This is a genomic window from Verrucosispora sp. CNZ293 (assembly GCF_002754655.1).
Genome location: NZ_PEFR01000001.1, coordinates 4,632,250 through 4,744,956, shown reverse-complemented (window position 1 = coordinate 4,744,956; position 112,707 = coordinate 4,632,250). Strand labels below are relative to the sequence as shown.

General features: G+C 70.9%; 107 protein-coding genes, 2 tRNA genes, 2 pseudogenes and 1 riboswitch (2 of these 112 cut by a window edge). Of the genes and pseudogenes, 55 read left to right on the top strand and 56 right to left on the bottom strand.

Features of this window, described 5'->3' with window-relative positions; all coding sequences use genetic code 11:
* From CLT74_RS21720 to CLT74_RS21710, 3 genes are all read left to right on the top strand, one after another.
* Positions 1-133 carry the 3' end of an NAD(P)H-binding protein gene (locus CLT74_RS21720; RefSeq protein WP_099848377.1) on the top strand. It extends 647 nt beyond the left edge of the window, so only the last 133 of its 780 coding nucleotides appear in the window; its start codon lies beyond the left edge, outside the window; it ends in the stop codon at positions 131-133.
* Between the two features lie 37 nt (positions 134-170).
* Complete coding sequence (locus CLT74_RS21715) at positions 171-368, top strand: hypothetical protein (RefSeq protein WP_099848375.1); 198 nt, start codon at positions 171-173, stop codon at positions 366-368.
* Between the two features lie 74 nt (positions 369-442).
* Positions 443-991 (top strand): YbaK/EbsC family protein, encoded by a 549-nt coding sequence (locus tag CLT74_RS21710; RefSeq protein WP_099848373.1) that lies wholly within the window; start codon positions 443-445, stop codon positions 989-991.
* Between the two features lie 59 nt (positions 992-1,050).
* On the opposite strand, the gene CLT74_RS21705 is transcribed toward CLT74_RS21710, so the two are convergent.
* From CLT74_RS21705 to CLT74_RS21680, 6 genes are all read right to left on the bottom strand, one after another.
* Entirely contained in the window at positions 1,051-1,686 is a 636-nt protein-coding gene (locus tag CLT74_RS21705) for a DsbA family oxidoreductase (protein ID WP_099848371.1), read from the bottom strand.
* A gap of 63 nt (positions 1,687-1,749) precedes the next feature.
* The gene (locus CLT74_RS21700) at positions 1,750-2,178 is read right to left on the bottom strand and encodes a SufE family protein (protein WP_099848369.1); all 429 of its coding nucleotides are present in this window, start codon (positions 2,176-2,178) and stop codon (positions 1,750-1,752) included.
* 85 nt (positions 2,179-2,263) lie between these two features.
* Positions 2,264-2,689 carry a CBS domain-containing protein gene (locus tag CLT74_RS21695; protein ID WP_099848367.1) on the bottom strand — a complete coding sequence of 142 codons (426 nt, stop codon included), beginning with the start codon at positions 2,687-2,689 and terminating at the stop codon, positions 2,264-2,266.
* A 75-nt stretch (positions 2,690-2,764) separates the two neighbouring features.
* Complete coding sequence (locus CLT74_RS21690) at positions 2,765-4,507, bottom strand: proline--tRNA ligase (protein WP_099848365.1); 1,743 nt, start codon at positions 4,505-4,507, stop codon at positions 2,765-2,767.
* A gap of 168 nt (positions 4,508-4,675) precedes the next feature.
* Entirely contained in the window at positions 4,676-5,335 is a 660-nt protein-coding gene (locus CLT74_RS21685) for a response regulator transcription factor (protein ID WP_099848363.1), read from the bottom strand.
* Positions 5,332-6,621 carry a histidine kinase gene (locus CLT74_RS21680; RefSeq protein WP_099848361.1) on the bottom strand — a complete coding sequence of 430 codons (1,290 nt, stop codon included), beginning with the start codon at positions 6,619-6,621 and terminating at the stop codon, positions 5,332-5,334. The genes CLT74_RS21685 and CLT74_RS21680 overlap by 4 nt, the downstream gene beginning before the upstream one ends.
* 132 nt (positions 6,622-6,753) lie before the next feature.
* Between CLT74_RS21680 and CLT74_RS21675 the strand changes: the two genes are divergently transcribed.
* Positions 6,754-7,191: a hypothetical protein gene (locus CLT74_RS21675; RefSeq protein ID WP_099848359.1), complete on the top strand. Its 438-nt coding sequence runs from the start codon at positions 6,754-6,756 to the stop codon at positions 7,189-7,191.
* A 145-nt stretch (positions 7,192-7,336) separates the two neighbouring features.
* Entirely contained in the window at positions 7,337-8,233 is an 897-nt protein-coding gene (locus CLT74_RS21670) for an alpha/beta fold hydrolase (protein ID WP_486582471.1), read from the top strand.
* 80 nt (positions 8,234-8,313) lie between these two features.
* Here the strand turns inward: CLT74_RS21670 and CLT74_RS21665 are convergent, their stop codons facing one another.
* The gene (locus CLT74_RS21665; protein WP_099848355.1) at positions 8,314-8,502 is read right to left on the bottom strand and encodes a DUF397 domain-containing protein; all 189 of its coding nucleotides are present in this window, start codon (positions 8,500-8,502) and stop codon (positions 8,314-8,316) included.
* Entirely contained in the window at positions 8,487-9,296 is an 810-nt protein-coding gene (locus tag CLT74_RS21660; RefSeq protein ID WP_099848353.1) for a Scr1 family TA system antitoxin-like transcriptional regulator, read from the bottom strand. Before CLT74_RS21660 ends, CLT74_RS21665 begins: the two co-directional genes overlap by 16 nt.
* Positions 9,297-9,517: 221 nt before the next feature.
* On the opposite strand from CLT74_RS21660, the gene CLT74_RS21655 reads away from it, so the two are divergent.
* Entirely contained in the window at positions 9,518-9,886 is a 369-nt protein-coding gene (locus CLT74_RS21655) for a hypothetical protein (RefSeq protein WP_099852550.1), read from the top strand.
* 164 nt (positions 9,887-10,050) lie between these two features.
* Here the strand turns inward: CLT74_RS21655 and CLT74_RS21650 are convergent, their stop codons facing one another.
* Together CLT74_RS21650 and CLT74_RS21645 are read right to left on the bottom strand one after the other, a co-directional pair.
* On the bottom strand, positions 10,051-11,271 hold the full coding sequence (locus CLT74_RS21650) for an LPXTG cell wall anchor domain-containing protein (RefSeq protein ID WP_099848351.1): 1,221 nt from the start codon (positions 11,269-11,271) through the stop codon (positions 10,051-10,053).
* 87 nt (positions 11,272-11,358) lie between these two features.
* The gene (locus CLT74_RS21645; protein ID WP_099852548.1) at positions 11,359-11,997 is read right to left on the bottom strand and encodes an SUMF1/EgtB/PvdO family nonheme iron enzyme; all 639 of its coding nucleotides are present in this window, start codon (positions 11,995-11,997) and stop codon (positions 11,359-11,361) included.
* A 127-nt stretch (positions 11,998-12,124) separates the two neighbouring features.
* Between CLT74_RS21645 and CLT74_RS21640 the strand changes: the two genes are divergently transcribed.
* A complete protein-coding gene (locus CLT74_RS21640) occupies positions 12,125-12,883 on the top strand; it encodes an SGNH/GDSL hydrolase family protein (protein ID WP_099852546.1) in 759 nt (252 codons plus the stop codon).
* Between the two features lie 107 nt (positions 12,884-12,990).
* Here CLT74_RS21640 and CLT74_RS21635 read toward each other — a convergent pair whose 3' ends face one another.
* Positions 12,991-14,241, bottom strand: a complete 1,251-nt coding sequence (locus CLT74_RS21635; protein ID WP_099848349.1) for a hypothetical protein — start codon at positions 14,239-14,241, stop codon at positions 12,991-12,993.
* A complete protein-coding gene (locus tag CLT74_RS21630; protein ID WP_099848347.1) occupies positions 14,234-14,749 on the bottom strand; it encodes a SigE family RNA polymerase sigma factor in 516 nt (171 codons plus the stop codon). Before CLT74_RS21630 ends, CLT74_RS21635 begins: the two co-directional genes overlap by 8 nt.
* 107 nt (positions 14,750-14,856) lie before the next feature.
* On the opposite strand from CLT74_RS21630, the gene CLT74_RS21625 reads away from it, so the two are divergent.
* Positions 14,857-15,747, top strand: coding sequence for a sulfurtransferase (locus tag CLT74_RS21625; protein WP_099848345.1), 891 nt, complete (start codon positions 14,857-14,859; stop codon positions 15,745-15,747).
* A gap of 82 nt (positions 15,748-15,829) precedes the next feature.
* On the opposite strand, the gene CLT74_RS21620 is transcribed toward CLT74_RS21625, so the two are convergent.
* Complete coding sequence (locus tag CLT74_RS21620; RefSeq protein ID WP_099848343.1) at positions 15,830-16,582, bottom strand: TetR/AcrR family transcriptional regulator; 753 nt, start codon at positions 16,580-16,582, stop codon at positions 15,830-15,832.
* A gap of 107 nt (positions 16,583-16,689) precedes the next feature.
* Between CLT74_RS21620 and CLT74_RS21615 the strand changes: the two genes are divergently transcribed.
* From CLT74_RS21615 to CLT74_RS21600, 4 genes are all read left to right on the top strand, one after another.
* On the top strand, positions 16,690-17,841 hold the full coding sequence (locus CLT74_RS21615) for an FAD-dependent oxidoreductase (RefSeq protein ID WP_099848341.1): 1,152 nt from the start codon (positions 16,690-16,692) through the stop codon (positions 17,839-17,841).
* 75 nt (positions 17,842-17,916) lie between these two features.
* Entirely contained in the window at positions 17,917-18,543 is a 627-nt protein-coding gene (locus CLT74_RS21610) for a TetR/AcrR family transcriptional regulator (RefSeq protein WP_099848339.1), read from the top strand.
* Positions 18,544-18,669: 126 nt separating this feature from the next.
* Positions 18,670-20,037 carry an ATP-binding protein gene (locus CLT74_RS21605; protein WP_099848337.1) on the top strand — a complete coding sequence of 456 codons (1,368 nt, stop codon included), beginning with the start codon at positions 18,670-18,672 and terminating at the stop codon, positions 20,035-20,037.
* Positions 20,038-20,206: 169 nt separating this feature from the next.
* A complete protein-coding gene (locus CLT74_RS21600; RefSeq protein WP_099852544.1) occupies positions 20,207-21,118 on the top strand; it encodes a hydroxymethylglutaryl-CoA lyase in 912 nt (303 codons plus the stop codon).
* A 66-nt stretch (positions 21,119-21,184) separates the two neighbouring features.
* On the opposite strand, the gene lysA is transcribed toward CLT74_RS21600, so the two are convergent.
* Positions 21,185-22,495 (bottom strand): diaminopimelate decarboxylase, encoded by a 1,311-nt coding sequence (gene lysA, locus CLT74_RS21595; protein WP_099848335.1) that lies wholly within the window; start codon positions 22,493-22,495, stop codon positions 21,185-21,187.
* Positions 22,496-22,703: 208 nt separating this feature from the next.
* Here lysA and CLT74_RS21590 point away from each other — a divergent pair, with 208 nt between their 5' ends.
* The 3 genes from CLT74_RS21590 (at position 22,704) to CLT74_RS21580 (ending at position 28,094) form a co-directional block, all read left to right on the top strand.
* Entirely contained in the window at positions 22,704-24,236 is a 1,533-nt protein-coding gene (locus CLT74_RS21590; protein WP_099848334.1) for an acyl-CoA carboxylase subunit beta, read from the top strand.
* Between the two features lie 77 nt (positions 24,237-24,313).
* Positions 24,314-25,468: an acyl-CoA dehydrogenase family protein gene (locus CLT74_RS21585; RefSeq protein ID WP_099848332.1), complete on the top strand. Its 1,155-nt coding sequence runs from the start codon at positions 24,314-24,316 to the stop codon at positions 25,466-25,468.
* Positions 25,469-25,625: 157 nt separating this feature from the next.
* Entirely contained in the window at positions 25,626-28,094 is a 2,469-nt protein-coding gene (locus CLT74_RS21580) for a helix-turn-helix domain-containing protein (protein WP_099848329.1), read from the top strand.
* Positions 28,095-28,357: 263 nt separating this feature from the next.
* Here the strand turns inward: CLT74_RS21580 and CLT74_RS21575 are convergent, their stop codons facing one another.
* On the bottom strand, positions 28,358-28,894 hold the full coding sequence (locus CLT74_RS21575; protein ID WP_486582467.1) for a MarR family transcriptional regulator: 537 nt from the start codon (positions 28,892-28,894) through the stop codon (positions 28,358-28,360).
* Positions 28,895-28,997: 103 nt separating this feature from the next.
* Here CLT74_RS21575 and CLT74_RS21570 point away from each other — a divergent pair, with 103 nt between their 5' ends.
* Positions 28,998-29,579 (top strand): YceI family protein, encoded by a 582-nt coding sequence (locus CLT74_RS21570; RefSeq protein WP_099848327.1) that lies wholly within the window; start codon positions 28,998-29,000, stop codon positions 29,577-29,579.
* Positions 29,580-29,899: 320 nt separating this feature from the next.
* Positions 29,900-31,378 (top strand): glutamate-cysteine ligase family protein, encoded by a 1,479-nt coding sequence (locus tag CLT74_RS21565; RefSeq protein WP_099848325.1) that lies wholly within the window; start codon positions 29,900-29,902, stop codon positions 31,376-31,378.
* Between the two features lie 76 nt (positions 31,379-31,454).
* Here the strand turns inward: CLT74_RS21565 and CLT74_RS21560 are convergent, their stop codons facing one another.
* A complete protein-coding gene (locus tag CLT74_RS21560; protein ID WP_099848323.1) occupies positions 31,455-32,873 on the bottom strand; it encodes a hypothetical protein in 1,419 nt (472 codons plus the stop codon).
* 122 nt (positions 32,874-32,995) lie between these two features.
* On the opposite strand from CLT74_RS21560, the gene CLT74_RS21555 reads away from it, so the two are divergent.
* On the top strand, positions 32,996-33,685 hold the full coding sequence (locus CLT74_RS21555) for a PASTA domain-containing protein (RefSeq protein ID WP_099848321.1): 690 nt from the start codon (positions 32,996-32,998) through the stop codon (positions 33,683-33,685).
* Between the two features lie 467 nt (positions 33,686-34,152).
* Positions 34,153-34,623, top strand: a complete 471-nt coding sequence (locus tag CLT74_RS31485; RefSeq protein WP_486582465.1) for a PASTA domain-containing protein — start codon at positions 34,153-34,155, stop codon at positions 34,621-34,623.
* A 9-nt stretch (positions 34,624-34,632) separates the two neighbouring features.
* On the opposite strand, the gene CLT74_RS21545 is transcribed toward CLT74_RS31485, so the two are convergent.
* Complete coding sequence (locus tag CLT74_RS21545) at positions 34,633-35,082, bottom strand: hypothetical protein (protein WP_099848319.1); 450 nt, start codon at positions 35,080-35,082, stop codon at positions 34,633-34,635.
* 122 nt (positions 35,083-35,204) lie between these two features.
* Positions 35,205-35,492 (bottom strand): hypothetical protein, encoded by a 288-nt coding sequence (locus CLT74_RS21540; RefSeq protein WP_099848317.1) that lies wholly within the window; start codon positions 35,490-35,492, stop codon positions 35,205-35,207.
* A 560-nt stretch (positions 35,493-36,052) separates the two neighbouring features.
* On the opposite strand from CLT74_RS21540, the gene CLT74_RS21535 reads away from it, so the two are divergent.
* From CLT74_RS21535 to CLT74_RS21525, 3 genes are all read left to right on the top strand, one after another.
* Positions 36,053-36,928 carry a helix-turn-helix domain-containing protein gene (locus CLT74_RS21535; protein WP_099848315.1) on the top strand — a complete coding sequence of 292 codons (876 nt, stop codon included), beginning with the start codon at positions 36,053-36,055 and terminating at the stop codon, positions 36,926-36,928.
* Positions 36,904-37,125 (top strand): DUF397 domain-containing protein, encoded by a 222-nt coding sequence (locus CLT74_RS21530; protein WP_099848313.1) that lies wholly within the window; start codon positions 36,904-36,906, stop codon positions 37,123-37,125. Before CLT74_RS21535 ends, CLT74_RS21530 begins: the two co-directional genes overlap by 25 nt.
* Before the next feature lie 185 nt (positions 37,126-37,310).
* Positions 37,311-37,712, top strand: coding sequence for a hypothetical protein (locus CLT74_RS21525; protein WP_099848311.1), 402 nt, complete (start codon positions 37,311-37,313; stop codon positions 37,710-37,712).
* Here the strand turns inward: CLT74_RS21525 and CLT74_RS21520 are convergent.
* Positions 37,680-38,279, bottom strand: coding sequence for a hypothetical protein (locus CLT74_RS21520; RefSeq protein WP_099852542.1), 600 nt, complete (start codon positions 38,277-38,279; stop codon positions 37,680-37,682). The genes CLT74_RS21525 and CLT74_RS21520 overlap by 33 nt on opposite strands.
* 221 nt (positions 38,280-38,500) lie before the next feature.
* Here CLT74_RS21520 and CLT74_RS21515 point away from each other — a divergent pair, with 221 nt between their 5' ends.
* A complete protein-coding gene (locus tag CLT74_RS21515) occupies positions 38,501-40,375 on the top strand; it encodes a S8 family serine peptidase (protein WP_099848309.1) in 1,875 nt (624 codons plus the stop codon).
* 56 nt (positions 40,376-40,431) lie between these two features.
* On the opposite strand, the gene CLT74_RS21510 is transcribed toward CLT74_RS21515, so the two are convergent.
* The 3 genes from CLT74_RS21510 to CLT74_RS21500 form a co-directional block, all read right to left on the bottom strand.
* Positions 40,432-41,229, bottom strand: coding sequence for a WecB/TagA/CpsF family glycosyltransferase (locus CLT74_RS21510; protein WP_099852540.1), 798 nt, complete (start codon positions 41,227-41,229; stop codon positions 40,432-40,434).
* Positions 41,226-42,341, bottom strand: coding sequence for an NAD-dependent epimerase/dehydratase family protein (locus tag CLT74_RS21505; RefSeq protein WP_199172235.1), 1,116 nt, complete (start codon positions 42,339-42,341; stop codon positions 41,226-41,228). Before CLT74_RS21505 ends, CLT74_RS21510 begins: the two co-directional genes overlap by 4 nt.
* 64 nt (positions 42,342-42,405) lie before the next feature.
* Positions 42,406-42,491, bottom strand: a tRNA-Leu gene (locus tag CLT74_RS21500).
* A gap of 229 nt (positions 42,492-42,720) precedes the next feature.
* Here CLT74_RS21500 and CLT74_RS21495 point away from each other — a divergent pair.
* The 8 genes from CLT74_RS21495 to CLT74_RS21460 are packed head-to-tail and all read left to right on the top strand — an operon-like array spanning position 42,721 to position 52,427.
* On the top strand, positions 42,721-43,551 hold the full coding sequence (locus CLT74_RS21495) for a DUF3662 and FHA domain-containing protein (protein WP_099848305.1): 831 nt from the start codon (positions 42,721-42,723) through the stop codon (positions 43,549-43,551).
* 6 nt (positions 43,552-43,557) lie between these two features.
* Positions 43,558-44,046, top strand: coding sequence for an FHA domain-containing protein FhaB/FipA (locus CLT74_RS21490; RefSeq protein ID WP_099848303.1), 489 nt, complete (start codon positions 43,558-43,560; stop codon positions 44,044-44,046).
* Positions 44,043-45,506 (top strand): protein phosphatase 2C domain-containing protein, encoded by a 1,464-nt coding sequence (locus tag CLT74_RS21485; protein ID WP_099848301.1) that lies wholly within the window; start codon positions 44,043-44,045, stop codon positions 45,504-45,506. The genes CLT74_RS21490 and CLT74_RS21485 overlap by 4 nt, the downstream gene beginning before the upstream one ends.
* 26 nt (positions 45,507-45,532) lie before the next feature.
* Positions 45,533-47,020, top strand: a complete 1,488-nt coding sequence (locus CLT74_RS21480; RefSeq protein ID WP_099848299.1) for an FtsW/RodA/SpoVE family cell cycle protein — start codon at positions 45,533-45,535, stop codon at positions 47,018-47,020.
* Complete coding sequence (locus CLT74_RS21475) at positions 47,017-48,522, top strand: peptidoglycan D,D-transpeptidase FtsI family protein (protein ID WP_099848297.1); 1,506 nt, start codon at positions 47,017-47,019, stop codon at positions 48,520-48,522. The genes CLT74_RS21480 and CLT74_RS21475 overlap by 4 nt, the downstream gene beginning before the upstream one ends.
* 1 nt (position 48,523) lies before the next feature.
* Positions 48,524-49,906 carry a protein kinase domain-containing protein gene (locus CLT74_RS21470; protein ID WP_099848295.1) on the top strand — a complete coding sequence of 461 codons (1,383 nt, stop codon included), beginning with the start codon at positions 48,524-48,526 and terminating at the stop codon, positions 49,904-49,906.
* Complete coding sequence (gene pknB, locus CLT74_RS21465) at positions 49,903-51,735, top strand: Stk1 family PASTA domain-containing Ser/Thr kinase (protein WP_099848293.1); 1,833 nt, start codon at positions 49,903-49,905, stop codon at positions 51,733-51,735. Before CLT74_RS21470 ends, pknB begins: the two co-directional genes overlap by 4 nt.
* Positions 51,732-52,427: an ElyC/SanA/YdcF family protein gene (locus CLT74_RS21460; protein ID WP_099848291.1), complete on the top strand. Its 696-nt coding sequence runs from the start codon at positions 51,732-51,734 to the stop codon at positions 52,425-52,427. Before pknB ends, CLT74_RS21460 begins: the two co-directional genes overlap by 4 nt.
* 140 nt (positions 52,428-52,567) lie before the next feature.
* Here the strand turns inward: CLT74_RS21460 and CLT74_RS21455 are convergent, their stop codons facing one another.
* The 4 genes from CLT74_RS21455 to CLT74_RS21440 are packed head-to-tail and all read right to left on the bottom strand — an operon-like array spanning position 52,568 to position 57,000.
* Positions 52,568-53,218, bottom strand: a complete 651-nt coding sequence (locus tag CLT74_RS21455; protein WP_099852538.1) for an aminodeoxychorismate/anthranilate synthase component II — start codon at positions 53,216-53,218, stop codon at positions 52,568-52,570.
* A gap of 5 nt (positions 53,219-53,223) precedes the next feature.
* Positions 53,224-53,526 (bottom strand): hypothetical protein, encoded by a 303-nt coding sequence (locus CLT74_RS21450; protein WP_099848289.1) that lies wholly within the window; start codon positions 53,524-53,526, stop codon positions 53,224-53,226.
* 2 nt (positions 53,527-53,528) lie between these two features.
* Entirely contained in the window at positions 53,529-56,183 is a 2,655-nt protein-coding gene (locus CLT74_RS31480; RefSeq protein WP_486582460.1) for a class E sortase, read from the bottom strand.
* A 7-nt stretch (positions 56,184-56,190) separates the two neighbouring features.
* On the bottom strand, positions 56,191-57,000 hold the full coding sequence (locus CLT74_RS21440) for a DUF881 domain-containing protein (RefSeq protein ID WP_099848287.1): 810 nt from the start codon (positions 56,998-57,000) through the stop codon (positions 56,191-56,193).
* Positions 57,001-57,224: 224 nt separating this feature from the next.
* On the opposite strand from CLT74_RS21440, the gene CLT74_RS21435 reads away from it, so the two are divergent.
* The 4 genes from CLT74_RS21435 to CLT74_RS21420 all read left to right on the top strand — a co-directional run bounded on the left by CLT74_RS21435 (position 57,225) and on the right by CLT74_RS21420 (position 62,673).
* A complete protein-coding gene (locus CLT74_RS21435) occupies positions 57,225-57,491 on the top strand; it encodes a cell division protein CrgA (protein ID WP_099848285.1) in 267 nt (88 codons plus the stop codon).
* A gap of 279 nt (positions 57,492-57,770) precedes the next feature.
* Positions 57,771-59,966, top strand: a complete 2,196-nt coding sequence (locus CLT74_RS21430; protein ID WP_099848283.1) for a (Fe-S)-binding protein — start codon at positions 57,771-57,773, stop codon at positions 59,964-59,966.
* A gap of 269 nt (positions 59,967-60,235) precedes the next feature.
* Positions 60,236-61,231 carry an NlpC/P60 family protein gene (locus CLT74_RS21425; protein ID WP_099848281.1) on the top strand — a complete coding sequence of 332 codons (996 nt, stop codon included), beginning with the start codon at positions 60,236-60,238 and terminating at the stop codon, positions 61,229-61,231.
* Between the two features lie 233 nt (positions 61,232-61,464).
* Positions 61,465-61,530: riboswitch (cyclic di-AMP (ydaO/yuaA leader) on the top strand.
* A 150-nt stretch (positions 61,531-61,680) separates the two neighbouring features.
* Positions 61,681-62,673, top strand: a complete 993-nt coding sequence (locus CLT74_RS21420) for a C40 family peptidase (RefSeq protein ID WP_486582458.1) — start codon at positions 61,681-61,683, stop codon at positions 62,671-62,673.
* 66 nt (positions 62,674-62,739) lie between these two features.
* Here the strand turns inward: CLT74_RS21420 and dcd are convergent, their stop codons facing one another.
* A complete protein-coding gene (gene dcd, locus CLT74_RS21415; RefSeq protein WP_099852533.1) occupies positions 62,740-63,318 on the bottom strand; it encodes a dCTP deaminase in 579 nt (192 codons plus the stop codon).
* Positions 63,319-63,395: 77 nt separating this feature from the next.
* Between dcd and CLT74_RS21410 the strand changes: the two genes are divergently transcribed.
* Positions 63,396-63,932, top strand: a complete 537-nt coding sequence (locus CLT74_RS21410; RefSeq protein WP_099848277.1) for a pyridoxamine 5'-phosphate oxidase family protein — start codon at positions 63,396-63,398, stop codon at positions 63,930-63,932.
* 71 nt (positions 63,933-64,003) lie between these two features.
* Here the strand turns inward: CLT74_RS21410 and CLT74_RS21405 are convergent, their stop codons facing one another.
* Positions 64,004-65,008: a zinc metalloprotease gene (locus tag CLT74_RS21405; RefSeq protein WP_099848274.1), complete on the bottom strand. Its 1,005-nt coding sequence runs from the start codon at positions 65,006-65,008 to the stop codon at positions 64,004-64,006.
* Between the two features lie 318 nt (positions 65,009-65,326).
* Here CLT74_RS21405 and CLT74_RS21400 point away from each other — a divergent pair.
* A tRNA-Gly gene (locus CLT74_RS21400) sits at positions 65,327-65,400 on the top strand.
* Positions 65,401-65,490: 90 nt separating this feature from the next.
* Here CLT74_RS21400 and CLT74_RS21395 read toward each other — a convergent pair.
* The 12 genes from CLT74_RS21395 to CLT74_RS21340 all read right to left on the bottom strand — a co-directional run bounded on the left by CLT74_RS21395 (position 65,491) and on the right by CLT74_RS21340 (position 74,976).
* Entirely contained in the window at positions 65,491-66,678 is a 1,188-nt protein-coding gene (locus CLT74_RS21395; RefSeq protein WP_099848272.1) for a tyrosine-type recombinase/integrase, read from the bottom strand.
* Between the two features lie 2 nt (positions 66,679-66,680).
* Entirely contained in the window at positions 66,681-66,938 is a 258-nt protein-coding gene (locus CLT74_RS21390; RefSeq protein ID WP_020609109.1) for an excisionase family DNA-binding protein, read from the bottom strand.
* A 242-nt stretch (positions 66,939-67,180) separates the two neighbouring features.
* Entirely contained in the window at positions 67,181-68,272 is a 1,092-nt protein-coding gene (locus CLT74_RS21385) for an ATP-binding protein (RefSeq protein ID WP_099848270.1), read from the bottom strand.
* A gap of 4 nt (positions 68,273-68,276) precedes the next feature.
* Positions 68,277-68,987, bottom strand: a complete 711-nt coding sequence (locus CLT74_RS21380; RefSeq protein WP_099848268.1) for a DNA cytosine methyltransferase — start codon at positions 68,985-68,987, stop codon at positions 68,277-68,279.
* Positions 68,984-70,159: a bifunctional DNA primase/polymerase gene (locus tag CLT74_RS21375; RefSeq protein ID WP_099848266.1), complete on the bottom strand. Its 1,176-nt coding sequence runs from the start codon at positions 70,157-70,159 to the stop codon at positions 68,984-68,986. Before CLT74_RS21375 ends, CLT74_RS21380 begins: the two co-directional genes overlap by 4 nt.
* Positions 70,156-70,527: an RRQRL motif-containing zinc-binding protein gene (locus tag CLT74_RS21370; RefSeq protein WP_099848264.1), complete on the bottom strand. Its 372-nt coding sequence runs from the start codon at positions 70,525-70,527 to the stop codon at positions 70,156-70,158. The genes CLT74_RS21375 and CLT74_RS21370 overlap by 4 nt, the downstream gene beginning before the upstream one ends.
* On the bottom strand, positions 70,527-70,874 hold the full coding sequence (locus CLT74_RS21365; RefSeq protein ID WP_099848262.1) for a hypothetical protein: 348 nt from the start codon (positions 70,872-70,874) through the stop codon (positions 70,527-70,529). The genes CLT74_RS21370 and CLT74_RS21365 overlap by 1 nt, the downstream gene beginning before the upstream one ends.
* The gene (locus CLT74_RS21360; protein WP_099848260.1) at positions 70,874-71,146 is read right to left on the bottom strand and encodes a hypothetical protein; all 273 of its coding nucleotides are present in this window, start codon (positions 71,144-71,146) and stop codon (positions 70,874-70,876) included. The genes CLT74_RS21365 and CLT74_RS21360 overlap by 1 nt, the downstream gene beginning before the upstream one ends.
* 135 nt (positions 71,147-71,281) lie before the next feature.
* Complete coding sequence (locus CLT74_RS21355; RefSeq protein WP_099848259.1) at positions 71,282-73,414, bottom strand: cell division protein FtsK; 2,133 nt, start codon at positions 73,412-73,414, stop codon at positions 71,282-71,284.
* 17 nt (positions 73,415-73,431) lie between these two features.
* Positions 73,432-73,875 carry a DUF3307 domain-containing protein gene (locus CLT74_RS21350; protein ID WP_099848257.1) on the bottom strand — a complete coding sequence of 148 codons (444 nt, stop codon included), beginning with the start codon at positions 73,873-73,875 and terminating at the stop codon, positions 73,432-73,434.
* A 91-nt stretch (positions 73,876-73,966) separates the two neighbouring features.
* Positions 73,967-74,731 (bottom strand): DUF2637 domain-containing protein, encoded by a 765-nt coding sequence (locus tag CLT74_RS21345; RefSeq protein WP_099848255.1) that lies wholly within the window; start codon positions 74,729-74,731, stop codon positions 73,967-73,969.
* On the bottom strand, positions 74,731-74,976 hold the full coding sequence (locus CLT74_RS21340; protein WP_099848253.1) for a DUF6284 family protein: 246 nt from the start codon (positions 74,974-74,976) through the stop codon (positions 74,731-74,733). Before CLT74_RS21340 ends, CLT74_RS21345 begins: the two co-directional genes overlap by 1 nt.
* 220 nt (positions 74,977-75,196) lie before the next feature.
* Here CLT74_RS21340 and CLT74_RS21335 point away from each other — a divergent pair, with 220 nt between their 5' ends.
* From CLT74_RS21335 to CLT74_RS21310, 4 genes are all read left to right on the top strand, one after another.
* Positions 75,197-76,051, top strand: coding sequence for a GntR family transcriptional regulator (locus tag CLT74_RS21335; RefSeq protein ID WP_099848251.1), 855 nt, complete (start codon positions 75,197-75,199; stop codon positions 76,049-76,051).
* Positions 76,048-76,626 carry a kinase gene (locus CLT74_RS21330; RefSeq protein WP_099848249.1) on the top strand — a complete coding sequence of 193 codons (579 nt, stop codon included), beginning with the start codon at positions 76,048-76,050 and terminating at the stop codon, positions 76,624-76,626. The genes CLT74_RS21335 and CLT74_RS21330 overlap by 4 nt, the downstream gene beginning before the upstream one ends.
* Before the next feature lie 2,403 nt (positions 76,627-79,029).
* Positions 79,030-79,950, top strand: coding sequence for a hypothetical protein (locus tag CLT74_RS21315; RefSeq protein ID WP_199172234.1), 921 nt, complete (start codon positions 79,030-79,032; stop codon positions 79,948-79,950).
* A 121-nt stretch (positions 79,951-80,071) separates the two neighbouring features.
* Positions 80,072-80,950 (top strand): LLM class flavin-dependent oxidoreductase, encoded by an 879-nt coding sequence (locus CLT74_RS21310; protein WP_099852531.1) that lies wholly within the window; start codon positions 80,072-80,074, stop codon positions 80,948-80,950.
* 35 nt (positions 80,951-80,985) lie between these two features.
* Here CLT74_RS21310 and CLT74_RS21305 read toward each other — a convergent pair whose 3' ends face one another.
* Positions 80,986-81,417: an ASCH domain-containing protein gene (locus CLT74_RS21305; protein WP_099848245.1), complete on the bottom strand. Its 432-nt coding sequence runs from the start codon at positions 81,415-81,417 to the stop codon at positions 80,986-80,988.
* Positions 81,418-81,520: 103 nt separating this feature from the next.
* On the opposite strand from CLT74_RS21305, the gene CLT74_RS21300 reads away from it, so the two are divergent.
* The gene (locus CLT74_RS21300) at positions 81,521-82,036 is read left to right on the top strand and encodes an alpha/beta hydrolase (protein ID WP_099852529.1); all 516 of its coding nucleotides are present in this window, start codon (positions 81,521-81,523) and stop codon (positions 82,034-82,036) included.
* A 76-nt stretch (positions 82,037-82,112) separates the two neighbouring features.
* Here the strand turns inward: CLT74_RS21300 and CLT74_RS21295 are convergent, their stop codons facing one another.
* A complete protein-coding gene (locus tag CLT74_RS21295) occupies positions 82,113-82,673 on the bottom strand; it encodes a phosphoribosyltransferase family protein (RefSeq protein WP_099852527.1) in 561 nt (186 codons plus the stop codon).
* Between the two features lie 179 nt (positions 82,674-82,852).
* Between CLT74_RS21295 and CLT74_RS21290 the strand changes: the two genes are divergently transcribed.
* The 4 genes from CLT74_RS21290 to CLT74_RS21275 all read left to right on the top strand — a co-directional run bounded on the left by CLT74_RS21290 (position 82,853) and on the right by CLT74_RS21275 (position 87,211).
* Positions 82,853-83,488, top strand: a complete 636-nt coding sequence (locus CLT74_RS21290) for a septal ring lytic transglycosylase RlpA family protein (protein ID WP_099848243.1) — start codon at positions 82,853-82,855, stop codon at positions 83,486-83,488.
* A 100-nt stretch (positions 83,489-83,588) separates the two neighbouring features.
* A complete protein-coding gene (locus tag CLT74_RS21285; RefSeq protein ID WP_099848241.1) occupies positions 83,589-84,716 on the top strand; it encodes a PP2C family protein-serine/threonine phosphatase in 1,128 nt (375 codons plus the stop codon).
* 165 nt (positions 84,717-84,881) lie between these two features.
* A complete protein-coding gene (locus CLT74_RS21280) occupies positions 84,882-86,738 on the top strand; it encodes an acyl-CoA dehydrogenase (RefSeq protein ID WP_099848239.1) in 1,857 nt (618 codons plus the stop codon).
* Positions 86,739-86,941: 203 nt separating this feature from the next.
* Complete coding sequence (locus CLT74_RS21275) at positions 86,942-87,211, top strand: DUF6458 family protein (RefSeq protein WP_088996804.1); 270 nt, start codon at positions 86,942-86,944, stop codon at positions 87,209-87,211.
* 25 nt (positions 87,212-87,236) lie between these two features.
* On the opposite strand, the gene CLT74_RS21270 is transcribed toward CLT74_RS21275, so the two are convergent.
* On the bottom strand, positions 87,237-87,776 hold the full coding sequence (locus CLT74_RS21270; protein WP_099848237.1) for a histidine phosphatase family protein: 540 nt from the start codon (positions 87,774-87,776) through the stop codon (positions 87,237-87,239).
* Positions 87,777-87,893: 117 nt separating this feature from the next.
* Here CLT74_RS21270 and CLT74_RS21265 point away from each other — a divergent pair, with 117 nt between their 5' ends.
* Positions 87,894-88,178 (top strand): DUF6458 family protein, encoded by a 285-nt coding sequence (locus CLT74_RS21265; protein WP_099848235.1) that lies wholly within the window; start codon positions 87,894-87,896, stop codon positions 88,176-88,178.
* A gap of 62 nt (positions 88,179-88,240) precedes the next feature.
* Here CLT74_RS21265 and trhA read toward each other — a convergent pair whose 3' ends face one another.
* The gene (gene trhA / locus CLT74_RS21260) at positions 88,241-88,918 is read right to left on the bottom strand and encodes a PAQR family membrane homeostasis protein TrhA (RefSeq protein WP_099848233.1); all 678 of its coding nucleotides are present in this window, start codon (positions 88,916-88,918) and stop codon (positions 88,241-88,243) included.
* A 107-nt stretch (positions 88,919-89,025) separates the two neighbouring features.
* Here trhA and CLT74_RS21255 point away from each other — a divergent pair, with 107 nt between their 5' ends.
* From CLT74_RS21255 to CLT74_RS21245, 3 genes are read left to right on the top strand one after another with little or no spacing between them, the layout of a single operon-like run.
* Positions 89,026-89,709 carry a 5-oxoprolinase subunit B family protein gene (locus tag CLT74_RS21255; RefSeq protein WP_099852525.1) on the top strand — a complete coding sequence of 228 codons (684 nt, stop codon included), beginning with the start codon at positions 89,026-89,028 and terminating at the stop codon, positions 89,707-89,709.
* Positions 89,706-90,563, top strand: coding sequence for a 5-oxoprolinase subunit C family protein (locus CLT74_RS21250; protein ID WP_099848231.1), 858 nt, complete (start codon positions 89,706-89,708; stop codon positions 90,561-90,563). The genes CLT74_RS21255 and CLT74_RS21250 overlap by 4 nt, the downstream gene beginning before the upstream one ends.
* A complete protein-coding gene (locus CLT74_RS21245) occupies positions 90,547-91,296 on the top strand; it encodes a 5-oxoprolinase subunit PxpA (RefSeq protein ID WP_099848229.1) in 750 nt (249 codons plus the stop codon). The genes CLT74_RS21250 and CLT74_RS21245 overlap by 17 nt, the downstream gene beginning before the upstream one ends.
* A gap of 10 nt (positions 91,297-91,306) precedes the next feature.
* Here the strand turns inward: CLT74_RS21245 and CLT74_RS21240 are convergent.
* From CLT74_RS21240 to CLT74_RS21195, 10 genes and pseudogenes are all read right to left on the bottom strand, one after another.
* Positions 91,307-93,141, bottom strand: a pseudogene (locus tag CLT74_RS21240) (NHL domain-containing thioredoxin family protein).
* A 106-nt stretch (positions 93,142-93,247) separates the two neighbouring features.
* Positions 93,248-95,734 (bottom strand): LppU/SCO3897 family protein, encoded by a 2,487-nt coding sequence (locus tag CLT74_RS21235; RefSeq protein ID WP_099848227.1) that lies wholly within the window; start codon positions 95,732-95,734, stop codon positions 93,248-93,250.
* A 343-nt stretch (positions 95,735-96,077) separates the two neighbouring features.
* A complete protein-coding gene (locus tag CLT74_RS30880) occupies positions 96,078-96,215 on the bottom strand; it encodes a hypothetical protein (protein ID WP_165437957.1) in 138 nt (45 codons plus the stop codon).
* 218 nt (positions 96,216-96,433) lie between these two features.
* Positions 96,434-97,909 carry a dihydrolipoamide acetyltransferase family protein gene (locus tag CLT74_RS21230; protein ID WP_099852524.1) on the bottom strand — a complete coding sequence of 492 codons (1,476 nt, stop codon included), beginning with the start codon at positions 97,907-97,909 and terminating at the stop codon, positions 96,434-96,436.
* 5 nt (positions 97,910-97,914) lie between these two features.
* Complete coding sequence (locus tag CLT74_RS21225; RefSeq protein ID WP_099848225.1) at positions 97,915-98,904, bottom strand: alpha-ketoacid dehydrogenase subunit beta; 990 nt, start codon at positions 98,902-98,904, stop codon at positions 97,915-97,917.
* Positions 98,904-100,078, bottom strand: a pseudogene (gene pdhA / locus CLT74_RS21220) (pyruvate dehydrogenase (acetyl-transferring) E1 component subunit alpha). The gene CLT74_RS21225 and the pseudogene pdhA overlap by 1 nt, the downstream one beginning before the upstream one ends.
* 637 nt (positions 100,079-100,715) lie before the next feature.
* Positions 100,716-101,408, bottom strand: coding sequence for a hypothetical protein (locus CLT74_RS21210; RefSeq protein WP_486582450.1), 693 nt, complete (start codon positions 101,406-101,408; stop codon positions 100,716-100,718).
* 117 nt (positions 101,409-101,525) lie between these two features.
* Positions 101,526-102,746 carry a hypothetical protein gene (locus tag CLT74_RS21205; RefSeq protein ID WP_099848220.1) on the bottom strand — a complete coding sequence of 407 codons (1,221 nt, stop codon included), beginning with the start codon at positions 102,744-102,746 and terminating at the stop codon, positions 101,526-101,528.
* 51 nt (positions 102,747-102,797) lie between these two features.
* The gene (locus tag CLT74_RS21200) at positions 102,798-104,474 is read right to left on the bottom strand and encodes a GTPase (RefSeq protein ID WP_099852518.1); all 1,677 of its coding nucleotides are present in this window, start codon (positions 104,472-104,474) and stop codon (positions 102,798-102,800) included.
* Between the two features lie 5 nt (positions 104,475-104,479).
* The gene (locus tag CLT74_RS21195; protein ID WP_143697194.1) at positions 104,480-106,345 is read right to left on the bottom strand and encodes a GTPase domain-containing protein; all 1,866 of its coding nucleotides are present in this window, start codon (positions 106,343-106,345) and stop codon (positions 104,480-104,482) included.
* A 220-nt stretch (positions 106,346-106,565) separates the two neighbouring features.
* Between CLT74_RS21195 and dnaK the strand changes: the two genes are divergently transcribed.
* The 5 genes from dnaK to CLT74_RS21170 all read left to right on the top strand — a co-directional run bounded on the left by dnaK (position 106,566) and on the right by CLT74_RS21170 (position 111,394).
* On the top strand, positions 106,566-108,443 hold the full coding sequence (dnaK, locus tag CLT74_RS21190; RefSeq protein WP_099848218.1) for a molecular chaperone DnaK: 1,878 nt from the start codon (positions 106,566-106,568) through the stop codon (positions 108,441-108,443).
* Positions 108,444-108,489: 46 nt separating this feature from the next.
* Complete coding sequence (grpE, locus tag CLT74_RS21185; RefSeq protein WP_099848216.1) at positions 108,490-109,251, top strand: nucleotide exchange factor GrpE; 762 nt, start codon at positions 108,490-108,492, stop codon at positions 109,249-109,251.
* An 85-nt stretch (positions 109,252-109,336) separates the two neighbouring features.
* Positions 109,337-110,512: a molecular chaperone DnaJ gene (gene dnaJ / locus CLT74_RS21180; RefSeq protein ID WP_099848214.1), complete on the top strand. Its 1,176-nt coding sequence runs from the start codon at positions 109,337-109,339 to the stop codon at positions 110,510-110,512.
* A 28-nt stretch (positions 110,513-110,540) separates the two neighbouring features.
* Positions 110,541-110,978, top strand: a complete 438-nt coding sequence (locus tag CLT74_RS21175) for a heat shock protein transcriptional repressor HspR (protein ID WP_099848212.1) — start codon at positions 110,541-110,543, stop codon at positions 110,976-110,978.
* A 179-nt stretch (positions 110,979-111,157) separates the two neighbouring features.
* Complete coding sequence (locus tag CLT74_RS21170; protein ID WP_099848210.1) at positions 111,158-111,394, top strand: hypothetical protein; 237 nt, start codon at positions 111,158-111,160, stop codon at positions 111,392-111,394.
* Between the two features lie 55 nt (positions 111,395-111,449).
* Here CLT74_RS21170 and CLT74_RS21165 read toward each other — a convergent pair whose 3' ends face one another.
* Positions 111,450-111,878 (bottom strand): hypothetical protein, encoded by a 429-nt coding sequence (locus CLT74_RS21165; RefSeq protein WP_099848208.1) that lies wholly within the window; start codon positions 111,876-111,878, stop codon positions 111,450-111,452.
* 172 nt (positions 111,879-112,050) lie between these two features.
* Positions 112,051-112,707, bottom strand: the 3' portion of a protein-coding gene (locus CLT74_RS21160) for a cation:proton antiporter (protein ID WP_099848206.1). It continues 555 nt past the right edge of the window; 657 of the gene's 1,212 nt are visible here — the last part of the coding sequence; the start codon falls outside the window, past its right edge — the gene reads right to left on this strand; its stop codon occupies positions 112,051-112,053.

Sequence of the window (112,707 nt, the reverse complement as noted above, 5' to 3'; positions counted from 1 at the left end):
GCCGATCCGGTTCCCCGGTCGACTCGGCCGGGAGCTGCGGTCCGGTGGCCTGGTCACCGAAGCCCGACCGGCGGGCCGGCGGACCTGGGCCGACTACCTGTCCGACACGTACGGGCGAACGCCGGTTCGATGACACCTGTTCGGGTTCACGTTCGCCCTACCGTCGAGCCATGCTCACGTTCGTCATCACAAGTCTGCTGTACGTCTGCGGGTTCGTCTTCCTGTACGGGGTGATCCGGCTCGCGGTGCGGCACGCCCTGGAAGACATCGAGGTGCGCCGCGTCCAGGCGGCCCGGGCGGAGGAGATGGCCGCCTCCCGGGACCGGGCGATGCTGGAACGGCACGGCTTCCTGACCAACGGCGGCTGACCGACACCCGCATCGGGCGGTCCCGACGGTCCCTGCCCGCGTCGCCGACTCAGGATGCGACGATCACAGGCGTGATGGGAACGCTGAAGACCGAGCCCGCTCGCACCCGTACCGACCTGCTGGCTCCGCCGGTCGCCGCCGCGCTCGCCCAGTGGCCGGCCGACTCTCCGGTGGACGTCGACGCGGTGCTCGTCGCGCCGATCGACGCCGACCTCGCCGACACCGCGGCGTTCTGTGCGGCGTACGACGTCGGCCTGGACGAGTCGGCAAACTGCGTGGTCGTGGCCGGAAAGCGCGAGGGGGTGACCCGCTACGCGGCCTGCCTGGTGCTGGCCACCACCCGGGCCGACGTGAACGGGGTGGCCCGGCGGGCGCTCGACGTACGCAAGGCGAGCTTCGCGCCGATGGCCGACGCGGTCGAGTTGACGGGTATGGAGTACGGCGGGATCACGCCGATCGGGCTGCCGTTGCAGTGGCCGATCCTTGTCGACGCGCGGGTGGTGGCCATGCCCTACGTGGTGATCGGATCGGGCGTACGGCACAGCAAGATTGCCCTGCCGGGCGCGGCGCTGGCCGCGCTGCCCGGCGCGCGGGTGGTGGAAGACCTGGCCAGGCCGGTCTGAACGTCGGCAGGTGTCGATGTCGTTGCACGTGAAACATCAACGGCGTCGATGGCCGGACGTCAGTGTGCGGCGGCCTCCCGCTGCTCGACCTCGGCGAGGGCGGCCAGCAGGGTGGCCGGTTCCTGCGCCCCGGTGACCGCGTACCTGCCGGCGAGTACGAAGGTGGGCACGCTTGTCACCCCGAGCTGTCGGGCGGCGGCCAGTTCGGCCCTCAACTCGGTCACCCCTTCGTCGGAGTCGAGGAAGCGGCGGGCCTCGTCGCCGTCCAGCCCGACGGTGGCGGCGACCCCGGCCAGCGCCTCCCGGGAGCCGATGTCGACGCCGTCGGTGAAGTGGGCCCGGTGCAGCGCCTCGACCATCTCCCCGTCGCGGTCCTGGCGGCCGGCCCAGTTGGTCAGCCGGTGCGCGTCGAAGGTGTTGGCGGCGATCGCCCGGTCGTAGCGCAGGTCCAGACCGACGCTCGCGCCGACCTCGACGACCCGGGCGACCATCTGCCGGGCCTGCTCCTGGCCGCCGAACTTCTCGGCGAGCACGTCGAGCGTCGGGCGCGGCGACGGAACCGGTGACGGGTCCAACTGGAAGGGCCGGTGCCGGACGGTCACCTTGCCGTCGTACGACGCGAGCGCCTCGGTGAATCGGCGGCGGCCGATCCAGCACCAGGGGCAGACCACGTCGGCGTAGATGTCGATCTCCATGACCGGGGACAACCCGCTGGCCGGCAGGTCTGTTCCCGACTGCCGCCCAGGTCACTGCCCGGGTCAGGCGGTCTGCTCGCGGACCTGCCGCTTGAGCCGGGCGAGGATGGCGGTGCCGCCACGCACCCGCAGCGGACTGATCGCCTGGGCCAGGCCCATCCGCTGGTACAGGTCGTCCGGGACGGCGAGCACCTGCTCCGGGGTGGCGCCGGCCAACCCCTCGGCGAGGATGCCGGCGAACGCCCGGGTGGTGGGTGCCTCGGGCGGGCAGTCGAACAGCGTGGCGACGGTGCCCTCGGGCGTCACCTCGGCACGCAGGAAGAACGGGGTCTGGCACTCCACGACCTGTTCCATGCCCTCGTGTCCGGGGTGCCCGGCGGGCAGCGGCGGCACCGCGTCGGAGTACTCCAGCAGCATCTCCAGCACCAGATCACGGGGAGCCCCGGCGAACTCGTCGACGATCTCGGCCAGCTTGCTCGGCATCTCGGGCATTCGGCCAGGCTACCGCCGTCGCCGCGCGGCCGGATGACGTGTCGGCCGGTGCCCGGACCGGAGGCGTCCGGCCGGTGACGCTGCCTCACACCGTGGGTGACTGCTCGCTGATCTCGCTGAGCGCCGACGTGGGGTCGAGCTGCATGGCGAGGTCGCCGAGGGAGACGATCCCGACCAGCTTCCGCTCGTTGTCGCAGACGAGTACGCGCCGGATGCCACGCTCACGCATCAGCGACGCGGCCTCACCAGCCGTGCAGAACTGCTCGATCATCACGACCTCGCGGGTGACAATCGAACCGATGGTGGTGGTGTTGGCGTTGGCGCTCTCCGCCACCGCGCGTACCACGATGTCGCGGTCGGTCAGGATGCCGGCCAGGTTCGCGCCGTCGGTGACGACGACGTCGCCGATGTCGGCCTCCTTCATCACCTTGGCCGCCTCGTCGAGGGTGGTCTCCGCAGGCAGGTAGATCACCTGCCTGGTCATCACGTCAGCGACCCGGTAACCGGTCATGAGAGCCCCTCCAGAGAACATCGAGCCGATCAGACTGCGGTACCCCGTCACCTGACGGCTACACCACGTTCCGCCCTACCCGCTCGACAGTTTCTCCACCAGGTCCGCCACCGGCAGCTCGGTGCGCTCCCCGGTCGCCCGGTCACGCAGCTCGACGTACCCGTCGGTCAGGCGGCGTCCGACCACGACGGTGCGCGGGATGCCGATCAGCTCGGCGTCGGTGAACTTCACCCCGGCGGAGACGGTGGTCCGGTCGTCGACGAGCACCCGCAGGCCCGCGTCGGCGAGCCGGGCGCCGAGGTCGAGTGCCGCGTCGAGCTGCGGGCCCTTACCGGCGGCCACCAGGTGTACGTCACACGGTGCGACAGACGCCGGCCACACCAGTCCCCGCTCGTCGTGGTGCTGCTCGGCGATCGCCGCCACCGCCCGGGACACCCCGATCCCGTAACAGCCCATGGTTGGCCGGACCGGCTTGCCCTGCGGACCGAGAACGTCCACGGCGAAGGCGTCGGTGTAACGGCGACCGAGCTGGAAGATGTGCCCGATCTCGATGCCCCGGCGCATCGTCAACCGGCCGGCGGCACAGGCCGGACAGGGATCACCGGGACGCACCTCGGCGGCCTCGACAGTGCCGTCCGGGGTGAAGTCCCGGCCACACACCACGTTCGTGGCGTGCCGGCCAGCCTCGTTCGCGCCGGTCAGCCAGGCGGTACCCGGCACGACGCGGGGGTCGACCAGGTAGCGGACGCCGAGCTTGTCGAAGACCTGCGGCCCCAGGTAGCCCCGGACCAGCTCGGGATGCTCGTCCCAGGCGTCGAAGACGTCCACGGTGGCCGGTGCCAGCGCGGCGGCCAGCCGCTTCAGGTCGACCTCCCGGTCGCCGGGCACCCCGACCACAAGCAGTTCGGGCCCTTCGCCGCCCGGCCGGCGTACCGTCAGCACGACGTTCTTGAGCGTGTCGGCCGCCGACCAGTCGTCCCGGCCGGCCAGCCGGCGGTCGTTGGCCAGCGTGACCAGGCTGGCGATCGTCGGCGTCTCGGGGGTGTCGTGCACCTCGGCGACCGGCTGCGCCTGCGGGTCGCCGGCCGCCGGGGCGGGCGTGGTCACCGCCTCGGTGTTGGCCGCGTAGTCGCAGTCGGTGCAGCCGACGTAGGTGTCCTCGCCGACCGGCGTGGTGGCCAGGAACTCCTCCGACGCGGAGCCGCCCATCGCGCCCGACATCGCGTGCACCACCGTGTAGTCCAGGCCGAGACGATCGAAGATCTCCTGGTACGCCGCGCGGTGCCGGGCGTACGCGGCCCGCAGACCCTCGTCGTCCAGGTCGAAGGAGTACGCGTCCTTCATCAGGAACTCGCGCCCCCGGAGCAGACCGGCGCGCGGGCGGGCCTCGTCGCGGAACTTGGTCTGGATCTGGAACAGCGTCACCGGGAAGTCCCGGTACGAGGTGAACAGATCCTTGACCAGCAGCGCGGCCAACTCCTCGTGGGTCGGTGCCAGCAGGTGCTCGGCACCGCGCCGGTCGGCCAGGGTGAAGATGTCGTCGCCGTACTCCGTCCACCGCCCGCTGGTGCGGTACGGCTCGGCGGGCAGCAGCGCCGGAAAGTGCACCTCCTGGTCCCCGATCGCGGTCATCCCGGCCCGCACGATCTCGGTGACCCGGTCCAGCACCAGCCTGCCCAGCGGCAGCCAGGTGTAGCCGCCCGGCGCAGCCCGCCGGATGTACCCGGCCCGCAGCAACAGCCGATGACTCGGCACCTCCGCGTCCGCCGGATCCTCCCGCAGGGTCCGGATCAACGACGTCGACATCCGCAGCATCACCCCCGCACCCTAAAACCCCACCCCCCACCCCAACGACCCCTTTCCAACCCCACCCATGGCGGGTTGATCAAGAAGTTTCGGTCGGGGAACGGCCGATCCACGACCAAAACTTCTTGATCAACGCGGGAAGGTGGGGCCTGGCGTGGGGGCGGGACGGGGTGGTGGGGGTTACGGGTGGGGGGTGGTGAGGCCGGCGCGGTGGGCTATGACGGCGAGGGCGGTGCGGTCGCGGGCGTCCAGTTTGGTGAGGAGGCGGCTGACGTACGTGCGGGCGGTGGCCGGGCTGATGAAGAGCGCTCGGCCGATCTCGTCGTTCGTCTCGCCCAGTCCGACCCGGGTCAGCACGGCACGTTCCCGGTCGGTGAGCACCGAGAGCCGGGGATCGGGCGGCGGCTGCTTCGGCGCGGCGGCGAGCCGTTCCATGACCCGGCGGGCGACGGTGGGCGAGAGCAGGTTTCCGCCGGCTGCGGCCGTGTGCACAGCCCGCCGCAGGTCCTCGGAGGGGGTGTCCTTGAGCAGGTAGCCGGCGGCGCCGAGGCTGACCGCCTCGATGATGTCCGCGTCGTCGTCGAAGGTGGTGAGGATCAGCACCCGGGTGGCCACCAGGGCGTCGTCGGCGCGGATCGCCGCGGTGGCGGCCAGGCCGTCCATCACCGGCATCCGGATGTCCATGAGTACGACGTCCGGCCGCAACTGGCGGGCCAGGCGTAGACCGGAGCGGCCGTCGGCGGCCTCACCGACCACTGTGAGCTGCGGGTCGGCCGCCAGCAGGGTGCGTATCCCGGCTCGGACGAGATCCTGGTCGTCGACCACCAGCACGCTTGTCATGCCGGCTCCTCCAGGGGTAGTACCGCGCGTACCACGAAACCTGTCCGCCGGTGCCCGGCGGTGAGGGTGCCACCGAGGCTCTCGGCCCGTTCCCGCATGCCGGCGATGCCGTGCCCGGACCGGGCCACCGGTGACGGCTCGACCACGTCGTTCGCGGCATCGCGGTAGGCCGGCGGCGCGGCCAGCTCTGCGCTGCGTGTCGGCTCTGGCCTGCGTGTGGGTTGTGCGCTGTGTGTCGGCTCTGGGTCGGGGGTCGGCTCTGGGCCGGGGGTCGGGTCGGAGCCGGTGTCGGTGACGGTGACGGTGAGCTGACCGGCGTGCTGCTCGGCGCGGATCTCGACGCGGCTGCCGGCGGAGTGGCGGACCACGTTCGTGACCGCCTCCTGCACGATCCGGAACGCCGCCGCCTCCACAGGTGCCGGCAGGGGCGCGTCGACGGCCACCCGCACGTCGACGTCGAATCCGGCGGCGGAGGCGGCCCGGGTGACCGCGTCGAGGTTGGCCAGCGAGACGACGGTGCGTGGCGGGTCGCCCGGTGACCGCAGCAGGGCCACGGTCCGCCGTAGGTCGTCCATGCTGCGGTGGGCGGTGGACCGGATCAGCTCCAGCGCCGATCGGGCGGCGATCTCGTCACGGCCCAGCGCCTCCCGGGCGACGTCGGCGTGCAGTGCGATCACCGAGGTGGTGTGGCCGAGGGAGTCGTGCAGGTCGCGGGCGATGGCCATCCGCTCGTCCCGCAGGCGGGCCTGCGCCTCCTGCCGGTACCGGGCCTCGGTCAGCTCGGCGATCCGTCGGGCGTCCGCCTGCGCGGCCCGCCGGGACCGCAGGCTGTCGCCGAGGGCGATCGCCGCACCCATCAGCAGGACGTGCCCGGCCAGCTCGTAGCCGACGACGAAGGAGAAATCCTGCCCCTCGGCGAGCCGGAAGACCACCGAGACCACGATCACCAGCACGGCGGCGACGATCGAGGCGGTGATCCGGCCGTGTTCGGCCGCGGAGAACAGGGCGGCGGCCACCGGCACGGCCAGGCCGATGGCCGGATAGCCGGCGGCGTAGTAGGCGAACAGGCCGAGCACGCTGACGGCCAGTACCAGCACCGGGTAGCGCCGTCGGACCAGCATCAACGCGCCCAGACCGACCGCCCACAGGTACGCGACCCGGTCCGGCCCGTGCCGGCCACCCTCGTTCGCCGTGATGACGATCGACACGGTGACCGCGACGCCCACGCCGAGGAGCACGTCGGTGACCCAGGGACGTACCCTCCGCTGCGTCGACTGGCCGGCCACGGTTTTCAGCGTACGGCGAGGTCGGGCCGGCCGGAGTCGTCGGAAGGCGACACCGGCTGTCGCCTGCCGACGTACTTCGAGCGGGCCCGTGAGCGGATGGCGTGGCCGCCGATCGTTCCTAGCGTTGCCGGCATGAACACGTCACCTCGCCCGGCTCTCGGGCTTCCGTTGCTCACCCTGCTCGGGTTGGCACTGCTCGGCCTGCCCCGGGTGGTGCTGCACGACTTGGGTCTGGTGCACGAGCGCACCTTCGTGAACCTGCTGCTGGTGGTCGTACCGCCGATCGTGTGGATCGCCGTGGCGCTGGCGAAGCGGGTGCCCAACCCGTTCTTGACCCTCCTCGTCGTCGGTCTGCTGTACGGCGTCCTGCTGGCCCTGACCCATCAGCTGCTCTGGCACGTGGCCTTCGACGAGCAGCCCACCCTCGGCGGCAACCTGACCGACCTCGCGCCGGGAACGCAGGCCGTCATCGTGCGGATCTTCGCCGCGATCAGCAGCCTCTTCACCGGCGTCATCGTCGGCGTCGTCTCAGGCGTGATCGCCTGGGCCCTCGCCCGCCAGCGTCCCTGAGGAGGATCTTGGTCCGGCAGCGCCCTTCCAGGGGCGTCCCCGCACCAAGATCTGCGGAAGCGGTCTCGGTGACCGTCGCGACGTCCTAGGTTCGGTGACGGACGGGTGGGGGTCGTTGGGTGGGGCTGGGGCTGGGGTGGGGGCGTTGTTCACTGATGTGCGGAAGGTTGAGGTTGGCGTACTCGATGTCGGCTATGTCGACGCCGGTCCGCCGGACGGTCCGGTGGTGGTGCTGCTGCACGGCTGGCCGTACGACATCCACAGCTTCGCCGAGGTCGTGCCGCTGCTGACCAGCGCCGGCCACCGGGTGCTCCTGCCGTACGCGCGCGGCCACGGCAGCACCAGGTTCCGGTCCGCTGACGCGGTGCGCAACGCCGAGCCGGCCGCACTCGCTGTCGACACCGTCGCGTTCCTCGACTCGCTGGAGATCGAGCGGGCGACGTTTGCCGGTTTCGACTGGGGTGCCCGCAGCGCCGGCATCGTCGCCGCGCTCTGGCCCGAGCGGTGCCGGGGTCTGGTCGCGGTGAGCGGCTACCTGATCGACGGCCAGGCGTCGGGCCGGGTGCCGCTGCCCCCGGTGGCCGAGCACGCCTGGTGGTACCAGTACTACTTCGCCACCGAACGCGGTCGCGAGGGCTACGCGCGGAACACCCGCGACTTCGCCAGACTGATCTGGCAGACGGCCTCGCCGAAGTGGGACTTCGACGACGCGACGTTCGACCGCAGCGCGGCGGCGTTAGACAACCCTGATCACGTCGACGTCGTCATCCACAACTACCGGTGGCGGCTGGGCCTCGCCGACGGGGAGCCGCAGTACGCGGACCTGGAGGAGCGGCTGGCCGGCAAGCCGCCGATCAGCGTGCCGACGATCAGCCTGGAAGGGGACGCCAACGGCGCACCCCACCTGCCACCCGAGGTGTACGCCAAGCAGTTCATCGGCCCGTACGAACACCGCACGGTGAGCGGCGGGGTGGGGCACAACCTGCCGCAGGAGGCACCGCAGGCTTTCGCCGACGCGGTGCTCGCCGTCGCCTCCCGCTGACCAGTGGGTCAGCGGTTCAGCGAACCAGCGGGTGGGCGAGTCAGTGGGTCAGTGGGTCAGTGGGTCAGTGGGTCAGTGGGTCAGTGGAGCTTGGTGTGGGCGACGAAGCGACGCCAGGCGGTGGGGGCGAAGGTGAGCACCGGGCCGGTGGCGTCCTTGCTGTCGCGTACGCCGACCACGCCGGGCAGGTTGTCGGCCACCTCGACGCACTCGCCACTGGCGCTGCGGGTGGACTTCCGCCAGGTCGCGCTGGTCAGATCGTGGACCACGACTCCATCACTTCCTTCATCAGCAGCTCCGACTGTCCCTTGGGGAGAGCGACGCTGCGGATTCCCTCCCACCTCGCCAGCAGCGTAGCGATTTCGTCAGCCTTGTCGATGGTCGCGCCACCGACCTGGTTCTCCAGGTGCCCCAGCCACTCGCCCTCGGCGCCACGGGCCAGAGTGAGTGGGCCGGCATGGCCGACGTGCACGCTGACCTCGGCTGAGATGATGTGGATCAGCACGCCACCGCGCTTCACGCAGTCGAGCAGGTGACCGATCTGCTGGGCCATGATGCCCCGGAAGCTTTCGTCGACCGGGCGCAGCGCCGCCTCCTCGATCACCGCGATCAGAATCGGCGGGTCCGGCCGGGTCAGGATCGACTGCCGGTCCATCCGCACCGCCAGCCGTCGCTCCACCTCGTCGTCGCTGAGCAAGTCGTCGGCGCGGATCACCGCACGGGCGTAGTGCTCGGTCTGGAGCAGACCGGGGACCAGTGTCGGGTGGTAGCAGCGCAACTGCTGGGCGACGCGCTCGGCGTCCAGCCAGGGCCGCAGGAAGTGTGGTTGGCCGTGCAGTTCGGCGATGCGCAGCAGGCCCAGCAGCAGGCCGTCGCTGTTGAGCACCTCGTCGGCCCGCTTGAGGAAGAGCCTGTCGAACGGGCGCTGCCCCAGCTCGATCGCGGAGATCTGTGAGCCGGAGAAGTGCACCTGCTTGCCGAAATCCTCCTGGGTCAGGTCGGCGGCCAGCCGCAGCCGACGCAACTGCGCCCGGATCAGTTCGGCGGTCGGCTCGGATTCCACAGTGCCTCCACGATCGGTCGGCTGCTCGGGCGGACTTCCCGGCCGGGGTCAGCCCTGCCACGGCCGGTGTCGATGCCTTCCGACAGTAGTCACCTGGTCACCACACTGTCACCTGGCGGTCCTGCTCCCATCCATCGGGGACGGGGTGGGGCTGCACCGGGGCCGCCCCCGCTCTCCCCCGTGCCGGGGCGGCCCCTTCCCGTTTGCCCCAGGAGGTGGAGATGCCCGACCCGAACCGAATGCCCGTGCCGCGTCGCGGCCCAGCGGCCGAGCGACCCCGGCGGCACCCGCTGGACGGCCCGCAGCATCTGCCGTTACGCCCGCTCTGGTTGTGCCGCGCCTGCGGGCTGTCCTGGCCGTGCGCCGAGGCCCGGCTGCTGCTTCGCGTCGAGTACGACAACCGCTGGCTGGACCTGGCGGTCTACCTGTCCGGGCTCTACTACGAGGCGACCCACGACCTGTTCCGGCTCGACCCGGAGGGCGGCCCCACCCCACGCGAGCTGTTCCAGCGGTTCGTGGCCTGGGGCCCGTACCGTCGCCCGGCTGTCGCCCTGCCGCCCGCCTGCACCGGCCGCTGCCGTACCACCTGACCCGGCCCGGAGTCGGCCCCCGCGCTGCTGGACCAGGGCCGGCGGGTCCGGTGCTTGCCGGATCGAGGTCGGCGGGCACGGTGCCGACCGGTCCTGCGCCGACCGGTCCTGCGCCGACCGGTCCTGCGCCGACCGGTCCTGCGCGGGGCCGGCCGGCGGAAGGATCAGGGAGCGGTGGTGTCGTCGCCGGAGACGAACGCGACCGAGCGGCGACGTCGGGCGAGCAGCAGCATGACGCCCGCCGCGACCATGGCGAGACCGGCTCCGGCGATCAGCCCGGCCTGCGACCCGGTGACCGGCAGGCCACCCCCGCCACCGTTGTCGTCGTCCTTCTTGGCGGCGACCACGACGGCGTACCCGTCCTGGTTGTCGCTGGCGTCGACGTCGGCTGCCGGCACGGCTGCGGCGTTTGCCGGCAGCACGGTGGGCTCCGGGGCGGAGCGGGCGCTGATGCCGTCGGTCAGACCCTCAACCTGGACAGTTCCGCCGGTCAGGGTGACAGGTGCCTTGCTGTCGGCCGGCACCGTCACCAGGTTGTACAACTCGACAGCGGAGTGGACGTCGTCGTTCGGCTCGGTGTCGTCGCCGATCGGCACGAGCGGGAGCGAATCGTAGGTGCAGACCGCCGACCGTCCGTCGTCGCCGACCGCGCACTCCTGCGGCGGTCGGGTGAACGTCACTCCCTGGGGCAGGCCCAGGGTGACGGTGACGCCGCTCACCGCCTTCCGGCCGTGGTTGACGATCCGGTACCGCACCGCGCCCGTCTCACCCGGATTCAACGTCCCGGTGGTTTCCAGCCGGCCGCCGGCACCGACGCGCACCGACTGCTTCACGTCCGGCGCCACCACCGACAGGTCGGCTTCGGCATCGTCGACCAGGGCGAGCGGGAACGTCTTTTTGTCGGTGATCCGCTTTCCGTTCTCGCCCCAGGCCACGCCGACCTCGACCTCGAACGTGCCTTCGAAAGGCTCAGGCGTCCCCCGAACATTGATGTCGATGGGAATGTCCGAGGTCCCGCCGGGTGCCGGCAGCAACTCAGGACGAATGTCCTTCGCGATGCGGCAGTACCAACTTCCGCTGTCACCGTCGCACTCGCCGGAGCCGGCGCGTTCCGTCCAGTCGACCGTAGCCTTTTCGAACCAGTCCAGTTCGAGGGGTCGGACGCGGAACTGGATTTCGCTCGGCGTCTCGTCGGTCAGGTTGGTCACCTTCAGGTAGACCCTCTTCTTGCTGACTCCCACCGGAACCGTCGTACCTGGTACATCGAAGGTGAACTTCGGGTCCGGGTCGAGCGCCGAGGCGGGACCGGCGGGGGCAGCGATCCCGCCGACGAGAACCAGCGCGGCAGCGGCTGTCAGCGACAGCCAGCGACGACCAACGGCCACAGCAGAATCCTTCAGGTGAACGGGGCGTGAACAGAGCGTGTGGTTCAGGACACTACTCGCGACGGGCTCGTCGCGGTGTCCCCCCGCTCAGCCGGAGCGCGCCACCCGGAAACCCACGTCGTCGACGGTGAAGGTCGGGTGGCTGCGGCGGCGTACCGACGCGCGACAACTCCAATGCTCGTCGAACCACCCGCCGCCACGGAGCACCCGGTAGCTGCCGTAGACCTGCGCGTCGTAGACGTCCCAGCACCAGTCCCACACGTTGCCCAACATGTCGTACAGGCCCCAGGCGTTGGGCTGTCGGCCGCCGACCTCGTGGACGCGTCCGCCGGAGTTGTCGCGGTACCAGGCGATCTCGTCAAGCGGCCCGTACCGGGGGCCGGTCGTGCCGGCCCGGCAGGCGTACTCCCACTCTGCCTCGGTCGGCAGCCGGTAGCCGTCGGCGGCGACGTCCCAGTCGACGTGCTCGCCGTCGACCCGGTACGCCGCCCGCAACCCTTCCCGCGCCGAGTGCGCGTTGCAGAACCGGATCGCGTCCCACCAGGAGACGCTCTCGACCGGCCGCCGGTCACCTGGGGAGGCGCTGGGACGCTCGCCGGTGACCTGCGCGTACTCGGCCTGGGTGACCGGGAAGGCGGCGAGTTGGTACGCCTCGACCTCGACCGACCACCGGCGCTCGGTCCGCCGGTCGGAGAGCTGCACCAGCCCGGCGGGGATGGACACCATCACCCGTGCAGTGTCGATGACGTCCGCCACGTTCCCCCGCACGGGGCACCGCCACGCGGGTGGCCGATGCAAAACTTCCGGTGGTAGGCAGGGGTTCCTTCCCTACTCGCAGGTCGGAGGAGTGAGCGTGCGCTGGCGCAGTTACGTCGCGGTCGGGGACAGCTTCACCGAGGGTCTTGACGACGCGTACCCGGACGGCAGCTTCCGGGGTTGGGCGGATCTGGTGGCCACCCGGCTCGCCGCCGAGGCCGGGCCGGACTTCACGTACGCCAACCTGGCCATCCGGGGGCGGACCTTCCCGAGCGTGGTGGCCGAGCAGGCACCAGCGGCGCTGGCGATGAAGCCCGACCTGATCAGCTTCGCGGCGGGCGGCAACGACGTGCTGCGTCGCAGCTTCGACCCGGACAGCCTGGTCGGCCGCTTCGACGAGGTGGTCGGCCGGCTGCGCAGCGGCGGCGCCGACGTGCTGCTGTTCCGGTTCGCCGACGTGATGGCGCGGCTGCCGGGCCAACGGCTGATCGCTCCCCGGGTCGCCCTGCTCAATCGTGCCGTCGGCGAGACCGCCGAGCGGCACGGCGCCATCCTTGTCGACCTGTACGCCGACGACACGTACCTGAACCCGTTGCTCTGGAGCACCGACCGGCTGCACCTGTCCCCGGCCGGACACCGCCGCGTCGCCGGCCAGGTGCTCACCGCGCTCGGCGTCGGCTGCGACGAGGAGTGGCTGCTGGTCCCGCCGAACCCGGAGCCCACCCCGTGGCTGTCCGCCCGCACCGCCGACCTCCGCTGGGCCGGTCGACACCTGGCCCCCTGGATCAAGCGCCGCCTCACCGGCCGCTCCTCCGGCGACACCCGCACCGCCAAACGCCCCACCCTCACCCCCTAACCGACTAACCCCACCCCACCCTCTTCTGTCGATCATGAAGTTATAGCCCATTTGATCTCCAAATCGGGCAATAACTTCATGATCAACGGGGGGAACGGGGTGGGGGGTCAGTGGAGGTGGCGGGTCCAGGTGCGGGTGTGGGTGGGGCCGGTGCCGAGGGTGGTGTCGGTCGGGGTGGTGACGACGATGGTGTCGTCGGGGAGCACCTGCACCGACGGGGGTTGCTCGCCGTTGCCGAGGCGACGGCGGATCTCCGGCGCATCGAGGTAGCGATCACCCGTCCAGTAGCCCACGTTGCCCCACATGTTGGTCACCGCCAGCAGGCCACCGTTGATCGCGGCCACCGAGTTCGTGTCGGGCGGCAGCTGTGTCCGCTCCTGCCACCGGTCACTGACCATTCGCCACACCCGCTTCGCGGCCGATGTGTCGAAATCCGCATGGGTCAGGCTCACCAGCCATGCGTCGCGGCCGTCGGGTGAGATCAGCAACTGGGTGGCATCCGAGACGGCGGGCAACTTCTCCCATGTCGCGGCGTCGTCGTGACTGACCGCAACGGTCAGCGGACCACCGTTTCGGAAGGTCACCCAGATTCGACCGTCACCGCCGTCGATCAGTCCCTTCTCGGCCTCGCCGCTCAGAGTCACCGGAGGCTGGGTGAGCACGCCCGCCGCACCGATCCGAGCCAGCTCCCACTCGGCACAGTTGATCTTGATCAATGGTCCGCTGCCCGGGCACTGGAGCAGGTACCCGCGGCGGGTGGCCACGGCGAGCCGGGTGACCTCGGGCGGGGACTCCCGAGGATGCTCGGTGAAGGAGGCACCGCCGTCGGTGGTGACCAGGTAGCCGTCGGGTGCGCCAACGGTCAGGTTTCGGCCGTCCAGCGGTAGCAGGTAGTACGGTCCGGCCCATCGGGGGTTGTTCGCCGTGTCCGGCAGCGGCGTCCGCTGCCAGGTGGCACCCCCGTCGGCGGTACGCGCGAGGTCGATCCGGCAGCCGGTCCGGTCGGTGTCCTCGGGACTGCAGGTGTCGAAGAGAGCCCAGCCGTGCCGGGCGTCGACGAAACGTAAACCGGCCAACCTGCCCGCGACCCCCAGCGGGTTCACCTTCCGCTCGATCACCTGGCCGTCCGGGGTCGGTGACGGGGCCGGGTCGGGTGGGTCACGGTCGGCGTCCAGACCGGCGGTGGCGTACACGCCCGGCCCGGTCAGTAGCAGCACAACCAGCCCAGCCAGCAGGCTCCGCCAACTCCGGCGGCGGCGCATCCGGCGTTGGAGGTCCGCGATGCCGGGCGGGCGGAAGGTCGGTGCGGCGGTCGCCTCGAATTCGGCGAACAACTGGTCCAGGTTGATCTCACGCACGGCCGGCCTCCTGCCGCTCGGTGAGGTGACGGGCCAGGGCCGTGCGGGCCCGCGACAGCCAGGACTTGACGGTTCCCTCGGGTACGCCGAGTTGGTCGGCGATCTCCGCGACGGTGAGCTGGGCCAGGTGGTGCAGGACGATCGCCCGGCGTTGGGCGGCGGGCAGGATGGTGAGCGCCTCCAGCAGCATCACCCGGTCCAGGTTCGGGCCGGGCACGTGCTCCTCCCGCTGCCGGGCCAGGTGACGCACGGCGGTACGGACCCGCCGCAGCCGGCTGGTGGCCAGGTTCCAGGCCACCCGGCGGACGAACGCCGACGGATCGTCGTACGCGCTGATCCGGTCCCAGCGCTCAAGTGTCCGGCAGAACGCCTCCTGGGTGAGGTCCTGCGCCTCGGCGTGATCACCGAGGTACGCGTAGAGCTGCACCGCCACCCGCTGGAAGTGCGCCTGGTAGAACGTGCTGAAGTCCACAGGCGGTGGGTCGGCCCCTGGTGGCGCTGCGGTCATGGCGGTCCTCGTGTTTCGGCGGCAGTCAGGAGTGTCACGCCTGGCGGACCAGATCCGCTGCACCCGAAATCCGATGGCCGAGCGAAGCCCGGCGTACTTTGGGGACCATGTCTGTGCCGAACGATCCCGATCCCCGACTTCAGTCGTACGCGGACCCGCAGCGACTGGTCACCACCGACTGGCTGGCCGAGCATCTGGGCGACGACGGTCTCGTGGTCGTCGAGTCCGACGAGGACGTCCTGCTCTACGACAGTGGCCACATTCCCGGTGCCGTCAAGGTCGACTGGCATCTGGAGCTGAACGACCAGGTGACCCGGGACTACCTGGACGCCGAACGCTTCGCCGAACTCTGTGCCGCCAAGGGCATCGGCCGTGACGACACTGTCGTCTTCTACGGCGACAACTTCAACTGGTGGGCCGCGTACGCCCTCTGGGTCTTCACGCTCTTCGGTCACCAGGACGTCCGGCTGCTCGACGGCGGCCGGCAGAAGTGGATCGCCGAGGGGCGGGAGCTGACCCGCGACAAGCCGACCCGACCCCGGGCCGACTATCCGGTACCGCAGCGCGACGACGCGCCGGTGCGGGCGTTCCGCGAGGAGGTGTCGGCGCACGTCGACGCCGGTCGCCCGCTTGTCGACGTGCGGTCGCCGGGTGAGTACACCGGCGAGATGCTGCACATGCCGGACTACCCGCAGGAGGGCGCGCTGCGCGGTGGTCACATCCCGGGCGCGGTGAGCAAGCCGTGGAAGTCCGCCGCCAACGATGACGGCACCTTCAAGTCCGCCGACGAACTGCGGGCCATCTACGCCGACCAGCTCGGGCTGACGCCGGACGACGACGTGATCGCCTACTGCCGGATCGGCGAACGGTCCAGTCACACCTGGTTCGTGCTGCGGCACCTGCTCGGCTACCCGAAGGTGCGCAACTACGACGGCTCCTGGACCGAATGGGGCAACCTCGTCCGCGCCCCCGTCGTCAAGGGCCCCGACCCCAGATAACCCTTGTTGATCATGAGGTTAGCGGCAGTTTGGTGATCAACATCGCCGCTAACCTCGTGATCAACGCAGTGGGGGCAGGGGGTCAGTGGGGGGTTGGGGCGCGTAGGTAGCGCTGGATGGTGGGGGCTAGCCAGTCGATCAGCTCGGCGGGGGAGATGTCGACAACCGGGGGTAGGCGCAGGACGTAGCGGGTCAGGGCTACGCCGAGAAGTTGGCTGGCGACAAGTCCGGCGCGCCGTGGGGCCTCATCGGGGTCGGCGACCACCCGGCCGACCGCCACGCCGAGCTGGGTGGCGAAGATGGCGCGGACCCGCTCCGCCCCGCTCGGGTTCGTGCTGGCCGTGCGCAGCAGCGCGGGCAGGGTGGAGTCCCCTTCCCAGCGGGTGAAGAAGTAGCTGACCAGTGCCGTGCCGAGGCGATCGGCCGGTACGCCGCTCAGGTCGGGCAATCGCAGGTCGAACTCGGCAGCCGTGGCGAACAGATTCTCCTTGCTGCCGTAGTACCGCATCACCATCGACGGGTCGATCCGGGCGTCCGCGGCGATGGCCCGGATCGTCGCCCGGTCGTACCCGTCGGCGGCGAAGCGGTCGCGGGCGGCCCGCAGGATGGCCGCGCGGGTCGCCTCGGAGCTGCGGCGTCCACCGCCTGCCGCTGGCAGCGCCGCCTCGCGGCGTCCGCCGCCTGCCGCTAGCAGCGCCGCCTCGCGGCCTCTGCCGCCCCCCGGATTCGTGCTGCGGCCCCCGCCGCCCGACGGCGGATCCGCGTCGCGGCGTCCGCCGCTGGCCGCCGGCTCCGTGAGCGGTTGCTGAGCCTGTCCGGGTACGCCCTCCGTCATGTGGCCGACGGTATGCCAACGGCTGTTGACTTACCAGTCGGGAGCGGCCTAGCGTTGCCAACAAGCGTTGGCCAACACTTGTTGGCATACCCTCCGAGGAGGTCGTCATGCTGCCCGAACGAACTGACGTCCTGGTCGTCGGCGCGGGCCCGACCGGGCTCACCGCCGCACTCACCCTGGCCCGGCGCGGGGTCGAGGTGACAGTTGTCGACAAGCGGGAGACACCGGCGGTGACCTCGCGGGCGGCTGTCGTGCACGCGTACACCCTTGAGGTGCTCGATCGGATCGACGCCGGTGAGGCGCTTGTGGCCCGAGGGCTGCGGTCGGCCCGGTTCAGCGTCCGCGACCGGGACCGGGTGCTTGTCACAGTGCCGTTCGGCGGGCTGCCCAGCCGCCACCGGTACGCGCTGATGGTCTCCCAGTCCGTGACCGAGGAGGTGCTCACCGACCGGCTGGCCGAGGCTGGGGTCCGGGTGCTGCGCCCGTACCGACTCACCGGCCTGCACCTCGACGGCGAGGGCGCGGTGGCGGACTTCGACGGCACGGCCGTGCGGGCCCGGTGGGTGACAGGCGCCGACGGCATCAACAGCACCGTCCGTGAGCTGGCCGGCATCACGTTCACCGGGCCGGCGGGCTCCGAGGAGTCGTTCGTGCTTGCCGACGTACGCGTCGACAGCAGCCTGCCCCGCGACGGCGCGTCGATCTTCCTCGCCCGGGGTGGGCCGCTGGTCTGGGCGCCGCTGCCCGACGGGCGGGTACGCCTCGTCGCCACCGTCACCGATCCGCCCGCCGAGCCCGACGCGGCCTACCTGCAACGCCTGCTCGACGAGCGTGGCCCACGGCACCGGCCGGACCAGGTACGCGAGGTGCTCTGGTCCTCGCGGTTCCGGTTGCACCGCCGGGTCGCCGGGACGTTCCGCTCCGGGCCGGTGCTGCTGGCCGGCGACGCCGGACACGTGCACAGCCCGGCCGGCGGGCAGGGCATGAACCTCGGCATCAGCGACGCCGTCGACCTCGGTGACACCCTCGCCGACGTGCTCGCCGGGGCCGCCGAGACCCGACTGGACGAGTACGCGGCGCGACGTCGCCCGCTCGCACACGAGGTGGCCGGCTTCGCCGACCGGTTGACCCGCCTGGCCACCGTGCCGCCGGCCGCCCGACCGGCCCGGGACGTGCTGTTGCGCCTGGTCTCGGTGCTGCCGCCGGTACGGCACCGGATCGCGCTGCGGCTCTCCGGCCTCAACCAGCGCCCGACGTGAGTCACAGTTCCCGGCAATCGGACTGACGGGTAACCACGGACCCGCGCTGTCGACACCCGGGTCTACGCTGGCCCGGTGACGGTGGAGCAGCAGGCCCGCGGCGCGGACGGCAGGGCCACGGGGGCGGGACGACGCCGATCCCGCAAGGACGAGATTCTTGAGATCGCGGTGGGTCTGTTCGCCTCCCGGGGCTACCACGGCGTATCGATGGACGACATCGGCGCGGCCGCCGGTGTCACCGGCCCGGCGCTCTACCACCACTTCGCCGGCAAGGAGGCGATGCTCGTCGCCGCGCTGACGCCGGTCAGCGAGGGGCTGCTCGCCGGCGGCCAGCAGCGCTCCGGCGCCCATCCCGGCGACCCGCGCGCCGCCCTGGAGTCGCTCATCGACTTCCACGTCGACTTCGCGCTCGCCAACCCGGCGGTCATCGCACTGCATCTGCACGAGCTGGACCGGATGCCGGAGGAGCCCCGGCGGCGCATCCGCCGACTCCAGCGGCTCTACGTCGAGGAGTGGGTCACCGTGCTGACCGCCCTGCACCCGGGGCTGCCCGACGGTGAGGCACGGGTGCTGGCACACGCCGCGTTCGGCCTGATGAACTCCACCCCGTTCCTCGGCGGCGAGGTCGACCACAGGCGTCGCGCCGAGCTGCTGCGGGCCGCCACGCTTGCCGCGCTGCTCGCCCCCACCCAGCCCGCCTGACCGTCGCCACAAGCGTCCGGCTGGTGCGGCTGCTCAGACCGAGCCGACGGCAGGGGGTCTTTCTCGGGTCCGGTACGACGTGATTGGCTAGCCCGCGTCCCACAAGATGGAACGCTCGGAGGAACCATGATCGAGTCGCTGCTGGTCGCCAACCGGGGCGAGATCGCCCGCCGGATCATCCGTACCGCCCGGCGGCTCGGGGTGCGTGCGATCGCGGTGCACTCGGAGGCCGACGCCGACCTGCCGTTCGTCGCCGAGGCCGACGAGGCCGTCTGCGTCGGCCCGGCCAACCCGGCACAGAGCTACCGCAACACCGAGGCGATCCTCGCCGCCGCCCGGTCGACAGGCGCGCAGGCGATCCACCCCGGTTACGGCTTCCTGTCGGAGAACGCCGACTTCGCCCGTACCGTCGAGGCCAGCGGCCTGATCTGGGTCGGACCCGGCGCGGACGCGATAAGCGCGATGGGCGACAAGATCAATGCGCGGAACCTGATGGCGGCGGCCGGCGTGCCGGTGGCGGCCGGGACCACCGAGCCGGCGGCCGACCTGGCGGCGGCGGTCGCGGCGGCGGCCGAGATCGGCTATCCGGTGATGGTGAAGGCCGCCGCCGGTGGCGGGGGCATGGGCATGGGCGTGGCTGTCGACGAGGCCGCGCTGCGCACCGAGTACGACAAGGTGCGGGCCTTCGCGGAGCGGATGTTCGGCGACGGCTCGGTGCTGCTGGAGCGCTACTTCCCCCGGGTGCGGCACGTCGAGGTGCAGATCCTCGGCCTGGCCGACGGTCGGGTGCTGGCGCTCGGTGAGCGGGAGTGCTCGGTGCAGCGGCGTAACCAGAAGCTGGTGGAGGAGTCGCCCTCCCCGGCGGTCTCGCCGGAACTGCGCTCCCGTCTGCTGGCCGCGGCGGTGCGAGCGGGCGAGGCGGTCGACTACCGCAACGCGGGCACTGTCGAGTGCCTGCTGGTTCCGGGTCAGCGGGACTTCAAGGGGGATGGCTCCGCCGCTGACGAATTCTTCTTCCTGGAGATGAACACCCGGCTCCAGGTGGAGCACCCGGTGACCGAGCTGGTGCACGGCATCGACCTGGTGGAGGAGCAGCTGCGGGTGGCCGCCGGCCTGCCGCCGACCTTCGACCCGGACGCGCTGACCTCGCGCGGCCACGCCATCGAGCTGCGGGTCAACGCCGAGGACCCGAAGCGGTTCCTGCCCGGCCCCGGGACGATCAAGACCTGGGTGGAGCCGACAGGCGAGGGGGTACGCGTCGACTCCGGCTACGTCGAGGGGAACACCGTCACCCCGTTCTACGACAGCCTGATGGCAAAGCTGATCGTGCACGGCCAGGACCGGAACGAGGCCATCGCCCGCGCCCGCGCCGCAGTAGCCGCCTTCGACCTGTCCGGCCCCAAGCACAACCTCCCCTTCTTCGCCGAGCTGCTGGAGAACCAGGAATTCCTCTCCGGCAACTACGACACCGGCATCGTCTCCCGCCTCCGCTGACCGTCCCCTCCCTCCCCCTTGTCCTGGTTGATCATGAAGTTGTTGTCGTCCGCTCCGGCGTGTCGCGGCAACAACTTCATGATCGCCGGGGGAGGTGGGGTGGGGGTGGGGTGTGACATGCTGGGGGTGTCAGCGACAGGTGGGTGTCACAGCTGGGTGGGTGGTGGAGATGGCGGGGTTCGTGTCCATTCGTGAGGTCGGGCCGCGCGACGGGTTGCAGAACGAGGCACCGATCCCCACCGAAGCCAAGGTGCGGCTGCTCGACGCGCTCTCGCGCACGGGGGTACGACGGATCGAGGCGGTGTCGTTCGTGCACCCCAGGGCGATTCCGCAGATGGCCGACGCCGACGAGGTGTGGCAACGGGCGCAGCGGGTCGACGGGGTGCGTTACTCGGCGCTGGTGCCGAACACGCGCGGTGCGCAGCGCGCCCTGGCCGCCGGCTTCACCGAGATCGAGGTGGTCGTCTCGGCAAGCGACACGCACAACCGGCGCAACGTCAACAGGTCCACCGACGAGTCGCTCGACGACATCGCCGAGTTGATCGACCTGCTGCACGGTGCCGATGCCCGCGCCGAGGTGATCGTCGCGACCAGCTTCGGCTGCCCGTACGAGGGCGACATCGATCCGGCGCGGGTGGCCGCCATCGTGGACCGGGTGGTCCGCGACGGCGCGGACCGCGTCGCGTTCGGCGACACCACGGGCATGGGTACGCCCCGACGGGTCCGTGACCTGCTCACCGCGGTACGCGACCGCAACGCGGACGTGCCGGTGCTGCTGCACTTCCACAACACCCGGGGTACCGCGTTGGCCAACCTGCTGACCGCGCTGGAACTCGGGGTGACCGAGTTCGACGCGAGTGTCGGCGGTCTCGGCGGCTGCCCGTACGCGCCCGGGGCCAGCGGGAACCTGGCCACCGAGGAGGCGGTGCACATGCTGCACGACATGGGCATCGACACCGGGATCGACCTGGACGCCCTGATCGAGGTGGCTGAGCTGGCCGAGGAGCTGACCGGCCGCAGCCTCCCCTCCGGGGTGCTGCGCGCCGGGCCGCGATCCCGCCTCACCGCGCTGTCCGCCTGACCCGGACACCGGGCCGGTAGGCGCTGTTCACCCGACCCGGACACCGGCCGGGTGGGCGCGGCCCGGCTACCGGCCGTCGACGTCGTCGAGCATCTCCAGGGCCACCAGGTCGTCGTAGGTCTCCCGCCGCCGGATCAGCCTGACCTGGTCGCCGTGGACCAGCACCTCGGCGGGCCGCTGCTGACTGTTGTAGTTGCTTGTCATCGTCATGCCGTAGGCCCCGGCGGTGAAGATCGCCAGGTGCGCGCCGGCCGCCAGCTCGGGCAACGACCGGGCTCGGGCCAGGTAGTCGCTGGACTCGCAGATCGGGCCCACCACGTCGTACGCGGTCAGCCCGGCCAGGCCCGACACGTCCCGGGAGACAGGCGTCGCCTCCGCCGGGGGCTGGAGTGGCCAGATGAAGTGGTAGCTGTCGTACATCGCCGCCCGGGCCAGGTGCGTCATGCCCGCGTCGAGCACCGCGAGCTGCCGCTCGCCGGCCTGCTTGAGGTACCGGACGGTGCTGATCAGGACACCGGCGTTCGCGGCGATCGTCCGGCCCGGCTCGAAGATCACCTGCCCGCCACGGCTGGTGAAGCCGGCCATCCGGGCGATGATGACCTCGGCGAAGTCGTCCCAGCTCGGCGCGGTGTGGTCGAGGTACTCGGCGGGGAAGCCGCCGCCGAGGTTCAGCGTGGTGATCCGGTGCCCGGCCTGCTCCAGCGACGCCACCAGGGCGAGCAGGCGGTCGATGGCTGTGGCGTACACCTGCGGGTCGAAGATCGGGCTGCCGAGGTGCACGTGGAAGCCCTCGACCCGCAGCGCCTCGTCGGCGGCGGCGCGGGTGAAGAGCATCGCGGCGCGGTCGATGTCCACGCCGAACTTGCCACCCCGGGTGCCGGTGGTGGTACGCGCCGGGGTGCGCTCGTCCGGTGCGACGTCCGGGTTGACCCGGATCGCCAGCCGGGGCCGCCTGCCCTCCTGCCGGGCGATCCGGGCGAGCAGTTCCACCTCTGCCTCGGACTCGACGTTCACGCACCGGATGTCGCGGCGGACCGCCTCCCGAAGCTCGGTCTCCGACTTGCCCACCCCGGCCAGCACCGTGCGCTCCGGGTCGATGCCGGCCAGCATCGCCCGGTGCAGCTCACCGCCGCTGACCGCGTCGACGCCGGCACCCTCCCGGCCGAGCAGCCGGAGCAGGTGCACGTTGCTCAACGCCTTCGCCGAGAAACAGATCAACGGATTGATCGCGTCGAACGCCTTCGCGAAGCGGCGGTAGTGGTCGATCAGGGTGCTCGCGGAGTACACGTACGTGGGTGTGCCGAACTGCTCGGCCACCGAGGTCAGCGGCACCCCTTCGCAGTGCAGTGAACCGTCGCGATAGGCGAACTCATCCATCTGGTCCTCATTCGGGGAGATCGGCGGTCAGGATATCGGTCCATCTGACGCGGATCGATCAATATCCGCCCCTCGGGATGGTGCCCAGTCGAGCGCCCGGGGGCGGGGAGTCGCCGGTGCGGGCCGTGATGCGTTAACCTAACGATCGTTCAGGATGGTTGGTCCCCGTGCCGGAGTGACGGCGGCGGGAAGGCGGCGAGGGGGCGGCGTGACGCTCGACGGTGAGGCGCTGGAGCAGCTGCGCAAGCGGGTCCGGGCCGGCGGCGCGGAGAAGTACCACGCGGCGAATGCGGCAAAGGGCAAACTGTTCGCCCGGGAGCGGGTCGCGCTGCTCGTCGACGAGGGCAGCTTCGTCGAGGACGGCCTCTACGCCAACGCTCTCGCCGAGGGGCTGCCGGCCGACGGTGTGGTCACCGGTACCGCCACCATCGACGGTCGCCAGGTCTGCCTGATGGCAAACGACTCCACGGTCAAGGCCGGTAGCTGGGGTGCCCGCACCGTCGAGAAGATCATCCGGATCATCGAGCGGGCGTACGACACAGGTGTCCCGATGGTCTACCTGGTCGACTCGGCCGGGGCCCGGATCACCGACCAGGTCGAGCTGTTCCCCGGCCGGCGCGGCGCCGGCAAGATCTTCTGGAATCAGGTACGCGCCTCCGGCTCGATCCCGCAGGTCTGCGCGCTGTTCGGGCCGAGCGCGGCCGGCGGGGCGTACATTCCGGCGTTCTGCGACGTGGTCGCCATGGTCGACGGCAACGCCAGCATGTATCTGGGATCGGACCGGATGGTCGAGATGGTCACCGGCGAGAAGACCACCCTCGAAGCGATGGGTGGGGCACGGGTGCACTGCGCCGAGTCGGGTGTCGGGCACTTCCTCTGCAAGTCCGAGGCCGAGGCGCTCGACGTGGTCAAGCGCTACCTGTCGTACCTGCCGGCGAACTGGACCCAGCAACCACCTACCGCCGAGGCCACCGGGGCGCCGGCCAAGGCCGACCTCGCCGCGCTGGTGCCGGCGAGCGAGCGCCAGGCGTTCGACATGCGGCGGTACGTCAAGGGCCTGCTCGACGAGGAGAGCTTCTTCGAGATCCAGGCACTCTGGGCCAAGGAGTTGACAATCGGCTTCGGTCGGCTGAACGGCGAGGTCGTCGGCGTGATCGGCAACAACTCGATGTTCAAGGGTGGGGTGCTCTTCGTCGACTCGGCCGACAAGGCGACCCGTTTCGTGCAGCTCTGCGACGCGTTCAACGTGCCGCTGCTGTTCCTGAGCGACGTGCCCGGGTTCATGGTCGGCAGCGCGGTGGAGAAGCAGGGCATCATCCGGCACGGCGCGAAGATGATCACCGCGATCTCCGAGGCGACCGTACCGAAGATCTGCGTGGTGGTGCGCAAGGCGTACGGTGCCGGGCTCTACGCCATGGCCGGGCCGGGCTTCGAGCCGGACGCCACGATCGCCCTGCCCACCGCGAAGATCGCGGTGATGGGCGCGGAGGCCGCGGTGAACGCCGTCTACGCCAACAAGATCGCCGCGATCGAGGACGAGGCCGAGCGGGCCGCGTTCGTCGCCGCCCGGCGCGAGGAGTACGAGCGGGACATCGACATCGTGCGGCTGGCCAGCGAACTCGTGGTCGACGCGATCGTCGAGCCGCACGAGCTGCGTACCGAACTGGTGCGGCGGTTCGCCGCCGCCCGCGGCAAGCAGCGGCACTTCTCCCGACGACGGCACGGCGTCACCCCGGTCTGAGTCGTCCGTCCGGCACCAGCACGATCCCGCTCCGGCGTCACGAGCGCCCGGCGGGCCGTCCACACAGGAGGAACCCGATGGACTTCCGGCTCACCGAGGAGCACGAGGCGCTACGCGACAGCGTGCGGGACTTCGCCCGCGAGGTGGTCGCGCCGGTCATCGCCGAGCACTACGAGCAGCACACCTTCCCGTACGAGATCATCCGCCAGATGGGCAAGATGGGCCTGTTCGGCCTGCCCTTCGCCGAGGAGCACGGCGGCATGGGCGGCGACTACTTCGCCCTCTGCCTGGCCCTTGAGGAACTGGCCCGGGTCGACTCCAGCGTGGCGATCACCCTGGAGGCGGCGGTCTCGCTGGGCGCGATGCCGATCTACCGGTTCGGCACCGACGAGCAGAAGGCCCGGTGGCTGCCGCGACTGCTCAGTGGTGAGGCGCTGGCCGGCTTCGGGCTGACCGAGCCGGGCTTCGGCTCGGACGCCGGTGGCACCGAGACCCGGGCGGTGCTGGACGAGGCGACAGGCGAATGGGTCATCAACGGCTCGAAGGCGTTCATCACCAACTCCGGCACCGACATCACCGCGCTGGTCACCGTCACCGCCGTCACCGGCACCCGGCCGGACGGTACGAAGGAGTTGTCCTCAATCATCGTGCCGAGCGGGACGCCCGGCTTCACCGTCGCGCCCGGCTACTCCAAGGTCGGCTGGACCGCCTCGGACACCCACGAGCTGACCTTCGACAACTGCCGGGTGCCGGCGGAGAACCTGCTCGGCGAGCGCGGTCGCGGCTTCGCCCAGTTCCTGCGCATCCTCGACGAGGGTCGGATCGCCATCGCCGCGCTGGCCGTGGGCCTCGCGCAGGGCTGCGTCGACGAGTCGGTCAAGTACGCGAAGGAGCGGCACGCATTCGGCCAGCCGATCGGCAACTACCAGGCGATCCAGTTCAAGATCGCGGACATGGAGGCGAAGGCGTACACCGCGCGGCTCGCCTACTACGACGCGGCGGCCCGGATGCTGGCTGGCGAGCCGTTCAAGCGGCAGGCGGCGATCGCCAAACTGCACGCGAGCACGATCGCTGTGGACAACGCCCGGGAGGCGACCCAGATCCACGGCGGGTACGGCTTCATGAACGAGTACCCGGTGGCCCGGTTCTGGCGGGACTCCAAGATCCTGGAGATCGGTGAGGGCACCTCCGAGGTGCAGCGCATGATCATCGCCCGCGACCTGGGGATGTGACCCGCCCGGGTCGGTAGCCGGTGTCGACCAGGAACTGCCCACCGGCACCATCGACGGCTGTCCGTCCGGCCGGCAGTTGTCGGCTTTCGGCGCGGCACCGTCGGGTGGCCGACGATCCCGTGTCCGATGTCGGGCCTGGCCCGTATTGTCCGTGCCCATGGCTCCCGGTCATGATCGTCAATCCGGTCCGCCGCACGCCGGTCTACCGGAGCTGCTGCGGGCCCATCGGCAGGCTGCCGGCACCACCCAGGCTGAGCTGGCGGCCCGCGCCGGCATCGGCGTACGGACGGTCCGTGACCTGGAACGCGGGCGCTCCACCCGGCCGCAGCGGACCACTGTGGAACTGCTCGCCCAGGCGCTCGGACTGACCGGCCCCACCCGGACGGCGTTCCTGGCCGCCGCCCGGGGCACCGGCCCGTCGACCGCACAGCCCGAGGTCGGTACCCCGCTGGGGCTGCCGCCACCGCCGGAGCTGATCGGCCGGGAGCGCGACGTCACCGAACTGGCCAGCCTGTTGAACGATCCGCGTGGTCCCCGGGTGGTGAGCCTGGTGGGGTTGGCCGGCGTCGGCAAGACGGCCCTGGCGCTGGCGGCGGTGCACGCCGCCGCGCCCGCCCATGCCGGTGGTGTCGCGGGCGTGCTGATCGGTGCCGGCTCGGACGCGGCCGACGTGCTGGCCGCCGCGATGACTGTCTTCGGGGTGGCCCGGGACACCGAGTTGGCCGCGCGGCTCGGTGACCGGCGGGCACTGCTGCTTGTGGACGCCGTGGAACGGGCGCCCGACCCGGTGGCCGGCACCCTGCACCGCCTCGTCGCTGCGGTGCCGTCGCTGCGGGTGCTCGTCACCGGCCGGCATCCGGTCGGGCTGCCGGGTGAGTGGGTGCGGCCCGTGTCGCCGTTGGAGGTGCCACCACCGGGCGACACCGATCCGGCCACCCTGGCCAGGTATCCGGCGGTCACCCTGTTCACCTCGCGGCTGGCCCAGGTCCGGCGGGAACCGCCGACCGACGCCGAACTGCCGGCGCTGGCCGCACTTGTGCGCCGGCTGGGTGGGCTGCCGCTGGCCATCGAACTGATGGCGGCGCGCGGCCGGCTGCTCGACCTCACCGAACTGCTCGACAGGTACGGCGACCGGGTGCTGGATCTGGACACCTCGGCCGCCACGCACAGCGGGTGGGAGACACGGCCACGAGGCGACGAGGCCCGCACGGCGGTGGCGGAGACACTGCGTGACGCGGTGGCCACCAGTTACCGGCTGCTCGCCGTTGAGGAGCGGGCCGCGCTGCGCCGGCTCGCCGCCTTCGGCAACAGGTGGTCGGTGGAACTGGCCGAGGAGATGCTCGCCGGTACCGGCGTCGATCCGGTTCCGCTGCTGAACCGCTTCCTCGATCTCGGGCTGCTGAGCGTCCGAGGTGGTGGCTCGTTCCGGTTCCGGCTCGTCGACGCGGTCCGGGACTACGCTGCCGAGCAGGCGTCCGGTGCCGGCGAGACGACAGTGATCCGACGCCGGCACGCCCGGCTGGTGACCCGGCTGGTGGAGCGGACCGCGTCGGGGCTGACCGGACCCGGTGCCGGTGCGGCGGCGCACCGTCTCGACGAGGTCACCGGCGACATCAGCTCGGCGCTCGGCTACGCGGCGGTCGACGACCCACTGACCGCGTTACGCCTCGCGGTGAGTCTGCCCCGATGGTGGCGGTCACGTGGGCGGGACGTGGTGGGCCGGCAGTGGCTGCTGCGCCTGCTGGCCGACCCGCGTACCGCCGACGCCGACCCGGCCCTACGCGCGTGGGCCTCGGTCGGTGTGGCGATGCTCGCCGGGGAGCACGGTGCGTCCGCAACGGAACTGCCCACGGCTCGCGCGGCGCTTGCAGAGTTCCGCCGGCTCGGTGACGTGCCGGGCGAGCTGGAGGCGCGGACGGTGCTGGGCGTCCTGCTGGCCGCGACCGGGCGACCGGGGCAGGCACGGGAGCAGGCGGAGGCGGTGCTCAGCCTGGCCACCGAGCATGGCCTGACCCGCCAGACGGCCGTGGCACAGCATCAGCTGGCGTGGCACGAGATCAGACTCGGTGACCTGACGGCGGCGCGGCGTCGACTGGCTGTGGTGGACCGGCTCGGTGGGCAGTGCGCGGAGCAGCGGCTGCGGGTGCTGGCCCGGGGCACCGTCGCGGAGGTGTTCCGTCTTGAGGGCCGGTACGCCGACGCGGTCGACGAGGCCCGCGCGGTGTTGACGGCGCTTAGCGATCTGGGTACGCCGCGTGGTCGGCGACAGGTGCTGGGCACGCTGGGTCTGGCGCTCGCGCAGGCCGGTCGGGCGGTCGAGGCCGCCGAGGTGCTCGCCGAACTGCGTCCGGTCGACGGCACAGGCGCCTTGATCGAGGGCCACCTGGCGCTGCACCGGGGGGACCGGGAGGTGGCAGCGGAATGGTTCGCGGCTGCGGCGGAGCCGGACGAGACCGGTCGGGACCGACGCATCGTGGTGGAGGCCCTGGTGGGGCTGGCAGCGAGCACGTCCGACCCGACGGTCCTTGATCGCCTGGACCTGGCCTGCCGGGAGGGCGGCATCCGGCTGCTCAAACACGAGGAGGAACTGCTCTACGTGCTCTCGGTGACCCGGAACGGGAAGTGAGGCGATCCGGGTCAACCGGTGGCGGGGACGGGGGCGGCGCGGACGAGGAAGCCCCCTGTTGCCACCCCTCGCTCATCGCCCGCGCCGTTGCCCCCCGTTGCCCCCGCCGTAGCGAGATTAGCCAGGAGCATCGAGGCCGTCTGTCGGGTTTGGTGGGCTATCGACCATTGACCCTTTGGTTCTGCCGGTCTTTCTGCCGGTCCCGTGACGCTCGGCTGTCCCGCGCGCACCCACGGTCCGCAGCCCGTCCACGGACGTGTGGATCAACGGTCCGGATCATCGATGCGCCTCACCTCGTCGTTGGCGCAGTCGGCTCCCGCCGCACCGGCGGAGCCGCTACCGGCTGTGGCGCAGGGATGCACGGCGTCGCGGACCCGGCGCAGGCCGTCGAGCAGCGCGCCAAGCGCGGCCGGATCGAGCTGCCCGGTGAACCAGTCCTCGATGAGCTGAAGATGCCCGGGCAGGCTCTCGTCGAGCCGGCGCAGGCCAGCGGGGGTCACAACCGCGTACGAGCTGCGGCGGTCGGAGGGGCAGGCGCGGCGGGTGATGAAGCCGTCACGTTCCATCCGGTCCACCACGCGGGTCACCCCACTGGTGGAAAGTGAGGTCTGGGCGGCAAGATCGGTCATCCGCAGTTGATTGTCAGGTGACCTGGTGAGTCTGGTCAGCACCTCGAACTCGACAGGTGACAGACCGTGCTCCTCCAGCTGGGCGGCGAATCGGGCGGCCAGCCCGGCGTGCACCTCGAAGAGCAGGCCGACGGCCGTGATTCGAGGATCGTCGAACGCGTTCGCTTTCACCAGCCCATCGTACCAATACTTGACAGCAGGAATATTGCTGAGGCTATAGTTGCTGACGCAGACGTTGGGCTACTAAACAATCTCTCCCGGAGGGCAGTTTCTCATGACCAGCAGCACCGAGCCGGTTACCCGCGAGTGGAACGGCCTCACCATCCCGGCGGCCGGTACCTACCTGCTGGATGCGGCGCACAAGCGAGTCGGCTTCGTCGCCCGGCACATGATGGTGAGTAAGGTGCGCGGCGAGTTCGCCGACGCCAGCGCCACCATCACCATCGCCGAGGAACCGCTGGAGTCCACGGTCTCCGCCACCATCCAGGCCGCCAGCATCAACACCGCTCAGGCGGACCGGGACGCGCACCTGCGCAGCCCGGAGTTCCTCGACGCGGAGAAGTTCGCCACGCTGGAGTACCGCAGCACCGGTGTGAAGTCGCAGGAGGGCAACGAGTTCGTCCTGACCGGCGAACTGACCATCAAGGACGTGACCCGTCCGGTCGACCTCAAGGTCGAGTTCGAGGGTGTCGGCCGCAGCCCCTTCGGCCAGGACATCTTCGGTTTCTCGGCGAGCACCGAGATCGACCGTGAGGACTTCGGTCTGACCTGGAACGTCGCCCTGGAGTCGGGTGGTGTCCTGGTCGGCAAGAAGGTCAAGATCGAGATCGAGGGCGAAGCCATCCGGCAGTCCTGATCCGTACGCCCCGACAGGCCCGCGCCCGCACCGCGCGGGCCTGTCGGCTGTCCGGGGTCTGCTCCCACCCGGCTCACTCGCGGTGCGAATTGTCACAACTTGTTCGCCGCTGGTCACTGCGGGTCCGGCGGCCCGGCTGGGTAGGTAATCGGGCGGGAGCGACCGACCAGGTAAGGCCGACGCGATCGACCTCATCGGCGGGGTGGACTGCGCCAATGGACCGATCTTCGGGGCGGCTGGGCTCGGCGCTTCCACCGAGTATGGTTCACAGTGCGCTCCGGGGCGGCACCGCTCCGTGGCGTCGCGCGCCGGGAGGAAACATGGGCAGGGACGTCGATCGAGCCGCCTTCTCCCGTGAGGATCGGGTCCGCTACCGGCAGAAGGTCCGCCGCTGTCTGGACGTGTTCGCGCTGATGCTCGACGACTTCGGGTTCGACGCCGACCGGCCGATGACCGGTCTGGAGATCGAGCTGAACCTGGTCGACCCGGCTGCCGAACCGGCCATGCGCAACGAAGAGATCCTCGCCGCGATCGCCGACCCGCTGTTCCAGACCGAGCTGGGGCAGTTCAACCTGGAACTGAACGCCAACCCGCGACTGATCTCCGGCAACGGTTTCGCAGACTACGAACGCGACCTGCGTGCCAGCCTCAACCGGGCCAACGAGCGCGCGGCGCGGTCGGACACCCGGATCGTCCTGGTCGGCATCCTGCCCACGCTGAACGAGCGACACCTGGTGGCGGACAACCTCTCCACGAACGAGCGGTACCGGGTGCTCAACGACCAGATCGTCGGCGCCCGCGGCGAGGACATCGAGCTCGACATCCGCGGCGTCGAGCGACTGCGTACGCACAACGACTCGATCGCGCCGGAGGCCGCCTGCACCAGCCTCCAGTTCCACCTCCAGGTGGCGCCGGACAGCTTCGCCGACTACTGGAACGCCTCGCAGGCGATAGCCGCCGCCCAGGTGGCGGTGGGTGCCAACTCACCCTTCCTGTACGACCGCCAACTCTGGGCGGAGACCCGCATCGCGCTGTTCGAACAGGCCACCGACACCCGACCGGACGAGTTGAAGGCCCAGGGCGTACGGCCCCGGGTCTGGTTCGGTGAGCGGTGGATCACATCGATCTTCGACCTGTTCGAGGAGAACGTCCGCTACTTCCCGCCCCTGCTGCCGATCTGCGAGAGCGAGGACCCGGTGGAGGTCCTGCACTCCGGCGGCGTTCCCGAGCTGGCCGAGCTGCGGCTGCACAACGGCACCGTCTACCGGTGGAACCGACCTGTGTACGACATCATGAACGGCCGCCCGCACCTACGGGTGGAAAACCGGGTCCTGCCGGCCGGGCCGACAGTCGTCGACATGCTCGCCAACGCCGCCTTCTACTTCGGACTGGTGCGGGGCATGGCCGAGGCGGACCGGCCGATCTGGAGTCAGCTCACCTTCAGCTCAGCCGAGGAGAACTTCCACGCGGCTGCCCGACGGGGCATGGACGCGGTCCTGCACTGGCCTCGGCTGGGTGATGTCCCGGTGACCACACTGGTGCTCGACACGCTGTTGCCGCTCGCCGCGGCCGGCCTGGACGGCTTCGGCGTCGCCCCCGCCGACCGGGACCGGTTGCTCGGCATCATCGAGCAACGCTGTCGTACCGGCCGCAACGGTGCGATCTGGCAGACCGCCACGGTGTGGGCCGCCGAGCGTCACCTGGGTCTGGACCGCCGGGCCGCCCTGCACCACATGCTCCAGCGCTACGCGGAGTTGCAGTACACGAACGAGCCGGTGCACACCTGGCCGCTCGACTGAGCGGTCCGGCGGTCTCACCAGATCCGGACAGGAGATCGCCCTTCGGAGGGCCGTTCCCCACCAGGATCCAGGCGTACTAGCGGCCCCGTCGCGGTGGCCGGACGCGGCGGCCCCCGCTCTCGGGCGTCTCCTCGCTGCCGGCCGGTACCTCGGAGACCGAGGTACCGGTCTTCCCAGCTGCCTCCGCCGATCCCCTCGGCTCAGGTGCTGCGGGCTTTGGTGCTGCGGGTTTGGGCGCTGCGGGCTTGACTACCGCCGGCTTCGGTGCGGCGGGTGCCGTGGCGGCTTCCTTCCGGGCCTCCGTCACTTCGCCGGTTTTCGTCTCGTCGAGCTGCCCGGCAGTCGGCGCGGACCGCTCGGCACCGGGCGCGAGCCGTCCGGCACCCGGCGTCGACCGCTCGACACCGGGCGCGGGCCGCTCGGTGTCCGGCTCGGACCCGCGCGTGAGTCGATCCTCGTCCCCGACCCGTTGCCGGGGCACCACCGGGGGCGCGCCTGGGCTGCTCGACCGGCTCGCCGCGAGCCGGGCCGATCGTTGGGCGAGTGCCGCCACCAGAACCGAGCCGCCAATGCCGACGATCACCGCGTACGGGGCGATGAGGTGGGCGGACACCTGTTCCGGGCTGATCGCGGTGAGCCTCGGCACGGCGAGGAAGTAGGCGATGGCCACCAGCAGCGGTCCGGCGGCGCCCGAGGCGGTGGCACCGACCCGCCGGTCGGTCGCGCGTACGCCGCTGCGCGCGGCCAACGCGCCGATCACCAGTGCCGAACCGAGCGACAGGACCGCACCGGGCCAGTAGAAGTAGTCCCGGACCCAGAACTGGTCGCTGCCCGAGCTGAGTTGCCAGATACCGAGCTGCGCGGTGGTCAACCCGCGCCCGGCGAGCACCGAGTCGACCACGGCGATGACCGCGAGCAGCCAGAGCCAGCCGGCGGTGGCGATGACGTTCGTGGCGGCGGCGCGGCACCGCAGCGCCCAGACCGCCACGAGCGTCCCGATCAGCACGCCGACAACCGCGTACCCGGCCGCCATGTCCCGAGGGGACGGTGTGTCCGGCACCACGGCGACCCGTGCCGGCACGGCGACCAGCAATACCGTGATCAGCGCACCCAGGCCGGCCGCCACGGCCAACGCGACACCCCAGAGCCCGCCGCCGGCCCGCTTCACCAGCGCCGACTGCGGCTCACCGGCGGCGGGAACCGGGGCTTCGGACGGCGCTGCCCCGCTCACCTCCGCTGCGGTGTCGGACGGCGACGCGGCTCGACGTCGGTCGTGCAGCCGCTGCGCACAGACCGCACCGAAGATGGTCGACGTGGCCGCGATCCAGGTGGCCCAGATCAGGCTGGCCACCCAGGCTGCCGTGCCGGCGTTCGCCTCGGTCGGTGCCCAGTTGAGAATGCCCAGGCCGTACCCGAAACCCAGTTGGGCGGCCCCGGCACCGGCTGCCACGCCGGCCGCAGTGGCGATCGATCCTCCCCAGCCCTGTCTGGCCATGCCGGGCAGCGTAACGTCCTGTGGTCGGTGCGGCGAGTCGTGCGCGGCACCAGCAGGCAAAGGTTACGGACAGTGCTTGGCCCGGGTCGCTTACGGTCGCGGGTGATGAGGCGGTGAGCGGGATGACGGACGGAACCACGGACGGGCGGTCCGGGCGCGGTGACACCGCCTCCGACCGGAAGAGGCTGATCATCAGCGGCGGTGCCGCCGCCGTACTGCTCGCGATCATCGGTGCCGCCGGTGGCTGGGTGCTCGCCGGGGACCAGGTGGGGCCGGACCCGGTGGCATCCGGCGTGACCGGCACCCCCACCCCGACCCCTGCCGTCCGGACGTCGCCGCCACGGGAGCGGCCGACGACCACCGCCCCGGCCACCCCGAGCACCAGTCCCAGCCCGGCCCGGCCGACCGGGCTCACCGTCCCCGACCTGGTCGGCACGGACTTCGAGGAGGCCAGGGAGGAACTGCGGGACCTGGGCCTGGGCTGGCAACTCATCTTCGGCAGCGGTGACAGTTCCAGCGTGAGCAGCACCGATCCGGCCCCGGGTACGCCGGTGCGGCGCGGCGTCACGGTCAAGGTCAGCGTGGCGGGGGCCGCACCGCCGAACGAGGTGCCGGACCTGACCGGCGAGGCGTGCAACGAGGCAGGGGCGGAACTCGTCGACGAGGGTTTCTCGCCGCGATACCCCAACGGGCGGTCCGGCACGGTCAGCTCGCAACGACCGGTGGGCGGGACGGTCGGCAGGTGGAACGACGTGGTCCAGATCTGGTGCGGCACGCCACCGAGCCCGGACGCGAGCGCTCCAGCGCCGTGACGCGCACCCGACACGCTGATACCGGCCGGTGGGCGGCAGAACCGCTAGGTTGACCGTCGAAGGGTCTGTTGCCCGCCCGGTCGGCGGAAAGGACGTGCCATGAGCGACGACCGCCAGGAGCCGAGCGACGGGCAACCGGACGACCGGACCCGAGCGATCCCACCGTCCGGCGGCACCCCGGACGAGACCGCGCCGCTCGGGCGTACGCCCGACGAGACGGCACCGCTGGGGCGTACGCCCGACGAGACGGCGCCGATCGGGCGCGCTCCCGACGAGACGGCGCCGATGGATCGGGCAGCCGGCGAGCCGGCGGTGCCGGCCGATGCCACCGCGCCGGTGCCGCCGCCTCAGCGCGCCGGGGCGGCGGCCTGGTCCGGGCGGGCGGAGGTGCCCTCGGTGCGGCCGGGCGTGGACCGCGAGCTGGCCGGTGGCGACTGGTACGCCGACGAGCGGCCCGGTCGACCGTGGTGGCTGCCGATCCTCTGGGGTGTCCTGCTGCTGCTTCTGCTCGGCCTGATCGGGGGCGGGTTCTGGCTGGCCAGCCAGGGGCTCGACGGCGACGGGCCGGCACCGGAGTCGCCCTCGCCCACCACCGGCGCTCCACCCACCACTGCGTCACCGTCGCCGACCACCACGTCCCCGTCACCACCACCGACGACGAGTGCCGCCCCGTCCAGGTGCCGGTACCGCCGCTTGTCGGTCTGCCGGAGGCCGCCGCACGGGCGGCACTGGACGGTCTCGACCTCGGCTATCAGGTGGAGTACCGCCCGTCGGACCAGCCGCCGGGGACCGTCATCGAGACCGACCCGGAGGCCGGCGAGCTGGTGGCGGCGGGCGACGAGGTGCGGTTGGTGGTCGCCGAGGCCAGTCCGAGTCCGTCACCGACGACTGGTGAGCCGACCACCGAGCCAACCGTCACGGCGAGCCCCACCGACTGATCGGCGGGGTCACCACATGCGGCGTCTCGTCCCGACAAGTCCGAGACCGGCGAGAGAGATCGCCAGCCCGAACACCCCCGACCAGAACAGGGAGCGGCTGAGTTCCTCCCGGCCGTGATCACCCGTGGCCCGGGCGGGCACGTCCTGGTCGGTCGGGTCTGTGGACTGGCCGGCGTCGCCGGAGGGCTCCACCGGACCGGCGATCGGTTCGTCGAACAAGCCCTCCGTCCCGAAGGCGTCCCACATGCCGCCCGAGCGGGCGTCCGGCTCGACCGGTTCACTCTCCACCACGGTGATCTCCGGGGCCGGCACCGGCTCGGCCAGCCGGGTGGACGACAGGGCGGGGTCGCGGCCCAGCACCACCACCGTGGTGACGGCGCCGAGAAGCGCCAGGAGTCCGAAGGCGTAGGCGATGCGGGATCGGTGTGGCTCCCGCGCGGACATATTGACCATGGCCATCCCAGGTTCGGGGTCCGGGAGGCGCGGGGTGGAGACATGCCGGGGTGGGCATACCGATTCTATGTCGCCGGCATGCCCCCCGAATCCTTTTCAGCTCGAACGCAGGTGGCTGTCGGGGGTGCTCAGCGCACCCGAACCGGGGTTCGTACGGTCGGCCGGCGGGCTGAACGTACGGTGTGTGGGCGCGGCTGCGGGGCGGCCTCGACCTGCTGTAGACCGGCCCGTTGGACGAAGATCGACCGACGGTTGACCGCGTCCCCCGCCGCGTTCAACTCGTAGCCTTCGAGCCAGAGCCAGCCGTCGTAGGTGGGCCGGTCGAGCACCCGGATCACCCGGAACAGAATGGGTCTGAGGAACTGGACACTCGCCGCGCGTGTCACGTGCAGTACGTCACCGGAGCGGGGAAGCACATGGGCTCCTGGAAGGGTCGGCCGGCGGGGAAGGCCGGCTAAGGGTGGGGGTTTGTCGGCTCCGACGACGAGGTCGTGTCTCGGGGGGTCGGGGCCGGTGTCGTGGTCCGTCAGTACGGAGCTGCTGGTGGCTGAGCTCCTATCCGATCGGTCGGCTGATCAGGAGGTGTCGCCGTAGCTGCCGCCGTCGGACGTGGGCGAACGGCTTCCGATCCCGGGAGCCGCGCCGGCAGGTGACGACCGGGAGTGCCGGCGACCCACTGCTCCACGAGATTGATCACTCGCGGAGACGGATCGGAGACGGTCAGTAACCCGGGTCATACGGACAGAGTGCATCAGGAGCGTGCGTCATGCAAGTTGCACGTCGACTTTTGCCGATACGTGAGCGGCTCGCGCGAAACGGCGCTTGAACGCGCCGCCACCCGGGCGGCACACTGAGGGCCGGCTTCGCCGCCGCGGCCGGCCGAGGACCGGCACCACCCACGCCGCGTACGTTCGCCGCAACGATCGCGCCATGGGCGGGCGGTGAGAGTGGCGCGTCGAAGCGGAGAGGTGACACGGTGAGCGAGCGGCGCAGCCCGACCATCCGGCGGCGCCGGCTCGGCGCGGAACTGCGCCGCCAGCGCGAGGCAGCCGGCATCACCATCGAGGCCGTGGCGGAACAGTTGGAGTGCTCGGCCTCCAAGATCTCGCGGATCGAGACGGGGCACACGACTGCGACTCCCCGGGACGTGCGGGACATGCTCCGCATCTACGGGGTGGTCGGCGCCGAGAGCGACGAGCTGGTCCAGATCGCCCGCGAGGCGCGGCAGAAGGGCTGGTGGCATCCCTACAGCACGGTGCTTGTCGGTGCGTACGTGGGCCTGGAGGCGGCGGCCAGCTCGATTCGGGCGTACGAGCAGCAGGTCGTGCCGGGACTGCTGGAGACCGAGGACTACGCCAGCGCGATGATCCGCGCGGCCCGCCCCGATTTCAGCCCGGAACAGGTACAGCAAAGAGTGCGTGTCCGACTCGGCCGTCAGTCGTTGTTGACCCAGGATGATCCGGTCGATCTGTGGGTGGTGCTCGATGAGGCGGTGTTGAGCCGTCCGGTGGGCGGGGACGCGGTCATGCGTGACCAGCTCCTACGGTTGGTGGAGGTGGCACAGCTGCCGAACGTGACGCTTCAGGTCCTGCCGTTCGAGGTGGGAGCGCACGCCGGCATGGATGGCACCTTCACGATCCTCAGCTTCCCCGAAGCCGGTGATCCGGATGTCGTGTACGCGGAGAACGCCACGGGTGGGCTCTTCCTGGAGAAGAGCGACGAACTACAGAAGTACAGCTTCATCTTCGATCACATTCGAGCAGCGGCCAAGCGTCCGGAGGAGTCCGTCGAGTACATCGCGAGACTGGCAGAGGAGCCGTTGTGGAAGTGGCGACGCAAGGATTCTCCGTGAACCTGACGCAGGCGACATGGTTCAAGAGTTCGAAGAGCGGACCGAACTGTGACAACTGCGTGGAGGTGGCGTACGTGACCGGGGCGGTCGGCGTCCGGGATTCGAAGGACAAGGCCGGACCGGCCCTGGTCTTCGCACCGGGTGACTGGCACGCTTTCGTCGCCAGCACCAGGGACGGCGCGTTCCCCCGGGCCTGACGCCGGGGACGGTGACGACGGATCCCCGTTCGGCCGGTGGCCGGGCGGGGATCCTGCTGTCGTCACCCCGCTCGCAATCCGCCGGCTGCCGTCGCCACATCGTGCCCGTCTCGTTGTACCTCTCGGTACGCGCTGGTCGACATCCCCCCGGCAGGGCGGGTAACCGAGCGAGGCAGGCGAGACGGATGACGAGTATCGGGTCGGAGAACCTCACGAACGGACCGGGAAAGCCGGAACGGTTCGGCGGCAAGTATCGCGGAGCCCGGCGGGACACCGTGCTGACCGAGGTGGTGTCGGCGGAGACCGAGCACGCCGGCCGGGAGACCCAGCCGGCGACGGAGTCGCCGTCGCCGCTCACCCTGCCGTCGCTCGACCCGAACCCGCTCACCGAGCCGTCCTTCCCGGCTACCGGCTGGTCGGCCGTGGACGAGGGCTCCCTCGTGGACCATCCGCTGCTGCGCGGCCTGCTGATGGAGCTGCCACCCAGGGGCAGCGTGCCGCCACCCGGCTGGCTCGACCGCTGGTTCGAGGCGACCAGGGCGATCCTGGAACTGCTATACGTGCAGGGCGCCGGCCGGGCGCGGTGACGACACCCGTTCGGGCATGGCGCGTTCGGCGAGCCGGTTGTGGCGCAACGCGTGACGTACGCCGATCACCGCGACGGCCAGTGCCGCGACGGTGATGGCCGGCCCGGTGGCCGAGGGCCCGAGGAACTGGCCGGCACCGCTCGCCGCGACCACGGCCGGCAGCAGCGCCAACCCGGTCACCTGCAACGGTAGTCCGAGCAGCGGGTGCGCGGCGGCGGCCCGCAGTCCGTGCGGGGCCGGCGTTCCGGGGGCGACGGCCAGCGCGCCGGCTCCGGCCCACAGCCGGTGCAACCGGCGCACCGTGCAGGCGGCCACCAGCAGGGCGGGGAGGGCAGCGAGCGCCAGCCCGTCGGCGGCGCGATCCGCCAGGGTCGGCCCGACGGTGGCCAGCCCGGCGACCGGCAGGGCCACCGTCAGACCGAGCCCGGTCAGCGTCAGCGCGAGCAGCCAGCCGGTGTGCTGGCGCAGCTCGCGAGCGTGGTTCAGGCGGGGCAGCCCGTCCGCGAGATAGCCGGCGGCCCACCAGACGGCGATGACCGGAAGCAGGAGGGCGAGATGGCTCTGCATGTCCATCAGCCTTGCCCGATTTCCGGCTCGCCGAATCCGGGCTCACCCCCTGTTCGTCCCGTACCCGTCCCCCGTAGGGGAACCATCTCGCCAGTGTTATGAGGGATCCGACATGTTTAACTGTCCGCACGCAGCCAACTACCCTCACCTTGATCGGCATTCATCGATCAATCTGCCACGAGCAGGTGGACGGTCGATGCCGTTCGGAGGGAGGTAGGAAGATGGCTCTTCCACAGAGATCCGTGTTCGTCGGGCTGGCCACGCTGGCCATGGTGGCGGCGGCCACCCCGGCCATGGCGGCCGAACCGGTGGGCACCGTCCGAAGCGCCGGCGGCGCGACAGCCGTCGAAGGCAGCTACATCGTCGTGTTCAAGGACAGCGAGGTGAGCCGTACGACAGTCGGCTCCTCCGTGGACCGGCTGCTGCGCCGGCACGGGGGTACGACGGCCCGGACCTACAGCGCGGCCGTCCGGGGCGCCGAGCTGCGGGTCAGCGCGCGGGCCGCGGCGCGGATCGCGGCGGACCCCGCTGTCGCGTACGTCGAACAGAACCACGTCGTCTCCATCGCCGGCACCCAGACGAACCCCCCGTCCTGGGGCCTGGACCGGATCGACCAGCGGAACCTGCCGCTCAACAGCTCGTACACGTACCCCAACACGGCCACGAACGTGACCTCGTACGTCATTGACACCGGCATCCGGACCACCCACTCGGACTTCGGTGGTCGGGCGACCTGGGGCACGAACACCGTCGACTCCAACAACACCGACTGCAACGGTCACGGCACGCACGTGGCGGGCACCGTCGGCGGCTCGGCGTACGGCGTGGCCAAAGCGACCCGTCTGGTGGCGGTCAAGGTGCTCAACTGCTCCGGCAGCGGCACCAACGCCGGCGTGATCGCCGGCATCGACTGGGTCACCGCCAACGCGGTGAAGCCGGCCGTGGCCAACATGAGCCTCGGCGGTGGCGCGAACACCTCGGTCGACAACGCGGTCATCAACTCCATCAACTCCGGCGTCACGTACGCGGTGGCCGCCGGTAACGGCAACGCCCTCGGCCAGCGGCAGAACGCCTGCAACTACTCGCCGGCCCGGGCCGCGGCAGCGATCACCGTCGGCGCCACCCAGAGCAACGACGCCGCCGCGAGCTTCTCCAACTTCGGCACCTGTGTGGACATTCTCGCCCCGGGGGTGAGCATCACCTCCGGCTGGCACACGAGCGACACCGCGACGAACACCATCAGCGGCACGTCGATGGCCTCGCCACACGTCGCCGGTGTGGCGGCGCTGGTGCTCTCGGCCAACCCGTCCTGGACGCCCCAGCAGGTCCGGGACTACCTGGTCACCAACTCCACCCCGAACGTGATCTCGAACGTCGGCACGGGAACTCCGAACCAGTTGCTCTACGTCGTCAACGGCAGCACCCCGCCGCCGACGAACGACTTCTCGGTCTCGGTGTCGCCGACCTCCGGTTCGGTCGTGGCGGGCAGTTCGGCGACCGCCACCGTGGCGACAGCCACCACCAACGGCTCGGCGCAGTCGGTGAGCCTCTCGGCCAGCGGCCTGCCGTCCGGGGCGACCGCCTCGTTCAGCCCGGCCACCGTCACCTCCGGTGGATCGTCCACGCTGACCATCAGCACCTCGGCCAGCACGCCGGCCGGCACGTACACCGTGACCGTCACCGGCACCGCGGCCTCCGGCACCAGAAGCGCGACGTACTCGCTGACGGTGACCGGCGGCAGCGGCGGCGGCTGCTCCGGGACCAACGGCACCGACGTGCCGATCCCGGACGCGGGCTCGGCGGTGACCAGCTCGATCACGATCTCCGGCTGCAACCGGAACGCCTCGTCGAGCTCCACCGTGGCGGTGAACATCGTGCACACCTACCGTGGCGACCTGGTCATCGACCTGCTCGCCCCGGACGGCTCGTCCTACCGGCTGAAGAACAGCAGCATCTTCGACGGCACGGACAACGTGAACACCACCTACACGGGGAACCTGTCCAGTGAGGCGGCGAACGGCACCTGGCGTCTCCAGGTCCGCGACGTCTACGGCGGTGACACCGGCTACATCAACACCTGGACGTTGACGCTCTGACGCCCAAACAGCGAACGGGCCCCGGCGTAGCGCCGGGGCCCGTTCGTCGGGTCGGGTCAGACCGCGAACTCGGTCGGGCGTTCGGTGGCCGGCGCGGGCGGCCGGGCCTTCCACAGCCCGGTCTTCTGGGCGAACATCCGACCCAGGTACGCGGGATTCAGGATCACGTAGCGCCGCCACAGCCGCTTGGGCTCCAGGCCGAGACGCCAGAACCATTCCAGCCCGGCGCGCTGCATCCACGGCGGCGGCTGACGCAGCAGCCCCGCGTGATAGTCGAAGGCCGCGCCGACCGCCATCATCGGCATGTCCAGCAGCGGACGCATCGCGTACGTGAAGATCTCCTGGCGGGGGCAGCCGAGCCCGACCAGGACCAGCCGGGCACCGCTGGCCTTGATCCGCTCGGCGATGTCGACGTCCTCGCCCGGCTGCACGCCGCGGAACTTGGACGCCTCCACTCCGGCGATCTTGAGCGCCGGGAACATCCGCTCCAGCGCCGGAATCAACCGGGCGAGCGTCTCCTCGGTCGAGCCGTACAGGTAGACCGGCAGCCCTTCGTCGGCGAAGCGGGAGAGCACGTGCAGGGTCAGGGTCGGCCCGTAGACGCGATCGGTGAGCCCGGCACCGTGCAGCAGGTTCAGCGCCCAGCGCACCGGCTGCCCGTCCGGGGTCACCACGTCGAAGGAGTTGAGCCGGGCGTTGTGCGCCGGATCCAGCACCCCGGTCATCACGCCGTGCACGGCCAGCGCGGTCAGCGCCAGCGGGCGGCGTTCCTGCGCGGCGGCCACCACCTGTTCGGTGGCCTCGGCGTAGTTGGTCGCGTCGACCAGGACACCGAGCACGTTCTTCTTGGTCATGCTCCCGGCACCCACTTGTCCACGTTGGCCTCGTAGATCTCTCGCATGATCATGGGTACGTCGTACACCTGCTTCCAGTCCGGGTAGTCGGCCTGGAACGCCTCGTTGGAACCGATCCACCACTTGTGGTCGCCGATCCGGTTGGCCTCGACGTACTCGGTGATCATTTCCTGGCCGGTGATCTGCTCGGCCAGCATGAACGCCTCCCGGTTGGAGGTGTTCGAGTGCCGACCGCCACCGAGGTTGTAGACGGCGGCCGAGCGGGGACTGCGGAAGAACGCCTCGAATGCGGAGACCACGTCCGAGCTGTGGATGGCGTCGCGGACCTGCTTGCCCTGGTACCCGAAGATCTTGTAGGTGCGGCGCTCCATGTTCGCTCGCATCACGTAGCCGAGGAAGCCGTGCAACTCGGTCGCCGAGTGCGCGGGCCCGGTCAGCGTCCCGCCCCGGAAGCACGCCGTCTTCATCCCGAAGTAGCGGCCGTACTCCTGCACCATGACGTCCGCCGCGACCTTCGAGGCACCGAAGATCGAGTGCAGGCAGGCGTCGATCGACATGTCCTCGCGGATGCCCTGCTCGTACGGGTGACCCGGCTCGATCTCCCAGCGGGTCGCCAACTCCACCAGGGGCAGGCTGTTCGGGCGGTCGCCGTACACCTTGTTCGTGGAGCAGTGGATGACCGGGGCGTCGATGCAGTGTTCCCGGACGCTCTGCAACACGTTGAGGGTGCCGGCGGCGTTCACGTCGAAGTCGGTGAACGGATCGCGTACCGCCCAGTCGTGCGAGGGCTGCGCGGCAGTGTGGATCACCACAGCAACGTCCCGGCCGTACCTGCCGAACAGCGTGCCGAGCGCCGCCCGGTCCCGGATGTCGATGCTGTGGTGGGAGTACGCCGCGCCCAGCTCGTCGGTCAGCCGCCGGACGTTCCAGGCGGTGGACGCCTCCTCGCCGAAGAACTCCTGCCGCATGTCGTTGTCGATGCCGACGACGTCGAGACCGAGGCCGGCGAAGTGCCGGACCGCCTCGGAGCCGATCAGCCCGCCCGACCCGGTCACGAATGCGACACTCACACGCCACTCCTGGTGCGTCGGAGGCAGAAACCATCGGAGCATAGCGTGACGTCCGGCACGCCCCCGATACGGAGCGAGGGCCCCGCATCCGCGGAGCCCTCGTCTGTGGTGGGGAAGGGGGGAGTTGAACCCCCACGTCCTTTCGGACACACGGACCTGAACCGTGCGCGTCTGCCATTCCGCCACTTCCCCGTGGCCCGACCTCGGTTGACCGTGGCGTGGACCGGCACCGTCGGTGACCGACGAGCCTCGACCATGCTACGTGACCTTGGTCTGCTGCCACGAATGGCTTTCGCTGCTCGCAGCGGTTACCGTTCGTGGCGGACGAAAGAGTAGCACGACAATCAGAGGCCGTCCGAACGGGCCGTGGCCTGCTGGCCGAGCGGCGTGTGAGCTGCGTGCGCTCTGGACGGATACCATCATGTCCTCGGGACCCGAGGAGGAGCCGGTGAGCGTGCTGCAACGCTTCGAGAAGCGTCTGGAAGGCCTGGTCGAAGGGGCCTTCGCCAAGGTCTTCAAAGGGGTGGTCCACCCCGTGGAGATCCTCAACGCCATGCAGCGGGAGGCCGAGGCACACAAGGCCATCCTGGCTGGTGGGCGCACGTTGGTGCCCAACCGCTACGTGATCGATCTCTCCCCGTACGACCACAGTCGGCTGGCGCCGTACGCCGCCGCGCTGGCCCAGGAGCTGGCCCAGTCGCAGGCGGAGTTCATCGGCGAGCAGGCCTGGACGGTCTACGGAGACGTGATCGTCGAGATCGAGCGCGGTGAAGGACTGGACACCGGTATGTTCCGGGTCACCGCGGAGGTCTACACCGGTGGCGAGGTCGCCCCGGTTTCGGCGCCCGGCTACGACGCCGGCCCGTCCGGCTACGACGCCGGTCCGCCCGGATACGACGCCGGCCCGCCCGGCTATCCGTCGTACGACCAGGGTGGTGGCTACGGTCCGCCGCCGGGGCACGGCGGTGGCCGCAACATCCGGCTGGTCTCCGGCGACGGTCGCACCTACCCGTTGCAGATGGGCTCGACCGTGATCGGTCGTGGCGACCAGGCCAACCTGCGCCTGCCGGACGTCGGCATCTCCCGGCGACACGCCCGGCTGGACTTCGACGGTGGGCAGGTCGTGCTCACCGATCTCGGCTCGACCAACGGCACCATGGTCAACGGCCAGCGGGTCTCGGCCGTGGCGTTGAACCCCGGTGACATGATCCAGCTCGGTACGACCACCCTGACCTTCCGCGTGGACGGCTGATCCGCCTTGCCGGAACTCGTCATCACCGTTGCCCGGTTCGGATTCCTCATCCTGCTGTGGATCTTCGTGTTCACGGTGGTCGGTGTCATCCGTCGGGACCTCTTCGCGGGGGCCCGTTCGGGTCGACTGGTGGCCGCGCCCCGGACTGTGGGCGCGTCGACAGGGCAGGCGACGGCGAAGCCGGCGAAGGTGAAGCGGGGCCGGGCGGCGCACCAGTTGGTGGTGACCGCGGGTCAGTTGGCCGGTACGCGGATCACGTTGGGTGAGGCGCAGATAACGATCGGTCGTGCCGAGGACTCCACCCTCGTCATCACCGACGACTACGCGTCCGCGCGACACGCCCGGCTGGTGCCGCGTGACGGGCAGTGGTTCGTCGAGGACCTGGGTTCGACTAACGGGACGTACCTGGATCGCGCTAAGGTCACCGGACCGACCCCCGTCCCCCTCGGCGTGCCGATCCGGATCGGCCGCACCTCTCTCGAATTACGGCCATGACTCTGACCCTGCGCTATGCGGCCCACAGCGACCGCGGTCTGATCCGAGACGGTAATCAGGACTCCGTCTACGCCGGGCCGCGGCTACTCGCCGTTGCCGACGGCATGGGCGGCATGGCCGCCGGTGACGTCGCCAGCAACATCGTCATCGGTGCCATGGCGCCACTGGACGAGGACGTCCCGGGTGACGCCCTTGTCGACGCGCTCCGCTCCGCCGTGGGCACCGCCAACCAGCAACTCCGCGAGACCGTGGAGGCCAACCCTCAGTTGGAGGGGATGGGCACCACGCTTACCGCGACCCTCTTCTCCGGCAGCAAGCTGGGCATGGTCCACATCGGGGACTCGCGGGCCTATCTCCTGCGCGCCGGTGAGTTCGCGCAGATCACCAAGGACGACACATACGTCCAGATGCTCGTCGACGAGGGCCGGATCAGCCCGGAGGAAGCGAGCAGCCACCCGCAGCGCTCGTTGCTCACCCGGGCCCTGGACGGCCGTGACATCGACCCGGAGTACTCGGTCCGGCAGGTGCTTCCGGGTGACCGGTACCTGATCTGTTCCGACGGGCTCTCCGGTGTGGTGAGCGCGGAGACCATCGGCGAGACCATGCGGGAGTACGCCGACCCGCAGCAGTGCGTCGAGCGCCTCGTCCAGCTCGCCCTGCGCGGTGGCGGTCCGGACAACATCACTGTGATCATCGCCGACGCCACCGATCGGGACATCGTCGAGGCCGCCCCGATCGTCGGCGGTGCGGCGGCCCGGGACCGGGGGATGGCCACCTCGGCGGACGTCTCCACCCCGGCGGCCCGTGCCTCGGCGCTCTCCGCGCCCCGACCCCCGACCCCCGACGAGCCCGCCAACAGCGACGACGAACCCGAGGCGCGCCGCCGTCCGCTGCGTGCGCTGGCGATGACGACAGCCCTGTTGGTGATCGTCGGTGGCGGTGTGTTCGCCGGCTGGAGCTACACCCAGCGCCAGTACTACGTGGGAGCGACGGAGAACGGCCAGGTAGCGGTGTTCCGTGGCATCCAGGGCCAGATCGCCGGCATGGATCTCTCCAGCGTGCACTCGGAGAGCAGCGCGCAGCTCGACGACCTCACCCTGGCCGCGCAGGAGCAGGTCAAGCAGGGCATCCCGGCCAAGAGCGAGCCGGACGCGGAACGGCGGCTGGCGGAGCTGACGATGGACAGCCCGACAAACGTGAACCTCAAGCCGATCTGTCCGCTGACGCCGAGCCCCACAACCTCGGTGGCGGGTTCGCCGTCCCCGCCGCCGAGCCTCCCGTCCGGTTCACCGAGCCAGGTGGGCAGCAGCTCGCCGTCACCGCGGGGTGGAGCGACGGCCACGCCGAGCGGTACGCCCGCCGGCAGCTCCGCCGCCGCACCGGACAGCACCCCCGACGCGCCGCCCGTCGACACCTTCTCGCCCACGGTCGATCCGGCGGCCTGCCGGTCGCCCGAGTAGGCACCCGCTCCGACCCGAGGACGATCGTGACCGCACCGGCCACCCCGGCATCCTCGCCCGCGACCGCGGGCGAGCGGCCCGGCGTACGCATGGCCCGGTCCCGGCGCAACGCCGAGCTCTCGCTGCTGCTGCTGGCGATGGCGCTTGTCGCCGCGTACGGGGCGATGGTCGAGGCGAACGTGCTCGACACGGTCACCCCGGGCTTCTGGGTGCCGGCCGCCACACTCACCGCGGTGTTCCTCGGCATGCACCTGGTGATCCGGTTCCTGGCACCCTTCGCCGACCCGGCGCTGCTGCCGGCGGTGGCCCTGCTCAACGGGCTGGGAGTTGGCTTCCTGCGTCGGCTCGACCTCGCCAATGCGGCCCCCGAGGAACGAGCGGACCTGGCCATCTTCGCCGGCATCGGCGGTCGGCAACTCGCCTGGACGCTGATCTCGGTGGTCCTCGCCGCCGGGCTGCTGGCGCTGATGCGCGACCACCGGTCGATCTCCCGGTACGCGTACACCCTGGGGCTGGCGGGCATCGTCCTGGTCATGCTGCCGGCGGTGCTGCCGGCCAGCATCTCCGAGATCAACGGCGCGAAGCTCTGGGTACGCATCGGCAGCTTCTCGATCCAGCCGGGTGAGTTCGCCAAGCTCGCGCTGCTCGTCTTCTTCGCCTACTACCTGGTGCGCAAGCGCGAGGTGCTGTCACTGGCGAGTCACCGGTTCCTCGGCATCGACTTCCCGCGCGGGCGCGACCTCGGCCCGGTGCTCGTCGTCTGGGTGATCAGCCTGCTGGTCCTCGTCTTCGAGAAGGACCTGGGCACCTCGCTGCTCTATTTCGGCATGTTCGTGGCCACTGTCTACATCGCCACCGAACGGGTCAGCTGGCTGCTCATCGGCCTGGTTCTCTTCTTCGGCGGCGCCTACCTCGCGTACGTGCTCGGTGAGGCGGTGGGCGGCCCGTTCGCGAACTTCTACCTGCGGGCGGAGATCTGGCTCGACCCCTTCGCCCAGCCGTACGACGACGGTTACCAACTGGTCCAGGGGCTGCTCGCCCTCGGCTCCGGCGGGCTGTTCGGCGCCGGGCCGGGCGGCGGTCAGCCGCTGCTGCTGCCGGAGGTGCAGAACGACTTCATCTTCGCCGGCATCGGTGAGGAGATCGGCCTCTTCGGCCTCTCCGCGCTACTGGTGATCTACCTGCTCATCGTCGAGCGGGGCCTGCGGGCCGCCCTGGCGGTCCGGGACTCGTTCGGCAAGCTGCTCGCCGGTGGCCTGGCCTTCACCCTCGCGCTCCAGGTCTTCGTGATCGTCGGCGGCATCAGCAAGCTCATCCCGCTCACCGGTCAGACCACGCCGTTCCTCTCCGCAGGTGGCTCGTCGCTGATGGCGAACTGGCTGCTCATCGCGGTGCTGCTGCGCGTCTCCGACGCCGGCCGCCGCCCGGTCGACGGCGCCGGTGGCAAGCTGAACCGGCCCTCCGGACCGCCCGAGCAGCTGCACGGTGCCCCCACGGAGGTGATCAAGCCGTGAACGCACCCCTGCGTCGGGTCGGCGTCGTCGTGATCGTCCTGTTCGGCCTGCTCTTCGCGAACCTGAACTGGATTCAGGCGTACAAGGCCGACGAGTACCGCACCAGCGACTACAACGGTCGCGTCCAGGTCGCCAAGTACGACCGCAAGCGCGGCAACATCGAGGCCGGCGGCACCGCCCTGGCGGTCAGCAAGGAGACCGACGGCGAGCTGAAGTACCTGCGCACCTACCCCGGCGGTGAGAAGTACGCCCACGTGCTCGGGTACGAGCCGGTGAACGGCTCCGCCACCGGTCTGGAGCGCGCCGAGAACGACTTCCTCGCCGGCACCAGCGACCAGCTCATCGTGAACCGGCTGCGGGACATGGTCACCGGCGACACCACAGCCGGCGGCAACGTGCTGCTGACCCTCTCGAAGCGGGCCCAGGACACCGCGTACGACGAGCTGCGCGGCAACAACAACGGGGCGAGCAAGGGCGCGGCGATCGCCATCGACCCGGCCACCGGGGCGGTGCAGGCGCTGGTCTCCATCCCGAGCTTCGATCCGAACCCGCTGGCCAGCCACAGCAGCAACGAGGCGACAAGCGCGTACAACAAGCTGGAGCAGGACGCGGGACGGCCGCTGCGGAACCGGGCGCTCGGCGAGGTGCTGCCGCCCGGCTCCACCTTCAAGATCGTGGTGGCCGCGGCGGCGCTGGAGAACGGGATCACCAAGGAGACGAACATCCCGGCCGGATCCAGCTACACCCCGCCCACCTCCGGCGAGCCGATCCGCAACGCGGCGCCGTCGATCTGCCCCGAGTCACAGGTGACCCTGATGAACGCGGTCACCGAATCCTGCAACACCGGATTCGCCAAGCTCGGCGGACAGCTCGGCCCGGACGTGCTCAAGGAGAAGGCCCGGCAGTTCGGGTTCGAGCAGGAGGACCTGACCGTCGGCCGGCTCGGCGAGAGTGGCCTGGGCGTGGCGGCCAGCCGCACCGGCAGCATGGAGAACCCGGACGGTGGCCCCGACCCGGCGGCGCTTGCCCAGTCCTCGATCGGCCAGCGCGACGTGCGGATGACCCCGTTGCAGGGCGCCATGATCGCCGCTGCGGTGGCCAACGGCGGCAGCCAGATGCGGCCGTACCTGGTGCGTCAGCTCCTCGCACCGGACCGCACCACCGTCTACGACACCGCCAACCCGCGTGAACTGCGCCGGCCGGTGAGTGGCCAGGTCGCCGCCGACCTGCGGGAGATGATGGTGAGCGTGGTGCAGAACGGCACCGGCCGTAACGCCCGGATCAACGGCTACACCGTCGGCGGCAAGACCGGCACCGCACAGTCCGCGCCGGACCGCCCCGACCACGGCTGGTTCATCGGTTTCGCCCTCGACTCCGACGGCAAGCCGGTCTCCGCCGTCTGCGTCGTCCTGGAGGAGGCCGGCAGCGGTGGCAGCGCCGAGGCCGCCCGGATCGCCGGTCAGATCATGCGGGCCGCCATCGCCGAACCCGGGGGGCGCTGACATGCTCAGCCCGGGGGTGCAGCTCGGTAACCGCTACCGGCTCGACGAGCGGATCGCCAGCGGTGGCATGGGTGACGTCTGGCGCGGCACCGACCAGGTGCTCGGCCGTACGGTGGCGGTCAAGAGCCTGCTCCCGGCGTTGCTTGACGATCCCGGGTTCGCCGAGCGGTTCCGTGGCGAGGCCCGCACCATGGCGACGATCAACCACCCGGGTGTGGTCGACGTCTACGACTTCGGCAACGACCAGCACATCGCCTTCCTGGTGATGGAGTACGTCGAGGGTGACCCGCTCTCGGCCACGCTGAGCCGGGTCGGCCGGCTCACCCCGGCGCGGACCATGGCGCTCGTCGCCCAGGCCGCGGACGCGCTGCACGCCGCGCACGTGAAGGGCATCGTGCACCGGGACGTGAAGCCCGGCAACCTGCTGGTCCGCCCCAACGGCACGCTTGTGCTCACCGACTTCGGCATCGCCCGGTCGGACCTGGTCGGGCAGCTCACCGCGGCCGGATCGGTGCTCGGCACCGCGTCCTACATCTCGCCGGAGCAGGCCACCGGCCAGGTCGCCACCCCCGCCTCCGACGTCTACGCGCTGGGTGTGGTGGCCTACCAGTGCCTCGCCGGCCGGCGACCGTTCGAGGGTGACAACCCCCTCGACATCGCGATGCGGCACGTCCGGGAGACGCCCCGGCCGTTGCCCTCCGACATCCCGCCCCAGGTTCGCGCGCTTGTCGAGCGGGCGCTGGCGAAGGACCCGAAGGAGCGCTGGCCGAGCGCCGCCGCGCTGGCCGGCGTGGCGCGACAGTTGAAGACGGCGCTGTCCCGGCAGGCCCGGGCGGGCGGTCAGGCCGCACCGATCTCCGCCGCGCCGGCCTCGCCGGCTCCGGGCCGGGCACAGGTCCCGCCGCCGCAGCCACCGCGTCCGGTCGCGGCCCCGCACTCACCGGCCCCCGCGCACCCGCAGGCCGTGGGGCACCGGCCGCCGCCGGGCCACCCACAGGCCCGGCCGCCGATGGCCCCGCACCGTCCCACCACTGTGGCGCCGGCCGCCACCGGGTATCCGCGTGGCGCGGCAACCGTCCCACCCGGGTACGCTCCGCAGCCCGGACCGTCACGCCCGGTGCCTCGACGGTCACGATCCGGGATGGTCTTCCTGGCCATCATGCTTGGCGCACTGGTCCTTATCTGCTCCGGCGTGATTTCCTACCAACTGCGGAACAACCTCGGCGCAGGTACGCCGGGGGGCGTTTCCGTGCGAACGGTGACGTCCGACGCGCTGCGGCCCGACGGGCGAGACGATCCGGCCGGTACGGCGTACCGTCGACTGGATCAGCCCCGACCGGGCGGCGACGAGACGACGACGAGCGAAGGACGACAGACGCGATGACAGCGCAGGCCCGCCTGCTCGGTGGCAGGTACCAGGTCGGCGAGCTGCTCGGGTACGGCGGCATGGCCGAGGTGCATCGCGGTCGTGACCTGCGGCTTGGTCGGGACGTCGCGATCAAGATGCTCCGCACCGACCTGGCCCGGGACGCCACCTTCCAGATGCGTTTCCGGCGGGAGGCGCAGAACGCGGCCTCCCTCAACCACCCCGCCATCGTCGCCGTCTACGACACCGGCGAGGAGCAGGCGCCGACCGGCGAGACGCTGCCGTTCATCGTGATGGAGTTCGTGAACGGGCGCACGCTGAAGGAGGTGCTCGGCGCCGAGGGCCGGCTGCAACCCCGGCGGGCGCTGGAGATCTCCGCCGACATCTGCGCCGCCCTCGACTTCAGCCACCGGCACGGCATCATCCACCGCGACATCAAGCCGGGCAACGTGATGCTCACCCAGACCGGCCAGGTCAAGGTGATGGACTTCGGCATCGCCCGGGCGTTGGCCAGCGGTGCCACCACGATGACGCAGACGAGCGCGGTCATCGGCACCGCGCAGTACCTTTCCCCGGAACAGGCCCGTGGCGAGGCGGTCGACGCCCGCTCCGATGTCTACGCCGCCGGTTGTGTGCTCTTCGAGCTGGTCTGCGGGCATCCGCCGTTCGTCGGCGACAGCCCGGTGAGTGTCGCGTACCAGCACGTGCGGGAAGCGCCGCCGACCCCGAGCGACCTGAACCCGGACGTCAACCCGGCTGTCGACGCGATAGTGCTCAAGGCGCTGTCGAAGAACCCGCTCAACCGCTACCAGAGCGCCGGGGAGATGCGGGCGGATCTGCTCCGCGCGGCAGCCGGCCGCCCGGTGATGGCGACCCCGGTGATGCGCGAGGACGAGACCGTGGCGATGGCCGCGGCCGGCCGCCCCGGGTACCCGTCGGGGGGTGCGACGCAGACCCACCAGATCCCCGCCCGGGTGGGCGACCCGCGCCAGCGCAAGGCGTCGTCCTGGCTGATCGCGACGTTCGCCGCGCTCGGCGTGCTCGCGGTGATCGCGCTTGTCGCCGCGCTGCTGCTGAATCAGCGGGACGACCCGCAGGACGCTCCGGTGCCGACGGTGACCGGGTTGAGCCGGGCCGACGCGTTCGCCCAGATCGAGCGGGACGGCTTCGTGCCGGCACTCGGTGATCCGGAGTTCACCTCGGACTGCAAGGAGGGGACGGTCACCAACCAGTCCCCAGCGCCCGGTGAGCGGATCGCACCGAACAGCACGGTGACCGTACGCATCTGCGGCGGCAAGCCGGAGGTGGAAATTCCGCCCGGCCTCGTCGGCAGCACCCGCGAGAGCGCTGAGACGCAGCTCAAGAACCTCAATCTTGATGTCAAGGTCGAGCAGGCAAACAACTCGGCCACCGAAGGCCAGGTGTTGGAGGTCTCCCCGCCCTCCGGGGAGAAGGTCGCGGAGGGCACCGAGGTCATCCTTACCGTCTCCAAGGGCAACGTCGTGGCGGTGCCGTCGGTGGTCGGCCTGCCTCAGGCGGAGGCCAAGCGCACGCTGGAACGCGCCGGCTTCGAGGTCGACACCGATCTTGGTCCGGAGGTCCCCGCCGATCAGGCCGGACGAGTGGTCGACCAGAGTCCGAACGCCAACACCGAGCGCACCAAGGGCAGCACGGTGAAGATCATCGTGTCGGTCGAGGAGCCGGAGGACCCGGACCCGCCGTCCCAGACGCCGCCGACCAGCACGCCGCCGACCACCCCGCCGCCGGATGATGACGACGACGGCGGGGGTGGCGACGGTGGCGGGATCCTGCCGTCCTTCACCCCGTTCCGCCTCGGTGAGGAGTGACGGGGTCGACCCCGCCTGTCGACCTGGCGAGGCGTCGGCGGCGACGTCTGCTCCGGCTGGCCGTGCCGGCGCTTGTCGCGCTGCTGGCCGCCAGCCTGCCCTGGCTCTGGACGACCACCGGTGCGCTCGGCCACGTCCACGCGGCAACCGAGGCACCGGCCGCCGACGTGGTGATCGTTCTGGGTACCGCAGTGACCGAGGACGGGCGGCAACCGGGCGTCCGGCTGTCCGGCCGCCTGGAGACCGCCGCCGAACTGGTCCGCAGCGGCCGGGCCCGGGTGGTGCTCGTCTCGGGTGACGGTGCCGGCGAGTCCGGCGACGAACCGGCGATCATGGCCGCTCACCTGACCGAGCGGCTCGGTGTCGATCCGCGGCACGTGGTCGCCGACCCGCACGGGCTGGACACGTACGACAGCTGCCTACGCGCCCGCCAGGTGTACGGGATCGAGCGGGCCCTGATCGTCACCCAGTCCTACCACCTGTCCCGGGCGGTGACGCTCTGCCGGCACGTCGGGATCGACGCCGACGGAGTGACCGCCCGCTGCTCGGGCTGCGGCAACGGCCTGCTGGTGCGCAAGGCGGCGCGGGACTACCTGGCCAGCGGCAAGGCGGCCTGGGACGCCGTCCGCGACAGGCCACCGGCCGTCACATCACCCGCCGATCCCGCCATCTCCGACGCGCTGGCCCGCTGACCGCCGGGGGCTCGGTCCGGCCCGATGCTCGGGTCAGTGACCTCCCTCGTCGGGGGCCGCCGCAGCGCGCCACGGCTGTCGACGTGACGTCACACTCCTGGCGGCCCGGGGACCGACGCGACGACGTCGAAACCCTGACCTCAGGTCGTGGCGAAGGCGGCGCGGCGGCGGGCGTCGACCTCGGCGGCCAGTTCCGGAGCGCGTTCCAGCGCTTCCGGGTGACCGCAGGCGGCGAGCCAGTTGGCCAGCATCAGGTGACCACCTTCGGTGAGCACCGACTCGGGGTGGAACTGGACGCCCTCGATCGGCAGGGTGCGGTGCCGCATCGCCATCACGATCCCGGAGGCGGTCCAGCCGGTCACCTCAAGCTCGGCCGGCAGGGTTTCCCGCAGCACGGCGAGCGAGTGGTATCGGGTAGCGGTGAAGGGGTCGGGCAGCCCGGCGAGGACGCCGGTGCCGTCGTGGCGGACCTCCGAGGTCTTGCCGTGCAGCAGCTCCGGAGCGCGGGTGACCGTCGCGCCGAACGCCTCGCCGATGGCCTGGTGACCCAGGCAGACCCCGAAGATCGGCAGTTCGCCGGCGTACTCGCGGATCACGTCGAGGCAGATGCCCGCGCGGTCGGGCGTGCCCGGACCCGGCGAGAGCAGGACGCCGGCCGCACCGACCCGACCGACCTCGGCCACCTCGATCTCGTCGTTGCGTCGTACCTCGCACTCCACGCCGAGCTGGCCGAGGTACTGCACCAGGTTGAAGACGAACGAGTCGTAGTTGTCGATCACCAGGACGCGCATCGGGCTCACTCGTCCTCGTCCGGCGGCGGGGTGTTGTTCCGGTCGGTGTCGTACGGCAGGTCGTGCTCGTCGCCCGGTGGGGCGTCGTCGACCGCGCCCTCGTCCCCGGGGCCGAGGTCACCATCGGGTGCGCCCGGCACGCCGGAGTCCTCCTGGGTGACCTGCACGTCGTCGAAGGGCAGCAGCGGTTCCGCCCAGGGAAACACCACGTACCACAGCAGCGCCACCATCGTGGTGGCCAGTACCAGGCTGCCGACGAGCTTGCCGGGCAGCCCGTAGGGCAGCTTGCGCCAGATCCAGGCGTACATGGTCAGGTCCCCAGCTCCGCCGGGCGTCCCTCGGCCTTCGGCTGGGTACGCGTCAACTCGGCGTGAATGATCAACCGTTCGTAGTTGTCGAACTTCGGGTTGCAGGTGGTCAGGGTCAGCATCCGCTTCGTGGGTTTCTCGCCCGGCCGGCCCGGCACCGGGGCCACCACCTCGACCTGCGTCGGTTTGACGATCAGGCTCTCGGTGACCTGGTAGACGTACCAGTCGTTGCGGCCCTCGACCAGGATCGGGTCACCCTTGCGCAACTCGTCCAGTCGCCAGAAGGTGGCCCGGTTGCGGTGCCCGGCCACGGAGAAGTTGCCCACCTGGCCCGGCCCGGCGCTGTCCGGGTAGTGGCCTGGCGCGTACCGGATGTCCTGCTGGCCGACGCCCTCGACCACGATCCATTCCTTGTCGAACTTCGGAATGTAGAGGCCGGCGATCGGCGTGCCCTGTACCGCTGGCTTCGGCTTGGCGGACGGGCTGGCTGACGCCGAAACCGTCGGGTCCGTCGCCGGTTCGGGTGCCCACGCCTGGGCCAGTTGCTCGCTCAGCTCGCCCTGGTGCGCGTCCACGATCGCCGACTTGCCCCAGATCTCGTAGCCGGCGAAGAGCAGCACCACCAGGCCGAACGTGATCAGCAGCTCGCCGCTGAACCGGAGACCTGTGCGTACCCGGGACCACAACGACGGACGGGTCAGCTCCGAGTAGACGCTCTTGTAGCCCTCGCCCGTCTGGTGGGGGCGCAACTGCACCACCCGGTCGCCGCGCCGCGGCTTCGGTGCTTCGGCGGGCTGGTCGGCGTCGTCGGACGGCTCGTCGACCTTTGGCGGCCGAGGTACGGCCCCCATCAGGGCGGTCGAGTCAAGTACCGGCGAACCACCCGGTCGGGCCCCGGTGACCGCCGGAATGACGGCTGTGGCACCCGGGTCGGCCGCTCGGCTCGGCCCGGCCGGCTGCCCCGGGGCCGTCGGCTGAGCGGCGGCTGTCGGCCGGGCCTGCTGGCCCGGGGCTGGGCCGGTCGGGGTGACCGGACGGTCCGTGACCGGGCCGGTGAGGGGCTGCCCGTTCGTGGCCTGCCCCGCCCTGGTCGGCTCCGTCCCACGGCCGCCGGCCGCCGGGCCGGCCATGCCGCCGACCTTCGGAATCAACGCGGTCGGCCCCTCGCCGGACCAGTCGCCCTGGCCGGGTGCGTGGTTCGCGTGCACCGTCCGCCCGTCCTGGCCCGCCTGGCCGAGATGTGGCGGCTGGGCTGCCGGACCGGTCGGCCCCGGCTGCCCGGGAGGTGCCGGCGGCGCGGCCGGGCCGCTGGTGCCCGCCGGCCCGAGGTGTGGTGCGTACGGTCCCGTCGCAGCGGGGCCGACCTGCCCGGAACCGGGACGCGGCGGGTGCGGTGCCGGCGCTGCGGTAGCCGACTGCCCGGACGCGGGACGTGGCGCCTGTGGTGCCGGAGCTGCGGAAGCAGGCTGCCCGGAGCCGGGACGTGGTGCCTGTGGTGCCGGCGCGGCGGGGCCGGCCGGCCCGGAGCCGGGACGCGGCGCGGGCTCGCCGTAGGGTGCCCCGAACTGCGGAGCCGGTGTCGGTTGCGAGGGCTGCGGTGACTGACCGGGCGGCGGCATGGCCGGACGCAGGGCGGCGGGTTGAGCGGCCCCACCGGGCGGCTTCGTCGGTTGGCCGTTGGGCCAGGTAGCACCGCTGCTCGCCGGCGCAGCTCCGGTCGGACCGGGCGGTTGGGCGCCGGGCCAGGGCGGCGGGGTGCCGTTCGCCGCGCCGGTGCCGGGCCGGGGGGCGGGGTCGGCCGGGGCGGTCCGCCCGGGCTGACCCGGGGCACCCGTGACGCCCGGGTCACCGGATCCGGCGTGACCGGGCTCCGCGCTGCCGGGCCGAGCGTTGCCCGGCTGCGCGGTGTCACCCGCGCCCCGGGAAGGCTGGAATGCGCCGCGCCACGGCGTCGGCCCCACCGGAATGTCCGGCTGACCCGACGGCAGGGGTACGCCGTGCCACTGGTCGTTGTTCCCGGCGCTCTGCTGCTGGCCGGCGGTGCCACGACCCGGGTCGGGCGCGGCATCCCACTGGTTCGCCGTGCGGCCGGGATGTGCCGCGCCCGGTGCCGGGTCCCACTGGTTGGCGGTACGACCGGTGCTGGCCGGAGCGTCCCACTGGTTCGCCCGCTGGTCCGTGGGCGGTGCGGTGTCCCAACGCCCGGCGGGTGCGATCGGCTGCTCCTGGCCGTTGGCACCCCGGCGGTCGACCGGCGGCGTGCTGGCCCGCTCCGGTCCCGGGGCCGCGTTCCAGCCGGTCGGTGCGGCGGGCGCGGCCGTGGTGCGGGAAGTCGGATCCGCTGCCGGCGGTGTGTCCCACCGGCCGGAACCGGCGGGCGAGCTGGCCTCGGCGGCGCCGTCGAAGCGGCCGGAGTTGGTCGGTCGCTGCCCGTCCGATGCCCGACCACCGGCAGGAGCCTGGTCGGTCGGACGCGGAGCTGCGGCCGGCGTCGGATCGTGCGGCGCCTGGGACGGCCCGGACCGGGTGGGCAGCACCGGGTCGGGCCAGGCTGCTGCGGACCGGGCGCTCGTGGATTCTGCCCGGTCGACCTTGGGCAGGAAGGCGGTCGGCTCGTCGGTCTGGTCGCGGTGCCGACCGTCGGAGTGCGGGCTCACCGCGGGCTCACTGCGGCACCGCCGGCACCGTCGCCGAACGCAGGGTGGTGGAGTCCTCGAAGGCGGGCACCGTGACGGTGCCGGGGGTCTCTGAGTAGCCGAGCTGGTAGTTGTCGACCGCGTCCCTGAACCACCGGACTCCCTCGGAAACGGCGAGGGCCTGCCGGAGTGCGGCGGGGTCGCCAATTGCGACGATCTTGAAAGGTGGGGAGTACACCCGCCCGTGCAGCAGCAGGGTGTTACCCACGCAGCGTACCGCGCTGGTGGCGAGCACGCGCACGTTCATGATTGACATCGCCTCGGCGCCGCCGGCCCAGAGCGCGTTGACCACCGCCTGTACGTCGCCCTGGTGGACGACCAGGTCGTCGTTGGTGGCCCCTTCGGGCAGATTGCTGAGCTGCGGCGCGTCGTTGAGCTCGACGGTAAGCCCGGGACCGGTGAGTGCGGTGAAGCCGGCGTCGGCCCGACTGGCATCGGCCCGTTGCTGCTGTTCCCGGATCGGGCCGTCGGAGTTGGCGAGGACGGCCGTCCGGCTCTCCAGCTCCCCGCGTAGGGCGGCGGCCCGCTCCTCGTTCGCCGCCACCTGCGCGCGGCGATCCTCGATCAGCTCGGTCAGCTGGGGCCGACGGTCTTCGCGCAGGGCGGTGCCGCCCGCCGTGGTGGCCGTCGTGGTGAAGAGCAGACCCGCCGCGAGGGCGATCAGCGGCACGCCGACCGACCAGAACGGCCGTCGTTGACGTGGCCGCCCGGGCAGCAGCCCGGCGACGAGTCGTCGCAGCGCCTTCTGCCACGACGCTGCGCCGGACGTGTACTCCACGGGCCAGTCCCCCTCGTCGTTGTGCTTCGACGCCGCCCGGTGCGGGCCGGAGCGACAGCGTCCTGCTCTGTTTTTCCGGTGCTGCCCGGTACCGGTCTCGCCTCATTCGTGGATCGGACGGGTCTTCCGGACTACGCTAGCTGTCGAACATTATTGGCCATGGACCGTCGCCCTCGCGCCCGGTTGTCAGGCCGGACGAGGTCGTAACCCCTCTGGAGAGCGCCGTGCCCAAGTCTCAGGTCCGCAAGAAGAAGGTGTACACCCCGCCTACGGACGTCCGCCCCACGGCGACGACCGCGGCCACCAACAAGCCCAGCCCGATGTGGCTGCCGGTTCTGGCGGTGTCGCTGATCGTCTTCGGGATCGGCTGGCTGGTGGTCTACTACCTCTCCGAGCAGGAGTACCCGGTCATGGAGCTGGGGTACTGGAACCTGGCTGTCGGTTTCGGCGCGATGGTCGCCTCGCTGATCGTGCTCTCCCGCTGGCGCTGATCCGCAGCCCGATCGCCCCGTGACTGTCCGGCTCCACCGGCGGCCCGCCCGCGCGGTGGAGCCGACGGCCTCCTAAGGTGTGCGCAGGGCAGCGTGGCCCCGGGTGCGAGATGACTCACGTTACTGCTGGGTAACCTTGCGCGTAGGCTGCACTGCATGACCGAGCGGAGCGAGGTCATCGACCGATCAGGTTGAGGTGCGGCGGCGTCGGGTCCGCGATCGCACCGACGCCCCGGTCGCCGAGCCGCTCGACAGGCAGCAGACCGGGAGGCCAACTCGATGGGCAGCGTCCAGATCGTCACCACGATCCTCGCGGCCGCCATCACCGCCGTTGCGGTGTGGCTAGCGGTACGCGCGGTCTCGAAGATGTTGGCCGTGATCCGGCTGGGTCAGCCCGATCCGACCCGCTCCGGCGACAAGGCCAGCCGCACCAGGACCATGCTGGCGGAGACCGCCGGGCACACCCGGATGCTCCGCTGGAGCGTGGTGGGCGCGGCGCACTGGTTCGTGATGGTCGGTTTCATCGTGCTGTCGCTGCTGGTGCTTGAGGCGTACTTCGAGGTGGTGTCGCCGACCGGCGGGCTGCCGCTCATCGGTTCCTGGACGCTCTACGGGCTGGTCACCGAGTGGATCGGCATTCTGGGCGCCATCGGCATCGTCGTCCTGATCGCGATCCGGTTGGCGAACCGGCCGAACCGGGCGGGACGCCGGTCGCGGTTCACCGGCTCCACCATGTGGCAGGGCTACTTCGTCGAGGCCGTCGTCCTCGCCGTACTGGTCATGGGCTTCGTGATCCGTGGCTTCAAGGTGGCCACCGACCACTTCGAGTACCCCACCTGGGCTACCCCGCTCAGTCACGCGGTCGGTGCCCTGCTACCGGGCTGGGAGTCCGGCGTCAGCGTCGCCGCGCTCATCAAGATCTCGATTTCGATGGCCTGGGTCATCGTGATCTCGTTGAACGTGACGATGGGCGTCGCCTGGCACCGCTTCCTGGCCTTCCCCAACATCTTCTTCAAGCGCCGGCCGGGTGCGGCCGGCTCGGGCCTCGGCGCGCTGCGGCCCATGATGAGCGACGGCAAGCCGCTCGACTTCGAGGAGGCCGACCCGGAGAAGGACCAGTTCGGCGTCGCCCAGGTCGAGCAGTTCACCTGGAAGGGGCTGCTGGACTTCAGCACCTGCACCGAGTGCGGTCGCTGCCAGTCGCAGTGCCCGGCGTGGAACACCGGAAAGCCGCTGTCGCCGAAGCTGCTGGTGCTCAGCCTGCGCGACCACGCGTACGCCAAGGCGCCCTACCTGCTGGCCGGTGGTGGCAAGGATCTCACCGGCGAGGAGAAGGCCACCGCCGCGCAACTCGCCCACGTCGACGTGCTGGCCCTCGCCGAGGCGGAGAAGCCGCTGATCGGCGACGCCGAGGCCGGCGGTGTCATCGACCCCGACGTGCTCTGGTCCTGCACCACCTGCGGTGCCTGCGTGGAGCAGTGCCCGGTGGACATCGAGCACGTCGACCACATCGTCGACATGCGCCGCTACCAGGTGCTCATCGAGTCCAGCTTCCCCTCCGAGGCCGGCGTGATGCTGCGCAACCTGGAGAACAAGGGCAACCCGTGGGGCGCACCGCAGAACACCCGGGAGGACTGGACCAAGGGCCTCGACTTCGAGGTGCCCCGGGTCGGTGAGGTGGAGGACTTCGAGTACCTCTTCTGGGTGGGCTGCGCCGGTGCGTTCGAGGACCGGGCGAAGAAGACCACCCGGGCCGTCGCGACCCTGCTCAACGAGGCGGGTGTCTCCTTCGCCATCCTCGGCGAGGGGGAGACCTGCTCCGGCGACCCGGCCCGACGGATCGGCAACGAGTTCGTCTTCCAGATGCTCGCCCAGCAGAACGTCGAGACCCTGAACGAGGCGTTCGAGGGGCGGGAGAAGGCCAAGCGGAAGATCGTCGCGACCTGCCCGCACTGCTTCAACACGCTGGGCAACGAGTACGGCCAGCTTGGCGGTGAGTTCGAGGTGGTGCACCACACCCAGTTGCTGGCGCACCTGGTCGCCACCGGCAAGCTCACCCCCGTGCAGCCGGTCGACGGCGGCGTGACCTACCACGACCCGTGTTACCTCGGGCGGCACAACCGGGTCTTCGCCCCGCCACGTGAGGTGCTCGGCAGCGCGATCGAGGGTGAGCTGACCGAGATGCCGCGCAACAGCGAGCGCTCCTTCTGCTGCGGTGCCGGTGGCGCCCGGATGTGGATGGAGGAGCGGATCGGCAAGCGGATCAATGTGGACCGGGTCGAAGAGGCCATGTCCACCGGGGCCAGGACGGTCGCCGTCGGCTGTCCGTTCTGTTCGACGATGCTCACCGACGGGGTGAATGGCAAGGGCGCTGGAGAGCAGGTCGAGGTCATCGACGTGGCAAGTGTGCTGCTCCGGTCGGTCAAGCCCGAGCGGGTCGGTGGCGCCGAGGAGAGCCCGTCCGTGGTCGGCTGACCGGCGCGTACGCACCGTACGGGGCGGCACCTTCACCGGTGCCGCCCCGCCCTGTTTTAAATTGACGTAGGTAACTGGAACGAATTGATCGACACCCTTTGTGTGCGTACCGTCGCGCAAAGGTGAATGAGCCGTTGGTCGCCTTGATTTCCCCACCGTGCCTTCCCTAATGTGAGGCACCGACCGCCGTGGGTCGTCTGATCCCGCCTCTAACCCGCTCGCGGGACGCCCGGTGGTCGGTTGCAAAGGAGACGCCCCCGGTGGCAACCATGCCCCTCCATCGTCACGCACCGGGACGATCCCGTGCGGGCGGCCTGCGCAGGGCCGCGCGTGGGTTGGTCGTCCTCGTCGCTGCCGCTGCCGTCGGTGCCGGCCTGCTCGCCGCCCCCGCGTACGCCGCTCCCTCGGTCGAGGAGATCGAGGCACAGATCGACAAGCAGTGGCAGAAGCTGGAACCCACGATCGAGCAGTACAACAAGGTGCGCGCCCAGCTGAAGGTCAACCGGCAGAAGGCGAAGAGCCTGGAGAAGAAGATCCAGCCGCTGGCTCTGGAGACCGAGCTGGCGATGAACCGGGTGGCCGACCTCGCCTCCCGCTACTACATCACCGGCCCCTCCCAGGAGATCGGTGTCGTGTTGCTCAACGCGAAGCCCGACGAGATCGGGGAGCAGATGGCCCTGCTCGACCGGCTCGCTTCGCAGGAGCGCCGCGAGCTCGAGGGCGTCATGAAGATCCGCAAGAAGTACGACGACCAGAAGGCCAAGCTCGACGGTCTGATCGCCGACCAGGAGGCGAAGGAAAAGCAGCTGGCGGCGAAGAAGAAGCAGATCGACGCCGAGATCAAGCGGCTGGAGAAGTCGCTGCCGGTGACCGTGGTGAAGACGACCAACTGCCCGACCATCAAGGACGTGGTCAGCGCGGCTGCCCGGACCGCCATCAAGACGGCCTGCGCACAGGTCGGCAAGCCGTACGTCTGGGGTGCCACCGGGCCGAACTCGTTCGACTGCTCCGGGCTGACCCAGTACGCGTACAAGGCCGCCGGCATCTACCTGACCCACTTCACGGGTGCCCAGTGGAACGAGGGCAAGGCCGTCTCCCGGTCCGACGCGCGCCCAGGTGACCTGGTCTTCTTCCGCAGCGATGTGAGCCACGTCGGCATCTACCTGGGTAACAACCAGATGGTGCACGCGGCTCGCGCCGGCAAGCCGGTGAACGTCTCGCCGATCACGACAATGCCGGTCGCCGGCTTCCGCCGACCCGGCTGAGTCACCACAAGCGTCCGTTGAGCGGACGCGCAGGAGCGTCCGAAGGCCCCCGGTCAAGTCGACGGGGGCCTTCGTCATTGTCGGATGTCAGCACCCACAGTGATGGTGCGGTTGTGTTGCGTATCGACGCCGATCGTCCCTACGCTGGTCAATCGTCGGCCCGCTGACAGCTCCGCCCACCCGGGCGGTAACGGTCCGACACCGCCGAGTCGCTCATGAGCGAGCCGGGTGCCCAGGTGCCCGGGGTGAATCCGCGAGTCGTCGCGGTAGGGCGTCCCCTCCCGCCCGAACCCGTCAGCCGAGAGAGACCGACAACAGGCAGGTGGAGCGGGACACACCGCACTCCACTCCTGTTGCCCGTCCCTCCAGCCCGGTAGGCGGTCCGGAGAGAGGGAGTACTGAGCCCGGTGGCACACCATGCCCCGCGGCCACCGTCACCGCGGCCGGGGATGCCCGACCGACCGACGGCCGCGCCGCGCTTCCGCTGGTACCGCTGCATACCTGCCGCCCTGACCGCGACCGCCGTGATGCTCACCGGCGGCGTGGCGGCGGCCTGGGCCGACCCGACGGTCGCCGACATCGAGCGCCGCATCGACGAGGACTGGAACCGGCTCGAACCCGTCATCGAGCAGCACAACGCCACTCGGCAGGATCTGGCCGGCAAGCGGCGGGAGGCGGACGCGCTGGCCGCCCGGATCACCCCGTTGCAACGCCAGGTGGACGAGGCGTTGGACCGGGTGGGCAAGCTCGCGGCCAGCGCGTACAAGGGTGAGCAGGTGCGAGCGGTCAACACGCTGCTCGGCAGCCGGTCGCCGAGCGAGGTCGTCGAGCAACTCGGCCTGCTCGACCGTTACGCCCGGTTCCAGCAGCGGGACGTACGGCACGCGAGCGAGCTGCGCGACGAACTCGTCGCTGCCAAGGCCGGGCTGGAGCGCACCATCGGCCAGCTCACCCGCACCGAGGCCGAGCTCGCGGAGAAGCGGCGTCAGATCGACGCCGAGATCGACAGGTTGCAGCGGCTCCGGCTGCGGGCGTACGGCAGCGGGGGCGGCGGGCCGCTGCGGCCGGCCCCCTGCCCGGCCAGGTATCCCGGAGGACCGGCCGGTGAGGCTGTCACCTTTGCCTGCGCCCAGATCGGCAAGCCGTACTCCTGGGGCGCCGAGGGGCCGAACGCGTACGACTGTTCCGGGCTGATGCTGGCGGCGTGGTCGCGGGCGGGTGTCTCGCTACCGCACAACGCGGCGCGGCAGCGTCGGGTCACCGCATCGGTGAGCCGGGGCGCGCTGCGTCCCGGTGACCTCGTCTTCTACTACCGGGACCTGCACCACGTCGGCATGTACGTCGGTGGCGGCTGGGTGGTGCACGCCTCCCGGGCGGGTCAGCCGGTCAAGATGAAGCGGATCGACAGCAGCCCGGTGCACAGCTTCGGCCGGCCCGGCTAGCGCGGCGTCAGGTGCGGTGGCTGTTCGCTACCGCACCGGGCCCGATCTTCGTTGCCCGCCGCGAGGTCAGCGGGTGGGCCAGGTGCGCCAGCTCTGCCAGGCTCGGCTCGGCGTCGGGCCGCGCTGACCCTGGTAGCGGGAGCCGTAGACGGCCGATCCGTACGGGTGCTCGGCGGGCGAGGAGAGCCGGAAGATGCAGAGCTGGCCGATCTTCATGCCCGGCCAGAGGGTGATCGGCAGGTTGGCCACGTTTGACAGCTCCAGGGTGACGTGACCGGAGAAGCCGGGGTCGATGAAGCCGGCGGTGGAGTGGGTGAGCAGGCCGAGTCGACCCAGGCTGGACTTGCCTTCGAGCCGGCCGGCGAGTTGGTCGCCCAGCGAGATGACCTCAAGCGTGGAGGCGAGCACGAACTCGCCCGGGTGCAGCACGAAGGCCTGACCGTCGGGCACCTCCACGGCCGAGGTGAGGTCGTCCTGCCGGGTGGCCGGGTCGATGTGGGTGTAGAGGTGGTTGTTGAAGACCCGGAACAGTTTGTCCAGACGTACGTCGATGCTGGAGGGCTGCACCAGGGTGGGCTCGAAGGGGTCGAGCGCCAGGGTGCCCGCCTTGATCTCGGAGACCAGGTCGCGGTCGGAGAGCAGCATCGCCACACCATAGCTGCCGGTTTGTGACAGGCGTGTCGGGCTACCCGCTTCGAACGTGTGTTCGATAGGATGTCGACATGGCTTCCTGGTCCGAATTCGCCGCTGACGAGCCTCGACTCGCCGACGGGATCCGCCTTCTCATGCAGCAGTACGGCCCGGGCTTCGGCTACCTGGCCACGGTCCGCGCCGACGGCGGGCCCCGGGTGCACCCGGTCTCGCCGGTGATCACCGACCACGGTCTCTACTGCTTCGTGATCGACTCACCGAAGCGGCGCGACCTGGAGCGGGACGGCCGGTACGCGCTGCACTCCTTCCCGCCGGAGGAGAGTGACGACGAGGCCTACGTCGCCGGGCGAGCCCGCCCCGTGACGGACGACGCCACAGTCGCCCGGCTGGCGTTGGCGGCCCGGGCCGCGCCGCACGCCGACTGGCGTCTCTTCGAGTTCACCGTCGACGTCGCGATGCTGGCCCGACGCGAGCAGTCGGTCGCCGGGCCGAGCGAGCTGGCGTCCCGGCCGGCCGTCCAGGTCTGGCTCGATCCGGCCGCCGCGACACCTCAGGCCACCCGCCCGCTGCCGGCCCACTCCGGGCGGCACCACCGCCGCGCCGCCTGAGCCCCCGGACACACCGGTGCCGGCTCCGTGGGACGGAGCCGGCACCGGCGGTACGCGTCACCGCGAACGCACTATGCCGCGCGGTAGGCGTTCCAGGCGTTGATCATGCGGGTGGCCTGTCCCGAGGTGAACTGGTACATGCAGCCGTCGTACGAGTAGTCCATGAAGTTGGTGATCGGGTCCAGGCCCGAGCTGGAGCAGGTGTCCCGGCCGGTCGGGCAGCCGCTGGCCGGTGAGGCCTCGGCGGGGGTGTCCCCGACCTGGTCGCCGCTGCCCGAGCAGCCGCCCTGGAAGGTGTGGTAGAGGTTCAGCCAGTGGCCGACCTCGTGGGTGCCGGTGTCGCCCTGGTTGTAGTTGGTGGCGGTGCCGCCGGGCAGCGATTCGCTGAGCACGACCACGCCGTCCATCACGTTCAGGCTGTTCTGCGGGAAGGTCGCCCAGCCGAGCAGGTTGTTGCTGAGCGCGCCGAGGTAGATGTTGAGCGTCGCCTTGTTGCCCTGACGCAGCTGGGTCTTCATCTGTCGCTCGGCCGTCGAGCCCTGCCGGATCGGGTACCACGACGAGTTGGTCACCCGGTTGATGCTCTGCAACTGGAACGCGAAGGCGGTGGCGGCGCCACCCGTCGCTCCACTGAACGACTGGTTCAGCACGTTGATCTGCGACTGGATCATCGAGTCGGGGATGTTCCCGCCGGCCCGGGTCGTGTCGCGGCGGATCACGTGCACCACCACCGGGATGGTGACCGAGGCCGCCGCTGCCTGCGTGGTCAGCGTACGCTGACCAACTCGCTTGGCTCGCTCCTGCAGGATGTCGGCGAACTCCGCCTCACGCTGGTGCACCTGGGCGAGGGTCAGCTGGTTCGGATCGTGCTCGACGGCACTGCCACCCTTGGCCCGGGCCAGGGTGCCCGTCGGATCCGCACACACCTCGTCGGCGGTGGCAGCGGCCGCCACCGGGCTCGCGGTCGTGGTGGCGGCCGGCAGCAGGCCGACCGTGGCCACGCCGAGCACCAGGGCGAATGACGTCGATGCGATGCCGGCCATGCGCCGGTTCAGCAGGACGGGACGCAGTCCCATAAGCCCACCTCTTTCTGGCGACGCGACCGGGGGTTGTGTCGCGCCGTGCGGAAAACGTGGGGCAGACGTTACAACCCATAGACAGATTTGAACATGGCCATATGTTGCGTCGATGAAACTTCTCGCCCGGCCGCCCCGCCCGGCCGCCCTCGCCCCGACTCCAAGATCCACGCACTTTCGGGGATGTTGCTGCCTCCGGCCCGCCGCGACGCAGCAACTTCTGGGATCCTGCTGCCTCGCACCGACCGCGACGCGCAGCGTGCGGGGTGGAGCCCTGGATGCATCAGCGTGGCGGGCTCGGGTAGAGTGACTTCGCCTGCGGGTGTAGTTCAATGGCAGAACATCAGCTTCCCAAGCTGACAGTGCGGGTTCGATTCCCGTCACCCGCTCCACGCACGGAAGCCCTGGTCAGGACCGATGTCCCGCCAGGGCTTCCGTGGTTCTAGGTCATGCTGAAACAGGGATGGGCCATTAGTGGGCCATTAGCTCGCCTCGGCGGCCGGTCCGTCGCCCTCGGCAACCCGCTTGACCTTGCGCTTGCTCGGCTTGCGTCGGGCAGCCTTGACCGCCTTGTCGATCGCGTCGGCGATGCCCTGGTCGGCCTCCCGGTTGGCGTGCTGGTAGATCAGCGCGGCACGCGGGCTGTCGTGCCCCATCCGCGCCATGATGTCGCGCAGGCTCGCCCCTGGTGCCCGCGACGCGAGCGTGTTGCCGGTGTGCCGCAGGTCGTGAAAGTGCAGACCAGGCACACCCACGGAAGCGACCACATCGGGCCACTTGACCAGCTTGTTGAAGTTGCCGCGCCAGAGGTTTCGGCCGCTCTCGCCGGTGAACACGAACGCCTCGGGTTCCTCGCCGACGTGACTGCTCATGTGCTGTTTCAGCACAGGCAGGGCCGCCTTGGGCAGGGCAACGGTTCGCGCGCCTGCCCGCGACTTCGGCGGGCCGAGAATCAGGCCGGTACCCCGGTGCTCGACGAACGCCTGTCGCACCCGCACCGTGCCAGCCGCTAGGTCGATGTCGCAGCGTTGCAGGGCGACCGCCTCGCCCCACCGCAGGCACCCGAACGTGGTGACCAAGATCAGCGCCCGGAAGCGCTCAGGCATCCGCTCGGCCAGCGCGAAGATCTGCGGAACGGTGAGGACCGGCCGCTCTGCGGGCTTCTCCTGGTCGGCACCAACGACGCGGCACGGGTTGACCCTGATCAGTTCGTCCTCCTTGACGGCGGTCATCAGGACCGCGCGCAGCAGCCGGTACGCCTTGGCGGCCATGGTTACCGACACGCCCTCGGCCAGCAGCCGTGCCCGCCACTCGCGGACCATGGGCGTGTCGATCCGGTTGAGCGGCATGTCGCCGAGGTGCGGCGTGATGTGCCTGCCGAGGGTCCAGCGGTACAGGTGCACGGTCCGGGGCCGCAGGTTCGGCCGTTCGGTGATCCACCGCTCGGCGTAGTCGCGTAGCCTGATCTTGCCGCGTTCAGGGTCGATCCACTCGCCCCGCATCATCTGAGCCTCGATCAGCGACAGGTACTTTTCGGCCTCGGGCTTGCGGGCGAACGTCTGCGGTGCGGAGCGCATCCGCCCGTCCGGGCCGGGGTAGCGAGCCTGGTAGCGGCCGGACTCGCGCTTACGGATGTTGCCGAATCGGCGGTGTCCCTCTTGGTTGGCCATGGTCAGGCGACACTCCTCAATCCGCGCCAGACGGTCTCTGCGGTCATCGGCTCGACTCGTCCGGCGTGAACGAATGCGGCCAGGTCGGCGGGGTCGATCCGGATCGACCGGCCGAGGCGGTGGAACGCGATCTGTCGCTCGGCGACGGCGCGGCGCACGTAGCGCACGCTCATGCCGATGCGGCTTGCGGCTTCTTCGATGGTCAGCAACTCGGCGGGCAGCGTCAGAACCGGCGCGTTCTGGGTGATCCGCTTAGCCATCGGGTGTCCTTTCCGGGCAGTGCGGCCTATCAGGGGTGGTTCGGCAAGGCGTTGAGAGCGCCGGTGACGGCCTCTCTGGCGGCGGGGCGGTTCCGTGGAGGGCTGGCGGGCCGCGTTGGCAAAGAGCCGTACGGCGGCCCGCTGAGAGCCACGCTGAGCCAAGATCTCGGGCATCCTGGGTCTTCGTACGGGTCTGTGCTGAAACAGCCATCTACGTCCCTGTTTCAGCATGTTCGGCAGGGTCACGGCCAGAGTCCGGCTGTCTCCGAGGTGTCCCCCTTGTTTTCCCTGCTCAGGGCGGGTTGGGGGACAGGGGGGACACCGGGGACTCGGTACCGGCCGCCGGTGTCGGCGGCGAGTTGCCCGTCGGCGAGCATCCGCTGACAGGTCCGCTTGACGTTGTCGTAGGCGAGGCCGACCCCCTCGGCGATGACCTTGGGCGTACTGCCGGGGGTGGTCCGCAGGAAGCGCAGGATCGTCGCGCGCGTCTCGCCGACCTGGTGGTCCTCGGCCGGGCCGTCGAGCATCTGCCACGCCCCGGCGGCCGGGTCGAACGTCAGGGCATACTCGTTCTCGTCTACGTCGCGGCCGGTCACGTGCAGCACGCCGTCACCCTGGTTTCGCGCCCGCTTGAGCACGAGGGTCGCGTCGGCCGCACCGGCGAGACCGTTGGTCCCCGAGACCTCGGTGAGGAAGTCGTCAGATCCGGCCTTGCGGACGTGATGGACCAGGACGAACGCCACGCCGTAGTCGTCGGCGACCTTCTTTGCCCGGCCCACGGCTGCGTAATCGGCGTCGTAGGCAGACGCGCCGGGGGCGGAGTTGCCGCGCAGCTTGGCGAACACGTCGATGATGACCATGCGGGCGTTCGGGTTGCGGTCGAGCCAGGCAGCGATGGCCTGGTCGCCGCCCTGCGGCAGCGGCGGGCACTCGGTGGCGAGGGTGAGACCGGCCGGGGCCTTGCGCTGGCCGAGGACCTTGCCGAGCCGGTTTTGCAGGCGGCGGGCGGTGTCCTCCAGGGCGAGATACAGCACCGGGCCGCGCTCGACCGGGATCGCGCCGAACGCCTTGCCGCCGAGGGCGACGTCGAGGCCGAGGCCGAGCGACATCCACGACTTACCGACCTTGGGCGGGCCACAGAGCAGGTTCACGCCCTCGGACAGCACACCGGGCACGGCCCACTTGGGCGGGGCGAACTCCATCGCCATGATGTCGGCGGCAGTCCAGGACGTACGGATCCGGGCTGGCCGTGTCTGCTCGGCCGACAGCACTTCGGCGACGTCTTCCGGCCCGGCGACGTGCAGACTGGGTCGCTCATTCGGTTCGGGGATCATCGGGTCACCTGCCTGTGTGGTGGTCGATGAGGAGTCGGCCGATGTGCTCGGCGACGGCGGGGACGACGGCGTTGCCGAGGGCGGTAACTCGGTCCACCCGGCCGGGAAGCCCATCAACCACTCGACCCACTCGGGGTTCAGCGGCCCACCGGCCCGCTCGGACAGGGGCCGTCCCGGCCGGTTCCAGCCAGCGCCGCGCGGCCCGTCCCTCGCGGTCGGTGTGGGCCAGGACGAACAGGCGGGGTCGTGGGTGTGGGGCGCCCATCTCGCAAGCGCGGACAACGCCGGCACGGGCGGTGTATCCGAGCCGGTCGAGGTCTCGGAGCACGAAACGAAGTCCTCGGGTGCGGTGGCCGAGGACGTTCTCTCCGATGACGTAGCGGGGGCGCAGGGCGTGGATGACGCGGGCCATCTCGGGCCAGAGCCACCGCTCGTCGTCGGTGCCGCGCCGGGGACCGGCCTGGGAGTCCGGCTGGCAGGGATAGCCACCAGCGACGACATCGACCCGGGGCCGAGGACGTGAGTGCCACCAGGTGATAGCGGTGCGTACGTCGTCATGGGCGGGCACCTCCGGCCAGTGCTTGTGCAGGACGGCTCGGCAGAACGGGTTGATCTCGACGTGGCCGACGATCCGCATCCCGGCCCGCTGCAATCCGAGGGACAAACCGCCGATGCCAGCGAACAGCTCCAGCACGTTCAATGGCCCGCTGGTCATGCGGCCACCGTCCGGGGGCGGCGGGCACCGGCGGCGAGGCCGGAGCGGATCGTGCGCAGCGTCTCGAAGCGGGACAGGCCGATCGACAGCGCGGTCTCTTCGAGCAGCGCGGCGGCCTGGTCGACGGGCAGCGCTCCCCCGGCGGCGAGCTGGCCGAGGGCAACCGCGGAGACGTAGAGCGTGTGGTTGCGCTCGCCCTCGGCGGCGTGCCGCAGGTGGTCGAGCTGGCGGCCGATCGCAGCGTCCAGGTAGGCACCGGCCCGCCCGGTCGGCAGGTCGACGACAACCGGCCGTTGCGCAGGTAGCGGCGCGGGGGCGAGGCGTTCGGCGAGCCAGTCGGGCAGGTCGGCGACCGGCAGGTCACGGGCGACCATGTACGGGCGGCCCGTGACGGTGCTCCCGGCCGCGACGACGTAGCCGCCATGGGCGCGGGTGTCGACCAGCCAGCCGAGGCCGTTGCCGCGCTCTCCGGCCGTGTTGCGCAGGGCCAGCCCGGCGGCCGGGTGCCGGAAGTACAGGTGCGCGCCGCCCCGGCCCGTGGTCACGGTATAGGTGTCGTCGGGCACCGGCTGTCCGGCGGCCTTGCACAGCGCGGCGAACACATCAACGCCGTTCGTCGCGGCCGGGTGCGGGCAACCGGGCGGCGGGACCTGGTCGGGCTTGCGTACGTCCAGGTCGACGACGACTAGCCCGGACGGGCCGCAGGCGATGCCGACGCCGTGCGGGGTCTCGGACCAGCCGCGCCGGATCCGGTCAGGGTCGGTGGTGGCGCGAGCTTCCCAGCCGGTGTGTCCGTTGCGGCAGCGCGGGTCTCGGCCGGTGCAGGCGTCGGCAACGTGGTCGGGAAATGCGGGCCGCTTGTCGTCGGGCCGTAGCGGGAAGACGTGCCAGCCGCGTTCGGCGGCGGCGAGTGCCACGTCACGCAGGGATTCGTTGCGGTGCATGGGTTTCGGCCTCCGGGCGTCGGGTGTGGATGGCTGAGTGCGGAGGTGCTTGTCGTGGGCGCACGCGGCGCAGTAGCGGGCCTTCTCCCACCGGGTGACCTGCAACGGCAGGCCGGACATGGTGTCTTCGGCGGCGACGGTCCGGTCGCAGATGTGCGGGTACGGCAGGTCGGCTGACACGAGGCGGCCGAGGGCCTTGCTCGCGCCGATCCAGTGCCCGCCGGTCATCGGCCCGGCCGCCCGTCGTGGCAGTCCAGGCACTCACCGAGCGAGCGCGGGATGTAGTAGCCGCGCAGCTCACCGCAGGTCGGGCAGATCCGGCGGGCATGCAGCGCGGCCGAGATCGCGCGGCGCTGGGCCGGGGTGGCGGTCCGCTTGGGGCGGGCGAGGTCGAGCCGATAGAGGTACGCCACGCGGGTGCCGCCGACGCCGCGCCAGAGGATCTGCGCGGCGATCGGCTGACCGCCTGGCCGCAGGCCACGCGCGGTGAGCTGCCGCCGGGTGGCGTAGCCGTCCGGCGCGCCCTGCCACCAGAACGTGGGGATCCCGTACCGGTCGCCCTCGGGATCGAAGTAGGCGGCCCGGATTCGCGGCATCAGGCGGCCCTCCGGTCGATCGCGGGCCGGTCGGCGGCCCGGCCGCGCAGGGCGGCGGGCCGGATCGCGGCGACGGCGGCCAACAGCTCGCGGCACAGGTGCAGCGCGAGGCCGAGTTGCCGCCGGGCGGTGTCCTCGGTTCGGCTGAGCGGCACGCGGATACGGATCTCGGCGTAGTCGACGTCGGCGGCGCGGACGCGGGTGATGATGGCCCGGCCGCCGAGCGGCCCATCGGCGATGATGTCCGGGGCCTGGTGCAGGGTTACGCCGCAGCGGTGATCGCGGGTGCACCAGTTGGTGTGCGGCGTCTCGGTCCGGCTGAACCGGGCCATGGTCCGGGCGGCCATCAGCGCGTGCCCTTGCCGTGCAACTCGCGCAGGCTGTTGATAATCCGGCGGCCGACGCGCAGTCGGCGTCCGTCGCCGTGGCAGCGGCGGCAGAGGCCGAACGCGCGGCCGAACGGGGAGCGGCGCGTGCCGGTGCCGGAGCACTTGCGGCAGGCTCCGAACGGCCAGAGCCAGCAGCCGAAGGCGTAACACAGAGTGGCGATCATGGCGGTGAGGACCAGTACGCCGATCATGGTGGTTTCGGGGGTCGCGGTCGCGGCGAGGGCAGGCACAGGGAGCCTCCTGAGGCGGTTTTTGGGCGTGAAGGGCTGGCGGCGCAACCCGCGACCGGTCAATGTCTGCGCTGACCAGGCCGGTCGCGGGTTGAGTCGCGGTGACGCGACCGGTCGCGGGCGGGCCGCGACCGGTTACGCGGCCTTGCGGCGGGCGATCGCGGCGTCGATGTCGTCGGCCTTGGCTCCCTTGAGGGCCTTGCCGGAGCGCTTGACGTCTACGCTGCGTACACCGAACGACCGGACCTGAGCCGAGACCGACTCGGCGGTCACGTCCGAGTACGCTTCGGGCAGTCGGTCGGCGAGGCGGGCGGCGATCTCTTCCCACTGCGCGCCGGTCTCGCCTCGCTCGATCACGCTGCGGACGTCGGCGAGCACGTCGCGGATCTCGCGGGCGATGTCCTCGCCTGCGGCCATGCCGGACAGAGTCCCGGCCGCTTCGCGCAGCTTGCGGGCGGCGATCAGGATCTTCTCCGCGTCGTCGGCGTCGGCGAGGTACGTACGCACAGTCGGGGTGGCGTCGGACGCGCCGCGCAGGATGCCGACGCCCTTGTAGCTGGGCAGCAGCGTTGACGAGTCGTAGCCCTCGGAGTTCGCCCCCGCGCCGAGTACCAGGTCGGAGACGTTCCACGAGCCGGTACGCAGGGAGAACCGCACCTGGTGGTTGTCACGGAAACTGATGAACTGCGTGGCGACCTGCCCGCCACCGACCCCGCTGGGCCGCTGGGTGGCGTCAACGAACCCGACACCGGCCGCCGGGGCGACCTTGACCAGGTAGACCAGCAGGGACGCGATCTCCTTGCTGATGTCGCCGAGATCGAAGTACTCCTGGAACTCGTCCAAGACCACCAGCCGCACCGGCATCCGGTACTTCGGGTCACGGGCGATCTCGCGGGTCAGCTTGCCCTCGGGGCAGATGTCGACCGGCAGCTTGGACAGCCGCTCGTAGCGGTCCTGTACGTCGGCCTTGATCTCGCGCAGCGCTTCGAGCGCGATCTCGGCGGGGTCGCCGTCGCGGGTCATCGCCAGGCCGAACGCGTACCGGTCGGCGACCAGGGAGAACTTGCGCCAGTCCGGCTTGCCGCCGCCGTCCAGCACCGTCAGCTTCACGTACGGGTCGAGCGCGGCGTATAGCGCGAGGGACCGGGCGGCGAACGTCTTGCCCTGCCGGGGCTGCGCGCCGATCAGGATGCTGTTCCACATCAGGTCGACGCTCACCTTGTTGCCGCGCTCGTCCAGCCCGAACGGGGCGGGCTGCCAAATGTCGGTGGGCTTGCAGCGCAGCAGCGGCGTGCGGCCCGCGCCCTGGGCGAGCGGGTCGCGGTCGGCGACCCACAGCGTGTGCCGCCGGTGCGAGCTGGGATCGCGGGTGATGAACACCTGCGAGACCGCCACGTCCAGGCCCGAGGCGATCGCGCCGCGCGCCTTGACCGCGTCGTCGAACGTCTTGCCGTACGGCAGGTCGATCGACACCTGAGAACCGGTGCCCGAGGCGTCACGGGCCATGGTCGAGCCGAACCCGATCTGCTGGTGCGCCTTGTCCGGGTGCCCGAGACCAGCGGCGTAGTAGGCCCGCAGGATGATGTCCGGGTTCACCCGGCGGAAGCGGCCCGAGACGGTGGCCGGGGTGATGATGCGCCGGTCCTCGGGACGGCCGATGTGCGCCAGGAACGCGACCAGCAGGCAGACGGCGAGCACCAGCGCCCACACCGGGGCGACGGCGTAGAGCACCGGGCCGCCAATGCACACCGCGACGGCCTCAGCGGCGAGCACGATGCCGCGCCACATGCGGGTGGCCTTGACCTCGCGGTGCAGCTTGAGCCACATAGCGGGGTCGTTGGCGTCGGCGGCGGCCTGCCGCAGCCCGTACTGCTCCGACACCCACCACCACTTGAGCTGGCGGCCGATCAGCCGGAACGCGCCGACGCTGGCCCAGAACGTGGCGAGGGTGGCGTACCAGGGTGCGCGGATGGCGTGGAACCCGGCCCGGTAGGCGGTCAGCTCGCCCGCCTGCATGAGGCTGTGCCGGATGTTCGGCCACGTCGACCAGTTGGCCGGCACAATCGGCCGCTTGCCGGACGCATCGACCGGCGGCAGCTCAACGGGCATCCCGCCGCGCTGCGGGGTCTCGTCCAGGTTCACCTCGAAGTGCGTGCCCGACTCGGCGGCCCGGCGGGTGCGCTCAGCGTCCAGGTCGACCACCTCGGCGACGTCGGCCGCAGCGGCGGTCCAGTCGAAGTTCTCGGGGTTCGGGATGGGCGTGTTCACGGCGTTGTCCTCCGGTCTCAGGCGGCGATCACGAGGGCGGCGACGAACAGGAACAGGTAGTGGAAGGACTGATCGAGGGCGTACGCGCCGGTGCCGAGCGACGGGTTGTCGTCGCGGCCGGGCCGAGGGCAGCCGAGGGCGTAGAACTTCGTGGAGCCGGTCAGCTCTGCGAGGCGCTTGAGCGGGGTGCGCCGGTCGGCGATGTAGTGCGTGACGGCGGAGATCGAAAGTCCGGTGGCGACCTTGCCGGGGCTGGCGTCCAGGTCGGTCGACAGCGCCAGGGCGGCAAGGGCGACCAGCGCGGTCAGCGTGTAGGTGGCGACGTGCGCGGCGCAGGCGATGCGGCCGGGCCAGCCGGGGCGGCCCTTGCAGTCGGCCTGGTGCTGGGTCTGGATCCAGTGGTCGGCGACCTGGTGAGCGACGAACAGGGCGACGAAGACAGCGGCGAACGCGGCAGTCATGATGGATGCCTCTCCTGAGGTCTGTTGGCTGTCGGGAGGGCCGGTGACGCGGCGCTTGCTTGGCGGCGGGTGGCCGCGTCACCGGGCGGAGCTAGGCGGCGGCGAGAGTGGGCGTTTCCGCAGGTACCGGGGCAGATGGTGACGCATCGGTGACGCGCAGGGCGGCGAGGTGACGCCGCGCGGTCGAGACCGAGACACCGGCCTTGGCGGCGATCTGCGAGACCGGCGCGTCGGGCATCTTGGCGGCAACCTTGGCGACCTTCTCGGCCGACACCGGGCGCGGTGTGACCCGCTTGACCGGCGTCTTCCTGACCGCCGGAGCCGGAGCGACCTCGATCGTGGGAGCCGGTGCGGCAGGCGTCTCCGGTCCCCAGACGTCCTCGTTGGTGTAGACCGGCTTTGACCCGATCAGGTCAGCGGGGGCCGGGGCAGGCTCGCTGACCGATGCGGCCTCGGTGAGGGTGCGGATCCGGCCGCCGATCTCGACCAGGCTGATCGACGCGACCACGATCAGACCATCCACGCTGAACGGCAGCAGGTAGGCCGAGGAATCGGCCTCGCCGTACCGGATGGCCACGCCCACCATGTGCCAGTACGACACCCACGCCGCGATGCCCGCGATGACGGCGGTAGCGCCGAGACGGACGGCGGACAGTGCGCCGCGACGGGCCGGAATCCGGGAGATCAGCTCGACTGCCAGCAGCAGCGCCACCGGCGACCACGCGGAGATCGCTTGGCTGATCACATTGTCGGCGGCGTGAAGGACGTTGCCCGCCAGCGACGCCGCAATACCGAGGGCGAACACCGAACGGACGCCCCACCCGATGCGCTTTAGGCGCTTGAGGTCCTGAGTCATCACGCGACCGCCTTCCGAGCGGCGGGACGCGCGGCCAGGTTGACGGCGACACGGGTCACGCGGGCCTCGGCCCGGCGCAGCCGCCGCCAGTCCAGCGGCGACGGGCCGCCCTCGGCGGTCAACACTCGGATCTCGGCGTCAACGAGGTCGATCTCTGCGTCGATCAGCGGCATCTCGCGCTCGATCGCGGCAAGGTCGGCAACAGTAGGACCTTGGAGTTCGGACGGCAGGCGCTTCCTGTGCATCGATGGCTTCCTCTGCTGTTAGCTGGCGCGGCCTAGAAGGCCGGTCCGCCCTGCTGGGCTGTGACCCAGACAACCTAACAACTGATATGCCACCAGGTCAACTGTTAGGCTCAAGGTTGGCCATGACCAGGTACAACGCGCGACAGCGGCCTACCATCTGGTAGGCCGCTGGTAGGCTGCTCAGGTTCGCTGGCTGCCGTGAGATGCGAGGTCCCGAGACATGACGTCCCCTGAACCCCGGCTGTCTAGGTCGGAAGCGCTGCATCTGCAAGTAGCCCGCAAGCTTCGAAACGACATCGGGGCCGGAATACTCCGGGACGGAGAAACGCTGCCATCTACCCGAGAGCTAGCCAAGCAATGGGATGTAAGCGTCTTCACCATTACCGAGGCAATGCGAGTCCTGACCGATGAAGGCTTAGTGGTCAGCAAGTCAAGGTCCAAGCGTGTAGTGCACGCACCGGACCAAAATCGCCGTAATGAGATTCGGCTGCCCCAGCCGCAGGTAATCTTTGTTGGCGGCTATGCCGGGAGCGGCAAGACGGAGCTAGGCAGAATTCTCGCCAAGGAGACCGGCTGGCCGATGCTCGATAAGGATACGCTGACGCGACCAGTCGTCGAGGCCGCGCTAGAAATCCTCGGGCTGTCGCCGCATGACCGCGAATCCGAGAGGTATCTGACCCTGATCCGACCTAGAGAATACGAATCTCTGATGGCTGCCGCGCTAGAGAACGTTGGGTGCGGAAATAGCGCCATCGTAACCGCCCCGTTCATTCGTGAGTTCAACGACGCATCTTGGATCTCACGCACCCGAGCGATGTTCACCGGCCTCAAGGCTGCCACTACTTTGGTGTGGGTTTACTGCGACGCCGACTCGATGAATGGCTATATCAGACAGCGGGGCGCAGCGAGAGACGGAGCAAAGCTCGCCGACTGGCCGGGTTACGTCGCCAGCATCAATCTTGACTTCCGACCATCGGCCCCTCATGTAGTCATCAATAACTGCACATCAGGCGAGCCGCTGCAAAGTCAAGCCGCAGAGCTGCTTAAGAGCGTTCTCGAGGGGAAGCAACCATGAATCCGGGCGTGATCCTTTACGGTCCGCCAGCCGCAGGGAAAGACACCGTTACGCAAGAACTGGTCAAGCTAGCGAAGGACTACGTCCCCTTCCGTCGAATCAAGGTGGGGCGTGGTCGCACGGACGGATATCGGATGGTAACGGCTGCCGACGTTGAACGCCTGCGCGTGAATGGTGACATCCTGTGGGAGAACGAACGCTATGGATCAACGTACGTAGTTGACCACTCGGCGTTGGCCAATGACCTTTCGCGAGGTATTCCCGTACTGCATCTAGGGCAACCCGACGGAATCGACGCCGTACTTAGCGCATTCCCGTCCGGCTCTTGGATCGTCGTTTACATATGGTCGTCTCGGAGTATCGCGGCAGAAAGGATCCAGGCGCGGCAAACCGGTGACACAGCGGAGCGGCTCGCCGTCTGGGACAGCACCCCGCCGGTTGACGCAGACATTGAGATCAACACTGGTGACCTGTCTGCCGAGCAAGCTGCTCGGCGCATCGACAAGGCCGTCCGGCTGCACAACGCACCGTCCCCCGTGTCCCCCGTGTCCCTGCTGTCCCCCGAGGGGGACTGACCTGCTGACACAGCGGGGGACACCCCCTCCTGGGAGTGTCCCCAGCGCCACCTATGACTTGGCTGGCTAAGGCCCTCCTACTGCCGCATAAGGTGCGCCACCACAAACATGGTCAGCGCAGCCACGACACAGACCGCGCCCACGCCGTAGAAGGTGACCCGCTCGCCCAGGCCAAACTCACCGGCCACGCCAAGGACGGTAGCTATCGATGACGCAAACCCTCCTCCAGCGATCAAGCTCGCTCGGGCAACGGAGGACCGGTGGTTGTTGTTCCGCTGGCCATTTGGGCTAGGTCTAGGTACTGTCGTCATGTCGACTCCTCGTGAATTAGCAACTACGTCGGGATCGGCATGGCGGCTCGGGAGGGACATTCCTGAGCCGCCACTCGCGTACGGAGCAACCCACGTTTAGGCGTATCGGTCGAGGCCAAACGGGCTTTTGAGGAGCCCGACGCGCCCGGCTATGATTGCTGCCGCATAGTTTATTTCATGATCCTGTTCGGCTTCCTTGAGCGCGTCCATCGGCATGAATCCAACGTCATCGCAGACCAAGAGGCCAATTATGTAGAGCCTCTGTGAACCCGTAGAAAGCTCCCGAAACTTCTCTCCGTCTTCGCTAGCTAGAAATCTCCGCATATAGCGAACGGAGCTATCGATTTTCGCCTGTGTGGGTTTCAATTCCCCCATCCTCGTCAGAAGAAATCGCCATTAGCAGCCGCTCGCCTGGCTGTGCGCCACGGCGTCCAATAGTTCCTTGGGAGAGAAAACCTCTCTTGCGGCAAGCGTGAATCCAATCTCGAATTGTTTCATTGGGTCGGTCGAACCGCGCGGCAAGGCGTGCCGTCAGCCCACGCCCCCTCTTGGCCTCCTCTAGGTAAGCGAGGGCGACGTCCTCTAGTAGTTCGTCAGGCAGCGGGGGCCGACCTCTTCGCCGCGTAGAAGCTGCGGCGGATCGTTCCAAGGCGGCGCGGGTATCGGCAGGCAGTTCCGTGGGCGGCAAGAGGTGCACTCCTGCTTGGCTAAGGGTTGGCAAGCCTTTCTCTCGCCACCCGTCGTCCGCCATGGCGTCGTGTGCCCAAGCCAAGATCCTGCCCACCGGGATCGCCCTCAACAGCGCTCCGGTTATTCCCTCGAAGGATGGACTCTGGATGGACGCGTCGGGGAATGCCGACACATCCCAATATTCATCGTCCTTGCCGCGCCATTCGCCGTCAGGGCCAACGTAGTCACCGTAATCATTAAAGTATCCCCATTGAACTCGAAATAGTTCAAGTTCCCCTATTGCTAGTCCAGTGGGAGTCTGTATGAGCACGCCATATACGGTGATTGGAAGCTTTCTGTCGGAATACACAAAGTCGGCCACATAATTCTTGCCTCGCGGTTTCTCCTTGACGTACAACTCCAATCTCGTGCCTGCGAATTCTGGATCACCCGTCTCATCGATCTCTGTGACTACCGATCTGAGTGCAAGCTCTAGAATCTGATGCCACCTGCTCTTGTACGTGTCTACTTCTTCATGATCGGGTGGCTCCGAGGGCTCATGGCTCGCACTCACACAATCAAGTCTGAAGCTGTCCCATGGGTTTAGCAACAGTTGGCAAAGCGTGCCGGATTACTCGTACTGTTGCCCGCTGCGGTTGGCCGCCGTCGCGTCTCCCACACGGGATGCTCGATTGGGTGCGACCGGCGGGCCAGCATCCTGCCGGCACACAGCGGGAGGGCCTGTGCACCCACTGGCCGCGCTGCGACGTGGCTCTAGCGCCGCTCTCGCAAGATCGAGCGCAGGCCATTGGCGGGCCATTAGGGCAGGCCGTCAGAGGTCACTCCAGGCCGGTCGGGTGCTGCTCTCACCAGTGGCTGGAGGTATGCGACTGAGTGCCTTGTACGGTTCCCAAGCTGACAGTGCGGGTTCGATTCCCGTCACCCGCTCGGATTCGAAGGCCCTGGTCAGGACGCATGTCCGCCGGGGCCTTCGACGTTCCGCCGCCCCGAGCGCCACCCGGACCACTCGGGGGCGTCTCCGATGCCGTTCATGACGCGGCAGCCCCGTTGCCCGCCGGCATCCCGGTCGGCTGACCCTCGGTCTGCGGTGCGTCGCGTGGCTCGTTGCCTGGGATTCCTATCCTCACGGTCATGGGCGCTCTCAAGCCGTGGCACCTCGTCGTCCTGACGTTCTGCTGCCTTCTGCCGACTGCGGTGGCGATCGCCGGTGGTGTCTGGGCGGTCAGTCGATCTCGTGGCCGCCGCTGAGGACCTGCGCGTCTGCCGGTGATCTAACGTCGGGTAGGCGCCGAAGCGCCGAAGAGAACCAACTGTCCACTTTGACCCTTGGGGTCATGTGCCCGGCCCGCCGTTTCTAGGCTCTCCAGCGAGGAACGCCTATTCCCTGGAGAAAGAGGCATCCATGACCATGCGGACAAGCAGGACCATCGCGGCGACGCTCCTCGCGGGCGTCGTCACCGCGACCGGCCTGCTCACGGGGGCGACCGCAGCCCAGGCGGAGCCGGTGACCGCCGGCACCTTCACGATGACCGGTGATCCTGGCGATTACATCACCGGAGGCGCCACCTACAGCTACGACGCCGCCGCCGGCGACCAGCTGTCGATCCGCGCCGACGACCAGCTTCGCGGCGTCTACCTGTCGATCAACGGCAGGAACGGTGACTGGTGGTCGATGGACCTGAAGGCACCGGCCGGGCAGCAGCTCGCCGTCGGCAGTTACCCCGACGCCACCCGCGCGCCGTTCAGTGGCGCGGGTGCCGGCATCGACATCAGCGGCAACGGCCGGGGCTGCAACACGATCACGGGATCGTTCGTGGTCGCCGATGTGGCCTTCGGCCCGCACGGCTACGTGGAGCGCCTCGACGCCACCTTCGAGCAGCACTGCGAGGGCGGCACCCCGGCTCTGCGCGGGCGGGTGGTGATCGGCAATCCGCCGCCGCCGGCCCCACTGGAGTTCAGCGTCACGCCGGCTGCGGACGGGGTCTTCAGCAAGTTGAACGGCAAGGCCACGGTGAGCGGCACGGTGGTCTGCAACGCGGACACGACTGTGCAGCTCAGCGGTCTGGTGACCCAGGTCAAGAACAAGGTCATCATTCGTGGCCCGTTCAGTGGCCGGGTCGACTGCGTCAGCGGTGAGACGGCGCAGTGGTCGGCCACGGCGGACCCGACCGGCACCACCCCGTTCCAGCGGGGGAAGGTCGAGGTCACCGGCAACGCCTGGGCGAACGACCCGAACTACCAGGGTGAGACCGTGCAGGTGGAGATCCCGGCGACCACGGTGCAGCTGACCCGGGCACCGGCGGCGGTCGAAGCTCTCATGTGATCGCGTCGGGCGTGACACGCCCGCCGATGCACCACGGGCCCGGTCCGAGGGACGACGCCTCGGGCCGGGCCTGGTGCCGTGCAGGCGCGGTGCGACCGCGGCCCCCGGTACTCTGGTGATCATGAGGGTTGGCATCGTGATCCTGCCTGACCAGCGTTGGTCGGTGGCACGGCACCGGTGGCAGCGGGTCGACGGGTGGGGTTTCGACCACGCCTGGACGTATGACCATCTGGGCTGGCGTGATCTCGTGGACGGCCCCTGGTTCGACTCGATGACGACGTTGACCGCCGCCGCGACGGTGACCTCCCGGATCCGCCTCGGCACGCTCGTCGCCTCGCCCAACTTCCGGCATCCGGCGGCCTTCGTCCGGCAGGTGACCGCGCTGGACGACGTCTCCGACGGCCGGGCGCTGCTCGGCCTCGGCGCGGGCGGCATCGGGTTCGATGCCGCGGTCCTCGGCGGTGAGACGCTGCCGCCACGGCAGCGGGTGGACCGGTTCGCCGAGTTCACCGAGTTGCTCGACGCCATCCTGCGGCAGGACGGCACCACCTGGCGCGGCGAATGGTTCGCGGCGGTCGACGCCCGGAACAATCCGGGCTGCGTGCAGGAACCCCGGGTGCCGTTCGTGGTGGCCGCCAACGGACCCCGGTCGATGCGGATCGCGGCCCGCTTCGGGCAGGGCTGGGTGACCACCGGGCCCGCCGTCGACGAGCTGAACGACTGGTGGACCGGGGTGGCTGAGCTGACCACCCGGCTCGACGCGATCCTGGCAGCGCAGGGGCGTGACCCGGCCAGCCTGGACCGCTACCTTTCGCTGGACTCGGCTCCCGTCTTCTCGTTGAGCAGCGCGCAGTTCTTCGCCGACCAGGTCGAGCGGGCGGCGAAGCTCGGCTTCACCGACGTGATCACTCACTGGCCGCGCGAGAGCGGCTGGTACGCCGGTGACGAGGCGGTCCTGGCGGATGTCGCCACCCGCCTGCTGCCCGAGTTGCACAACTGAACCCGCGACCGCCCGCCGCTCGCCCGACGGCCGGCTCAGGTGCCGAGGTCGCCGGTGGCCACCCCGCCGACCCCGGCGGACACCAGGCGGAAGCGTACGCAGGCGATCTCGCTGTCGTCGGTGACCGGAGTGCCGACGCGAGCCCAGTAGGCGGCGTGGCCGGCCCGCCACTCCTCGATCGAGCGATCGCCCTCCCCCTCGGCACAGGCGAAGTCCCACGGCACCTCGGCGAACCGGGTCACCTCGATGCCGGTCACCTCGACGACGCCCACCAGCGCGTCCGCGTCGTCGACGAGGGCCAGCCGCTCGCCGACGTGCTCAAATTCCTCGCCCTCCTCGGCGTACTCGCTGAGCAGGCCGGCGGTGGCGGTCTTCACACCAGCCAGCACGAGGGTGTTGAGGCGTGTCCGTAGCTCACCGGGAGTGCCGAGGGCTAGCGCGCGGAGTCCGCCGATCCGTGGCCACATCCTGCCGAGGCTACCGCCCGCTCGGGGCAGGAGGCGAAGCTTCAGCCGTCCCGGCGGGGACTGATTGGGGGTACGGTCGATGGCCGACGACAAGGAGATGTCTATGGCGGACCGACGTGCGGTGCTCATCCCGGGACGCGGGTACGACACCCGGTACCCCCTCTTTCTCTACCTGGGCGAGGCGCTGCGCCGGGTCGGCTTCGGGCTGCACGGGATCTCCTGGCAGGTGCCGGAACACTTCGACATCGACACCATCGGCAGGTGGGTGTGTGACCAGGTCGCCCCGACCCTGAACGAGCGGACGGATCTGCTGGTCGGCAAGTCGCTCGGCACCCTCGCCGCACCGCTCGCGGCCGGCCGGGGGCTGCCCGCCGTCTGGCTCACCCCGTTGCTGCACCGGGGGGACGTGGTGGACGCGCTGCGCCGGGCCACCGCGCCGTTCATCCTGGTCGGTGGCACCGCCGACTCGTCCTGGGACGGCGGAGTCGCCCGGCGGCTCACCCCGCACGTGTTGGAGATCTCCGGCGCCGACCACGCGCTGATGGTCCCCGGCCCGCTGGCCCGCTCCGCCGAGGCACTCGGCCAGGTCTGCACCGTCGTCGAAGACTTCGTCCGCTGACCCCCACCCCCTTCCTCCCCGTTGATCATGAAGTTGTAGTCGCGCCACGCCGATGTGCGGGACAACAACTTCATGATCAACGGGGTTGGTCGGGGAGGTCGGGGGTGGTCAGCAGAGCGGCGATGCGTAGGTCGGTGGCTACTGGTGGCGGGCAGGTGGAGATCACGGCGGCGGTGCCTACCGGTTCGGCTCCTCGGGTCGCGCAGATGTCGTAGAGGGCGCGTACCTGGGCTGCGGTGTCCACCCAGTCGTCCACCACCAGCACCCGGTCACCTGGACCCAGGTGCCGGTCCCGCACCGCGAGGTCCACCCGTCGGCCGCGAAAGTCGGGGGGGCTCTGTGCCCAGGTCAGCGAGCCGGCGGGCAGCCGCCCGTCAACCGGCTTGTGCGCTGCCACGAATCCCACGCCGAGGGCGGTGGCCGCCAGGGGGCCGAGGAGGAACCCGGTGACCGCCGGAGACACCACCACCGTGGGCCGGACCGCCCGGAACGGCGCGACAAGCGCGGGACCCAGTGCGGCGAGCGTGTCCGGGTCCCGCCACCACCCGGAGGTGTCGCTGACCAGGTGGCTGGCACCCGGTCCGAGGTCGACCCATCCGAACAGCTCGACAAGGCGTTTTTTCAGCTCAGCGGGCATGTCACCATCCTGCGCCAGGCGGTTGCCGGGCACCGGCCCGCCCGGCCCACCGAGGATCGGATGATCGGCTTCACGTATCACCGCAATTGCGGGCATAGCATCATGATCACGTTGACTTCGGAAGTGCTTCTCTCGTTATGGTCCGACCCGGTTTGCCCCGCTGAGAAAGGACCGGGCCGGTGACTGGTAAGCACTCCCGTACCCGCAGGATCACCTCGCCGGCCGGTCTCACGGCCAGCGCCGTGCTGGCGGTCGCGCTCGCCGTCGGCGGCACCGTCGGCGCCGTCCGGTTGACTGCCGAGGCGGAGCCGGTACGACCGGCCGCTATCGACCTGTCGCCCACCAGCGAGACGAGCGCCCCCGAGACCGGCTCGCCGAGCGCGTCGCCGAGCGCCAGCCCCAGTGCCGCACCGAGTCCGACGGTGAGTCCGACGCCGAGCCGCACCGCGCAGGCGCCGTCGCGCAGCAAACAGCGTACGGCCCGCCCGACGCCGAAGCCGACGGCAAAGAAGACGACGGCCCGTCCGGTGGTCGACACCGGCTCCTGCGGTGCCTCCTTCTACTGGCAGGGGCAGATGACCGCCAACGGCGAGACGTTCAACCCCGAGGGGATGACGGCCGCGCACAAGACCCTGCCCTTCGACACCAAGGTGCGGGTGACCAACCCGGCCAACGGCAAGTCGGTGACCGTCCGGATCAACGACCGCGGTCCGTTCATCGAGGGCCGGTGCCTGGACCTGGCGCGGGGCGCGTTCGCCGAGATCGCGTCGCTCGACCTCGGTCACATCGAGGTCCGCTACGAGGTGCTCGGCTGAGGCGGTGGACCGCCGCGATCGGCTCCGGCACCGGATCCTCACGACCAGAACCATCTCGTTCGTGGGGCCAGGCTCATTCTTTCGCTCACGTACATCGGGCATGCTGTCGGATGTACGTACGCAACTCCTCCAGCCGGGCCGCGGCCCGCTGAGCCCCGGATCCCGCGCCGGCCTCGGCGCGGCCTTCGTCCTGCTCGCAATCGTCTCGGCGGTCGAGCTGGCGGACGGGCGTACGGCGAACTACATCGCACTCATGGTTGCCGCACCGTTCCTGGCCGCGGCGCTCGCCTCGTGGCGGATCGTGCTCGGCGTCGGTGCCGCCGCCACCGTGCTGGGGGCGACCTTCGCCCTGGCCGAACGGACGGTCTCGCTGTCCACGGCCCTCGCCGTGGCGGGCATCGCGTTGGGCACCGGCATCGCGGGTGCGGTGGCGGCGGTACGGCAGCGGCAGGCGGAGCAGATCGCCGAGTTGTCGAAGCTGGCCACGGTGGCCCAGCAGGCGGTGCTGCGTCCGCTCGGCCCCCGGTTGGGTGCCCTCTCCGTGGCCGGCAGGTACATATCGTCGACAGCCACGGCAGAGATCGGCGGCGACCTCTACGAGGCGATCGAGACTCCGTACGGCGTTCGGATGATCATCGGTGACGTACGCGGGAAGGGTCTGGAGGCGGTGCGACTGGCGAGCATCGTGCTCGGCTCGTACCGGCACGTGGCGTACGAGCGGGCCGATCTCCGGGCCGTGGTGACGGATCTGGACCGGGCCGTGGCGCGCAACGTCGGCGACGAGGACTTCGTCACCGCCGCGCTTGTCGAGGAACGCGGTGGCACCCTCACCATCGTCAACTGCGGGCATCCCGCGCCGCTGCTGCTGCGTCGTGGCGCGGTGATCTCTCTTGAACCGCCGGCCCCGGCGCCTCCGTTGGGCTTCATGCCTGTGGTCCGGCCACGGGTGGAGCGGCTGGAGCCGGGCGACCGGTTACTGCTGTTCACCGACGGGCTGGGCGAGGCGCGTCGGGACGGTGAGTTCTTCCCCACCGCGGACCGGGCCTGGCGGTTGCTCGGTCACGGCACGGTAGGTGACGGCCTCGCCTCGTTGGAGACCGCCCTCGTCGAGTGGGTGCACGGCCGCCTCGACGACGACATCGCGCTGGTGCTGATGGAGTACACGGGCTCACCTGGCGACGCGACGGCGGCGGTGCCGAGCTGGGAGGTCGGCGCGGCCGAGGGGTGAGGCTCTGTCTTGCGGATCGGGACGGGCGGTCAGGGGCGGGCCTGAACCTGAACGACAGGTGTGTAATGCCTGTCACTGTCCGAACCGGGTTGTCGCTGCCTACCGGTGAGTAATAGAGTCGGGGTTACTGATCGGTAACACCTGTCCGGAAGCGGGGCCAGCGACATGACCCACTACAAGAGCAACCTTCGGGACCTCGAATTCAACCTGTTCGAGGTGTTCGGAGCGGACCGGGCGTTCGGCCAGGAGCCGTACTCCGACCTCGACGTCGAAACCGCGCGGAGCTTCCTCGCCGAGGTCGACCGGCTGGCTCGGCAGGACCTGGCCGCCAGTTACCAGGACAGCGACCGTAACCCTCCGGTCTTCGACCCGGCCACGCACACCGCGCCGCTGCCGGAGTCGTTCAAGAAGTCGTACCGGGCCTTCATGGAGTCCGAGTTCTGGCGGCTGGACCTGCCCTCGGAGCTGGACGGCACCAACGCCCCCCGGGCGCTGTGGTGGGCGCTCGCCGAGCTGGTGCTCGGCTCGAACGCGCCGGTCTGGATGTACGCCTCCGGTCCGTCCTTCGCGCACGTGCTGCACGTCGAGGGCACCGAGCAGCAGAAGAAGTGGGCCAAGCTCTTCATCGACAGGCAGTGGGGCTCCACGATGGTGCTCACCGAGCCGGACGCCGGCTCGGACGTGGGTGCCGGCCGTACCCGGGCGATCCAGCAGCCGGACGGCTCGTGGCACATCGAGGGCGTCAAGCGCTTCATCACCTCCGGTGAGCACGACCTGAGCGACAACATCGTGCACTACGTCCTGGCCCGTCCGGTCGGTGTGGACGGTGTGGGTGGCCCCGGTACCAAGGGCCTGTCGCTGTTCGTCGTCCCGAAGTACCACTTCGACGAGAACACCGGCGAAGTGGGCGAGCGCAACGGCGTCTTCGCCACAAACGTCGAACACAAGATGGGCCTGAAGGTCTCCAACACCTGCGAGATCACCTTCGGTGAGCACGGCGTACCGGCCAAGGGCTGGTTGCTGGGCGAGAAGCACGACGGCATCCGGCAGATGTTCATGATCATCGAGTACGCCCGGATGATGGTCGGCACCAAGGCCATCGCCACGCTGTCCACCGGCTACCTCAACGCGCTGGAGTACGCCAAGAACCGGGTGCAGGGCGCCGACCTGACCCAGATGGCGGACAAGACGGCCCCGCGGGTGGCCATCACCGCGCACCCCGACGTGCGTCGCTCGCTGCTGCTGCAGAAGTCGTACGCCGAGGGCCTGCGGGCGCTGGTTCTCTACACCGCCACCTGGCAGGACAAGGTCGCCATCGCCGAGGCGGCCGGTGACGAGAAGGCCATCAAGCTGGCCAAGCGGGTGAACGACCTGCTTCTTCCGCTGGTCAAGGGCGTCGGTTCGGAGCGCGCGTACGAGTTGCTCGGACACGAGTCGCTGCAGACCTTCGGTGGCTCCGGCTTCCTCCAGGACTACCCGCTGGAGCAGTACGTCCGGGACGCCAAGATCGACACGCTGTACGAGGGCACCACGGCGATCCAGAGCCTCGACCTGATCTTCCGAAAGATCGTCCGGGACAACGGCAAGGCACTGATGGCCGTGGCCGGCGAGATCCAGGAGTTCATCGCCACCGAGGCGGGCAACGGCCAGCTCAAGGAGGAGCGTCAGGCGCTCGGCAAGGCACTCGCCGAGATCCAGAACATGCTCGGCGTGATGACCGGTTGGTTGGGTGAGGCGCAGGGCGGGGACACCCGGGCGCTGTACAAGGTCGGGCTCGGCAGCCGGCGGTTCCTGCTGGCGCTCGGCGACCTCGTCGTCGGCTGGCTGCTGCAGAAGCAGGCCGACGTGGCGCTGAAGGCCCTCACCGGTGAGGTGGCGGCGGCGGACAAGGCGTTCTACACCGGAAAGGTGGCCGCTGCCCGGTTCTTCGCCCGCGAGGTGCTGCCCCGCATCGGCGCCGACCGCCGCATCATCGAGAACACCGACCTGGACGTCATGGACCTCCCGGAGGAGGCGTTCTGAGTCACGGGGCACCCGACCGCGACGCGCGGTAGCACCGCGTCGCGGCCCGTGTCAGCACGACAGCCGGCGGGCTCAGGCCCGCCGGCTGTCGTCGTGTCGAGCGTTCGCAGCCCGGCGGTGCGGGTAATCGCGGGGCGGGCGGGTAACCGTCGCGGACCAGTCCGAGTACGCCCAGAGCAACCGCACGGGGGAGTGCCGCGCACATGGGCATTGGTAGTGGGATCTTCCTGATCGCGATCGGCGCGATCCTGACCTTCGCCATCCGGGCCAACGTCTGGTGGATCGACCTGCGGGCGGTCGGTTGGGTCTTCATCCTGGCCGGGCTGGCCGTGCTGCTCACCACGCTCTGGTTCTGGCAGGACCGCCGGAAGCGGGCCCGGACCCTGATCGTGGAGGAGAACCGGCTCTCGCACCCGACCGCGATGATGCCGCCACCCCCCGATCCACCGCCGCCGACCGCGCCACCGAGCTGAGCGAAGCGCCCACACCGCACGCGGCCTATCCGCGTGCGGTGTGCCACGTCGCTATCCCGGCCGTACCGCGGCCCAGTTCAACCCAGGGCACGGCCGTCCGGTGCACCACCAACCCGCTGGTACGCAGTCCCTCCGGGTCCGCCCGGACCGGATCGAGTAGTTCGGACAGCAGCGAGATGCCGGGGTTGTGGGCGATCAGCAGGACCGTCGCGGTGGTCGGCCGGACCTGGCGGATCAGGTGCAGCAGGTCCTCCGGATGAGCCTCGTAGGCGTCCGGTACGTAGCTGACCGCTGGAGCCGGACCTGCGGGGCCACTCTCCGGCGGTGAACCGGTGATCCCCAACTGCACGTCGTGCCACGTCTGTCTGGTGCGTACGGCCGCCGAGCAGAGCACCACGTCCGGCAGCAGCCCGTGCCGGGCCAGCCATGCCCCTGCCGCCGCCGCGTCCGCACGACCGCGGGTGGCCAGCGGACGTTCGAAGTCCGGACGGTCCGGGGTGGGCTGTTCGGCCTTGGCATGCCGCAGCAGCACAAGTGTCCGCTCGTGGTGCGGGCTGTCCGTCATGTCTCCAGCTTGCCCGATTGGCGATCTCCCTGGCGGGGTAAGTCGGTCGGTGCCGCAACCTCATCCGTGGCCGCGGCGGAGTGGAATGCCAGCTTCGATAGCCAAGGAGACGACGAGATGGGCATCGGTGGCAGTATTTTCCTGATCGCGCTGGGTGCGATCTTCGCGTTCGCGGTGGAGGCGGACCTGGGCTGGCTCAACCTGAGCGTCGTCGGCTGGGTGCTGATGCTCGCCGGTGTCGCCGGGCTGATCGTGACCCTCTACTTCTGGAACTCACGTCGGCGTACCGTCGTCGCACCGGTGCGCGAGGAGCGGGTGGTCGCCGAACACGCCGTGCCGGTCCAGCAGGACCGGGTGGTCCAGGAATACCGCGAGGTGCGCCGCCCCGGTCCCACGATCTGACCCTGAGCCCAGTGGGGGTGGTGAGCGACGAGGCTCACCACCCCCACTGTCGTCGTACTGGGTCAGGCGAAGAGTGCAAAGTAGATGGCGATGTGGTGGCAGATCGCGGCGACAAGCGTGCAGGCGTGGAAGAACTCGTGGTGGCCGAAGACGGTGGGCCACGGGTTGGGGCGACGCAACGCGTAGAAGATCGCGCCCACGGTGTAGATCCCGCCACCCACGGCGAGCAGCACCAGGGCCGCGACTCCGCCCTGGTGGAGGATGTCGGGCAGCATCGCCACGGACACCCAGCCCAGCGCGAGGTACAGCGGCGCGGAGATCCAACGGTTGGCGTGCGGCCAGATCAGCTTGAGCGCCACACCGCCCAGGGCGCCGCCCCAGACGATCGACAGCATCATGATGGCGGCCCGGGTCTCCAGCAGCAGCAGGCAGAACGGTGTGTACGTGCCAGCGATGAACAGGAAGATCATCGAGTGGTCCATCCGGCGCATGACCGCGTAGCCGCGCGTTGACCAGACCCGACGGTGGTACAGCGCGCTGGTGCCGAAGAGACCGCAGACGGTGAGGCTGTAAATGGCGGAGCTGACCAGGGGGGTCCAGCCCGGACGGGTGGCGGCGATCGAACAGAGCACGATGCCGCAGACCAGTGCGACGAAGAACGCGTACGTGTGCAGCCAGCCGCGCATCCGGGGTTTCCCGATGTCGACCGGCTTGAGCCGGGGGCGTGCTGAGGTGGTCACGTCCTTAGGTTACGGCAGCGTAGGTTACTTTCGGGTAGTGCAACTGGTCACGCTCTCCGACCGGTGGGCGACGCGGAAGCGTCAGCACTTCCGGGAGGATGGCGGACATGCGGATCAGACCGGTCGGCAGGCACGCTCTCCTGCTCGACCTCGCCCCTCCGGAGGCCACCGATCCCACTGGTCCACCCCGGTGTGAAACCGACGTGGCCGCCGACGTCGAGGCGTGGCGGGCGGAGCTGTGGCGTCGCCGCGAGCTGGGCGAACTGTCCGCCGTCGAGATCGTGCCCGCCGCCGCCACCGTGCTGCTCGACGGCGTGCCGGATCCGCCGGCCACAGCCACCCGGATCGCCAGCTGGACGGCCACCGCACGCCCCGCCGACACCGTCGCCGCCGATCCCACCGCCACACCCGGCCACCTCGTCGAGATACCCGTGACCTACGACGGGGACGACCTCCCCCGGGTGGCCGGTCACTGGCGCACCGACGTGCCGGGCGTCGTGCGGCGTCTGCGCCACACCGAGTTCCAGGTCGCGTTCTGCGGCTTCGCGCCCGGCTTCGGGTACCTCACCGGGCTGCCCGCCGAGCTGGCGGTGCCCCGGCTGGCCACACCCCGTACCCGGGTGCCGGCCGGTTCGGTCGCCCTGGCCGGTCGGTACGCCGGGATCTACCCCACCGCGTCCCCCGGCGGCTGGCTGCTGGTCGGTCGGACCGAGCTGACCCTGTTCGACGTGGCGGCTGACCCACCGGCCCTGCTCAGCCCCGGCACCCGGGTCCGGCTGGTGGACCGGTGAGCGGCACCGTCGAGGTTCTCCGGGCCGGAGCGCTGACCACCGTGCAGGACCTCGGCCGACCCGGCTGGGCACACCTCGGCGTACCCCGTTCCGGTGCACTCGACCCGGCGGCGCTGCGACTGGCCAACCGCCTGGTCGGCAATGCGGAACCCGCGGCCGGCCTGGAGATCACCCTGACCGGCTGCGAGCTGCGCCCCACCCGGGCCACCACAGTCGCAGTGGTGGGCGCCGAGGCCGACGTGCGGATCGGTAACCGCCCCGGCGACACCGGCCGTCCGCTTGCCGTACCGGGCGGGGCGGTGCTCCGCATCGGTCCCGCCCGACGGGGCCTGCGCTGCTGGCTCGCGGTGGCCGGCGGAATCGCCGTCCCACAGGTGCTGGGCAGCCGCTCCACCGACACCCTCGCCGGGATCGGGCCGACCCCGCTACGCGACGGCGACCTGCTGCCGCTTGGCACCCCGGCCGGCCCGCCCGCCCCGGTCGACGTCACGGTGCCCGGGCCGTTCCCGACGGAGCTGCGGCTGACCGTGCGGCTCGGCCCCCGACACGACTGGTTCACCCCGGCGGCGCTGGACCTGTTGCTCGGCACGACGTACCAGGTGAGTCCGTTGAGCAACCGGGTCGGCGCGCGGCTCAGCGGCGCGCCGCTACCCCGCGCGGTGGCCGGGGAACTGCCGAGCGAGGGACTCGTCCTCGGCGCGGTCCAGGTGCCGGCCGACGGTCAACCACTCGTCTTCCTCGCCGACCACCCCACCACCGGCGGATACCCGGTCATCGCGGTGGTGGACGACGTGACCCCGCTCGCACAGGCCCGTCCAGGCACTACGGTGAGATTTCATGGACCTCAACGCTGACCTCGGCGAGGGCTTCGGCATCTGGCGTCTCGGCGACGACCAGGCCCTGCTGAACCTGGTCACCTCCGCCAACGTCGCCTGCGGCTTCCACGCCGGGGACCCGGCCACGATGCGCCGGGTCTGCGCCGCCGCCGCGGAGCGGGGAGTCGCCGTCGGAGCCCAGGTCGGATACCGGGACCTCGCCGGCTTCGGCCGACGGCACATCGAGTACGAGTTCGCGGAACTGCGCGACGAGGTGCTCTACCAGCTCGGCGCGCTCAACGCGTTCTGCCGGGCGTACCGCACCCGGGTCCGCTACCTCAAGCCGCACGGAGCGCTCTACCACGCGGCGGCCAGCGAGGAGATGCCGGCGGCGGCCCTGTTGGCCGCGCTTGAGGACTACGACCCGGAGCTGCCGGTCCTCTGCCCACCCGGGTCGGTGCTGGCCCAGCTCGCGCAGGGCGCCGGCATCCGGGTCGTCGCCGAGGGGTTCGCTGACCGGAACTACCTGCCCAACGGTCGCCTGGTACCACGCAGCTCGCCGGACGCCTTGGTCACCGACCCGCAGGAGGTGGCCCGCCGGGCGGTGCGGATGGCCACCGAACGGGTCGTGGTGACAGTCGACGGCAGCACGGTCCCGTGCACGGTGGAGTCGGTGTGCCTGCACGGCGACAGCCCCGGCGCGGTGGCCGCCGCGGAACTCGTCCGCGCCGCCCTCGTCGACGCCGGGGTCACCCCCGCCCCGTTCAGCTGAACCGGGGACCTCAGCCGGCGTCCATGCCGCGCAGGACCAACGGCAGCCGGCCGGCGCCGCCGTCGACCACCCGCACCGGTACGCCCCAGTCCTGCCGGGTCAGGTGGCAGGCCGCGTGTTCCACATCGGCGTCACAGGTCGCAGCCTGCGCGGTCACCTGGAGCACCCCGTCGGGCACCGATCCGTCGATCACCAGGCGGCGGGACAGCTCCGTGCCGGTGCCCGCCCCTCGACAAGCAGCTCCGGCGGCGACGCCGAGACGACGAGCCGGGTGGACGGGCCGAAGGTGTCGTCGAGCTTCTGCCCGGGGGCCGGGGTGAAGACCACATCCAGCACGACCTCGCCCGAGGCCAGGTCCGTCGGCCTGCGCTCGGTGCGGTGCCGGGGACCGTCGACGGTCTCCGCGCCGGCCGCCGAGAGCGCGCCCGGCGCCAGCCGGGTGACCCGGTGCGCCGCCGACTCCACCACCAGCACCGCGCCGTCGGCGGTGAGCACCAGGTCGCTCGGCTCGGCCAGACCGGTGGCGACGGTGGCCACCCGATCGCCGGCCGGGTCGTACCGGCGGACCGCGCCGTTGTACGTGTCGGCGATCAGGACCGAGTCGTCGGGCAGGGCGCAGACGCCGAGCGGATGCTGGAGCAGGGCCTGCGCCGCCGGCCCGTCCACATGGCCGAAGTCGAACAGGCCCTGCCCGACGGCGGTACCCAGGACACCGTTCTCGACATAGCGGATGGCGCTGGTCTCGCTGTCGGCGACCCAGAGCCGGCGGCCGTCGGTGGAGACGGCGAGCCCGGACGGCTGGGCCAGCCACGCCTCCGACAGCGGCCCGTCGCGCAGCGCCTCCACGGTGGTGCCGGCGTACATGCCGGCGGTGCGCTTGATCGGGTCGAACCACCAGAGCTGGTGGATGCCGGCCATGGCGATGACGACCTTGCCGTCGTACCAGGCGAGGTCCCAGGGCGAGGAGAGGTCGACCGAGAGGGCGTCGTGCGCGTGGTCGTCGACAGTCGACCGCCACTGCCGCCCGGTGCCGGCCACGGTGAGCACCTCGCCGGTGGCCAGCCGTACGCCCCGCAGCAGGTGGTTGACGGTGTCGGCGACCACCAGGTCGTAGCCGCAGACCTCGGCCACCTGCGGCGGAAGCAGACACAGCCCCTGCGGCTCGGAGAAGGTCGCGGCCCCGGCGGCACCGTCGGCCCGGCCCCGCTCGCCGGTACCGATGGCCCGGACGACTGTCTCCCCGTCGGTGCCCAACTCGACCAGGCGGTGCCGCGCCGAGTCGGAGACCAGCAGACCACCGTCGGGCAGGGCCACCGCCTTACCCGGGAAGCGGAGGGTGGTCTCCGGTTCGGCGGGCGGCACGTACGGACCGTCTCCCCGGTGCAGGGTGCCCTTGGCCTCGTGAGTGGCGATCAGGTCGTCGATCAGCCGGGCCAGCCCGTCGGCGTGCCCCTCACCCGCCATGGTGGCCACCACGTACCCCTCCGGGTCGATCACCGCGAGGGTCGGCCAGGCGCGGGCCGCGTACTGCTGCCACATGTCCAGCTCGGGGTCGTCCAGTACCGGGTGGTGCACGCCGTACCGCTCCACGGCGGCGGCCAGCGCGTCCGGGTCCTTCTCGTGCTCGAACTTCGGCGAGTGCACGCCGATCACCACGAGGACGTCGGCGTACTTCTGCTCAAGGGGACGCAACTCGTCAAGCACGTGCAGGCAGTTGATGCAGCAGAAGGTCCAGAAGTCCGCGATGACGATCTTGCCCCGCAGGTCGGCGAGGGTCAGCTCTCGCCCGCCGGTGTTCAACCAGGCCCGACCCCGAAGCTCGGGAGCCCGTACGCGTGCACTCATGACCCCATCGTGCCCTACCGCCAGCCGCCCGCCGGCCGGAAGGGGGGCCGACGAGACGCGGCGGGGCCACGGTTGCCCGTGACCCCGCCGTCGAGTGTGCGGCAGATCAGCCGCCGGTCGCCTCCTTGAGGCAGAGCACCGGGTTGGCGGTGGCACCACGAAGATCCACGTGCGGCATGGCCGGGTCGGGGCACTTGTCCTTCGACTCGACCTTGGACACCACGCTGAAGGCTTCCGGCTCGGTGCACTCGGCGGCCACCGCTGTGCTGCCGGAGCGCTTGACGCAGGAACCAACCGGCGGGTCGAAGGCGTTCGCGTCGTCCGACCCACCGATCATGCCGAGGAGCATCAGCAGGCCGAGCGGGATGGCCAGGATGAGCACCGCGGCGACCAGCACCGCGGCGAGTACCCGCCCGTTGCGTACCTTCGGTGCCGGGGTTTCCGGAGCCGGCTCGGCGACCGGCTTGAACGCGTCGAAGCGGCCCTGCTCCGACTCGCCCGACCCGCTGCCCGGGCCCGGGCTCCACGGCGGCGCGGACTGCGGTGGCGGGGGGAACGCCGAATTGTGTTCGCTGCCCGGCTCGGAGCGGACGGGAGAACCGTAGGCACCGCCCGGGCGGTCGGACGGCCCGCCGAACGGGTCGCCGCCCGGCGCGCCGAACGGGTCGCGCGGCCCAGCGCCGAACGGGTCGGCCGGGCGTTCCGGTTCGGCGTGCGGTCGTACCCCGTTGACCGGGCGGTTGGTCGGTGGTGCGTCCATGAAGGACGGCATTCCCGGCGGGAAGGCGGGCGGGGCAGCCGGCGAAGCCGGGGCGGCTGAACCCGCGAAGGCGTTCGGCCCGCCCATCGGCGGGTCGAAGCGGGGCTCCGGGGCCTGCTCGAACCGTTCCGGACCCTGATCGCCGCGCTCCGCAGCCTGGTCGAAGTCGAACCGACCCGGACTCTGGTCGAAGCGGGGCACCAGCGGCTGCTCGCCGTGCTCCTGGGCCGGCTCCTCGGTGTGCTCGGGTCGGGCCGGCCGGCCGTACACCCGGGGTTGTGGCGTGGGCGAACCGGCCGGACGAACCGGGTGGTCGGCCGGGGGCATGACCCGACTGGACAGCGGTACCGAGGCGCTCGCCGCGACCCCGCCGCCGGCTGGCGGAGTGACCCGGCCCTCGGCCTCCGGGGAGGTGCGCGGTGCCGGGATGGCCGGTGACTGCGGATCGTCGTGCCGGGGCTCGGGCTGGCCCCAGGCCATGCCGCCGACAGGCTGGTCGACGACCGGGCGGCCGGCTGATCCGGCCTGGTCGTCGGTGAACGGCGTGGGCTGGGCGAAGTCCGCGGGCGGTGTGGCGGCCAGGCTGGCGCCCGGCACCCGCTGCTCCTGCGGCGGCAGCGGCACCATGTTGGCCGGGGAGATGCCCGGCGCCGGTGCGGGCTGGTAGGCCGGGGCGTCATCGGGCCGACCCGCGTCGGGCTCGGGGTTGGGCCGAGGTGCGGCCGGCTCCGCCGCTGCCTGGCCCCACGCCTCACCGGCTGACCACGGCTGGATGTCGGGCGAGGAGGATCGGTCGGCGGCGGTACGCGAGGGGAGCGGTTCGGCTGACGGGCTCCAGGACGGCGGCGGGCCGGCCGCCGGATTTCCACCGGCCCAGCCGGTCGGCTCCTCCCGTGCCGGTGTGGCCCAGTCCGGCTGCGCCGGCCGGTCACCGCCCGCGTGCCAGCCCTCTGCGGGCTGTTCGTTGGCCCAGCCCTCAGCGGCGGGCTCCCGCCGCTGGCCGGTCGCCCAGCCGGGCTGTTCCGGCTGCTCGGTCGGCCATGCCTCGGCACGGGACGAACCGTCGGCCGGCCGTTGCTGGCCGGCGTCGGGGGCCGGCACCTGTGCACTGGCCCGAGCTGCCGGCTCGCGCGCGGGTGGCGGCGGGTCGGCCTGCGCCCACGCCGGCTGGGCGGGCTCGGATTGTCCTGCGGCCGAAGCCCAGCCCGGAGTCTGGTCGTCGGTACGGGGTGTGTTGGTCCAGTCCGGCTGCTGACCGGCGGACCACCCACCGGATGCCGCCACGTTGGACTGGGCGGGGGCGGCCTGCCCGCCGGCCCAGTCGGGCTGGCTCGCGACCGGTTGGTTGGCGGCCCAGTCGGGCTGGCTCGCGGCCGGTTGGGCCGGGGTCCAGTCGGCCGGTCGCGCGGTGTCCCCATTGGGGGGTTCGGTGGCCCAGGCCGGCCCGGTCTGGGCACCGTTGGCCCAGGCAGGCTGATCCGATGTGGGCGGTCCGGCCGGCGCCCACCCCGGGGTGGGCTGCTGCGGCTGGTCCCCCTGAGACGCCCAGGCCGGCTGGTTACCGGCGGGCTGGTCCCAACTGCCGGGCGTCGCGGCTTCCGCCTGCCGGGTCGCCTGGGCGCTGCCCCACGCGTTGCCCTGCTGGTTCGCCCAGGCCGGCGCGGACGGATCCGGGCGGGCGGGTGGCGGGGGAGCCCAACCGAGGTCGGGGGCGGATGCGCCGTACCCGTTGTCCGGCTGAGCCGGTCGGTCGCCGTACGGCGCCGGTCCGCCGCCGCCCGGCGGCACCTCGTCCGGCTCCTGGCCGGGGCGGTGCGGGCCCTCGGACGTCATGCGTGCGCCTCCTCCATCACATGTCGGCCGCCGTCGCCGATGGTCTCGGCAGGGCAGCCGGCGGTGCCGGCGTACCGGCCGTGCCGGCTCCCCGCACCGTATCCCGGTAGCCGCTGGTGGGCCTCCGGGGAGCTTCAATCGTCACTGTCCGTCGCCGGGCGGTGTCGAGGTGCTTCTATCGCCTCGGCCTGCCCCCGAGCGCGGACGACGACCGAGCCCCACCGTACCGGGCGCTGCGGCGGGGCGGTATCCCGGTGTCAGGGGCCGGTCGTAACGCCGACGACCCGCCCGGGTTGCCCGGGCGGGTCGTCGATCTGGAGGAGGCGGATAACGTCGTGTGGCGTCAGTGCATGTGACGCTGGGCGATGGCGAGGATCTCGTCGCGGACCGCAGGCGAACTGGCGGAGCGCAGTGCCCGCTCGATGGCGCGGGCGCGGCGGCTGGCGTCGCGGCGGTTGCGGATTCGCTCGATCATGCTCATGGTGTCTCTCCTCCTGGGCTATTCGGTTGTCGTCCCGTCGTCCCTTCCATTGAAGCGCAGTGCCGCAGGGATTTCCAGCGATTATTAGGTGAGCTGGGCCACCAGCCTACGAATCTTAAGTCATCAACCCCGAATGTCGACTCATTCTTCGCCCAACGGCAACGGCCGGTGTGCCGGGCGTCAACCCCTGGCACACCGGCCGTCGCCGTCGTCGCGGATCAGGTCCAGGCGAGCAGCGCCGCCTCCGGGTCGGCGAGGAAGTCGCCGATGTCGCGGAGGAACTTCGACCCCAGCTCACCGTCGATGATCCGGTGGTCGAAGGAGAGACCGAGCGTGGTGACCAGGCGCGGCTTGACCTTGCCCTTGTGGACCCACGGCTGTTCGCGTACCGCACCGAAGGCCAGGATCGCGGACTCACCCGGTGGCAGGATCGGCGTACCGGTGTCCACCCCGAACACCCCGACGTTTGTGATCGTCAGAGTGCCGCCGGACATGTCGGCCGGCGAGGTCTTGCCGGCCTTGGCGGTCTGCACCAGGTCGGTCATCGCGTCGGCCAGCTCACGTAGGGTCAACCGGCCGGCGTCCTTGATGTTCGGCACGATCAGGCCGCGCTCGGTGGCCGCCGCGATGCCGAGGTTGACGTACTCCTTGACGACGATCTCGTCGCCGGCCCAGCTGGAGTTGACCATCGGGTGTCGCCGGACCGCCAGCAGCACCGCCTTGGCGACCAGCAGCAGCGGTGAGACCCGTACGTCGCGCCACTCCCGCCGCTCGCGCAGCCGGTCCAGCGCCTTCATCGCCCGGGTCACATCCACCGTCAGGAACTCGGTGACGTGCGGGGCGGTGAAGGCCGAGCGGGACATGTTCTCCGCGGTGAGCCGGCGTACTCCCTTGACCGGGATGCGCTGCTCGCGGTCCGCGCCGAAGCTCGCGGCCGAGCTGGCCGCGGTGGCGACCGGCGACGGCTCGGCCGCCGCCGGGACCGCCGCCCGCTGTACGTCCTCGCGGGTGATCGAACCCGCTGGCCCGGACCCGGTGAGCGTGGCCAGGTCGACCCCGAGATCCTTGGCGAGCTTGCGGACCGGCGGCTTGGCCAGCACCGGCCCACCGGCCCGCCCGTTGCCGTTCACCGCAGGCGCAGGCGCAGGCGCAGGGGCGACCGGTGCCGCAACGGCCCGTGCCGGCGTCGGCTGGACCGGCGCCGTCGGTACCGCCGTGTTGCCGGCCGGCCCGGTGGCCTTGCGGGGGCGACGCTTGGCCGCCGTGGTGCGCGGGCCGTAACCGACCAGCACGGCGGTACGGCCACCCGGGGCGGGACCGCCGATGAGGCCGGGCTCGACCGCACCCTCGGCCGGCGCGACCTCGACGGCGGCCAACGACGCCGCCGACGGGACAGGCAGGTCGGCGGCGGGTGCACCAGTGGTCGACTGCTCGACCGGGCCCGCGCCGGGGTCGGTGTCGATCGCGATGATCGGGGTACCGACCTCGACTGTGGTGCCCTCCGGGTGGAAGATCGCCTGAACCTGGCCGGCCCACTTCGCCGGGATCTCCACGGCCGCCTTGGCCGTCTCCACCTCGACGATCGGCTGGTTCAACTCGATCGTGTCGCCCACCTTGACCAGCCAGGCGAGGATCTCACCCTCGGTCAGGCCCTCGCCCAGGTCGGGCAGGTTGAACTCCTTGATTCGCGACATGCCGCTCACCACCCGAAGGTGCGGTCGACGGCGTCGAGCACCCGGTCGAGGTCGGGAAGGTACTCCTCCTCCACCCGGGCCGCCGGGTAGGGGGTGTCGAAGCCGGTCACCCGCAGCACCGGGGACTCCAGGGAGTAGAAGCACTCCTCGGTGATCCGGGCCGCGATCTCCGCGCCCATGCCCAGGTTGCCCGGAGCCTCGTGCACCACCACCGCGCGGCCGGTACGGCGCACCGACTCGTACACCACGCCGAGGTCCAGTGGGGAGAGCGTGCGCAGGTCGATGACCTCCAGGTTCCGCCCGTCCTCGGCGGCGGCGGTCGCCGCGTCGAGGCAGGTACGCACCATCGGGCCGTACGCCAGCAGGGTGACGTCGGTGCCGGCCCGCGCGACCCGGGAGGCGTGCAGCGGGTACGCATCGGACAGCGGGGCGTCCAGATCGACGGACCCCTTCTCCCAGTAACGCCGCTTCGGCTCCAGGAACACGATCGGATCGTCCGAGGCGATGGCCTGCTGGATCATCACGTAGGCGTCCTGCGGGTTGGCGCAGGAGACCACCTTGAGCCCGGCGGTGTGCGCGAAGTACGCCTCGGGCGACTCCGAGTGGTGCTCCACCGCGCCGATGCCGCCGCCGAACGGGATCCGGATCACCATCGGGATGTTGAGCTTGCCCCGCGACCGGTAGTGCATCTTCGCCACCTGCGACACGATCTGGTCGTACGCGGGGTAGACGAAACCGTCGAACTGGATCTCGCAGACCGGCCGGTAGCCCCGGATGGCCAGGCCGACAGCGGTGCCGATGATGCCGGACTCGGCGAGCGGGGTGTCGATCACCCGCTGGTCGCCGAAGTCCTTCTGCAACCCGTCGGTGATCCGGAAGACGCCGCCGAGCTTGCCGACGTCCTCGCCCATGATGATGACCTTCGGGTCGTTCTCCAGTGCCTTGCGCAGGCCCACGTTGAGGGCCTTGCCGAGGGTGAGCGTCTCCGTGGCCATCAGTGCGCGCTCCCCTCGAACGACTCGAAGTACCGGCTGAACTGTGCGCGCTGCTCGTCGAGCAGCGGCGACCCGTTGGGGTAGACGTGGTCGAACATGGTGCCCGGCTCCGGGTTCGGCATCGCGAGCACCCGCTCACGCAGGTCGACAGCCTCGCGGCGGGCCTGCTCGTCGACCTCGGTGAAGAAGCCGGCGTCGGCGATCTTCTCCCGGTCCAGGAAAGCCTTCATCCGGGCGATCGGGTCCTTGGCCTGCCACGCCTCGACCTCGCTGGCGATCCGGTAGCGGGTCGGGTCGTCGGAGGTGGTGTGCGCGCCCATCCGGTACGTGTACGCCTCGATCAGGCTCGGGCCCTGCCCGTGCCGGGCGTTGTCCAGCGCGTGCCGGGTCACCGCGTACGTGGCAAGCACGTCGTTGCCGTCCACCCGGATGCCCGGGAAGCCGAAGCCGGCGGCCCGCCGGTAGAGGGGGATGCGGGTCTGCCGCTCCAGCGGCTCGGAGATGGCGTACTGGTTGTTCTGGCAGAAGAACACCAACGGGGAGTTGAACACGCCGGCCCAGACGAACGCCTCGTTGACGTCGCCCTGGCTGGTGGCGCCGTCGCCGAAGTAGGCGATCACCGCCTCGCCGTCGTCGGTGCCGGTCTTGCCGTCCATCGCGACGCCCATGGCGTAACCGGTCGCGTGCAGGGTCTGCGCCCCGATCACGATCGTGTACATGTTGAACTTGAACTCGTTCGGGTCCCAGCCGCCCTGGTCGACCCCGCGGAACAGGCCCAGCGGCATGATCGGGTCGATGCCACGGCAGTAGAGCACGCCGTGCTCGCGGTAGGTGGGGAACGCCATGTCCTGCGTACGCAGGGCCCGGCCGGAACCGACCTGCGCCGCTTCCTGGCCGAGCAGGCTCGCCCAGATGCCCAGCTCACCCTGCCGTTGCAGGGCCGTCGCCTCGGCGTCCAGCTTCCGGACCAGCACCAGGTCGCGGTAGAGGCCGCGGTACTCCTCGTCGGTGAAGTCGACGCGGTACTCGGTGCCGTCCGGGCCGGTCACGCTCTCGATCCGCTCACCTTCGGGGTGAGCAGCTGCACCAGCTCCGGATCGCCGGTCGTGGCTTTCCTGGATCGGGGCGCGGCGCGCCGGCCGCGCGTGGGGCCCCCGGGGTCGCCCTTTGCCATCCGTCTCTCCCTGTCGTGTCTGCGTCGGCACCGGGGGGTCACCCGGCCGCGCGACTCGTGCGCCCGATCCCGGCTGGTGCCGGGACCGGTTCCTGGCGACCGCGCCTGACCCCGGTGGGGGTTGCCGCGCGGCCTGAGCCGGATTCATGGCCGAACCCGGTTCGGGAGCGCCGACGCCCAGTCGCGCCTACCGCGTGGGTGCGCGGAGGTCGCGGCTGCGCTGCCGCCGTGGCTCCAGTTTCGCATCAGAGGTGAGGCGTCCCACACCCCGCCCGCCCCGCATCCGCTGGCCGGCCCGCTTCGTTACCCGAAGTGCCGGAGTGTCGGGTCGAACGACGCGCGACCGATCCGGTGGTGGTTCGTCACCATTCGGCCAGATACGCGTGTCGACACGCTGTGTGGGGTTGGCTGACTCAGAGTTACTGGCCCAGGCTGATCGCACGGGCCGGAACCAGCTTCCGCCGGCCCGGCGGGGTTGCCGTCGGGCGACCCTGGCCAGGGGCGACGACGAGGAGTGCGTGGTGTCCGAACCAGGTGAAGGTCCCGGGACGCCGATCCTCGGCCGGCACCGGGCGTCCGGCTATCGCCGAGTGGTCGGTGCACATCGGGCCGCGCCCAACGCCGGGCCCACCCGGGGCTATCTGCTGACCGTGGCGCTGCTCGCCGGCACCGCCTCGATGCCGGTCCTCGCCGCGATCAGCACCGGCTCCGCGACGGTCGGCAGCACCGCGCTGCCGGACGGCGGCACGCCGTTCATCCCGACGCCCTCCGTCGGACCGGTGGTGGTCCTGCCGCCACCCACAGGTGCTCCGACGTCCGCCGTCACCGCGGTGCCGTCGGTCGAGCCCGCGGCACCACCGGTCAGCCCGGTGGTGCCGACGCGACGGTTGACGACCGCCGGCACGCCTGTCGAGCGTGCGCCGGCCCGCCGCCCCGGCGCGCCGGCGACCGTGCCGGCTCCCCGGCCGCCCACGAACACGCCGGCGCCCCGCCCGGCACCCACCTCGACCCGTACGCCAACGCCCTCACCGGCCCCGCCGAGCGCTTCGCCCTCCCCGACAGGCGATCCGGACCCACCGACCGCCTCGGCCGACCCGAGTGACCCGGTCGATCCGAGCGCGTCGAGTGATCCGCCGCCGACCTCGGACCCGAGCCCGTCGAGCGATCCCTCCGCTTCCGTCGATCCGAGCGCGTCGAGTGATCCGCCGCCGACCTCGGACCCGAGCCCCTCGGGCGAGCCGTCCGCTTCCGCGTCGCCGAGCGTCTCGGCTGGTCCGTCGGTCGACCCGGACGAGCCCACGTCGGACTCCTCGCCGTCGATCGCATTCACCGAACCGGTGCTGCCCGGCGCGGCGGAGCGCAACGGCAGCGCTCGATCCCGGGCCCGGATCCGCCTGCGCGACAGGTGCCGAACCCGCCGCCGGTCGACGGGCCGGTGACGGGTAGCTCAGCCGTCGTCGGCCAGGCGGTGCCGGTTGGCCTCGATCCAGGCGTCCAGGGCCGCCGGGTCGTCCGGGTCGACGCCGTCCGCCATCAACTGGGCCACCGCGGCGGTGGCCGGGCTGCGCCGCTCGCCTGTCGCATAGAGCCGGACGAACTCCGGCACCATCTCCTCGATCGCGCTGTCCGTCGCGGTGACGGCTGAGTCAGGCAGCCCGCGCCGGCGGGCCGCGTACCCGGCCCAGGCGCGCAGTACCCGGGGCAGCATCGCCGCGTCGTCCATGTCGAGCACAGCCCGGCGGTGCACCCAGTCGAGCAGGAAGAGACCGGCGACCGTCGGACTCCACCGCAGCGGATCGGCGTCGGGGAAGGTGGCCGCGTGATCCAGCAGCAGGCCCAGGCAGAAGTGCAGGGAGGCCAGTTCGGCGCCGTCGACGGCGTCCAGCCCGGCCCGGGCGGCGTCCGGTGAGGCCAGGAAGCGGCGGATCTCGGCGGCCCGTTCAGCCTCGGGCAACGGGTCGTCGGCCTGCCGGGGCGGTGGCGCGGTCGTGGCCGGCAGGACCGCCAGCCGGGCCCCGACGAGCGCCCGGTCGGTGGCCAGCGAGGCGGCACCGGGTAGCTGCCCCAGATGGTCGGTGACGGCCAGGTGTCGGCTCACCTGATCGCGCATCCGGGTCGGGCTCTCCTCCCGGAACCAGGTCAGCTCGTCCTCGGCGCACAACTGCCGGACCTGCTCCAGGATCCGGTCCGCCGGGCCGCCGACGAAGACGTCCTTGGTGATGCCGATGTTGTGGTCGATCAGGGCCACGAGGGCGTGCTCCGGCCCTCCGGTGGCGTCGTCGTAGGCGAAGGTGGCCAGGTAGGAGGTCTGGTCGCCGTACACATCGCCGTACGCCCAGGTGCCGGTGAGGTGTACCTTGCCGAGTTGCCCGGACCAGGCCGGTGCGGTCGCGCCGGGCCGGACCCGGTCCGCGCCGGCCGCGTCGGGCACCAGGGCGGCGAAGACGGCCCGGACAGTGGTCGCCGCGACCGCCCGCCGCCGCGAGGTGGCGGCGAGGAAACCGCCCACGAAGTCCCGTACCGCCGCCTCCCGGTCTGTCTCGGCGACCTCGTACACGCTGCCCAGCAGCGCGGCACCGAGCATCTCCGCGTCGAAGGCCGAGTCGAGCTTGGTCACGTCGCGTGCGGCGTGCAGCACCGCGTCGTAAGGGGTCTGTGGCGTGGCCATGACCCGACCCTACGCCGATCGTGTGGCGTCCAGGAACGTTCACCGGCCGGGTCAGCGATGTCGGGCGACCTCAAGGACGGTGCGTGCGTCGGCATGCGCGGCGATCACGTTACGTACCGGCTCCAGCACGTGCTGTTCGCCGACGCTGGCCACGGCCCGGATAAGCTGCGCCTCCGCCCGCTGGCGGGCCCGGCGGGCGGCCCACCTCACCAGCGGACGGGTCAGCGCCGCGACGAGCAGCCCGGTCAGCAACCCACCGAGCAGCAACAGGGTCGGCACCGGCACCTCACCGACCATCGGATGCCGTAGCTCCGGCAACCCCAACGCGCGCATCGCGTAGCCGAGGGCCAGCCAGGCCAACCCGGCCACCGCGGCGAGCGTCACCAGCCACTGCACCCCGCCCACCAGCCGCCACCAGGTGCGGGGGCGGCTCATCCCGAGGTCGGTGCCGGCGAGCGCCCCGTCCAGGGCGTCCGGCAGGTCGCCGAGGCGGGACCGGGCCGCCGCGGCCATCGCGTCCGGCCAGGCATTCGGCAGCCCGGCCCCGGCCCGCTCGGCCACCGTACGCAGCGCCAGCGCCAGCGCCGACTTGTCGGCCGCGCTGGGCTCCGGTACGGAGGTGGCGGCCACCAGGTTCTCCTCGGGGTCACCACCGATCCGCCGGTCGGGCAGGTGCAGCCGGCGCAGCGGGTCGGCCCGCAGTCGCCGCCAGAGCCGCATCAACGGCCAGCCGGTGGCCGCTGCGGCGCGATGCCGGTACGCCTGCTCGACCGCCACCACGACGGTCGGCACTCCGGCTGCCGCGCAGAGGGCGCGGTCCAGCGCGGCGACCGCCGGATCGTCTGCGGCGAGCGCGGTGCGGGGTGCACCGACCATGTCGTCGAGCGCGGCGACGACGGCGTCCACGTCACCGGAGAGACGCCGCAGCGCGGCCTGTCGTTCGGCGACGGTGCGCTCCAACGCGGCCCGCAACCGCTCCGGGCCGTCCGGATCGGCGACGCTGGTGGCCAGCAGGGGCACCCCGTCCAGGCCGTCGGCGTCGAGCAGGCGGCGCAGGTCGGCCAGCACCCGGGGCACCTCGGTGGGGGGCAGCCGGTCGGTCTGGTTGAGCACGACCACCGTCACGTCCCGGTGGCTGCGGAACTCGCGGAGGTAGCTGCGGTGCATCACCCGGTCGGCGTACTTCTGCGGGTCGACCACCCAGACCACCAGGTCGACGAGGCCGAGCAGGCGGTCCACCTCCAGCCGGTGCGAGTGCTGGACGGAGTCGAAGTCGGGCAGGTCGAGCAGGATCAGCCCGTGCATCGTCGACTCGTCGTCGCCGTCGAGCAGGCTCTCCCGCACGAATCGGTGGCGGGGTAGCACGCCGAGCCAGTCGAGCAGTCGGGTGCCACCGTCGAGCGGGCCCCAGACGCAGGCGTGGGTGACACCTGTGGTCGGCCGGCGTACCCCGACGGGTGAGAGATCCATCCGGGCCATCGCATTGAACAGGCTCGACTTGCCGCTGCCGGTCGCGCCGGCCAGCGCCACCACCGTGTGGTCGCGCGACAGCGCCAGCCGGGTGCCGGCCCGTTCGACAAGGGTGCGTGCCGGCACCAGCGGAGTGTCCGGCAGGTGGCCGTCGACGATGCCGAGGAACCGCCGTACCGCCTCCAGCCTGGCCACCAGTTGGTCGGCGTCCACCCGCCCGTCGGCGATCCGCAACGCCTCACGGAGGCGTCCGCCCATGCCGGTCACGGCCGCTCCCCATCGGTCACCGGGGCGTCGCCGCCCACCGGTTGGACACTGCGCACGGGTGCGGCGTCGGCGAAGCCGCTGCTCAGCCGGGCCGTCTCCACCCGTTCGGCCGCCTGGCGCAGCGCCGTCGCGCTGCGGGCCGCCGGTCGGGCCTGCCGGGTCCGCGCGAGATAGCGGGTCGCCTCCTCGTCCAGCAACACGGTCACCCGTTCCAGCAGGTCCTCCCGGGCCTTGCGGGCCAGCGTACGCACGGCCTGATCGCCGAAGATCGCCTGGAGGACCGCCTGTCCGGCGAGGGTGGTGCCGGCCCCGGTGGCGACCTCCAGCCCGGTCGGGATGAAGGCGGTGGAGGCGAAGACCGCGATCATCACGGCCAGCCCGGTCGCGTTCACCGCGTACGCCGCCGTCCGCGCCACGAAGCGTCGGTCGCCGCCCTCGGCCCGGACCAGCTCCAGCACGCCGCGCTGCCAGTCCCGGACCAGCCGCTCGGCGCGCTGCGGCAGGTCGGCGGAGTGGTGGGCGAGGTCGGGTTCGAGCAGGGCCGCGCCGGCCGGGTGCGCCTTCCAGCCGGTGTACGCGTGCTCAGCCGCCTCGGCGGCCACGCCCCGCAGCAGGGTGACAAGTTGCGACTCGATCGCGTCCCGCAGCTCGGTGGCGGGGGCCGGACGGCCGGAGAAGGCGGCCATGAGCCGGTCCCGCAGTCGACCGATCCGCGCCTCGAGGGTGCGGAAGATGTCGCTGGTGCCGATGAACTCCTGCCACCTGGCGAGCACCTCACCACGGAGCAGTCGACCGTCGCGCAGCCCCTGCTCGACGGTCCGGTTCGCGGCCCGGTACGCCGCACGTACCCGGTCGTCCATCGCGTCGGCGGCGGCGACCTGCTCGTCGACGGCGGCGGCCAGGCTCTCGACCGTGGGGTGCAGGAGGGCCAGCGCGCCGCCGAGCGTCTGGCGGACCACCGCCGAGCGGGCCTCCGCGTCGGCGGCGAGCCGGGCGAACCAGTCCGCCAGCGGCGCGGTGCTCCGGCCCGGTAGCAGGCCCTGCCCGTCGACCCAGGTCTCCGGGAGCACGAACAGTGGCGCCGAGTCGAGACCCTGCTCGGCGAGCATCTCGGCGAGGTGGGTGGCCACCTCGTCGGTCGCCTCCGCGGGTACCCGGTTGAGCACCAGGGCGAGCACCGCACCTCTGGACCGCGCGCCGTGCAGCAACTCCCAGGGGACGGCGTCGGCGTAACGGGCGGCGGTGGTGACGAAGAGCCAGAGGTCGGCGGCGGCGAGCAACTGGTTGGCCAGCGCCCGGTTGGCGTCGACCACCGAGTCGATGTCGGGGGCGTCCAGGAAGGCCAGCCCCGGTGGCAGCGCCGGGGCGGTGACCAGGTGCAGGGTGCGGGGATCGTCGCCGGGCTGATTGGTGCGGGTCAGGCCGGGCAGCAGCTCCCCTCGGCGGAACCAGGCCGAGTCGGCCGGGTTGCAGACCAGCACCGGGGACCGGGTGGTGGGCCGTAGCACCCCGGCAGCGCTGACCCGGGCCTGCACCAGGCTGTTGACCAGTGTCGACTTGCCGGCGCCGGTGGAGCCGCCGACCACCACGAGCAGCGGTGCGTCGAGGCGGGCCAGACGGGGCAGCAGGTAGTCGTCGAGCTGGTCGGCGAGGGCGGCGACGGTGCGCGCGGCCGGCTCGGCCGAGGGCAGGGCCAGCGGGAACCGGGCCTCACCGATCGCGGCACGCAGGCCGGTCAGGGCGTCTGGCAGGGTGTCGTCCCCGGTGGCCGCGGGCCGGTCCTCCCCGGCGCCGGTGGTCCCGGTGCGGGCTGCGACGGCGGGCGCGCCGGACAGTGAGGCGGAATCGCCGTGCGTCGTCACCGCTAAAGCGTGCCCGACCGACACAAGGTAAGACAACCGGTCAGTAGGACTGACGAGTTGCGCCGATCCGACTCAACCCTGACTTGACGATTCCCGGGGGCGTGGCACTATTGAGTCAAGTTCACTCAACTTGAGGTGGGGGCGCTGGGGGCGGCAACCGCCGCGCAGCGCGACGGGAGGGCCCGTCACCTGCTCAACGTAACGAAGCGAGGAAGCGAAGATGGCACGTGCGGTCGGTATCGACCTCGGCACGACGAACTCCTGCGTCAGCGTTCTGGAGGGCGGTGAGCCCACCGTCATCGCCAACGCTGAGGGCTCGCGGACGACCCCGTCGATCGTCGCGTTCGCCCGTAACGGCGAGGTGCTCGTCGGTGAGGTCGCCAAGCGTCAGGCGGTGACGAACCCGGACCGGACGATCCGTTCGGTCAAGCGGGAGATCGGCACCAACTGGTCCGTCGACATCGACGGCAAGAAGTACACCCCGCAGGAGATCTCGGCCCGGACGTTGATGAAGCTCAAGCGGGACGCCGAGGCGTACCTGGGTGAGCAGATCACCGACGCGGTGATCACCGTCCCGGCCTACTTCAACGACGGCCAGCGTCAGGCCACCAAGGAGGCCGGTGAGATCGCCGGCTTCAACGTGCTGCGGATCGTGAACGAGCCGACCGCGGCCGCGCTGGCGTACGGGCTCGACAAGGGTTCCAAGGAACAGACCGTCCTGGTCTTCGACCTCGGCGGCGGCACCTTCGACGTGTCGTTGCTGGAGCTGGCCGAGGGCGTCATCGAGGTCAAGTCGACGAGCGGTGACAACCTGCTCGGCGGCGACGACTGGGACCAGCGGATCATCGACCACCTGGTGAAGACCTTCCGGGGCGAGCACGGCATCGACCTGTCGCAGGACAAGATGGCGATGCAGCGCCTCAAGGAGGCCGCCGAGAAGGCCAAGATCGAGCTTTCCGCCGCCACCACCAGCAACATCAACCTGCCGTACATCACCGCCGGTGCCGCCGGTCCGCTGCACCTGGACGTGACGCTCAGCCGGGCCGAGTTCCAGCGGATGACCCAGGATCTGCTGGACCGCTGCAAGGGCCCGTTCGAGCAGGCCGTGAAGGACGCCGGGATCAAGGTCTCCGACGTCGAGCACGTGATCCTGGTCGGTGGCTCGACCCGGATGCCGGCGGTGACCGACCTGGTCAAGCAGCTCACCGGCCGCGAGCCCAACAAGGGCGTCAACCCGGACGAGGTCGTCGCCGTGGGCGCCGCCCTTCAGGCCGGTGTGCTCAAGGGCGAGGTCAAGGACGTCCTGCTGCTCGACGTGACGCCGCTGAGCCTGGGCATCGAGACCAAGGGCGGCATCTTCACCAAGCTCATCGAGCGCAACACCACGATCCCGACCAAGCGCTCCGAGGTGTTCACCACCGCCGACGACAACCAGCCGTCGGTGCTGATCCAGGTCTTCCAGGGCGAGCGTGAGATCGCCGCGTACAACAAGAAGCTCGGCACCTTCGAGCTGACCGGCCTCCCGCCGGCCCCGCGCGGCGTGCCGCAGATCGAGGTCACCTTCGACATCGACGCGAACGGCATCGTCAACGTCCACGCCAAGGACCTGGGCACCGGCAAGGAACAGAAGATGACCATCACCGGCGGCTCCTCGCTGCCGAAGGACGACATCGAGCGGATGCGCCGGGACGCCGAGGAGCACGCGGAGGAGGACAAGCGCCGCCGCGAGGAGGCCGAGACCCGCAACGTGGCCGAGGCCCTGCAGTGGCAGACCGAGAAGTTCCTCGCCGAGAACGGTGAGAAGCTCCCCGCGGAGAACCGCGAGAAGCTCAACGAGGCCCTCGGTGAGCTGCGCGGCGCTCTCGGTGGCAGCGACATCGAGAAGATCAAGTCGGCGCACGAGCGGCTCGCGCAGGTCTCCCAGGAGGCGGGCTCGCTGCTCTACGCCCAGCAGGCCGAGCAGCCCCAGGAGGGCGGCGAGGCCGGTGCCGGTACGGCAGGTGGTGCCGGCGCGACCGGCGGCGCGCAGACCGGCGGCGCGCGGCCCGGTGCGGACGACGTGGTCGACGCGGAGATCGTGGACGAGGACAAGAAGTGACGGTCCTGGCCACCCGAGCTCACGGGCAGAGGGATGAGGTAGTCGTATGACGGAGAAGCCACGAGCCGCCGACCCGGGTGACACCGGGTCGGTGCCGGGTGGCTCGGCGTCCGAGCCGGCCACCGGCGACGCGCCGCGGGTCGTCATCCGCAACAACCGCAAGATCAGTCAGATCCGCGAGCCCGACGGTACGGCGGCGGACGCCGGACCGGACGTGCCGGCGGAGGGCCTGGTCGAGGAGGCCGAGGTCGTGGTCGACTCGATCGAGGTCGAGGCGAGCGCGCTCAGCGACGCGTCCACCGAAGGTCCGCCGGTCGTTGACGCGCCGGCCCAGCCGGTCGGCGAGCCGTCCGAGCCGGCTGCCGGCGGGCTGGGCGCCGAGTTGGAGGCACTCCGGGCCGAGCTGGACGAGCGCACCCGCGACGTGCAGCGGGTGTCGGCCGAGTACGCCAACTACCGCAAGCGGGTCGAGCGCGACCGTGGCCTGGTCACCGAGCAGGCGACCGGCTCCGTGCTCGCCGCGCTGCTGCCGATCCTGGACGATCTCGACCGCGCTCGGGAGCACGGTGACCTGGTCGGCCCGTTCGGTTCGGTGGCCGAGCAGCTCGTCACCGCGTTGGGCAAGTTCGGGCTGACCCCGTTCGGTGAGCAGGGCGACCCGTTCGACCCGACGCGGCACGAGGCCGTGGCCCACCAGACCTCGGCCGACGTGACCGAGCCGACCTGCGTGCAGGTGATGCGTCGGGGCTACCAGATCGGTGAGCGACTGCTGCGGCCCGCGATGGTCGCGGTAGCCGATCCGGAATAGTGCGTGACGGTGACCTGGCCGCCCCGCTCGCCGAGACCCGGTGGGCGGGGCGGACCGGGCCCGGAGGTGGGGAGGAGGTGTACGGGTGAGTTCGAAGGACTGGATCGAGAAGGACTACTACGCGGTCCTGGGCGTGGCGAAGGCCGCTCCGGCTGATGAGATCAAGAAGGCGTACCGCAAGCTGGCCCGCGAGTCGCACCCGGACCACAACCCCGGCGACGCCAAGGCCGAGGAACGCTTCAAGGCGGTGTCCGAGGCGTACGCGGTGCTCGGCGACGACGCGAAGCGCCGCGAGTACGACGAGATGCGCTCGCTGTTCGGCTCCGGCGCGTTCCGGCGCGGGGCCCGCCAGCCCGGCCAGCCGGGCGGCGTCCCGTTCGACGTCTCCGATCTGTTCGGCGGCGCGCAGCCAGGTGGCGGCCGGTTCGCCGGTGGCAACATCTCCGACCTGTTCAGCTCGATCTTCTCGGGTGGCGGAGGGGCCGGCGGCGCGCCTGGTCCGGCCCGGGGACGCGATGTCGAGACAGAGGTGGCGCTCGACTTCGACGACGCGGTACGCGGCGTGACCCTGCCGCTGACGCTGCGGGCGCCGGGTGTCTGCGACACCTGCCACGGCAACGGTGCCAAGCCCGGGACGGTGCCCCGCACCTGCCCGGTCTGCCACGGCGCCGGGGTCACCAACCGGAACCAGGGGGCGTTCAGCTTCTCCGAGCCCTGCCGCAACTGCCAGGGCGTGGGCACGGTGGTCGACGAGAAGTGCCCGGAGTGCCAGGGCACCGGCGGGGTCACCAAGACCCGTACGCTCAACGTCCGCTTCCCCGCCGGGGTGGCCGACGGCCAGCGGATCCGGCTGGCCGGCCGAGGCGAGCCGGGCGAGCGCGGCGGTCCGGCGGGTGATCTGTTCGTGCACGTGAAGGTCCGGCCGGACGAGGTCTTCGGGCGTACCGGCGACGACCTCACCCTGACCGTCCCGATCACGTTCGCGGAAGCCGTCCTCGGCACCGATCTGCGGGTACCGACCCTGGACGGCGCGGTGACCCTGCGGGTGCCGCCGGGTACGCCGAGCGGTCGCATCCTGCGGGCCCGGGGAAAGGGCGTCAGCCGCCGGGACGGGCAGAGCGGCGACCTGCTGGTCACCCTCGACGTGGTGGTGCCGGCGCGGGTCTCGGACGAGGCACGGGCCGCTCTGGAGACGTTCGCCGAGCAGACCTCGCCGGCGGCCCGGGAACATCTCGACGCGCGGGTGCGTCGATTCGGTTGATCGGTGAAGCGGTGCGGAGGTGAGCGGGATGGACGGGTTCGTCGGCTCGGATGACCCGGCATACGAGGCCAAGGTGCTGATGATCTCGGTTGCGGCGCGGATGGCGGGCATGCATCCGCAGACGCTGCGCCAGTACGACCGGCTCGGCCTGGTGCAGGCCGGTCGGGCGGCCGGCGGCGGGCGGCGGTACAGCGTCCGGGACGTGGTGCTGCTGCGCGAGGTGCAGCGGCTCAGCCAGGACGACGGCGTGAACCTCGCCGGGATCAAGCGGATCATCGGGCTGGAGCGACTGCTGGAGCAGGCGCAGCAGCGGGTCGCCCAGTTGGAGGCGGAACTCGACGCCGCGTACCGCCGGATGGCCGAGCTGGAGTCGCTGGCCCGCTTTCCCGGCCGTGATCTCGTCCCCACCAGCCAGACCTCGACCGCCCTGGTGGTCTGGCGTCCCCGGCGTAGCCCCGGGCGCTGACGCGCCGCGGTGACCTGTGGGTGTGGCCCCGAGAGCTGGGGCCACACCCCTTCCTGCTTCCGGCGTCTGGCCGGTTCGCATTTTCGGCAAACCCGAGCGGTGGACGGGTTGTCTCGATTAGCCTTCAGGAATCAGGTCTAAACCATCTCAATCCGGACTCCGATCTGGCGGGGGGAGCCATGACGGAATCGGCGAGGAAGGTGGCGGAGGAGACGGAGCACCGCCTCGACGACCTGGCTGAGAACGTCCGGCACCGGTTCGACCGGCTCACCAAGGGACGGTTCTCGGACCAGATCAGGGCCGGCCGGCTCAGCGGCCGGGGTGATCAGGTCGCCACGGACAGCCCACGGGTCGGTCGTGGTGCCGGCCAGGTACGCAGCGAGCAGCACCGTCGCGAGCGGGGCGGGTCGCGCTGACGAGCCGCCGACGTGCGGGCCGGGAGCCACGGGGGGTCCCGGCCCGTTCGGCCGTTCAGAGCCGGCGGTTCTCCCGGACCAGGCCGCCCTCACACCATTCCCGGTACACGAACAGCTCCGGCCGGGTCAGCAGTACCCGACTGTTGTGCGCCCAGGTGCGCATCATCTCGTCACCGTTGCGCTCGGCCTGGTCGACGAGCTTGCGGAAGCGACGCTTCGGGTGGGCCCGGAAGTTCGTCCGGATTCCGTCGGCGGCGTAGATGTAGAGGCAGTGCAGCGCGAACCGACGAGCCGGACAGCGGGTGTCCATGGCGAGCTCGAACAGCGTCATCACCAGCCGGTCACCGGAGACCAGCAGGTCCCAGTCGGGCGGCATCGACGTCAACGGGACTGAATCGGGGTGATAAGCCCACGCTCGCAACTCCGCCGGGGTCGGGTCGACGGGGTTGGCGAAGCCGTGGAACGCTGACTCCTGCACGCTCACCGGCCAACCTTCCGCTCTCGCCCGCGGGGGCCGTACGCCCACCGCGAACCCTGGCTGCTGGGGCGACACGTTAACGCGGTACTGGTGAGTACCGGTAGACCCTGCGGGAAGCAATTCGGCATCTCTTGGTCGGCGAGGGTCCTCCGGCCGGCCGAATCGGCAGGTCCGACGCTCACGCCCGGTTCGACGCGGCGGCAATCCGGGCCCGCTGGGCCGCCGCCCGCGTCCGTAGCCACCCCTTGAACCAGGCGAGGTCGGGCAGCCGGGCGAGCATCGACCCGGTGACGACCGTGATCAGGACGTACGTCGCGGCGAGCGCCGCCAGTTTCGGCGAGACACTGCCGGAGGCTACCGCGATCCCGGCGATGACTATGGAGAACTCGCCCCGGGGTACCAGCGCCAGGCCGGCACGCCAGCGACCCGGTTCGGCGATGCCGACCCGCCGGGCGGCCAGATAGCCGGTAAGCGTCTTGGTCGCCATGGTGGCCACCGCGAGCAGCAGCGCGGGCAGCAGTACCGGCGGAATGTGCCCCGGGTCGGTGGCGAGCCCGAAGAAGACGAAGAACACGGCGGCGAAGAGGTCGCGCACGGGAGTCAGCAACTCGGTGGCGTGGTGGGCGACCGGCCCGGAGAGCGCGATGCCGACCAGGAACGCGCCCACCGCCGCCGACACCTGCAACTTCGCGGCCAACCCGGCGACCAGCAGGGTGAGTCCGAGCACGCCGAGCAGCAGTGCCTCGGGATTGTCGGCCGCCATCGTCCGGGAGACGAGGTTGCCGAAGCGGAGCGCGACGACAAGCACCACGACCACCGTGAGCACCGCTACCCC

Bases quoted from the DNA above. Each gene is read 5' to 3' on its own strand.
- CLT74_RS21715 (WP_099848375.1), top strand. From the start codon at position 171: ATGCTCACGTTCGTCATCACAAGTCTGCTGTACGTCTGCGGGTTCGTC.
- CLT74_RS21710 (WP_099848373.1), top strand. From the start codon at position 443: ATGGGAACGCTGAAGACCGAGCCCGCTCGCACCCGTACCGACCTGCTG.
- CLT74_RS21705 (WP_099848371.1), bottom strand. From the start codon at position 1,686: ATGGAGATCGACATCTACGCCGACGTGGTCTGCCCCTGGTGCTGGATC.
- CLT74_RS21700 (WP_099848369.1), bottom strand. From the start codon at position 2,178: ATGCCCGAGATGCCGAGCAAGCTGGCCGAGATCGTCGACGAGTTCGCC.
- CLT74_RS21695 (WP_099848367.1), bottom strand. From the start codon at position 2,689: ATGACCGGTTACCGGGTCGCTGACGTGATGACCAGGCAGGTGATCTAC.
- CLT74_RS21685 (WP_099848363.1), bottom strand. From the start codon at position 5,335: ATGACAAGCGTGCTGGTGGTCGACGACCAGGATCTCGTCCGAGCCGGG.
- CLT74_RS21675 (WP_099848359.1), top strand. From the start codon at position 6,754: ATGAACACGTCACCTCGCCCGGCTCTCGGGCTTCCGTTGCTCACCCTG.
- CLT74_RS21655 (WP_099852550.1), top strand. From the start codon at position 9,518: ATGCCCGACCCGAACCGAATGCCCGTGCCGCGTCGCGGCCCAGCGGCC.
- CLT74_RS21645 (WP_099852548.1), bottom strand. From the start codon at position 11,997: ATGGTGTCCATCCCCGCCGGGCTGGTGCAGCTCTCCGACCGGCGGACC.
- CLT74_RS21630 (WP_099848347.1), bottom strand. From the start codon at position 14,749: ATGACCGCAGCGCCACCAGGGGCCGACCCACCGCCTGTGGACTTCAGC.
- CLT74_RS21625 (WP_099848345.1), top strand. From the start codon at position 14,857: ATGTCTGTGCCGAACGATCCCGATCCCCGACTTCAGTCGTACGCGGAC.
- CLT74_RS21620 (WP_099848343.1), bottom strand. From the start codon at position 16,582: ATGACGGAGGGCGTACCCGGACAGGCTCAGCAACCGCTCACGGAGCCG.
- CLT74_RS21615 (WP_099848341.1), top strand. From the start codon at position 16,690: ATGCTGCCCGAACGAACTGACGTCCTGGTCGTCGGCGCGGGCCCGACC.
- CLT74_RS21605 (WP_099848337.1), top strand. From the start codon at position 18,670: ATGATCGAGTCGCTGCTGGTCGCCAACCGGGGCGAGATCGCCCGCCGG.
- CLT74_RS21600 (WP_099852544.1), top strand. From the start codon at position 20,207: ATGGCGGGGTTCGTGTCCATTCGTGAGGTCGGGCCGCGCGACGGGTTG.
- lysA (WP_099848335.1), bottom strand. From the start codon at position 22,495: ATGGATGAGTTCGCCTATCGCGACGGTTCACTGCACTGCGAAGGGGTG.
- CLT74_RS21585 (WP_099848332.1), top strand. From the start codon at position 24,314: ATGGACTTCCGGCTCACCGAGGAGCACGAGGCGCTACGCGACAGCGTG.
- CLT74_RS21580 (WP_099848329.1), top strand. From the start codon at position 25,626: ATGGCTCCCGGTCATGATCGTCAATCCGGTCCGCCGCACGCCGGTCTA.
- CLT74_RS21570 (WP_099848327.1), top strand. From the start codon at position 28,998: ATGACCAGCAGCACCGAGCCGGTTACCCGCGAGTGGAACGGCCTCACC.
- CLT74_RS21565 (WP_099848325.1), top strand. From the start codon at position 29,900: ATGGGCAGGGACGTCGATCGAGCCGCCTTCTCCCGTGAGGATCGGGTC.
- CLT74_RS21560 (WP_099848323.1), bottom strand. From the start codon at position 32,873: ATGGCCAGACAGGGCTGGGGAGGATCGATCGCCACTGCGGCCGGCGTG.
- CLT74_RS21555 (WP_099848321.1), top strand. From the start codon at position 32,996: ATGACGGACGGAACCACGGACGGGCGGTCCGGGCGCGGTGACACCGCC.
- CLT74_RS21545 (WP_099848319.1), bottom strand. From the start codon at position 35,082: ATGGCCATGGTCAATATGTCCGCGCGGGAGCCACACCGATCCCGCATC.
- CLT74_RS21525 (WP_099848311.1), top strand. From the start codon at position 37,311: ATGACGAGTATCGGGTCGGAGAACCTCACGAACGGACCGGGAAAGCCG.
- CLT74_RS21520 (WP_099852542.1), bottom strand. From the start codon at position 38,279: ATGCAGAGCCATCTCGCCCTCCTGCTTCCGGTCATCGCCGTCTGGTGG.
- CLT74_RS21515 (WP_099848309.1), top strand. From the start codon at position 38,501: ATGGCTCTTCCACAGAGATCCGTGTTCGTCGGGCTGGCCACGCTGGCC.
- CLT74_RS21510 (WP_099852540.1), bottom strand. From the start codon at position 41,229: ATGACCAAGAAGAACGTGCTCGGTGTCCTGGTCGACGCGACCAACTAC.
- CLT74_RS21505 (WP_199172235.1), bottom strand. From the start codon at position 42,341: ATGCTCCGATGGTTTCTGCCTCCGACGCACCAGGAGTGGCGTGTGAGT.
- CLT74_RS21495 (WP_099848305.1), top strand. From the start codon at position 42,721: ATGTCCTCGGGACCCGAGGAGGAGCCGGTGAGCGTGCTGCAACGCTTC.
- CLT74_RS21485 (WP_099848301.1), top strand. From the start codon at position 44,043: ATGACTCTGACCCTGCGCTATGCGGCCCACAGCGACCGCGGTCTGATC.
- CLT74_RS21470 (WP_099848295.1), top strand. From the start codon at position 48,524: ATGCTCAGCCCGGGGGTGCAGCTCGGTAACCGCTACCGGCTCGACGAG.
- pknB (WP_099848293.1), top strand. From the start codon at position 49,903: ATGACAGCGCAGGCCCGCCTGCTCGGTGGCAGGTACCAGGTCGGCGAG.
- CLT74_RS21455 (WP_099852538.1), bottom strand. From the start codon at position 53,218: ATGCGCGTCCTGGTGATCGACAACTACGACTCGTTCGTCTTCAACCTG.
- CLT74_RS21450 (WP_099848289.1), bottom strand. From the start codon at position 53,526: ATGTACGCCTGGATCTGGCGCAAGCTGCCCTACGGGCTGCCCGGCAAG.
- CLT74_RS21430 (WP_099848283.1), top strand. From the start codon at position 57,771: ATGGGCAGCGTCCAGATCGTCACCACGATCCTCGCGGCCGCCATCACC.
- CLT74_RS21425 (WP_099848281.1), top strand. From the start codon at position 60,236: ATGCCCCTCCATCGTCACGCACCGGGACGATCCCGTGCGGGCGGCCTG.
- CLT74_RS21420 (WP_486582458.1), top strand. From the start codon at position 61,681: ATGCCCGACCGACCGACGGCCGCGCCGCGCTTCCGCTGGTACCGCTGC.
- dcd (WP_099852533.1), bottom strand. From the start codon at position 63,318: ATGCTGCTCTCCGACCGCGACCTGGTCTCCGAGATCAAGGCGGGCACC.
- CLT74_RS21410 (WP_099848277.1), top strand. From the start codon at position 63,396: ATGGCTTCCTGGTCCGAATTCGCCGCTGACGAGCCTCGACTCGCCGAC.
- CLT74_RS21405 (WP_099848274.1), bottom strand. From the start codon at position 65,008: ATGGGACTGCGTCCCGTCCTGCTGAACCGGCGCATGGCCGGCATCGCA.
- CLT74_RS21395 (WP_099848272.1), bottom strand. From the start codon at position 66,678: ATGGCCAACCAAGAGGGACACCGCCGATTCGGCAACATCCGTAAGCGC.
- CLT74_RS21390 (WP_020609109.1), bottom strand. From the start codon at position 66,938: ATGGCTAAGCGGATCACCCAGAACGCGCCGGTTCTGACGCTGCCCGCC.
- CLT74_RS21385 (WP_099848270.1), bottom strand. From the start codon at position 68,272: ATGATCCCCGAACCGAATGAGCGACCCAGTCTGCACGTCGCCGGGCCG.
- CLT74_RS21380 (WP_099848268.1), bottom strand. From the start codon at position 68,987: ATGACCAGCGGGCCATTGAACGTGCTGGAGCTGTTCGCTGGCATCGGC.
- CLT74_RS21375 (WP_099848266.1), bottom strand. From the start codon at position 70,159: ATGACCGGCGGGCACTGGATCGGCGCGAGCAAGGCCCTCGGCCGCCTC.
- CLT74_RS21370 (WP_099848264.1), bottom strand. From the start codon at position 70,527: ATGCCGCGAATCCGGGCCGCCTACTTCGATCCCGAGGGCGACCGGTAC.
- CLT74_RS21365 (WP_099848262.1), bottom strand. From the start codon at position 70,874: ATGGCCGCCCGGACCATGGCCCGGTTCAGCCGGACCGAGACGCCGCAC.
- CLT74_RS21350 (WP_099848257.1), bottom strand. From the start codon at position 73,875: ATGACTGCCGCGTTCGCCGCTGTCTTCGTCGCCCTGTTCGTCGCTCAC.
- CLT74_RS21345 (WP_099848255.1), bottom strand. From the start codon at position 74,731: ATGACTCAGGACCTCAAGCGCCTAAAGCGCATCGGGTGGGGCGTCCGT.
- CLT74_RS21340 (WP_099848253.1), bottom strand. From the start codon at position 74,976: ATGCACAGGAAGCGCCTGCCGTCCGAACTCCAAGGTCCTACTGTTGCC.
- CLT74_RS21335 (WP_099848251.1), top strand. From the start codon at position 75,197: ATGACGTCCCCTGAACCCCGGCTGTCTAGGTCGGAAGCGCTGCATCTG.
- CLT74_RS21330 (WP_099848249.1), top strand. From the start codon at position 76,048: ATGAATCCGGGCGTGATCCTTTACGGTCCGCCAGCCGCAGGGAAAGAC.
- CLT74_RS21315 (WP_199172234.1), top strand. From the start codon at position 79,030: ATGACCATGCGGACAAGCAGGACCATCGCGGCGACGCTCCTCGCGGGC.
- CLT74_RS21310 (WP_099852531.1), top strand. From the start codon at position 80,072: ATGAGGGTTGGCATCGTGATCCTGCCTGACCAGCGTTGGTCGGTGGCA.
- CLT74_RS21305 (WP_099848245.1), bottom strand. From the start codon at position 81,417: ATGTGGCCACGGATCGGCGGACTCCGCGCGCTAGCCCTCGGCACTCCC.
- CLT74_RS21300 (WP_099852529.1), top strand. From the start codon at position 81,521: ATGGCGGACCGACGTGCGGTGCTCATCCCGGGACGCGGGTACGACACC.
- CLT74_RS21295 (WP_099852527.1), bottom strand. From the start codon at position 82,673: ATGCCCGCTGAGCTGAAAAAACGCCTTGTCGAGCTGTTCGGATGGGTC.
- CLT74_RS21285 (WP_099848241.1), top strand. From the start codon at position 83,589: ATGCTGTCGGATGTACGTACGCAACTCCTCCAGCCGGGCCGCGGCCCG.
- CLT74_RS21280 (WP_099848239.1), top strand. From the start codon at position 84,882: ATGACCCACTACAAGAGCAACCTTCGGGACCTCGAATTCAACCTGTTC.
- CLT74_RS21275 (WP_088996804.1), top strand. From the start codon at position 86,942: ATGGGCATTGGTAGTGGGATCTTCCTGATCGCGATCGGCGCGATCCTG.
- CLT74_RS21270 (WP_099848237.1), bottom strand. From the start codon at position 87,776: ATGACGGACAGCCCGCACCACGAGCGGACACTTGTGCTGCTGCGGCAT.
- CLT74_RS21265 (WP_099848235.1), top strand. From the start codon at position 87,894: ATGGGCATCGGTGGCAGTATTTTCCTGATCGCGCTGGGTGCGATCTTC.
- CLT74_RS21255 (WP_099852525.1), top strand. From the start codon at position 89,026: ATGCGGATCAGACCGGTCGGCAGGCACGCTCTCCTGCTCGACCTCGCC.
- CLT74_RS21245 (WP_099848229.1), top strand. From the start codon at position 90,547: ATGGACCTCAACGCTGACCTCGGCGAGGGCTTCGGCATCTGGCGTCTC.
- CLT74_RS21235 (WP_099848227.1), bottom strand. From the start codon at position 95,734: ATGACGTCCGAGGGCCCGCACCGCCCCGGCCAGGAGCCGGACGAGGTG.
- CLT74_RS30880 (WP_165437957.1), bottom strand. From the start codon at position 96,215: ATGAGCATGATCGAGCGAATCCGCAACCGCCGCGACGCCAGCCGCCGC.
- CLT74_RS21230 (WP_099852524.1), bottom strand. From the start codon at position 97,909: ATGTCGCGAATCAAGGAGTTCAACCTGCCCGACCTGGGCGAGGGCCTG.
- CLT74_RS21225 (WP_099848225.1), bottom strand. From the start codon at position 98,904: ATGGCCACGGAGACGCTCACCCTCGGCAAGGCCCTCAACGTGGGCCTG.
- CLT74_RS21205 (WP_099848220.1), bottom strand. From the start codon at position 102,746: ATGGCCACGCCACAGACCCCTTACGACGCGGTGCTGCACGCCGCACGC.
- CLT74_RS21200 (WP_099852518.1), bottom strand. From the start codon at position 104,474: ATGGGCGGACGCCTCCGTGAGGCGTTGCGGATCGCCGACGGGCGGGTG.
- dnaK (WP_099848218.1), top strand. From the start codon at position 106,566: ATGGCACGTGCGGTCGGTATCGACCTCGGCACGACGAACTCCTGCGTC.
- grpE (WP_099848216.1), top strand. From the start codon at position 108,490: ATGACGGAGAAGCCACGAGCCGCCGACCCGGGTGACACCGGGTCGGTG.
- CLT74_RS21175 (WP_099848212.1), top strand. From the start codon at position 110,541: ATGGACGGGTTCGTCGGCTCGGATGACCCGGCATACGAGGCCAAGGTG.
- CLT74_RS21170 (WP_099848210.1), top strand. From the start codon at position 111,158: ATGACGGAATCGGCGAGGAAGGTGGCGGAGGAGACGGAGCACCGCCTC.